110 protein-coding genes, 1 other RNA gene, 3 pseudogenes and 1 other annotated feature are annotated in these 115,343 nt (G+C 51.0%); of the genes and pseudogenes, 90 read left to right on the forward strand and 24 right to left on the reverse strand.

Annotated features, from left to right (window positions below):
- Nucleotides 1-29: 29 nt before the first annotated feature.
- The 15 genes from NST96_RS09385 to NST96_RS09455 all read left to right on the forward strand — a co-directional run bounded on the left by NST96_RS09385 (nt 30) and on the right by NST96_RS09455 (nt 14,440).
- The gene (locus tag NST96_RS09385; protein ID WP_031932363.1) at nt 30-1,022 is read left to right on the forward strand and encodes a ketoacyl-ACP synthase III; all 993 of its coding nucleotides are present in this window, start codon (nt 30-32) and stop codon (nt 1,020-1,022) included.
- 82 nt (nt 1,023-1,104) lie between these two features.
- Nucleotides 1,105-2,319 carry a hypothetical protein gene (locus NST96_RS09390; RefSeq protein ID WP_311067619.1) on the forward strand — a complete coding sequence of 405 codons (1,215 nt, stop codon included), beginning with the start codon at nt 1,105-1,107 and terminating at the stop codon, nt 2,317-2,319.
- 248 nt (nt 2,320-2,567) lie between these two features.
- On the forward strand, nt 2,568-2,810 hold the full coding sequence (locus NST96_RS09395; RefSeq protein WP_171506976.1) for a DUF4321 domain-containing protein: 243 nt from the start codon (nt 2,568-2,570) through the stop codon (nt 2,808-2,810).
- Nucleotides 2,811-2,821: 11 nt separating this feature from the next.
- Entirely contained in the window at nt 2,822-3,406 is a 585-nt protein-coding gene (locus NST96_RS09400) for a Maf family protein (RefSeq protein ID WP_003387622.1), read from the forward strand.
- A 122-nt stretch (nt 3,407-3,528) separates the two neighbouring features.
- Nucleotides 3,529-4,203, forward strand: a complete 675-nt coding sequence (gene radC / locus NST96_RS09405) for a DNA repair protein RadC (RefSeq protein ID WP_170208322.1) — start codon at nt 3,529-3,531, stop codon at nt 4,201-4,203.
- Nucleotides 4,204-4,270: 67 nt separating this feature from the next.
- Nucleotides 4,271-5,314 carry a rod shape-determining protein gene (locus NST96_RS09410; RefSeq protein WP_003387620.1) on the forward strand — a complete coding sequence of 348 codons (1,044 nt, stop codon included), beginning with the start codon at nt 4,271-4,273 and terminating at the stop codon, nt 5,312-5,314.
- Nucleotides 5,315-5,328: 14 nt separating this feature from the next.
- Nucleotides 5,329-6,273 (forward strand): rod shape-determining protein MreC, encoded by a 945-nt coding sequence (gene mreC / locus NST96_RS09415; protein WP_003387619.1) that lies wholly within the window; start codon nt 5,329-5,331, stop codon nt 6,271-6,273.
- On the forward strand, nt 6,273-6,797 hold the full coding sequence (mreD, locus tag NST96_RS09420; RefSeq protein WP_003387617.1) for a rod shape-determining protein MreD: 525 nt from the start codon (nt 6,273-6,275) through the stop codon (nt 6,795-6,797). The genes mreC and mreD overlap by 1 nt, the downstream gene beginning before the upstream one ends.
- Before the next feature lie 42 nt (nt 6,798-6,839).
- Nucleotides 6,840-9,335: a penicillin-binding transpeptidase domain-containing protein gene (locus tag NST96_RS09425; protein ID WP_327927199.1), complete on the forward strand. Its 2,496-nt coding sequence runs from the start codon at nt 6,840-6,842 to the stop codon at nt 9,333-9,335.
- Between the two features lie 73 nt (nt 9,336-9,408).
- Nucleotides 9,409-10,104, forward strand: coding sequence for a septum site-determining protein MinC (gene minC, locus NST96_RS09430; protein ID WP_342406536.1), 696 nt, complete (start codon nt 9,409-9,411; stop codon nt 10,102-10,104).
- Nucleotides 10,105-10,182: 78 nt separating this feature from the next.
- A complete protein-coding gene (gene minD, locus NST96_RS09435; protein ID WP_003387614.1) occupies nt 10,183-10,977 on the forward strand; it encodes a septum site-determining protein MinD in 795 nt (264 codons plus the stop codon).
- A gap of 124 nt (nt 10,978-11,101) precedes the next feature.
- Nucleotides 11,102-12,232, forward strand: a complete 1,131-nt coding sequence (gene rodA, locus NST96_RS09440; RefSeq protein WP_003387613.1) for a rod shape-determining protein RodA — start codon at nt 11,102-11,104, stop codon at nt 12,230-12,232.
- A gap of 261 nt (nt 12,233-12,493) precedes the next feature.
- The gene (locus NST96_RS09445; protein WP_003387612.1) at nt 12,494-12,694 is read left to right on the forward strand and encodes a cold-shock protein; all 201 of its coding nucleotides are present in this window, start codon (nt 12,494-12,496) and stop codon (nt 12,692-12,694) included.
- 137 nt (nt 12,695-12,831) lie between these two features.
- Complete coding sequence (locus tag NST96_RS09450) at nt 12,832-13,611, forward strand: M23 family metallopeptidase (RefSeq protein WP_031932365.1); 780 nt, start codon at nt 12,832-12,834, stop codon at nt 13,609-13,611.
- On the forward strand, nt 13,604-14,440 hold the full coding sequence (locus tag NST96_RS09455; protein WP_024983976.1) for a M50 family metallopeptidase: 837 nt from the start codon (nt 13,604-13,606) through the stop codon (nt 14,438-14,440). Before NST96_RS09450 ends, NST96_RS09455 begins: the two co-directional genes overlap by 8 nt.
- A 25-nt stretch (nt 14,441-14,465) precedes the next feature.
- Here the strand turns inward: NST96_RS09455 and NST96_RS09460 are convergent, their stop codons facing one another.
- Nucleotides 14,466-15,005 (reverse strand): GNAT family N-acetyltransferase, encoded by a 540-nt coding sequence (locus NST96_RS09460; RefSeq protein WP_003387609.1) that lies wholly within the window; start codon nt 15,003-15,005, stop codon nt 14,466-14,468.
- 230 nt (nt 15,006-15,235) lie between these two features.
- Between NST96_RS09460 and NST96_RS09465 the strand changes: the two genes are divergently transcribed.
- The 7 genes from NST96_RS09465 (at nt 15,236) to NST96_RS09495 (ending at nt 20,504) form a co-directional block, all read left to right on the forward strand.
- On the forward strand, nt 15,236-16,738 hold the full coding sequence (locus NST96_RS09465; RefSeq protein WP_003387608.1) for an Rne/Rng family ribonuclease: 1,503 nt from the start codon (nt 15,236-15,238) through the stop codon (nt 16,736-16,738).
- A gap of 51 nt (nt 16,739-16,789) precedes the next feature.
- Nucleotides 16,790-16,867 (forward strand) — a sequence feature (ribosomal protein L21 leader region).
- Nucleotides 16,868-16,877: 10 nt separating this feature from the next.
- On the forward strand, nt 16,878-17,189 hold the full coding sequence (gene rplU, locus NST96_RS09470) for a 50S ribosomal protein L21 (RefSeq protein ID WP_003387606.1): 312 nt from the start codon (nt 16,878-16,880) through the stop codon (nt 17,187-17,189).
- A 10-nt stretch (nt 17,190-17,199) separates the two neighbouring features.
- Nucleotides 17,200-17,556 carry a ribosomal-processing cysteine protease Prp gene (locus NST96_RS09475; RefSeq protein WP_003387604.1) on the forward strand — a complete coding sequence of 119 codons (357 nt, stop codon included), beginning with the start codon at nt 17,200-17,202 and terminating at the stop codon, nt 17,554-17,556.
- A 2-nt stretch (nt 17,557-17,558) separates the two neighbouring features.
- A complete protein-coding gene (gene rpmA, locus NST96_RS09480; protein ID WP_003387603.1) occupies nt 17,559-17,852 on the forward strand; it encodes a 50S ribosomal protein L27 in 294 nt (97 codons plus the stop codon).
- Between the two features lie 108 nt (nt 17,853-17,960).
- On the forward strand, nt 17,961-18,548 hold the full coding sequence (locus NST96_RS09485) for a Spo0B domain-containing protein (RefSeq protein WP_003387602.1): 588 nt from the start codon (nt 17,961-17,963) through the stop codon (nt 18,546-18,548).
- 10 nt (nt 18,549-18,558) lie between these two features.
- Nucleotides 18,559-19,836: a GTPase ObgE gene (gene obgE / locus NST96_RS09490; RefSeq protein ID WP_024983973.1), complete on the forward strand. Its 1,278-nt coding sequence runs from the start codon at nt 18,559-18,561 to the stop codon at nt 19,834-19,836.
- Between the two features lie 8 nt (nt 19,837-19,844).
- The gene (locus tag NST96_RS09495; protein ID WP_003387600.1) at nt 19,845-20,504 is read left to right on the forward strand and encodes a PilZ domain-containing protein; all 660 of its coding nucleotides are present in this window, start codon (nt 19,845-19,847) and stop codon (nt 20,502-20,504) included.
- Nucleotides 20,505-20,670: 166 nt separating this feature from the next.
- Here the strand turns inward: NST96_RS09495 and NST96_RS09500 are convergent, their stop codons facing one another.
- Complete coding sequence (locus tag NST96_RS09500) at nt 20,671-20,823, reverse strand: hypothetical protein (RefSeq protein WP_170208321.1); 153 nt, start codon at nt 20,821-20,823, stop codon at nt 20,671-20,673.
- A gap of 185 nt (nt 20,824-21,008) precedes the next feature.
- On the opposite strand from NST96_RS09500, the gene NST96_RS09505 reads away from it, so the two are divergent.
- From NST96_RS09505 to pheA, 5 genes are read left to right on the forward strand one after another with little or no spacing between them, the layout of a single operon-like run.
- Nucleotides 21,009-21,452 carry an ACT domain-containing protein gene (locus tag NST96_RS09505; RefSeq protein WP_003387599.1) on the forward strand — a complete coding sequence of 148 codons (444 nt, stop codon included), beginning with the start codon at nt 21,009-21,011 and terminating at the stop codon, nt 21,450-21,452.
- Between the two features lie 25 nt (nt 21,453-21,477).
- Nucleotides 21,478-22,776 carry a homoserine dehydrogenase gene (locus NST96_RS09510; RefSeq protein ID WP_003387598.1) on the forward strand — a complete coding sequence of 433 codons (1,299 nt, stop codon included), beginning with the start codon at nt 21,478-21,480 and terminating at the stop codon, nt 22,774-22,776.
- Between the two features lie 2 nt (nt 22,777-22,778).
- Nucleotides 22,779-23,876, forward strand: a complete 1,098-nt coding sequence (thrC, locus tag NST96_RS09515) for a threonine synthase (RefSeq protein ID WP_172920373.1) — start codon at nt 22,779-22,781, stop codon at nt 23,874-23,876.
- Nucleotides 23,876-24,808, forward strand: coding sequence for a homoserine kinase (thrB, locus tag NST96_RS09520; RefSeq protein ID WP_035989400.1), 933 nt, complete (start codon nt 23,876-23,878; stop codon nt 24,806-24,808). Before thrC ends, thrB begins: the two co-directional genes overlap by 1 nt.
- 20 nt (nt 24,809-24,828) lie before the next feature.
- A complete protein-coding gene (gene pheA / locus NST96_RS09525) occupies nt 24,829-25,689 on the forward strand; it encodes a prephenate dehydratase (protein ID WP_003387595.1) in 861 nt (286 codons plus the stop codon).
- A 260-nt stretch (nt 25,690-25,949) separates the two neighbouring features.
- On the opposite strand, the gene NST96_RS09530 is transcribed toward pheA, so the two are convergent.
- The gene (locus NST96_RS09530) at nt 25,950-26,285 is read right to left on the reverse strand and encodes a hypothetical protein (RefSeq protein WP_342406138.1); all 336 of its coding nucleotides are present in this window, start codon (nt 26,283-26,285) and stop codon (nt 25,950-25,952) included.
- 32 nt (nt 26,286-26,317) lie between these two features.
- Here NST96_RS09530 and NST96_RS09535 point away from each other — a divergent pair, with 32 nt between their 5' ends.
- Entirely contained in the window at nt 26,318-27,550 is a 1,233-nt protein-coding gene (locus tag NST96_RS09535; RefSeq protein ID WP_238986204.1) for a hypothetical protein, read from the forward strand.
- A complete protein-coding gene (locus NST96_RS09540) occupies nt 27,531-28,589 on the forward strand; it encodes a phosphotransferase (RefSeq protein ID WP_003387593.1) in 1,059 nt (352 codons plus the stop codon). Before NST96_RS09535 ends, NST96_RS09540 begins: the two co-directional genes overlap by 20 nt.
- Before the next feature lie 70 nt (nt 28,590-28,659).
- Here the strand turns inward: NST96_RS09540 and NST96_RS09545 are convergent, their stop codons facing one another.
- A complete protein-coding gene (locus NST96_RS09545; RefSeq protein ID WP_342406141.1) occupies nt 28,660-30,648 on the reverse strand; it encodes a bifunctional 2',3'-cyclic-nucleotide 2'-phosphodiesterase/3'-nucleotidase in 1,989 nt (662 codons plus the stop codon).
- Nucleotides 30,649-30,839: 191 nt separating this feature from the next.
- Between NST96_RS09545 and NST96_RS09550 the strand changes: the two genes are divergently transcribed.
- Nucleotides 30,840-31,409, forward strand: a complete 570-nt coding sequence (locus NST96_RS09550) for a BofC C-terminal domain-containing protein (RefSeq protein WP_003387591.1) — start codon at nt 30,840-30,842, stop codon at nt 31,407-31,409.
- A 60-nt stretch (nt 31,410-31,469) separates the two neighbouring features.
- Here the strand turns inward: NST96_RS09550 and NST96_RS09555 are convergent, their stop codons facing one another.
- The gene (locus tag NST96_RS09555; protein ID WP_339167676.1) at nt 31,470-32,660 is read right to left on the reverse strand and encodes a hypothetical protein; all 1,191 of its coding nucleotides are present in this window, start codon (nt 32,658-32,660) and stop codon (nt 31,470-31,472) included.
- Nucleotides 32,661-32,720: 60 nt separating this feature from the next.
- Here NST96_RS09555 and NST96_RS09560 point away from each other — a divergent pair, with 60 nt between their 5' ends.
- The 9 genes from NST96_RS09560 to yajC all read left to right on the forward strand — a co-directional run bounded on the left by NST96_RS09560 (nt 32,721) and on the right by yajC (nt 40,273).
- Nucleotides 32,721-32,912, forward strand: a complete 192-nt coding sequence (locus NST96_RS09560) for a hypothetical protein (RefSeq protein WP_003387589.1) — start codon at nt 32,721-32,723, stop codon at nt 32,910-32,912.
- Nucleotides 32,913-33,054: 142 nt separating this feature from the next.
- Entirely contained in the window at nt 33,055-33,555 is a 501-nt protein-coding gene (ruvC, locus tag NST96_RS09565; protein WP_003387588.1) for a crossover junction endodeoxyribonuclease RuvC, read from the forward strand.
- Nucleotides 33,552-34,169: a Holliday junction branch migration protein RuvA gene (ruvA, locus tag NST96_RS09570; protein WP_243014538.1), complete on the forward strand. Its 618-nt coding sequence runs from the start codon at nt 33,552-33,554 to the stop codon at nt 34,167-34,169. The genes ruvC and ruvA overlap by 4 nt, the downstream gene beginning before the upstream one ends.
- Nucleotides 34,170-34,173: 4 nt before the next feature.
- On the forward strand, nt 34,174-35,175 hold the full coding sequence (gene ruvB, locus NST96_RS09575; RefSeq protein WP_003387585.1) for a Holliday junction branch migration DNA helicase RuvB: 1,002 nt from the start codon (nt 34,174-34,176) through the stop codon (nt 35,173-35,175).
- Nucleotides 35,172-35,390: a DUF2905 domain-containing protein gene (locus NST96_RS09580; protein WP_171506119.1), complete on the forward strand. Its 219-nt coding sequence runs from the start codon at nt 35,172-35,174 to the stop codon at nt 35,388-35,390. The genes ruvB and NST96_RS09580 overlap by 4 nt, the downstream gene beginning before the upstream one ends.
- Nucleotides 35,391-35,583: 193 nt before the next feature.
- Nucleotides 35,584-37,665 (forward strand): SpoIID/LytB domain-containing protein, encoded by a 2,082-nt coding sequence (locus NST96_RS09585; protein WP_024983966.1) that lies wholly within the window; start codon nt 35,584-35,586, stop codon nt 37,663-37,665.
- 38 nt (nt 37,666-37,703) lie between these two features.
- Entirely contained in the window at nt 37,704-38,732 is a 1,029-nt protein-coding gene (gene queA, locus NST96_RS09590; protein ID WP_003387582.1) for a tRNA preQ1(34) S-adenosylmethionine ribosyltransferase-isomerase QueA, read from the forward strand.
- A gap of 87 nt (nt 38,733-38,819) precedes the next feature.
- Nucleotides 38,820-39,950, forward strand: coding sequence for a tRNA guanosine(34) transglycosylase Tgt (gene tgt, locus NST96_RS09595; protein WP_243014549.1), 1,131 nt, complete (start codon nt 38,820-38,822; stop codon nt 39,948-39,950).
- Nucleotides 39,951-39,961: 11 nt separating this feature from the next.
- Nucleotides 39,962-40,273 (forward strand): preprotein translocase subunit YajC, encoded by a 312-nt coding sequence (gene yajC, locus NST96_RS09600; RefSeq protein WP_003387580.1) that lies wholly within the window; start codon nt 39,962-39,964, stop codon nt 40,271-40,273.
- Between the two features lie 87 nt (nt 40,274-40,360).
- Here the strand turns inward: yajC and NST96_RS09605 are convergent, their stop codons facing one another.
- The gene (locus NST96_RS09605; protein ID WP_003387579.1) at nt 40,361-40,732 is read right to left on the reverse strand and encodes a TIGR04086 family membrane protein; all 372 of its coding nucleotides are present in this window, start codon (nt 40,730-40,732) and stop codon (nt 40,361-40,363) included.
- Between the two features lie 130 nt (nt 40,733-40,862).
- On the opposite strand from NST96_RS09605, the gene corA reads away from it, so the two are divergent.
- Together corA and NST96_RS09615 are read left to right on the forward strand one after the other, a co-directional pair.
- Nucleotides 40,863-41,840, forward strand: a complete 978-nt coding sequence (gene corA / locus NST96_RS09610; protein WP_003387578.1) for a magnesium/cobalt transporter CorA — start codon at nt 40,863-40,865, stop codon at nt 41,838-41,840.
- A gap of 84 nt (nt 41,841-41,924) precedes the next feature.
- On the forward strand, nt 41,925-42,641 hold the full coding sequence (locus NST96_RS09615) for a DUF421 domain-containing protein (protein WP_031932372.1): 717 nt from the start codon (nt 41,925-41,927) through the stop codon (nt 42,639-42,641).
- A 15-nt stretch (nt 42,642-42,656) separates the two neighbouring features.
- On the opposite strand, the gene spoVB is transcribed toward NST96_RS09615, so the two are convergent.
- On the reverse strand, nt 42,657-44,243 hold the full coding sequence (gene spoVB, locus NST96_RS09620) for a stage V sporulation protein B (RefSeq protein WP_031932373.1): 1,587 nt from the start codon (nt 44,241-44,243) through the stop codon (nt 42,657-42,659).
- Between the two features lie 97 nt (nt 44,244-44,340).
- On the opposite strand from spoVB, the gene NST96_RS09625 reads away from it, so the two are divergent.
- The 9 genes from NST96_RS09625 (at nt 44,341) to dtd (ending at nt 55,955) form a co-directional block, all read left to right on the forward strand.
- Nucleotides 44,341-44,568 carry a post-transcriptional regulator gene (locus tag NST96_RS09625; protein ID WP_003387574.1) on the forward strand — a complete coding sequence of 76 codons (228 nt, stop codon included), beginning with the start codon at nt 44,341-44,343 and terminating at the stop codon, nt 44,566-44,568.
- 247 nt (nt 44,569-44,815) lie between these two features.
- The gene (gene secD / locus NST96_RS09630) at nt 44,816-46,054 is read left to right on the forward strand and encodes a protein translocase subunit SecD (protein ID WP_003387573.1); all 1,239 of its coding nucleotides are present in this window, start codon (nt 44,816-44,818) and stop codon (nt 46,052-46,054) included.
- Nucleotides 46,044-46,985, forward strand: coding sequence for a protein translocase subunit SecF (gene secF, locus NST96_RS09635; protein ID WP_003387571.1), 942 nt, complete (start codon nt 46,044-46,046; stop codon nt 46,983-46,985). The genes secD and secF overlap by 11 nt, the downstream gene beginning before the upstream one ends.
- A 76-nt stretch (nt 46,986-47,061) precedes the next feature.
- Nucleotides 47,062-47,982 carry a cation diffusion facilitator family transporter gene (locus NST96_RS09640; protein ID WP_339167682.1) on the forward strand — a complete coding sequence of 307 codons (921 nt, stop codon included), beginning with the start codon at nt 47,062-47,064 and terminating at the stop codon, nt 47,980-47,982.
- 67 nt (nt 47,983-48,049) lie between these two features.
- Nucleotides 48,050-50,407 (forward strand): single-stranded-DNA-specific exonuclease RecJ, encoded by a 2,358-nt coding sequence (recJ, locus tag NST96_RS09645; protein ID WP_122958163.1) that lies wholly within the window; start codon nt 48,050-48,052, stop codon nt 50,405-50,407.
- A gap of 13 nt (nt 50,408-50,420) precedes the next feature.
- Nucleotides 50,421-50,933 (forward strand): adenine phosphoribosyltransferase, encoded by a 513-nt coding sequence (locus NST96_RS09650; protein ID WP_003387568.1) that lies wholly within the window; start codon nt 50,421-50,423, stop codon nt 50,931-50,933.
- A 590-nt stretch (nt 50,934-51,523) separates the two neighbouring features.
- Nucleotides 51,524-52,789: a group II intron reverse transcriptase/maturase gene (gene ltrA / locus NST96_RS09655; RefSeq protein ID WP_024985202.1), complete on the forward strand. Its 1,266-nt coding sequence runs from the start codon at nt 51,524-51,526 to the stop codon at nt 52,787-52,789.
- 412 nt (nt 52,790-53,201) lie between these two features.
- Nucleotides 53,202-55,373 (forward strand): bifunctional (p)ppGpp synthetase/guanosine-3',5'-bis(diphosphate) 3'-pyrophosphohydrolase, encoded by a 2,172-nt coding sequence (locus NST96_RS09660; protein WP_003387567.1) that lies wholly within the window; start codon nt 53,202-53,204, stop codon nt 55,371-55,373.
- Between the two features lie 144 nt (nt 55,374-55,517).
- Nucleotides 55,518-55,955: a D-aminoacyl-tRNA deacylase gene (dtd, locus tag NST96_RS09665; protein WP_003387566.1), complete on the forward strand. Its 438-nt coding sequence runs from the start codon at nt 55,518-55,520 to the stop codon at nt 55,953-55,955.
- Nucleotides 55,956-56,083: 128 nt separating this feature from the next.
- Here the strand turns inward: dtd and NST96_RS09670 are convergent, their stop codons facing one another.
- The 3 genes from NST96_RS09670 to NST96_RS09680 form a co-directional block, all read right to left on the reverse strand.
- On the reverse strand, nt 56,084-57,070 hold the full coding sequence (locus NST96_RS09670) for an alpha/beta hydrolase (RefSeq protein ID WP_003387565.1): 987 nt from the start codon (nt 57,068-57,070) through the stop codon (nt 56,084-56,086).
- Nucleotides 57,071-57,181: 111 nt separating this feature from the next.
- Nucleotides 57,182-57,973 (reverse strand): TetR family transcriptional regulator, encoded by a 792-nt coding sequence (locus NST96_RS09675; protein WP_122958164.1) that lies wholly within the window; start codon nt 57,971-57,973, stop codon nt 57,182-57,184.
- 142 nt (nt 57,974-58,115) lie between these two features.
- Nucleotides 58,116-60,014 (reverse strand): SH3 domain-containing protein, encoded by a 1,899-nt coding sequence (locus tag NST96_RS09680; protein ID WP_342406158.1) that lies wholly within the window; start codon nt 60,012-60,014, stop codon nt 58,116-58,118.
- A gap of 279 nt (nt 60,015-60,293) precedes the next feature.
- Between NST96_RS09680 and NST96_RS09685 the strand changes: the two genes are divergently transcribed.
- The 7 genes from NST96_RS09685 (at nt 60,294) to NST96_RS09715 (ending at nt 68,098) form a co-directional block, all read left to right on the forward strand.
- Complete coding sequence (locus NST96_RS09685) at nt 60,294-60,467, forward strand: hypothetical protein (protein ID WP_342406160.1); 174 nt, start codon at nt 60,294-60,296, stop codon at nt 60,465-60,467.
- A gap of 85 nt (nt 60,468-60,552) precedes the next feature.
- A complete protein-coding gene (locus NST96_RS09690; protein WP_024983960.1) occupies nt 60,553-62,088 on the forward strand; it encodes a coproporphyrinogen III oxidase in 1,536 nt (511 codons plus the stop codon).
- A 459-nt stretch (nt 62,089-62,547) separates the two neighbouring features.
- Nucleotides 62,548-63,819, forward strand: a complete 1,272-nt coding sequence (gene hisS / locus NST96_RS09695; RefSeq protein WP_122958166.1) for a histidine--tRNA ligase — start codon at nt 62,548-62,550, stop codon at nt 63,817-63,819.
- A 42-nt stretch (nt 63,820-63,861) separates the two neighbouring features.
- Entirely contained in the window at nt 63,862-65,646 is a 1,785-nt protein-coding gene (gene aspS / locus NST96_RS09700; RefSeq protein ID WP_031932378.1) for an aspartate--tRNA ligase, read from the forward strand.
- A 50-nt stretch (nt 65,647-65,696) separates the two neighbouring features.
- A non-coding RNA gene (gene ssrS, locus NST96_RS09705) (6S RNA) lies at nt 65,697-65,879 on the forward strand.
- A 119-nt stretch (nt 65,880-65,998) separates the two neighbouring features.
- Entirely contained in the window at nt 65,999-66,754 is a 756-nt protein-coding gene (locus tag NST96_RS09710) for a tRNA threonylcarbamoyladenosine dehydratase (RefSeq protein ID WP_003387554.1), read from the forward strand.
- 6 nt (nt 66,755-66,760) lie between these two features.
- Entirely contained in the window at nt 66,761-68,098 is a 1,338-nt protein-coding gene (locus NST96_RS09715; RefSeq protein ID WP_024983959.1) for an AAA family ATPase, read from the forward strand.
- Between the two features lie 41 nt (nt 68,099-68,139).
- Here the strand turns inward: NST96_RS09715 and NST96_RS09720 are convergent, their stop codons facing one another.
- Nucleotides 68,140-68,313: a hypothetical protein gene (locus tag NST96_RS09720; protein ID WP_170208318.1), complete on the reverse strand. Its 174-nt coding sequence runs from the start codon at nt 68,311-68,313 to the stop codon at nt 68,140-68,142.
- Nucleotides 68,314-68,420: 107 nt separating this feature from the next.
- Here NST96_RS09720 and NST96_RS09725 point away from each other — a divergent pair, with 107 nt between their 5' ends.
- A complete protein-coding gene (locus tag NST96_RS09725) occupies nt 68,421-68,840 on the forward strand; it encodes an Rrf2 family transcriptional regulator (protein WP_003387550.1) in 420 nt (139 codons plus the stop codon).
- Nucleotides 68,841-68,852: 12 nt separating this feature from the next.
- On the forward strand, nt 68,853-69,995 hold the full coding sequence (locus NST96_RS09730; protein WP_024983958.1) for a cysteine desulfurase family protein: 1,143 nt from the start codon (nt 68,853-68,855) through the stop codon (nt 69,993-69,995).
- Between the two features lie 111 nt (nt 69,996-70,106).
- Here the strand turns inward: NST96_RS09730 and NST96_RS09735 are convergent, their stop codons facing one another.
- Nucleotides 70,107-70,274 (reverse strand): hypothetical protein, encoded by a 168-nt coding sequence (locus NST96_RS09735; protein WP_342406166.1) that lies wholly within the window; start codon nt 70,272-70,274, stop codon nt 70,107-70,109.
- A gap of 431 nt (nt 70,275-70,705) precedes the next feature.
- Between NST96_RS09735 and NST96_RS09740 the strand changes: the two genes are divergently transcribed.
- The 5 genes from NST96_RS09740 (at nt 70,706) to NST96_RS09760 (ending at nt 75,123) form a co-directional block, all read left to right on the forward strand.
- Nucleotides 70,706-72,967, forward strand: coding sequence for an ATP-dependent RecD-like DNA helicase (locus tag NST96_RS09740; RefSeq protein WP_024984957.1), 2,262 nt, complete (start codon nt 70,706-70,708; stop codon nt 72,965-72,967).
- 78 nt (nt 72,968-73,045) lie between these two features.
- Nucleotides 73,046-73,528: a PRC-barrel domain-containing protein gene (locus tag NST96_RS09745; RefSeq protein WP_003387546.1), complete on the forward strand. Its 483-nt coding sequence runs from the start codon at nt 73,046-73,048 to the stop codon at nt 73,526-73,528.
- Nucleotides 73,529-73,564: 36 nt separating this feature from the next.
- Nucleotides 73,565-73,771: a hypothetical protein gene (locus NST96_RS09750; RefSeq protein ID WP_003387545.1), complete on the forward strand. Its 207-nt coding sequence runs from the start codon at nt 73,565-73,567 to the stop codon at nt 73,769-73,771.
- Nucleotides 73,772-73,798: 27 nt separating this feature from the next.
- Nucleotides 73,799-73,984, forward strand: coding sequence for a hypothetical protein (locus NST96_RS09755; protein ID WP_003387544.1), 186 nt, complete (start codon nt 73,799-73,801; stop codon nt 73,982-73,984).
- A gap of 281 nt (nt 73,985-74,265) precedes the next feature.
- Nucleotides 74,266-75,123, forward strand: coding sequence for a MurR/RpiR family transcriptional regulator (locus NST96_RS09760; RefSeq protein ID WP_243015000.1), 858 nt, complete (start codon nt 74,266-74,268; stop codon nt 75,121-75,123).
- 83 nt (nt 75,124-75,206) lie between these two features.
- Here the strand turns inward: NST96_RS09760 and NST96_RS09765 are convergent, their stop codons facing one another.
- Nucleotides 75,207-75,893: a TerC family protein gene (locus tag NST96_RS09765; RefSeq protein WP_003387542.1), complete on the reverse strand. Its 687-nt coding sequence runs from the start codon at nt 75,891-75,893 to the stop codon at nt 75,207-75,209.
- A 393-nt stretch (nt 75,894-76,286) separates the two neighbouring features.
- Here NST96_RS09765 and NST96_RS09770 point away from each other — a divergent pair, with 393 nt between their 5' ends.
- The 6 genes from NST96_RS09770 to NST96_RS09795 all read left to right on the forward strand — a co-directional run bounded on the left by NST96_RS09770 (nt 76,287) and on the right by NST96_RS09795 (nt 83,106).
- Complete coding sequence (locus NST96_RS09770; RefSeq protein WP_003387540.1) at nt 76,287-77,351, forward strand: AI-2E family transporter; 1,065 nt, start codon at nt 76,287-76,289, stop codon at nt 77,349-77,351.
- A 334-nt stretch (nt 77,352-77,685) separates the two neighbouring features.
- Nucleotides 77,686-80,334 (forward strand): alanine--tRNA ligase, encoded by a 2,649-nt coding sequence (gene alaS, locus NST96_RS09775; protein WP_003387536.1) that lies wholly within the window; start codon nt 77,686-77,688, stop codon nt 80,332-80,334.
- A gap of 140 nt (nt 80,335-80,474) precedes the next feature.
- The gene (locus NST96_RS09780; protein WP_003387534.1) at nt 80,475-80,738 is read left to right on the forward strand and encodes an IreB family regulatory phosphoprotein; all 264 of its coding nucleotides are present in this window, start codon (nt 80,475-80,477) and stop codon (nt 80,736-80,738) included.
- Between the two features lie 150 nt (nt 80,739-80,888).
- On the forward strand, nt 80,889-81,305 hold the full coding sequence (ruvX, locus tag NST96_RS09785; protein WP_024984956.1) for a Holliday junction resolvase RuvX: 417 nt from the start codon (nt 80,889-80,891) through the stop codon (nt 81,303-81,305).
- Between the two features lie 5 nt (nt 81,306-81,310).
- Nucleotides 81,311-81,601 (forward strand): DUF1292 domain-containing protein, encoded by a 291-nt coding sequence (locus NST96_RS09790; RefSeq protein ID WP_003387530.1) that lies wholly within the window; start codon nt 81,311-81,313, stop codon nt 81,599-81,601.
- Between the two features lie 174 nt (nt 81,602-81,775).
- Nucleotides 81,776-83,106 (forward strand): IS1182 family transposase gene (locus NST96_RS09795; RefSeq protein ID WP_122958896.1). Its coding sequence is split into 2 segments (ribosomal slippage): nt 81,776-82,316 and nt 82,316-83,106, totalling 1,332 coding nucleotides; the frame shifts between segments, so codons are not numbered across the junction.
- A gap of 138 nt (nt 83,107-83,244) precedes the next feature.
- Here the strand turns inward: NST96_RS09795 and NST96_RS09800 are convergent.
- Both NST96_RS09800 and NST96_RS09805 read right to left on the reverse strand, forming a co-directional pair.
- A complete protein-coding gene (locus NST96_RS09800; RefSeq protein WP_031932380.1) occupies nt 83,245-83,838 on the reverse strand; it encodes a hypothetical protein in 594 nt (197 codons plus the stop codon).
- Nucleotides 83,838-84,305: a hypothetical protein gene (locus tag NST96_RS09805; protein WP_024983691.1), complete on the reverse strand. Its 468-nt coding sequence runs from the start codon at nt 84,303-84,305 to the stop codon at nt 83,838-83,840. The genes NST96_RS09800 and NST96_RS09805 overlap by 1 nt, the downstream gene beginning before the upstream one ends.
- Before the next feature lie 231 nt (nt 84,306-84,536).
- Here NST96_RS09805 and mltG point away from each other — a divergent pair, with 231 nt between their 5' ends.
- From mltG to NST96_RS09825, 4 genes are all read left to right on the forward strand, one after another.
- Complete coding sequence (gene mltG / locus NST96_RS09810) at nt 84,537-85,628, forward strand: endolytic transglycosylase MltG (RefSeq protein ID WP_051567355.1); 1,092 nt, start codon at nt 84,537-84,539, stop codon at nt 85,626-85,628.
- A gap of 67 nt (nt 85,629-85,695) precedes the next feature.
- A complete protein-coding gene (locus tag NST96_RS09815) occupies nt 85,696-86,331 on the forward strand; it encodes an O-methyltransferase (RefSeq protein WP_003387526.1) in 636 nt (211 codons plus the stop codon).
- 66 nt (nt 86,332-86,397) lie between these two features.
- On the forward strand, nt 86,398-87,039 hold the full coding sequence (gene udk / locus NST96_RS09820; RefSeq protein ID WP_003387525.1) for a uridine kinase: 642 nt from the start codon (nt 86,398-86,400) through the stop codon (nt 87,037-87,039).
- A 116-nt stretch (nt 87,040-87,155) separates the two neighbouring features.
- Entirely contained in the window at nt 87,156-88,949 is a 1,794-nt protein-coding gene (locus tag NST96_RS09825; RefSeq protein ID WP_342406173.1) for a penicillin-binding protein 2, read from the forward strand.
- Here NST96_RS09825 and NST96_RS09830 read toward each other — a convergent pair.
- Nucleotides 88,897-89,394, reverse strand: coding sequence for a Mov34/MPN/PAD-1 family protein (locus NST96_RS09830; protein ID WP_024983692.1), 498 nt, complete (start codon nt 89,392-89,394; stop codon nt 88,897-88,899). The genes NST96_RS09825 and NST96_RS09830 overlap by 53 nt on opposite strands.
- 183 nt (nt 89,395-89,577) lie before the next feature.
- On the opposite strand from NST96_RS09830, the gene NST96_RS09835 reads away from it, so the two are divergent.
- The 5 genes from NST96_RS09835 (at nt 89,578) to NST96_RS09855 (ending at nt 95,444) form a co-directional block, all read left to right on the forward strand.
- Nucleotides 89,578-90,645, forward strand: coding sequence for an HD-GYP domain-containing protein (locus NST96_RS09835; RefSeq protein WP_024983693.1), 1,068 nt, complete (start codon nt 89,578-89,580; stop codon nt 90,643-90,645).
- Nucleotides 90,646-90,792: 147 nt separating this feature from the next.
- On the forward strand, nt 90,793-91,359 hold the full coding sequence (locus tag NST96_RS09840; RefSeq protein WP_003387520.1) for a GNAT family N-acetyltransferase: 567 nt from the start codon (nt 90,793-90,795) through the stop codon (nt 91,357-91,359).
- A 151-nt stretch (nt 91,360-91,510) separates the two neighbouring features.
- A complete protein-coding gene (locus NST96_RS09845; RefSeq protein WP_081607733.1) occupies nt 91,511-93,211 on the forward strand; it encodes a methyl-accepting chemotaxis protein in 1,701 nt (566 codons plus the stop codon).
- Between the two features lie 390 nt (nt 93,212-93,601).
- Complete coding sequence (locus NST96_RS09850; RefSeq protein ID WP_172920815.1) at nt 93,602-94,591, forward strand: hypothetical protein; 990 nt, start codon at nt 93,602-93,604, stop codon at nt 94,589-94,591.
- A 418-nt stretch (nt 94,592-95,009) separates the two neighbouring features.
- Nucleotides 95,010-95,444: a sigma-70 family RNA polymerase sigma factor gene (locus NST96_RS09855; RefSeq protein ID WP_339167691.1), complete on the forward strand. Its 435-nt coding sequence runs from the start codon at nt 95,010-95,012 to the stop codon at nt 95,442-95,444.
- Here NST96_RS09855 and NST96_RS09860 read toward each other — a convergent pair.
- Nucleotides 95,383-96,828: an IS1182 family transposase gene (locus tag NST96_RS09860; protein ID WP_024985259.1), complete on the reverse strand. Its 1,446-nt coding sequence runs from the start codon at nt 96,826-96,828 to the stop codon at nt 95,383-95,385. The two genes, NST96_RS09855 and NST96_RS09860, sit on opposite strands and share 62 nt — an antisense overlap.
- Nucleotides 96,829-97,570: 742 nt before the next feature.
- Between NST96_RS09860 and istA (NST96_RS09865) the strand changes: the two genes are divergently transcribed.
- The 3 genes from istA (NST96_RS09865) (at nt 97,571) to NST96_RS09875 (ending at nt 100,895) form a co-directional block, all read left to right on the forward strand.
- The gene (istA, locus tag NST96_RS09865) at nt 97,571-99,079 is read left to right on the forward strand and encodes an IS21 family transposase (RefSeq protein ID WP_251256056.1); all 1,509 of its coding nucleotides are present in this window, start codon (nt 97,571-97,573) and stop codon (nt 99,077-99,079) included.
- Entirely contained in the window at nt 99,076-99,819 is a 744-nt protein-coding gene (istB, locus tag NST96_RS09870; RefSeq protein ID WP_025846873.1) for an IS21-like element helper ATPase IstB, read from the forward strand. Before istA (NST96_RS09865) ends, istB (NST96_RS09870) begins: the two co-directional genes overlap by 4 nt.
- Before the next feature lie 428 nt (nt 99,820-100,247).
- A complete protein-coding gene (locus NST96_RS09875) occupies nt 100,248-100,895 on the forward strand; it encodes a hypothetical protein (protein WP_003390865.1) in 648 nt (215 codons plus the stop codon).
- On the opposite strand, the pseudogene NST96_RS09880 reads toward NST96_RS09875, so the two are convergent.
- The 3 genes and pseudogenes from NST96_RS09880 to NST96_RS09890 all read right to left on the reverse strand — a co-directional run.
- Nucleotides 100,878-101,248 (reverse strand): annotated as a pseudogene (locus NST96_RS09880) (transposase); the annotation flags it as partial. The gene NST96_RS09875 and the pseudogene NST96_RS09880 overlap by 18 nt on opposite strands.
- Nucleotides 101,249-101,318: 70 nt before the next feature.
- Nucleotides 101,319-102,041, reverse strand: coding sequence for an IS21-like element helper ATPase IstB (istB, locus tag NST96_RS09885; protein ID WP_342404177.1), 723 nt, complete (start codon nt 102,039-102,041; stop codon nt 101,319-101,321).
- Nucleotides 102,041-102,517, reverse strand: coding sequence for a hypothetical protein (locus NST96_RS09890; RefSeq protein WP_342406180.1), 477 nt, complete (start codon nt 102,515-102,517; stop codon nt 102,041-102,043). The genes istB (NST96_RS09885) and NST96_RS09890 overlap by 1 nt, the downstream gene beginning before the upstream one ends.
- 184 nt (nt 102,518-102,701) lie before the next feature.
- On the opposite strand from NST96_RS09890, the gene istA (NST96_RS09895) reads away from it, so the two are divergent.
- Nucleotides 102,702-103,943, forward strand: a complete 1,242-nt coding sequence (gene istA, locus NST96_RS09895; RefSeq protein ID WP_311067719.1) for an IS21 family transposase — start codon at nt 102,702-102,704, stop codon at nt 103,941-103,943.
- Nucleotides 103,940-104,719, forward strand: a complete 780-nt coding sequence (istB, locus tag NST96_RS09900) for an IS21-like element helper ATPase IstB (RefSeq protein WP_003386482.1) — start codon at nt 103,940-103,942, stop codon at nt 104,717-104,719. The genes istA (NST96_RS09895) and istB (NST96_RS09900) overlap by 4 nt, the downstream gene beginning before the upstream one ends.
- 58 nt (nt 104,720-104,777) lie before the next feature.
- Here istB (NST96_RS09900) and istA (NST96_RS09905) read toward each other — a convergent pair.
- Nucleotides 104,778-105,716: pseudogene (istA, locus tag NST96_RS09905) on the reverse strand (IS21 family transposase); the annotation flags it as partial.
- Between the two features lie 127 nt (nt 105,717-105,843).
- Nucleotides 105,844-106,992 (reverse strand): annotated as a pseudogene (locus NST96_RS09910) (IS1182 family transposase); the annotation flags it as partial.
- A gap of 652 nt (nt 106,993-107,644) precedes the next feature.
- On the opposite strand from NST96_RS09910, the gene ltrA (NST96_RS09915) reads away from it, so the two are divergent.
- Nucleotides 107,645-108,943, forward strand: coding sequence for a group II intron reverse transcriptase/maturase (ltrA, locus tag NST96_RS09915; RefSeq protein WP_024985477.1), 1,299 nt, complete (start codon nt 107,645-107,647; stop codon nt 108,941-108,943).
- A 134-nt stretch (nt 108,944-109,077) separates the two neighbouring features.
- Here the strand turns inward: ltrA (NST96_RS09915) and istB (NST96_RS09920) are convergent, their stop codons facing one another.
- Together istB (NST96_RS09920) and istA (NST96_RS09925) are read right to left on the reverse strand one after the other, a co-directional pair.
- Nucleotides 109,078-109,857 (reverse strand): IS21-like element helper ATPase IstB, encoded by a 780-nt coding sequence (gene istB / locus NST96_RS09920; protein WP_024985201.1) that lies wholly within the window; start codon nt 109,855-109,857, stop codon nt 109,078-109,080.
- A complete protein-coding gene (istA, locus tag NST96_RS09925) occupies nt 109,854-111,095 on the reverse strand; it encodes an IS21 family transposase (protein WP_024985200.1) in 1,242 nt (413 codons plus the stop codon). Before istA (NST96_RS09925) ends, istB (NST96_RS09920) begins: the two co-directional genes overlap by 4 nt.
- Before the next feature lie 473 nt (nt 111,096-111,568).
- On the opposite strand from istA (NST96_RS09925), the gene NST96_RS09930 reads away from it, so the two are divergent.
- The 5 genes from NST96_RS09930 to NST96_RS09950 all read left to right on the forward strand — a co-directional run bounded on the left by NST96_RS09930 (nt 111,569) and on the right by NST96_RS09950 (nt 115,137).
- Complete coding sequence (locus NST96_RS09930; RefSeq protein ID WP_035990217.1) at nt 111,569-111,880, forward strand: hypothetical protein; 312 nt, start codon at nt 111,569-111,571, stop codon at nt 111,878-111,880.
- A 221-nt stretch (nt 111,881-112,101) separates the two neighbouring features.
- Complete coding sequence (locus NST96_RS09935; RefSeq protein ID WP_003390861.1) at nt 112,102-112,413, forward strand: ParB N-terminal domain-containing protein; 312 nt, start codon at nt 112,102-112,104, stop codon at nt 112,411-112,413.
- Nucleotides 112,414-112,596: 183 nt separating this feature from the next.
- Entirely contained in the window at nt 112,597-114,096 is a 1,500-nt protein-coding gene (locus tag NST96_RS09940) for a recombinase family protein (protein WP_003390858.1), read from the forward strand.
- A gap of 33 nt (nt 114,097-114,129) precedes the next feature.
- The gene (locus NST96_RS09945) at nt 114,130-114,495 is read left to right on the forward strand and encodes a sigma-70 family RNA polymerase sigma factor (RefSeq protein ID WP_003390856.1); all 366 of its coding nucleotides are present in this window, start codon (nt 114,130-114,132) and stop codon (nt 114,493-114,495) included.
- A 186-nt stretch (nt 114,496-114,681) separates the two neighbouring features.
- Nucleotides 114,682-115,137, forward strand: a complete 456-nt coding sequence (locus tag NST96_RS09950) for a YhcN/YlaJ family sporulation lipoprotein (protein WP_003390853.1) — start codon at nt 114,682-114,684, stop codon at nt 115,135-115,137.
- Nucleotides 115,138-115,343 lie beyond the last annotated feature (206 nt).

The following is a 115,343-nucleotide window of genomic DNA, read 5'->3' on the forward strand; positions in this document are numbered from 1 at the left end:
ATACTAAGTGATAAAGGGGTGGCTGCAATATGTCTTTGGAAAGAAAATCCTCAGCGAGAATAACGGCAATCGGGACGTATGTGCCTCAGCGGATTATGACCAATTCCGATCTGGAGGAAATGGTGGATACATCCAATGAATGGATTGTGCAGCGCACAGGAATCCATGAGCGAAGAATTGCAGCGGAAGATCAATACACGAGCGATTTGGCGATTGCTGCGGTAGAAAACCTGATGCAGACCTGGGGCAAGGACGTCTCCGATGTCGATCTGGTCCTGGTGTCGACGACGACGCCGGATTATCCGTTTCCCAGTGTAGCGAGCAAACTGCAGGCTCATTTCGGGATGACTCATGCGGGAGCGCTCGACCTGAATGCGACATGTGCCGGGTTTACTTATGCCCTGCATCTGGCTGATGGCATGATCAGCGCGGGTTTGCACCGCCGCATCCTTGTCGTGGCAGCAGAAACGATGTCGAAAGTTACAGACTACACGGATCGCACCACCTGCATTCTGTTTGGGGATGGTGCGGGCGCTATGCTGGTGGAAGCGGCCCCGGGCCACGGTTCGTTCCTCTCCGCAAACGTGGGGGCAAAAGGAGAAGGGGGCATTCACGTCTATCGATCAGGGCTGTCTAGCCGGATGGGTGACCACGAGCTTGCCGGGAACGGCTTGATCGTGCAAAACGGCAGAGAGGTGTACAAATGGGCCGTAACCACCGTTCCCAAAGGAATGCAGGCTGTCGTGGAGAAGGCAGGCAAAAGCCTGGATGATGTGGATTGGTTTATCCCGCACAGTGCCAATTTGCGGATGATCGAGTCGATTTGTGAGAAGAGCGGGTTTCCGATGGAAAAGACGCTCTACAGCCTGAAATATTATGGCAATACTTCTGCAGCGACGATCCCGCTAGCCTTGCATCTGGGCATCCGGGACGGGCGGGTGAAACCGGGAGATACGCTTTTGCTGTACGGCTTCGGCGGAGGGCTGGTGCACGCCGGGCTGCTGCTTTCCTGGAACCCGTAAACACGTCCGCCCCGAGAGTCATAACCTGTCCCTCCCAGACGTATGCTGATACAAAGTAGCCTGGGTGGAGGAGGCGTTTATCGTGAACGGGGAAAGAGACAAAAGCAAGGTTACGGTGAGGCTGAACGGGGAGCAGTGGAACGGGAAGAGAACGGAAAAGGAGAAAAAAGCGGAGCAGCCGATGCGGTGGAATTCGGTTCAAAGCCAGGCGCCTGTGGCAAAGCCGGTCCGAAACGAGGATGCTTGGTCACGGCTGGCCCAGCTTCGCGCCACGTCGCAGACGGAGCCGAAAGAGCCGCGACAAGACGTGATTCTGCCAGTGGATGAAGGTGGAAATGAGCACCACACTCCAGGTGGCAGAAGGCCCATCATTGTGCCAGATTGGGTGCGTGATCAAGGGTGGGCGAAAACCTTGCTGAGCACAGGAGGAGCAGTAGCCATCGGCTTGCTGTTTGGCTTGCTGGTTTTGACTGTATTCAACCAGGAGCAGGTAACGCAATCGTACCAAGCCGTTTTGAGCGATACCGTTCATACATTGACTGCACAGGAGCCGGAGCCGAAATCAGCGACAGACCCGGGAGCAGCTTTGACGAAGCCCGTCTCATCCCAGACACAGGCCCCGGGACAAGAGGTAAAATTGAAGCTGCCCGATGAAAAGCTGTTTGTCGCTCAGGCCGGTGCATTTCAGCCTGACGTGCCAAGAGAGGACGTAGTCATGCCGCTCAAGGATGCGGGACTTCCGCATCTTCTGTACAAGGGGAGCGATAAGCAGTACTTGTTTGCAGCAGGTTCTCCCAACAGGGATGCTGTACTGGGCTTTGCCAGCATATTGAAGCAAAAGGGCATCGATGTGTATGTAAAGGAAATGACCTTCCCGGGAATTGACAAGGCAGTCTCCCTGCAAGCGGCGACAACTGGCGAGAAGCTGCCGGATGTAAACGGGTTTTTGCAGAACGGATGGAAAATAGCCAAGACCCTGTCTCTTCAATCCGGTGCGGTTGTCAGCACGGCCCAGCCGCCTTTGTCAAAGGAAGAGGAGGCTCAGCTAAAAGAGCAGCACCGTCAGTTTTTGGAGGAGAGTCGATTGCTGCAGACCTCTGAGCAATGGCAGCCCATGATCAACGGCATGGTGAACGGGATTAATCAGGCGATGACCGCACAGGGGAAAATGGCAGAAGCAGCGGCGGCAAAGAAACAGGCCAGCGCAGAATCATATGCCTGGCAAGTACAGACTGGCGTGCTCTCCTTCTGGGAATCCTATTCCGACTGGGTAGCCCAGCTTCAAAAAAACAGCTAGCCTAACGAAGCCTGCTTATCGCTCATACGCCTCATGACGCTCCCTTTGCGGCAGATTATTGCTCCGACATAAAACATCAAAAGATACACAAATGGACACGGGACTTGCGGCATATATTCTTGCTGGAAGTCTTTTCTTTTTATACAGTAAGTACCAGGAGCAATCAGGGATTGTTTCGAGTGGTCCCATTTGCTACACTTATGGTTGGCAAAAATAGATTCCCTTGCTAAAAAGGGAGTGGAGAATTGATGAAGGGGAAAGAAACGCTTACACTTGTTTTTCTTTTAATTTCCGGGTTGTTATGTGGAAGCATCCTGGGAGAAGTTTTGGGGCCATGGGTCCCTTTTCTGACGAAGAGCAAAGAGATAACATGGTCACCAGCAGCCGATTTAGAAATTTTGAAGTACGACTTGAACCTTCAGGTAAAACTAAATCCGGCTAGTATTGGAGGGCTTGCCCTCGCGTTCTGGATATATCGAAGAATGAAGTAGGTAGAGACGACATGAAAACCAGTACATCTCTCATTTTGGCATCCTCATCTCCTCGCCGTCGCGAACTCTTGAAGACAGTGGGCTTCGACTTCACGGTCATGACCAGTGACGTAGATGAATCCACGCAGGAGGGGCTGCTCCCCCACGAAGTAGTCGAACAATTGGCATACCGAAAAGCCAGGGCTGTGGCAGACAGAGTAGAGAAGGGTATTGTCTTGGGCTCCGATACGGTTGTGGTTTTGGATGACATCATTTTGGGCAAGCCTGCTGACGAAGAGGAGGCGTTTCAGATGCTTTCTTCTCTTCAAGGACGGGAGCACGTCGTATACAGCGGGGTTGCTCTGATCGATGCCGAAACCGGTCGCTCCGAAGTAAAGCACAGCAAGACACAAGTGCGGTTTCGAGCGCTGACCGATCGCGAGATTCACGCATACATTCGTACCAAAGAACCGATGGACAAGGCTGGTTCCTACGCCATTCAAGGTATAGGTGCAACCATGGTAGAAAGCATTACAGGCGACTATTTTACTGTAGTTGGCCTGCCTCTTTGTCTGACGGCCAACATGCTTTCCCGTTTCGGGATTTCCTTGTTGTAACGTAAGAAAACGCGGCAACGGCCACACAGCACTTGAAACGCCTTCATCGCCAGCCGTTACTCGCACAACCTTCCTATGGAAGCTGGAGGCGGTAAAAATTGGCGCAAAAAGAGTGTAACAAAATGCACATGAAAAACGTCCCTTACTATGACCGTCCAAGGGAAAGACTGCTTCGGGAGGGAGCGGCTTACCTTTCGGACACCGAGCTGATTGCCATTATGCTCCGTACGGGAAGAGAACAAGAGACGGTTTTTCAACTGGCGCAGCGCTTGTTGGCCACCTTCGGCGACATCGGCGAATTGGCCCAAGCCTCTCATGCTGAGCTGACAAGGATCAAGGGAGTAGGCACCGTCAAGGCGGTGGAATTGCAGGCTGCGTTCGAGCTGGGCAGAAGGGTTGCCCTTTCTTCCCCCGAAAAGCGCACAACGATTCGCTTGCCGCGTGACGTCGCCAAGCTGATGCTTCCGGAAATGAGGCACTTGACCCAAGAGCATTTTGTTTGCTTGTTTCTAAACACAAAAAATCACGTGATCGGAAAACAGACTATTTTTGTCGGGAGTCTCGACGCTTCGATCGTGCACCCCAGAGAAGTCTTCAAAGAAGCGATCAGGCGCAGCAGTGCTTCGGTCATCTGCTTGCATAATCATCCGAGCGGCGATCCTACACCCAGCAGGGAGGATATTGCCGTTACGCGGACACTGCAGGAGGCCGGTGAACTGATCGGCATTTCATTGCTCGATCATATCATCATCGGTGACGGCAGCTTTGTCAGCCTAAAGGAGCAGGGATATTTGTAATCCCCCTGTTTCGCTAATGACTTACAATACTTACTAGCATTTGGAACTTAGCGGAAGGAGTTTTTCTATGTTTGGTGGATTTTCTCGTGACATGGGGATTGACCTTGGCACTGCCAATACACTCGTTTATGCAAAAGGGAAAGGAATCGTCGTTCGTGAGCCGTCTGTCGTGGCGATCCGTACCGATACGAATACCATTGAGGCCGTCGGTAACGCGGCGAAAAACATGATCGGCCGTACACCGGGCAATATCGTCGCCGTTCGTCCGATGAAGGACGGTGTCATCGCCGATTTTGAAACAACCGCCACTATGATGCGATACTTTATTAATCAGGCGCAAAAGAACAAAGGGCTGTTCAGCCGCCGTCCAAATGTGATGGTGTGTGTTCCATCCGGGATCACAGCGGTTGAAAAGCGCGCTGTGGAAGATGCGACTACCCAAGCAGGTGCAAAAGCAGCATTCACGATCGAAGAACCTTTTGCCGCTGCCATCGGGGCTGATCTGCCTGTATGGGAGCCGACTGGCAGCATGGTTGTGGACATCGGCGGCGGTACGACTGAGGTTGCCATCATTTCGCTAGGCGGAATTGTCACTGCCCGCTCGATTCGTGTAGCAGGGGACGAGATGGACGAGGCGATCGTTCAATACATCAAACGGAAGTACAATCTGATGATTGGGGAGCGCAGCTCGGAGACACTGAAGCTGGAGATCGGTTCTGCCATTCCGCCGGAAGTAGTAGAGTCGGTAGAAATCCGCGGACGCGACCTCGTAACGGGATTGCCGAAGACGCTGAGCGTCAGCAGTACGGAGATCGCCGAAGCCCTGGCCGAGACGGTAGCGGCGATTGTGGAAGCTGTAAAAGTTACGTTGGAAAAAAGTCCGCCGGAGCTTGCTGCGGACATTATGGACAGAGGGATTGTACTGACCGGTGGCGGGGCCTTGCTCCGCAATTTGGATCGTCTTCTGAGCAAAGAAACCGGCATGCCGGTTCACGTTGCGGAAAACGCACTGGATTGTGTAGCGATCGGAACCGGCCGTGCGTTGGAGAACCTGCACTTGTTCAAGTCAAAGCACGGTATAACCTCTTCCCGACAAAAACGCGGTAGATAAACGGAGGTTGCGGCATGTCGTTTTTCGGGAATAAGCGACTGATCATTGTCCTTGTGGGCCTGGTTTTGCTCATTACGATCGTGGGTTTCACTTCCCGGGAACGGTCTAAACTCAGCTGGCCGGAAATGTTTTTGAAGGATACATTCAGCGTGGTGCAGGGCTTTTTTTATCGCCCTGCCCAGGCTGTTTCCGGCTTTTTTCAGGGAATTGGCGATGCGTATGATGTTTACGAGGAGAATCGTGCACTGAAAGCTGGTATGGACCAATACGCGAGAATGACAGCCGAATTGCACGACCTGCAAGCGGAAAATGAACGTTTGCGGTCCGCCCTGCAGGCGAAGGATAATCTGGTAAAATCATACGATCTCCGCTTCGCAGAGGTAGTGGCGCGAAATCCAGACACTTGGAACAATACGATTACGATTGACAAAGGATTAAAGCACGGAATCAAAAAAGATATGGCAGTGATGACAGCCAAAGGCTTGATCGGACGAGTACAGAGCGTAGCCAATTTCTCTTCGACAGTCGAGCTGTTGACCAGCTACGAGCGGCGAAACCACATATCTGCCTATATCCAGGTGAAGCTGCAGGCGGCCAACGGCACGACGTCCTATCAAACCGTAAGCGGCGTCATTGAAGAATACGATCCTCAGGAGCGTCTGTTGATCATGCGAAAAATTCCTTGGGGACAGAAAATTGAAGCAAAACAGCAGGTGGTGTCTTCCGGCCTGGGCGGGGTGATACCGCGAAATCTGCCGATCGGGTATATTGTCCGGGTAGAGCCGGATGATTACGGTTTGACGCAGACGGCCTACATCCAGCCCAGCGCAGACTTCTCCCAATTAAATGAAGTGATGGTGGTAGAACGGAGCTTTACCTTCACGCCTACAGGCGAATTGGTTCCCAACCAGCAGACACAGACACCACCCGCTCCGCCGGCTGCCGGGGGTGGACAATAATGTCTCGGTTATTGCTGACGTTGACGCTGCTGCTGTTGTTTGTTCTTGAGGGAACGGTTATACAGTTTGTGTCGCCTTCCGCATGGGGTCTGTCCTGGATGACAGTACCCCGATTTGCGCTTGTAGGTACCTTGCTCGTGTCCATGTTTCTGGGAAGGCGTGAGGGATTGTACTACGGCCTGGCCATCGGATTGCTCCACGATGTTCTTTATGGACAGGTTGTAGGACTGTACATGATGACGATGATGGTAGCCAGCTATTTCGCAGGGCTGATCGTCGTCTTGTTTCAGCGCGGCTTTGCGATGGTCTTCATCACATGCAGCCTGATCCTGTTTGGCCACGAATGGCTTTTGTACAGCACTCATCGGTTATTTGCGACTGCACCGCTGGATGTTCGCTGGATGTTAAATTGGCAAATCATACCGACAACGGTTCTCAATATCCTGTTTGGACTATTGATTTATCTCCCGATGAAGACCATCTGCAAGGCTGTCATCTCCAAACGGGAAGTGCCGCTGGAATAAATCATTGGTATGACGATTCACCCTGAGAGGAGGAGAAGGATCGTGGGTGAAACCCAGGAACAGAAATCGCATATTCCGGTACGGCTAAACATCTTGTTTATCATCGTGTTTCTGCTCTTTGCAGCTGTCATCCTCCGACTGGCCTACGTTCAGCTGGTTGAAGGGGAACAGTACCGGCACGAATTGGAGAAGTTCAGCATTCGAGAGCTGCCTATTCCTGCGCCCCGCGGTCGAATTCTGGATACGAACGGAGCCGTGCTCGTTTCCAATAAACCGGTATACACCGTTACGTATGTGGAAGAGGAAGGAAAGGACATTGATGAGGAACAGGTAGCCGACCGTTTGGCCCGAATCCTGACTGTAGACGCGGAAAAGATGGGCACGGATGAGGAATTGCTGAAAAAAACGATCGAGCTGAATTCCACATTGCCGGTTGCCTTCGGGCCGAAAGAAACGGAAGAGCTGATCAACAAGCTCATTCCCAAGCTTCAAAAGCTGCCAAAGGTAAGCGAAGTGGAAGGAAAGTCCGATGTGGATCTGGTAAAAACAGCGCTTTACGTGGGCTTGCGCGTACGATCTCCGTTCACCGATCAGGAGCGGAAGACGGTTCAGAACGCGCTGAAAGCAAAGATGAGTGCTCCAGGACAGTCGTCCGCGTTTGACGGGATGTCGGATACGGAGCTATTGAAGAGCGCCATTGCTGCCAATGTACCGTTGAAGCTGACGCTGGACAAGGACGACCGCAGCGATCTGGTCAAAGAGACAAAATACCAGCTGGAGAAGCTGCCGTCTCCGGCAGAGCTGGGCACGAAATCCGACATGGATTTACTGCGGTATGCTTCGCTGTTTGGCCTGGAAATCAATTTGAAGCTGAATGACCAGCAACGCCAGTTTCAATGGCACAAGCTGTCTCTGTTGAAAGAGATGCGCTCGTCCCACCTGCCAAGCTACATTCCCCGCCGTGTAAAGGTAAATATCACGGACAACGAGCGGTTCAAGATTGAAGAAAGGCTGTCTGAACTGCCGGGAATCTCCGTCGTTCTCGAGCCGGTCCGGGAAATTTTCCGGGATCCCGACGGTACTGGCTTTGCTACGCATATTCTCGGCTACACCAACGCGATCAAGCCGGAACAGCTAAAGGAATACCAGGCACAGGGCTACAATCCATTCGACCGGGTAGGCGTGACGGGTCTGGAGAGCTACTACGAACGCTACTTGCGGGGAAAAGACGGCGTTGAAGAGGTGCACGTCAATAAAAATTCGGAAACCGTGGAGAGAAATCCCCGGCGTCCCGCAGAGCCCGGTGACGATCTCGTTCTGTCGCTGGACTGGCGTTTCCAAAGCAAGGTAGAGGCGATTTTGAAGGAAGAAGTAGAGGCATTCAAGAAAAAACCGAGCACGCCGAAGGAATTCAAGGATGCCCATGTGCTGGTGATGAATCCGAATACAGGCGAAGTGCTGGCGATGGCCAGCTATCCTGATTACGATTTGAACCTTTACTATGACCGGAAAGAGTTCAACAAGAGATACGCGACAGAAATTCTCCCGAATGAATCAAATCGCTTCATTTATGCAGCTTATCCCCCGGCTTCTACGTATAAGCCGCTGTCGGTGATGATTGCGCTGCAGGAAGGGCTGACCACGCCAACTGAATCGATTAACGACCGAGGCGGATTAAAGGTCGGAACGTCGTACAAGCGGAACTGGAAGCCGGGAGGCCATGGGATTGTCAACGCCCGGCGTGCCCTGCAAGTATCGAATAACACGTACATGTACGAAATGGCCATTCGTTTGGCCAATCGGGCGAAGACACACTGGTCCGAGCAATTCTCCATTCTCGATTACTACAATGCCCAATTTGGCTTGGGCGTGAAAACAGGAATCGATCTGCCGGGAGAGCGAAAGGGAGTGGAAAACTCCAACTTGTTCTACGGAAACCTTGCAGACGCCATGATCGGCCAGTACGACCTGTTCACGCCGATGCAAATCGGACAATACGTCTCAACTATTGCCAACGGCGGCTATCGGATGCGTCCTCATCTGGTAAAAGAAATCCGCAGCGGTACGACTGATCCGAAACAACCCGGCCAAACGCTGACTGTAATTGAGCCACAGGTTCTGAACCGGGTGGAAATCGATCCCAAGTACATTAAAGTGGCGCAAGAAGGGATGCGAATGGTAACCCAGCCGGGAGGTACGGCTTATCGCACGTTTGCAGGCCTGCCGTTTACGGTCGCGGCCAAGACCGGTACCGCACAAACAGGCCAAAGAGCAGAAAACGCCGTTCTCGTCGGCTATGCACCTTATGAAAATCCCCAAGTCGTATTTGTCGTCGTTGCGCCAAACAGCTTGCGTGACGGGACTTCGAGTTCCGATGCTACCGGACCTGTTGCCCGTCGTTTGCTTGAAGCCTATAACGAGTTGAATCCAGGAGTTTTGACTCCGGCACCACCATCTGGAACTGCGACTACTACAACCGAGCGTTCACAAACAACGGCAACGGCAGCTACTGGATCCCAACAGTCTACCACCAGGTAGACGGGCTGCCGGGCTGCCGACCCGATTCGGCATTTTTTTCACGCAGAGCAGGAATCTTTTGTCATCATGGCGAATGGTATCGGTCGAGGTGAAACAGGTGACGACTGCAAAAAGCAAGGTCACGATCAAGGGGACAAAAGAGGGACTCGTTTTTTTCATGGACGATACCTGTTCCTTTGAAGAACTGCTGACCGACTTGCGTGAAAAAATAGAGCACAGCCATCAACAAATCCTGTCAGGCCCGCTTATTCGCGTTTCTCTCAAGCTGGGGAAGCGGTACTGCTCTCCTGAACAGCAGGAGCAGTTGACGGATATCATTCGGCAAAAAGGGAACCTTGTCATCCATACGATCGATGCGGATGTCATTAGCAAAGAAGAAGCGTTTGCCGAGCGCCTCAAATCAACGTTCTCCATTCAGGTGCATACGGTTCGCTCCGGACAGGTGCTGGAGTTTGAAGGAGACCTGCTGCTGTTGGGTGATGTCAATCCCGGTGGTACTGTTCGTGCTACCGGTAACATTTACATTCTGGGCAATCTTCGCGGCTATGTACACGCGGGATTCAAAGGAGATACACAGGCCATCATCGCCGCTTCGGTCATGGCTCCTACCCAACTGAGGATTGCGGATGTCATCAGCAAGCCGGGAGAAGAGTGGGCCAGTAGTTCGGGCGGCACCGAGTTCGCGTACCTGGAAGATGGGACGATGCTAGTAGCCAAGATGAACTATTTGCCCCGCATTCGTCCAGAGCTGGGAGAACGGAAACATTGAGACGACTAGGAGAGAATTTGCCGATTCGGGATACAGATGTGAAATGTGGTACTCGACGTAGTTGAAGGAGGAACGGATGTGGGTATTGGAATTGTCGTAACATCAGGAAAAGGCGGCGTGGGAAAGACGACCACCTCCGCCAATCTGGGAACGGCTCTTGCACTTTTGGGCCAAAAGGTATGCATGGTGGATACCGATATCGGGCTGCGCAACCTGGATGTGGTGATGGGTCTGGAGAACCGGATCATTTACGACTTGGTTGATGTCGCGGAAGGGTCCTGCCGTTTGCAGCAAGCCTTGATCAAAGACAAACGGTTCGAAAATCTGTCCTTGCTGCCGGCTGCACAGACAAAAGACAAATCGGCAGTTTCCCCCGAGCAGATGGAGGAAATTGTAACCCAGCTAAAGCGTGAATTCGATTATGTGGTCATTGATTGTCCGGCAGGCATTGAACAGGGCTTCCGCAATGCGGTCGCCGGGGCTGACCAGGCGATTGTGGTTACCACTCCGGAAAAAGCCGCTGTACGCGATGCGGACCGTATTATTGGGCTTTTGGAGCGGGAAAAAATGGGGATGCCCAAGCTGGTCATCAATCGCGTGCGCCCTCATTTGGTGAAAAATGGCGATATGCTGGATGTGGAAGATATTCTGGATTTGCTAGCCATTGACTTGGTGGGCGTTGTGCCAGATGATGATCATGTCATCAAATCTGCCAACCAAGGTGAGCCGGCGGTTATGAATCATGAGTCGCGTGCTGCCATTGCCTACCGCAACATTGCTCGCCGCCTGCTGGGTGAAGCGGTTCCATTGCAGCCTTTGGAACAAAAAGCAGGGGTGTTTCAAAAAGTCCGGAAATTCTTTGGTTTTAAATAAACCGATGATGGCACATAGATAAAGAACAGGAGCACTCCTGTTCTTTCCTTTCGTCTACACATCATGAACAGAGGCAAAAGCCCCGTCTGTTGACAGGGGAGAAAGGTTTTCTAGGAGGATAACCATGGACCTGGAAAAACGACATTTAAAACAGATAGACTGGGCTATTCTCGTCATTTTGCTTGGCTTGTGCGCATTCAGCTACATCGGGATAAGCGGGTCCGCCAAGGGCGTGGATGCTGCCATGAAACAAGTGCTTTGGTACTCGATCGGCTTTGTTGTCCTCGCCGTTACACTGCTGTTCGATTATCGGCTGTATCATTCTTTGGCATACGTTTTTTATGCGATCGGAATTATTCTGCTGATTGGTGTCTTTGAGACGAAGCCGATCAACAATGCGACCAGCTGGTACAATTTGGGGGTCATCCTATTTCAGCCTTCCGAACCGATGAAATTATTTACGATTCTCGCGGTGGCCAGGCTTTTGGCCAAACATGCGGAAGACAACAATCGGTTCTATTACTTTTATCAGCTCATTCCCGTAGGCTTGATCGTGGCCGTACCTTTGCTGCTCATTCTCGTGCAGCCCGACCTCGGAAGTGCGCTTGTCTACTGCGGAATTCTGGTCACCATGCTGATCGTAGGCGGAATCCGGCTCAAGCACGTCCTGTACTTGGGTACGCTGGTCGTCAGCTTTTTCGGAGCGATGGCGCTTATTTATATGTACAAGCAGCCGCTTTTCTTCAAGATCATCAAGCCGTACCAGTGGGACAGGATCGTCTTTTGGCTGGATCCCGATCTGGAAGCGATGGGAAAAGGCTTTCAACTGAAACAGTCATTGATTGCCATCGGTTCCGGTCAATTGCTGGGCAAGGGAGTAAACACGCCGACGCAGGCAAGCTTCGGCTGGGTGCCAGTAGGGGAAAGCGACTTTATTTTCACCGTCATCGCCGAGAAGCTGGGCTTTGTCGGAGCGGGTCTGCTGATGATCCTGTTCTTTTTCCTGATTTACCGGATGATCCGGATCGCCATGGAGGCCAAAGATCCGTTTGGTTCGTACGTCGTCGCGGGCGTTGTAGGCATGCTTACCTTTCAGGTCTTTGAAAACATCGGAATGACGATTCAGCTTATGCCGATTACCGGTCTTCCGTTGCCATTTATCAGCTACGGAGGGAGCTCACTGCTCACGAATTTTCTGATTATGGGAGTCGTGCTCAATATCGGGATGCGCAAAGACAAGCTCAGATTTGATTAAAAAGAGTTGTTCACACACATTTCAAAATGCGTGACAATTTCATCCGAATGTGATACACTCAACCTAAGTTAACCATTTTTACTAGCTGTAGTGATTTGATGGATTGGTTGTGGGTCGTACCTTCGAAGAGAAGACACCACCATGTGGTCAAATCTCGCCAGGGTATGACTTTTTTCCATACTGAAGAAAACTTCTCTGTAAAAACAGGTTAACGGTACACTTTCTCGCCTCATGGGCGCAATGTTTAGGGAGGTTTGTTTCATGCAACAAGGTATCGTAAAATGGTTCAACGCGGAGAAAGGATACGGCTTCATCCAAGTAGAAGGCGGAGATGACGTATTCGTACACTACAGCGCAATCCAGACAGAAGGCTTCAAAACCCTGGAAGAAGGCCAAAAAGTAGAATTCGAAATCGTTCAAGGTAGCCGTGGTCCTCAAGCTGCCAACGTTGCAAAACTGTAAATATTGGCAGATACGAAAAGCAGTCTCTCGTTTGAGGGACTGCTTTTTTGCATGTATATGGACCCTCTGAAGCCTGCGAATATTGCCAGGAGACAAGTCATAAGATGTACCAAAGCTTGGCCTTCGGAGGGATGTACATGTTCGATAAAGTAGATGGTGTGAAAGAGAGAAGACGAGAGCGGGTAGAACGGATTCGCACCCAATCAAGAGACAGCTTCGCCCCGTTTGTGGATGACTGGAAGGACCCGATCGAGACGGATTCCGATTTGTTTCCGACGTCATCCCGCGGAGAAAAAGGAAGCTTTCCCTCGCTGCCGCCACAAGAAAAATGGAGCATGCAGATTGTTGCGTCCCTGCTGTTGATTGGTCTGGCCTATGTTTTGTTTCAATCATCGCTGCTGCCATCTTCCTGGAAAAACCAAGCGCGCGAAGTCATGACGCGCGATTTTAATTTTTCCGGTGTGGCGGGTTGGTACGAGGCCCGGTTTGGCTCCCTGCCGACCCTTTTGCCGTCGTTATCCGGTACAAAAGCCGTTCCCGCAAGCACGCCGCAGACCTTGAACGTCTGGAAATGGTCAGCGGACTGGAGAGTGGCTAAGCCCTTCGACCCGAAAAGCACAAAGGTCATCCTGAGCACCGAAGGGGACGGGAATGTTGTGATGGGAGAGACAGGCTGGGTGACTTTCATCGGCGACAAGCCTGGGTACGGAAAGACAGTGGTTGTTCGGTTGGCGAAGGGGAGGGAGCTTTGGTTTGGCAATATGGAGACGGTCCAGGTAGCGGTCGACGATTTTCTCGGGGCAGGGCAGGTGGTGGGTGTCCCGAGAGCGGTCAATGAAACAGTACGGCATCTGTACGTAGGACTGCAGGTGCAGGAGCAACCGAGCAACCCGCTGGAAGTGATCACCTTTGAATGATTGGCGCCTCTTTGGCATCCGTATTCGAATCCATCTGCTCTTTTGGTTCGTGATCGGCCTTTCAGTGGTCATGGGCTTGTTCACAGAAGTACTCTCTTTATTTATCATTGTCTGCATTCATGAGATGGGACATGTGGCTGTTGCCAGAGAGCTGGGATGGAGGGTTACGGAGGTGCAGCTGCTGCCGTTTGGCGGCGTGGCAACGATGGAAGAGGCGTATGCGACCGATCCCTTGGATGAAATCGTTGTGGCTCTTGCCGGCCCTTTTCTCAATGTCGTTATGATGGCGTTTTCTTGGGGCTGTTGGACACTGGGCCTATGGACAGAGGAGTGGGCCCGCTTTTTTCTGACGAGCAATCTGATCATCGCCGGCTTTAACCTTTTGCCGATCTGGCCTTTGGACGGAGGACGGATACTCCAGGCATTGCTATGCTGGTATCTTCCGTACCGGAAAGCGGCAGTTTCCTCAATAGCGGCAAGCACATTGCTTGCTGCCTTCATGCTGGGAATGGCCAGCCTCTCGCTGCAACTGAATGTTGCCATTGTCGCGGTCTATCTTCTGGCCATCAACATTCAGACATTTTTGCGCTTCCCCTATCAGTTCATCCGTTTCTTGATGGAAAAATACGTCCGCTCTGCAGAAGAGCAGGCTGTGCGTGCTTTGACAGTACCCCCGACCGCGACGGTAATCGAGGTATCCTACTTGTTATGCCGCGGCTATACCCATCTGGTCTACGTCAAAGGGACGGGGCTGTTGCCGGAGCAGCAGCTACTGCATGCGATGCTGTTTGAAAAGAAGCACGACACAGCTGTTGGCAAGCTGCTTTGAGCAAGCGGGCGTTTCTGCCGTCTGATCAGTCTTCTGCACGCCATTCCATCAGCCAGCAATTGCGTTTTTTCCCCTCGTGCCATTCATGCCGGGGAAGCAGCTTCACCTTGCGAAATCCGCACTTCTCGTAGCAGCGGATGGCTCGCCTGTTCCATGCTTGCGGGTCCATGATCACCCGGGTAGCATGCTTTTCCGTGCTGAGCGCTTGCACTACGCTTGAGACGAGACGGCTTCCAAGTCCCTTGTTCCAATACACCGGCTCGCCAATAAACTGGTCCATGCCGTAGATGGCTTCATCGGGGGAGTACCCGTATGCCAGCTTGTCCTGGCTATCGACGGGGTAGTATTGTACGTAGCCGATTGGCTCCTCTCCGAAAAGTACAAGAAAACGGCTGACACCTTCATCGTCTTCCGGAAAAAAATTCGCACGGATCATCGCGTCGTCATGTGGCCGATCCCGCCCTTCATAATAAGTCAGCACACGCTCGTCATTCAGCCACACGCGCAAGTGAACGGCATCTTCCGGGGCAAGCTTGCGAATGCCCAGCTGCCTCTCTTCTCTCATCAGGGGCCCTCCTATTTTGCTGAATGTGATACCATCCTGGACGATCCTCCTTCCCTTTTCATTCCCGCGCAGCTATGCTAGATTACTTCTGAAGGAGCTGTCTTGGACGGATCATGAAAGATTACTCGATCGCTGCATGATTATCCTGCCGGCAAGCCGGAAAGTGTTTTGCTCAAAATGAGCAGGCCGGACGGGGGAATAATCAAGGGCATCGGCAAGGAGGCAGTCTGTTGAAAAGCGCGGGGATCAGTAATGCTGGTGGACAGCTGCGCATAGCGCTCATGAACAAGGGCAAGCTGGTGGAATGGCGAACCCAGGCGGAAGCGAGCGAGGCGCTGTCAGGGGATATTTATTACGGAAAAGTGGCCAAGGTAGTGCCGGGCATTCAATCGGCATTTATCGATATCGGGTATGATCAACAAGCGTTTTTGTATGTGGACGAAGCAGCTCCGATCTCTGGCAAAAAAGCAGGGCGTTCCATTAGTGCCTATGTGCGTGAAGGCGAGTCTCTGCTCGTTCAGGTGATCAAGGAAGGGACGGAAACGAAAGCTCCCCGAGTGACAGCGCGGGTCAGCCTGCAGGGGCGGCTGCTCGTCTATTTGCCGGCGGAAGGACTGGGCGCGGGTGAGGAGCCGGTGTCCGTTTCCCGCAAAATCAGGAACGAATGCGCACGGGAGCGGTTGACCACGCTCATGTCCTCGCTTTTGGAAAAGGGGGAGGGCGTGATTGTCCGTACCGAAGCGGCCGAAGCGGATGAAGAGCAGCTCAGGCGGGAATGGGCGTATTTGCGCGGCCGTTGGCGGGACGCTTGGCAAGCGGTGCAAGGCAAGAAGGCCCCGTGCCGTTTATTGCTGGACGACAGTCTCATCGAAGCGGCGCTGCGGGACTTTTTGGCCGATGGCGCAGAGGAAGTGATTGTTGAGGACGCGGCTCTTTTTCGCAAGGTTGGCAAGCTGATGGAAGCCATGTTCCCTGAAGAGCTGCCAAAGCTTCGCTGGCATCGGCAAAAGGAGCCGCTGTTTGCGCAGTGGGGTGTCAGAGAGCAGCTCGCTCTAGCGCTTCAAAGGCAAGTGCCTCTCGCAGGCGGCGGCAATATCGTGATCGACCGGACCGAAGCGCTGACCGTGATTGATGTCAATACCGGAGCTTTTTCGGGCAGAGGCGGACAGCAGCGCGAACAGGCAGTCACCGCGGCGAATCTGGAAGCGGCCGATGAGATTGCCCGCCAGCTTCGCTTGCGGGACATCGGAGGAATGATCATCGTTGATTTTATCAACATGCGCGAGGAAAAAAACCGGGAGCGCGTTTTCAAGGCTTTGGAGAGTGCTCTAAAAGCCGATCCGGTACCGGTGTCCGTGCTGGGCATGACGTCCCTCGGTCTGGTGGAGATGACGAGAAAGCGGACGAGAGCAAGTCTGGCTGAACGTTTGACAGAGCCGTGTCCGTGCTGTGAAGGCGGCGGACGCATGCTGAAAATAGAGGAGTGCTTCCGATACCTCAGGGAAGATCTTGAAGCTCTGGCCAAAGTCCAGGATGCGGAGGCTGCTCTCGTGGAGCTGTCCGATCGGCTGTTTGAATACTGGCAGAATGGACAGGCAGACGGATCGGCATGGCCGGTCACTCTGTACGTCCGCAAGGCAGAAGAGCTGTCGGGCGGGCGCTATCGGATTTTATATGCCGGAAGTCGGCAAGAAGCGGAGCGGCTCTGGCTTTCTCATGCGAAAAATTCTTGACTGGGCGAATCACCGTATGGTATCCTAGTGGTTGTCATACAGTTATGCCTCGGCATACTGTAACCGCTCGGATCAGGTTCTCAAGTCGCCTTTCGCGGCGCACCTGCACAGGCGAGTCTGAGTATAGGAGGTGCACACAATGTACGCTATTATCGAAACCGGTGGAAAACAGTACAAAGTAGAAGAAGGAGCAGTTCTCTTCATCGAGAAACTGGCTGCTACTGAAGGTGACGTAGTTACTTTCGACAAAGTACTGTTTGTAAGCAAAGACGGCAAGGTTACAGCAGGAGCTCCTACTGTAGCTGGCGCAACGGTAACTGGTAAAGTAGAAAAACACGGTAAAGGCCAAAAAATTATCGTGTACAAATACAAATCCAAGAAAAACTACCGTCGCAAGCAAGGTCACCGTCAACCGTTCACCAAAGTTGTGATCGAAAAGATCAACGCGTAAGTGATCGGCCATGATTGAAGTGATCGTGAATCGAGCGCCGTACGGGATTAAAGAGGTGTGCATTTCCGGACATGCCAATGCGGCTGCCTATGGCTCGGACATTGTATGTTCTGCTGTATCAGCGATCAGTTTTGGCATTTTGAATGCAATTCACCCTCTGCTCGGCATCGTTCCTCAAGTTTCGCAGGCTCCAAAAGACGGCGGGTTTCTCCGCTGGAGCATTTCATCCTTGGAGGATGCAGAGCTCCACGAGAAACAGCAGCTACTGGCGGAGAGCATGGTCATATCCTTGCTGGCGGTTGCGGAGCAGTACGGATCATACGTTTCGGTACAAGATGACAAATGGCAAGGAGGTGCCTCACAATGAAAATGCTGTTTACTGTAGACCTTCAGTTCTTCGCCTCCAAAAAAGGGGTAGGTTCTACCAAGAACGGTCGCGATTCCATCTCCAAGCGCCTTGGCGTGAAACGCGGCGATGGTCAATTCGTAAAAGCCGGTAACATCCTCGTTCGCCAACGTGGTACGAAAATTTACCCAGGTGAAAACGTGATGAAAGGCGGCGACGATACTCTGTTTGCAACAGCAGACGGTGTTGTTCGCTTCAAGCGTCTGGGCCGCGATCGCAAACAAGTGGTGATCGAGCCGGTCGCTTCCCAAGCGTAAATACGGAAACGAAAAACCCAGCCTTGTTGCTGGGTTTTCTTTATGTCTACGTTTTCATGTGTTACAATAGGTACAAGAAAGAAATTCTTATCGGTTTGGGTGGGAAAAATGATAGACGAGCGGAAGCTGTTTACAGAGCAAACAGACGAACTGCTGACCGTATTAAATCGGCAGCGTCATGACTGGCTGAATCATGTTCAGGTACTGCTTGGCTATCTGCGTTTGGGCCGCCCTGAGGAAGGGGAAGCATACCTGAAGCGCGTCTCTGAACTCGCGATGCAGGAAAGTATGCTGGCCCGGCTAAACAGCTCGATGTTGTCCGTCTTCTTCTTGACCTTTAACGCGCTGAACAAAGACATGCTCATGGAAGTGGACGTGTGCAGCCATGTAGATTTGGCGTTGACGGTCCTGGATGAAAAGGCTTTGTTTGACACGGTGTCAGGTATTGTATGTACAGTGAATAAGCATTTGGAAAAAAATATGTTCGAACCAGCCAGCATGCAAATATCCTTGTTTAAAGGCGAGCGGGGGATTCACTTCCGGTTCGATCTGGCAGGGAAAATTCGTGCATCCGGAATGGTCGAACTGGAAAAACTGGTACGTGAAGGAATGCAGGGCCCGGTGATCGTCACCGAATGGATACATACAGATGAGGATTGGATACTGGAGCTGGTAGTTCCGGTTGCGGAAGGATAGAGGTGACATCATGTTTGTGGATCAAGCGAAAGTGTTTGTAAAAGGGGGGGACGGTGGAAACGGAGCCGTCTCTTTCCGCCGGGAAAAATACGTGCCGCTCGGCGGACCGGCTGGCGGTGATGGAGGGCGTGGCGGTGACGTCGTCTTTGTCGTTGACGAAGGACTGCGTACACTGGTCGATTTCAAATACCAGCGGCATTTCAAGGCGCCGCGCGGCGAGCATGGCCGCAACAAGGCGCAGCATGGAGCTGGTGCCGAGGATTTGATCGTCCGTGTACCCCCGGGAACAACGGTGGTGGACGATGATACGGGAGAGGTCATTGCGGATCTGGTGGAGCACGGCCAAAGGGCTGTAATCGCCAAAGGAGGACGTGGAGGCCGCGGAAACATGCGTTTTTCTACGCCAGCCAATCCGGCACCGCATATCTCCGAAAACGGCGAACCGGGACAGGAACGCTACATTACGCTGGAACTAAAGGTAATGGCCGATGTCGGGCTGGTTGGGTACCCTTCTGTAGGGAAATCCACCCTGCTTTCTTCTGTGACGGCAGCGAAACCGAAAATTGCCGAATATCACTTCACGACCATTACGCCCAATTTGGGTGTCGTGGACTTGGGTGAACGCAGCTTTGTCATGGCCGATTTGCCCGGTCTGATTGAAGGAGCCCACCAGGGTGTGGGACTAGGCCATCAATTCCTGCGGCATGTCGAGCGTACCCGATTGATCGTTCATGTCATTGACATGGCCGGAGTGGACGGCAGGGACCCTTATGAGGATTACATTCAGATCAACAAGGAATTAAAGCTGTACAACCTGCGGCTGGAAGAGCGTCATCAGATCGTCGCAGCGAACAAGATGGATTTGCCAGAGGCAAAGGAAAACCTGAAGCGCTTCAAGGAAAAACTTCCTGATGTGACAGTTTTCGAAATCTCGGCAGCCACTCGTCAAGGCGTTCGGGAATTGATGTACGCCGTGGCGGACTTGCTGGATACGCTGCCGGACAAGCTGACAGTCGAAGAGGTGGCAGAGGTCGAGGAGCGCGTCGTATTTCGTGCCGAGAAAGAACCTGATCCATTCTTCATTACCAAGGAAGAAGACGTATTTGTGGTCAGTGGAGAGAAAATCGAAAAGCTGGTGCGCATGACGAACCTGAACAGCTATGATTCGGTCCAGCGTTTTGCCCGCATGATGCGGAATATGGGTGTTGATGACGCTTTGCGCAAGCATGGGGCGCGGGATAAAGATACCGTTCGGATCGGAGATTTTGAGTTTGAATTCGTGGAGTGATGAATGGTATGGCTGACGTAGTTTCCCTGGCGTCTTTTCTCGCTGACAATCGATTGCATCGCGGTGCCGTCCTGCAGATGATCCTTGCCAAGCAGCCGCAAGGGTCTCTGACAGTGATGGTCGAGCACGTTCAAGCAGGATACCTTATTGTGTCTTATTCGCAGGAAAAAGAGCAGCGCCCGCCGCTTGTCGGCTCCCGGGTTCGACTGCGCTGGGAAACAGATGCGACCGTTACTTCGCTGGATCTGGAAGTCATTCAGGAAGAGACAATCTGGCCGGTGAAAATGGCTCGACTGCTTCCGGTCGGGATTGAAATTTCCACAAAAGGTGAATTGAAATTACTCCAGCCCAACGTTACGGTAAAGATTCCGTATAAAGTAATGGGGGCCCGCCCTATCGAAGAGAAGGCAGAAGGGGTTCTGCTATACTTCTCACCTACCAGGCTCGTCATGAGTACGGAAGGATATGTCGCGGTCGGGGAGTTTCTGCACCTATCCTTTGAGATCCCCTCGGTCAAGCAGGAGCTGGTGGCGATGGCCAAAGTCGTGGAAAAAACGTTTCAAGATGGAAAAGCCGTCGTGAAGCTGATCTTTACCGATATCGATGAAAAATACCACAAGGTCATTCGCGATTACTATCACCAACTGGCACAAACCGCTTCCTCCTGAGGAGCGGTTTTTTTTGAGCCGAAACCAAAGGGAATTACGCGTATAGCGGTCCTTTGTACATTTAGCCGCAGAGTCTTGCAAACCGTCATAGTGAAGAGAAAAGTATGCCCGGGACAAGGGCATACTTTTTTTGCGTTTAGATGATTTCGCTCAAGCGCTGTCTGTACTATCCATTGCCGCTCGGATCTTCTGTAATATGCGGCGATTGCGCCATCTTTTTCCCACGGAGGTTATCCCCGAATTGATCCAAGGAGCTTGGCTTGCCAGCGGGGTGGTTATTGCGACGTTCCGACTTGTCCGTTTTGCCTCGTCCTGCCATCCTGCTTCACCTCGCTTCGTACGTGATCCGTTTTAGTCTGCGCCAAAGGGCTAGTCTGCATGTACCTGTGAACCCGAGAACCGCTGGAATGAGAAAAATGTCGGATAAGGATTGTCAGATCAAAAGATATGGGCTATAATGTCCTCTATGTAAAAACAACTGTTTTTCTCAGGAGGACATAGCAAGTGAAGCGGGAAGAAAAGTTCTATCTGATACGGTCGGACATCCTGCCCGAGTCAATCGCCAAGACGATTGAAGCGAAAAAATTGCTGGATTCTGGCGAAGTCGATACGGTCAATGAGGCAGTAGAACGGGTCGGACTGAGCCGGAGCGCCTTTTACAAGTACAAGGACAGTATTTTTCCGTTCAACGCGATGATGAGTGAAAAAATTATGACGATCACCTTCGCGTTGGAGCACCGATCCGGCTTATTGTCAAAAGTCCTGCAATTCGTCGCAGACTTGGGCGGCAATGTACTGACGATTAACCAAACGATTCCGCTGCAGGGAATTGCCAATATCACCTTGTCCGTCGATATGGCGAACCTGAAGGTGCCGAGCACAGAGTTTCTGGAAGGGTTGCAAGAGATAAACGGCGTGCGAAGAGCGATGATTGTAGGTCGCGGATAAGTCGCCGAATTTGGGAGGAGTTCACATGGAGAAGCAAACGGTACGCGTAGGATTGATGGGGTTTGGAACGGTTGGAACAGGGGTAGTCCGGATTATTCAAGCCCACCAGGAGGATCTGCAAAAGCAGACTGGGCTTGGCATTGAAATCAGCAAAATTCTCGTGCAGAATGCGGAAAAATCCCGCAGCATCCCTTCGATGGAAAAAATCGTTACCACCGATGTTCACGATATATTGGATGACGAAGGCATTGATGTCGTAGTGGAAGTCATTGGCGGCATCTCGCAGGCTAAAGATTACATATTGGCTGCATTGGATCGTGGCAAGCACGTGGTCACGGCCAATAAGGATTTGATGGCGCTGCACGGAGGGGAAATCCTGCAAAAGGCTGAGGAAAAAGGCTGTGATGTCTTTTACGAAGCAAGCGTCGCGGGCGGCATTCCAATCTTGCGCGCATTGGTGGAAGGCTTCTCATCCGACCGAATTACCAAAATGATGGGAATTGTAAATGGAACGACGAATTACATCCTGAGCAAAATGAGCCAGGAAGGGGCCGATTACGCGGAAGTGCTCAAGGAGGCCCAAGCTTTGGGCTATGCGGAAGCAGACCCCACCTCCGATGTGGAAGGCTTTGACGCCGCCCGTAAAATGGCGATTTTGGCAACGCTTGGCTTCCGCGTTCCGATGAAGCTCGAAGACGTAGATGTAAAAGGGATCAGCCGCGTATCCAAAGAGGACATCGCCTACGGAAAAAAACTCGGCTACGAGGTGAAATTGCTCGGTTTGGCCCGTCGCGACGGAGAAGCCATCGAAGTAAGCGTACAGCCTACCATGGTGGCCAAAAGTCATCCGCTGGCATCGGTAAACGGTGTGTTCAACGCGGTTTACGTGCACGGGGAAGCGGTTGGCGAGACGATGTTTTACGGACCGGGTGCAGGCGAGCTGCCGACGGCAACAGCGGTAGTTTCCGACCTCGTGACAGTGGTGAAAAACATGAAGCTCGGCGTAAACGGCCGCGGCATGGTAGCTCCATACAAGGAGAAAATCCTGAAGGAAGACAGTCAAAAGCTGTCCAAGTACTTCCTCCGCATGGTAGTGGCAGACAAGCGGGGTGTACTTGCTCAGATCACACAGCTTTTAGCGGAGAAAAATATATCTCTCGAGCAAGTCGTTCAGCAGCCGTACAACAACGGTCAGCAGGCTGAAATCATCCTGGTGACTCACTCGGCGGCCAAAGGCGACATGGACGCGGTACTCACCTACATGGAAGAAATGGACATCGTTCATGAAATCAAAAGCTGCTACCGGGTAGAGGGAGGAGAATAAACATGGACCAGGCACCATCACCGAACATGATCAAACGGCACACCGGCATCCTGGAGAGGTACCGCAGCTTTTTGCCAGTGACGGAAAACACCCCGCTGATCAGTCTTCACGAGGGAAGCACGCCGCTCATTCATGCACCGAACCTGAGCGAGAGACTGGCCGTTGAGCTTCACTTTAAGTATGAAGGTCTCAATCCTACAGGCTCATTCAAGGATCGGGGCATGGTCATGGCAGTAGCCAAGGCTGTAGAAGAAGGCAGCCGCACCATCATGTGTGCTTCCACGGGAAATACGTCTGCCGCTGCCGCTGCTTATGCAGCCCGCGCTGGACTTCGCTGCATCGTATTGATACCAAATGGCAATATCGCCCTCGGAAAGCTGGCTCAGGCCATCGCGTATGGGGCGGAGGTTATCGCGATCGACGGCAACTTTGACGAAGCTCTGCAAATCGTCCGCGAAATTACCGCGTCAGAGCCGATTACGCTGGTGAACTCCGTCAATCCGTACCGGATCGAAGGACAAAAAACCGCGGCGTTTGAAATATGCGACGCGTTGGGAAAAGCGCCGGACATTCTCGCTATCCCTGTCGGGAATGCAGGAAATATAACCGCCTACTGGAAAGGCTTCAAAGAATATCGTGATTTCGGCTTGATCGACAGCCTGCCAAACATGTACGGTTTTCAAGCGGCCGGAGCGGCTCCGCTCGTACTGGGGGAAACCGTATCCAATCCGGAAACCATCGCTACGGCCATCCGTATCGGCAACCCGGCGAGCAAGGAAGGAGCGCTGCAGGCCGTTTCCGAGTCAAACGGTCTGGTGGACAGCGTGACGGACGACGAGATTCTGGAAGCGTACCAAATGCTGGCCAAGCATGAAGGCATCTTTTGCGAACCGGCTTCGGCTGCGTCGCTCGCGGGTATCATCAAGCTGCGCAGGCAAGGGAAGCTGTCGGATGGCGCACAGATTGCCTGTGTCTTGACCGGAAACGGTTTGAAGGATCCCAACATTGCTTTGAAGCTGGTCGGCGAAGAGCCGCGGTCGATCCCGGCCACCCGTGAAGCGGTGATGTCGTTCATTGCCGAGAAAGCAGGGATGGCATGATGGAAAGTCGTTCGCAAGTTCGGGTGAATGTACCCGCGAGTACGGCCAATATGGGCCCAGGCTTTGATACGATCGGCATGGCCTTTCAATTGTACTCCTCGGTGGAAATAGCGGTAGCTGAGACGACCGCAATCGAACTGATCGGACCTGAAATGCAAGGGCTGCCTGCCGACAAGAGCAATCTGCTGTATGAAGTAGCTGCCGGGCTGTTTCGCGAAGCAGGACAGTCCGCCCCGGAGCTGTATATCCGGGCCGCGAGCGATGCTCCGTTGACCAGGGGCTTAGGGAGCAGTGCGGCAGCCATCGCTGGTGCACTGGTGGCTGCCAACCACCTTTTAGGCGAGCCGTATACGCGTGACGAGCTGTTCCGGATGGGGACTTTGCTGGAGGGACACCCGGACAATATAGGGGCGTCTTTGTTTGGCGGAGTGGTAGTTGCTACCATGCCTGAAGAGAAGCATCAAGCCATTCCGTATGTTCGGCTCGATCCGCCCGACGAGCTCAAAACGTTGGCGATCATCCCGGATTTTCCGCTCTCCACGGAAAAAGCGCGAAATGTCCTGCCCCAGATGTACAGCAAGCAGGATGTCATATATAATGTTGGTCATAGCAGTTTGCTTGTGGCCGCATTGGCGCAAGGCAGACTTGACCTGTTGAGCCAGGCGATGAAGGATCGGATGCATCAGCCGTATCGCGCCGAACTGGTACCCGGCTTGTCTGAAATACTGGAAGGAGCGGCTGAAAGCGGTGCTCTGGGTGCTACTCTTAGCGGTGCCGGCCCCACTATCCTCTGCTTTTATCAAACAGAGGAGGATTTGCACAACCTCAGCGGATTTATAGAATCTGTCATGAGCAAACATGGCGTTTCTTATCGAGCGATGCAGCTGAAACCGGATAAGCATGGCGCACAGGTGGTATTCGAAGAGAGATAAATACGGATAGGAGTACTGCCATGGAGAAGAAACTTGCTTTTCTTGGGCCGCACGGAACCTTCAGCGAGGAAGCCGCGTTGGCATTGACCGCCGGGCTGCAGATTCAACGTCTGCCGTATCCAAGCATTATTGACGTGATCGTCGCTGTTGACAAAGGCGAAGTCGACTACGGTGTCGTTCCGATTGAAAACACGATTGAGGGCACCGTGAATACAGCATTGGACTGGTTGATTCACGAAGTGGACCTGCCGATCATGGGGGAGCTGGCGCTGCCTATTTCCCAGCATCTATTGGTAGCCAAGCGGGAAGAGCAGCTGGAATTGTCCGCAATTGAACGAATATTGTCACACCCGCATGCGATCGCCCAATGCCATAATTTTATTCGGGAGCATCTGCCCCAGGCTGTGATCGAGTATACGAACAGCACGGCAAAAGCTGCGCAGACTGTCAGTGAGCATCCGGAAGAGCCATGGGCTGCGATTGGAACCCGTTTAAATCCGGAAATTTACCCACTTTCTTTCGCGTGGCAGGAGATTCAAGACTATTCCAACAACTATACCCGATTCCTGCTCATCGGCAAAGAGCCGTTGGATCTGCCCTCCTCCTCCAAAGAGAAGACTACCATCCTGGTGACACTGCCAGAGGATTTTCCCGGAGCGCTTTATCAGGTTTTGGCTGCCTTTGCGTGGCGCAAGATCAACTTGTCAAAGATTGAATCGCGTCCGACGAAAAAAGGGTTGGGCAGCTACTATTTTGTAATCGATATCGAACAAAAAATGGATGATGTGCTGCTGCCTGGAGCCTTTGCAGAAATTGAGGCGCTGGGCTGTCAAGTCAGACAGCTTGGCACGTATCCGTTTTACATGTACAAAGCCACCTGAGCAGGTGGCTTTTTTATTGTCCAAAAACCGGGTGACAAAGATGGGCGTCAACCCTTTTTTAACCGGGTGAGCAAAACGCCCATGGGTGCATACCATGGTAGGGAGTTTCCGAGAGGGAGGAGAAACAGTGAGAATCCATGTAGTTCAAAAAGGCGATACCATGTGGAAAATCGCAAAAAAATATGGAGTGGACTTTAAAGAACTGCTTCGCCTGAACAGTCAAATTAAAAATCCCGATCTCATCTACCCCGGCTTGAGGGTTAAAATCCCGTCAATGGGGATTCCAGTCCGTCCGCAGCAAAGCAGACCATTTTCATCAAGTGAATCTCCTCAGGCAAGTGAAAGTCAAATCTTTGGGGAAACGGAATCTCCCCGGGTAAAAGAGCGCCCGATCCAGCAGCCAGCCGAATCTCCCCTGGTAAAGGAACGGCCAATCCAAGAGCAAAAGGAGGCTCCGCTGCCGCAGCCGGAACCACAGCCAGCACCGCAGCCAGCACCACAGCCAGCACCGCAGCCAGCGCCGCAGCCAGCGCCGCAACCAGCGCCGCAACCAGCACCGCAGCCGGTGCCGGAAGTGCCGGAGCGGATTGAGACACGCCCGATGGAGCCCTCGGAGGAAGAGCCGGAGATGGAAGAGGATATACCTGAGGACATTGATATTGAATCGGAAGAAGACTTTGACAGGGAAGAAAGCATGGAGATCGAATCCGAGATCGAAACACCTCAGGCACTCCCCTTTATCCCAGATAATAATATGCCACCTGCCCTCCCGCCACTGCCGCCTGCACAGCCTCGTCCGCCGCAGCGAGTCTCACCATTGGCCGAAGCTCCTGTCCTTCCACGTCCGATCATGCCGCCTACGCCGAAAAAGACCAGTCCACTGCCAACACCTAGGCCGAAGACGCAGGTAAGCCCGCTGCAGCAGCCCGAGCCGAAGACACAAGTGAGTCCGCTGCAGCAGCCGGAGCCGAAGACACAAGTGAGTCCGCTGCAACCGCCGCTGCCGAGGACACAAGCAAGTCCATTGCAGCCGCCGCTGCCGAAGACACAGGTAAGACCAGTGCAGCCGCCAATGCCGAGGACACAAGTCAGCCCGCTGCAGCCGACCGTGCCGCCGACACTAAAAGGCCAACAGCAGCCGTTCCGTCCCACTCCAAGAAGACCAATGCAACCGCCAACCCAGGTGAGCCCAGCGATACCGCAGCAGCCTTACTACCCATATCAGCCGCCGCAGCCTTACCATGATTTTGTGAGACCATGCCCGCCGTGCGGCCAGCCACCGATTATCCCAATGCCGCAAGTGCAGGCAGAGGTACTCCCGGAAATGATGCCGTTTTGTCCACCCATGCCGTATCCGAATATGATGCCGCCAATGATCCCGCATGTAATGCCAGACTTTATGCCGAATATGATGCCAGATGCGATGCCAGACTTTATGCCGAATATGATGCCAAATGCGATGCCAGACTTTATGCCGAATATGATGCCACATACGATGCCGGACTTCATGCCGAATATGATGCCACACGCAATGCCGGACTTTATGCCGGACCACTTGCCGAACATGATGCCGCCTGCTTACCCTTATTATCACTCGCCAGAGGAACCGTATGGAAGTTATCCCCGTTCTCGTAAACAGAGAAGAAGAAGAACGTATGTTGAATCCTCTTCCAGCTCATCTGGTCACAGAAGACGCAGGGGGGAGAGTCATCACATAACGCCCGATTCCGATGATTGCGGCCGCGGATACCAGCATATAGCTTACCAAGAGTCATATCCAGATTCCAAAGAGAAGCCGGCTCTCCCAGCACCGGAAGTGTGGCCTGATTGGGAAACGGGATATGACGAATCTTCTTCCTGATTCCCCGGACATGAACAAATCCATTGTTCCGTCTCTTGAAAAAGCATTCCGCTGCCGTATTTACGGGGTAAAACCTCGTCGGAACGTGAATTACCTGAAAACGGATCGGGGCCATTGGATTTTGAAAGGGTATAAACAGCGAGAGAAAGCAGAGTGGGTGACAAAGCTTTCAGAGATACTCCGGGATAAAGGATTTACCCATACCGTTAAGTACGTGTCTGACTATGAGGGAGAAAAGATTTTTCCCTTTCAGGGGAAGTACTATACGATTATGAATATGATCGATGGACGTGAATCGGATAACGCTTCTCTTTCCGATGTCAAGAGAGCGGCGATGACCCTCGCCAGATTTCACCAGGCCGCTCGTGATTTTCCGCTGGCGGAGCCATTTCCGTTTGATGGAAAGCCAGCGCTGATCGATAAATGGGAAAGCAGACTGGAGCATTTCGAAAAGATCACCTGGCATATCGAGCAGAAAGAACCGCAAAATCGGCTCGAACAGCTGATTTCAGAAATGGCGGAAGATGCAATTCGCGAAGGGCGAGGCACTCTCCAGGCTGCTTACAAATTGCCGCTGACAGCGGAGCTCTACGCGTCTATGGAACAAGGCACGCTAGCACACCGGGATGTGGCCAGCCACAATTTTTTGCTGACTCCCCGCGGCAGCTGCTACTTAATCGACCTCGATACAGTCGGGCAGGATATGCAGCTTGTTGACCTCGTCCAATTCATGGGGAGAATGCTGCTTCTTCAAGAATACCGAATGTCTTCCTTTATTGAAGCGATTGAGGCCTACTGCCGCATTCAGTATTTGAGCGACACGCAAATCTGGATGATCCACCAGCTGCTCGGTTACCCGGACAACTTGCTGCGTGAAGTAACGGGTGTTTACGGCAATCGCCCAGGTTATCATGTACGAGGAGTACTGCAGTTGGTACAGATGGAAGCCAGACTCCGCGAGGCGCGTCAAAGCTTCCTGCAATCGGGGGAACATCTCTTCCGTCATTCTCCATGGGGGGAGTATCATTTTGTCGGGTAAAGAAAAAAGCTGATGGTCTATGCCATCAGCTTTTTTCATGTCGAAGGTGCCGTATAAAAGCCGCTCCTGCTTATTTGGAGCCTGCTTTGGAAAGATCGATGCTGAACTTCGCAAATCCGCTTTCCAAGGTGTTCAGGTATTTCAGATGAGGCATTTTTTCCGCAAATGGTTTTGCATCCGGAGAGGTGGTAAAGGTTACGTTTACCTTTTCTTTCACCGGAGCGAAGGACCAGTTGTTGTCCGCAGCCGGGTTGATTTCTTTTTGGCTAAGGATATAGTCGATCACGATTTGACGATTTTCGTCAGGAGAGTCGATGACAATGGTAGTACCATCAGCGCCCGGGAATTTCCCGCCGTTATTCGCGCGGTAGTTGTTGGTGACGATGATGAATTTATCCTCCGGTTTGACTGGCTTTCCTTCGTATTGCAGGTTTTTAATGCGGTTTGCATTCGGATTGACCACTTTTCCTTCAAGGTCGAACTTGGACGGCTGGGTTACATCGATTTGATAGGTTACGCCGTCGATCACATCAAAGTTGTAAGTCGGGAATGCTTCATTGATGAGCGGTTGCTCTTCTGTTTTCTTCACGTCAATCTGGTTGAACTGACCGGCGGAGCGCTCCAGCCAATCCTTCAATTGGGCACCGTTGACCAGTACGCCTTTCAGCGTGTTCGGATAAATGTACAGGTCGGACACGTTTTTGATCGCGATCGTACCAACAGGGATGTTCGTGTAGTAAGCGGCTCCGTTGCGGCCGCCTGCTTTAAACGGTGCACCCGCAGACAGGACAGGGATGTTTTCGTATTCCGTTCCTTTGATATTTTTCTCTACGAACCATTTCTGTGCATTGGTCACGATCTGGATGGACGGATCATCCTGTACCAAAGCGAAATAGCTGAAGATGGGGGAGGTTGTGGTACCTACCGAAGAGCGCACCCATGCGACCGTGTGATCGTGATCTTCCTTCACCGCTTCGACGATCTTCTGGTCTGCATCAGCAAGCGATTTTTTCTCTGTTTTGTCATAGATAGGCACCGCTTTGGTAGTAGCTTCAGCTACAGTCCATTTGCCATTTTCCTTTTTCAACGTGAGATCGATCACACCGAGATGGCTGCCCCAGAATCCGGGCATGACTGCCGGTTTTCCGTTGATCAGCCCTTTTTCGTTGTCTACGCCAGGGATGTTTTCAAAGCCGGCTCCCGGGAATACAGAGTGGGAGTGGCCGAACAGAACGGCGTCAATGCCGTCTACTTTGGTCAATTGGTAGCTGGCGTTCTCCAGGCCAGGGCCCGCTTCTACCGGTCCGATGCCCGAGTGAGGGATCGCGACGATCAGATCGGCACCCTTTTTCTTCATTTCCGGAACAAATTTTTTCGCAGTTTCCACGATGTCCTTGGCAATCACTTTGCCTTGCAGGTTCTCTTTATCCCAGTTCATGATTTGCGGAGGCACGAAACCGATCACGCCGACCTTGAGCTTCACGTCTTTGCCGGCCTCATCCTTGAAGGTGCGGTCCAGGATCAGGTAAGGCGTAAAGTAGTTTTTGTCGTTGTCAGGATTTTTGTCCTTGTCATCTACGTAAACGTTTGCATTTACATACGGGAATTTGGAGCCCTTCAGGCTGCGCTGGAGGTGTTCAAGCCCGAAGTTGAACTCATGGTTTCCGATATTCCCCGCATCGTAGTTCAACAGATTCATGGCTTTGTATACAGGGTGGGTTTGTCCATCTTTCAGCGGCTCAATCTTGGCTACATAATCACCAAGAGGATTGCCCTGGATCAGGTCGCCGTTGTCGAAAAGCATGGAGTTCTTTGCTTCGTCACGAGCTGCTTTGATCAGTGTTGCGGTTTTTGCCAGTCCGAATTCATCCGTCAGCTTGTCCTGGTAGTAGTCGTAGTTGACGATGTTGGTATGAAGGTCAGTCGTTTCCAGGAGACGCAGTTTAAGCGTAGCTTCCGCATTTGCGCTTACCGTATTGTACGGGAAGGACAGTACGCCGACAGCTAGAGATGCAGTCAGTAAACAACCGACAAGCTTGCCTGTGCTCACCTTTTTCATAAATTAGCATTCCTCCATTAATAAAGAAAAATATGACAATCACAGCCAGTTTATCATCGAATGAAAGGAAATGGTAGAAATTCCTTTGTGAATTTGTCGTAAAGATGGGAATGTTGGGGAATGAGGGTATGCTTTTCTTCCATTTCGGCCAAAATGGTAGGAAAACGAGGCAGAAGGGGTTCTATGGAAAAATGAGACGGCAGTGGATGATCTACACGTCGTGGGCTGCTGCTCTGGCAGCTGGTTTGGCAGGAGGCGTTTTGCTTGACAATATGTTTGGAAAACAGCAGGACGGACTGCTTTTTCTCAAATCGTCCGAAAGCGTAGGGGCGATGAGCAACAGCTATCAGGTCGTTCTGGCGAAAACGTATCTGTGCGGTGTCAAAAAAGAAGAAGTCTCCCAGATTCCGCGAAACGAGCTGGCGCAAACCTTGGCTGCGCATAATGGCTCGGAGATCGTGGCGGCCGAGGCGGACAAGCTGATTTTGTACAAGCGCGAGAACGATATTGCGCCCGAGTGCAAGGAGAACGGCCACTTCGGAATATCCAAGGACGGGATGCTAACGCTGTTCAACGGCTTGCCAGAGGAGGCGGAAGTCGTCCAGACGTTTTACCGGATTAATACGGAAAAAATGGAGGCAAGGCTGTCGAAAGAACAGGTGGCTTCACTCAAAAAAGGCATCCGCGTCCGCGACCTGGCTGAGTACAACAGCGTCCTGTCCACTTTTGGCGAGTTCCAGATCGGTGCAGGAAATGAGTAGAAGGCTTTCCCTTGCAACAAGGGGAGCCTTCTTTTTCTTCTGGGAGGAAATGCGGGAAGCTTATTCTGCTGTTATGCTGCAGATTCGCCACGGGTCAAGCGGAGACAAGCGGACCAGCGAAAAGGTCCACAGTTCTTTTTGTTCAGGTCCTTGCCGGTAAAAAAAGGAGACGCGAACAGGGATTTCGGCAGTAAGCGAGGCATCGTCATGCCACTGATCAAGCTCATTTTGCCGCTTGATGGAGTCGATGTTCTCCAAAAAAGGAGGCAGCGGGTATGGACCAGCCGCTACTTTGAGGGAAAAGAAGTCGTGCTCGTGCAAGGAGGTCAGAAAATAATCGACCAATTGCCGCGGGTCGGCTGTTTGAATGGCTTCGTACAGCTTTCCGGACGCTTTCAGTATCATCAAGCTGTGACCCGGATCCGGTTCGGTTTTTCGATGGGTGGAGCTTCCTTGAAAATGGATGCAGAAATGGCCAGGAAACTGGTTTCCCGGGATCCCTCCTGCTCCGTGAGGCATGCCGTGCATGGAAGCCGCGTAGTGCTTTCCGTTGACCCGGACCAGAATGGCCCGTCTCTTCCAGCTCCACTTCCCTTGATAAATCTGTTTCATGATCAGTGTGTCTTCACGGGTAAGGGGCTGCACATCGGCATGCCTGCTTCCTGCCCGCCGCTGTACGCGAAAGCTCTTGCCGGTCTCCAGATCAATCACAGTCGCATAGCTCATGCGCTTGAATTCTTGGCGAGCCTCGCTCCAGGGCGTCGGTCTTCCATAGTGCCTGGCTTCCAGCAGGGATACATATGAATCGAGTTGCCCGAACGTTTTCGGGGAGAGACGCACAGCCCTTTTTCGCTTCCGATCGTAGAACAGGCTGTCGAAGCCAAGCAGGTACGAATCCGCGCCAATTTGCACAGTAGCCCGTACAGGATAAGGCTCCTGGGCAGGATTGCCTGTCGGACTATGCGTGATTGCCCGAGCCAACCCGCTCTTCTGTTCAACGGCGAGCCGGGAAACAAAAGCGGCGTTTGGCGAGACGCTGACGCTGATGGTCATTTCGTTGCGTTTTTTGGCAGCAGCTGCGGCAGGCTGAGTAAAGGATAAAGCTAGGGATAAAAGCAAAAACAGCAGAGAACGAAGCAGGTTGGCCACCTCCAGGCGAGAAGCTTTTCCTTTTCTTGTCTTAGTTTGCGCCAGAGAGGATAAGAGTGTGCATCCATTGCAAGCGAGGCAGGGACAAATTTTTGCCATCATAACAAGAGGCATCTTTCCCCATACTGATGTCAAGCGGCGGTCAAGGAGGAGTCTTTCAGCATGTCTTCGATGCCGAGAGGAAGCTACAAAGACCAGTTCCATCAGCGTTTGTACGTTCAATTAAACCAGGGGCACAACAAGCTGAACTATCGTCAGATCAACCAGATCCAGGAACAGATGCGAAATGATGTGGATGAATATGCACACATGCAGCATGACGAGGCTGATGCGCTTGGAATGAACAAACACTAGCTGCCGCCGCAAAGTCCGCCCCAGACCGGGGCGGATTTTTTCGTGTGACGAATGCAGACCAAGATGGAAATGCACGTTCGCTTTTTCCGTCCTTTATGGTACAGTAAAAGACAGAAATCAAAACTACATGGAGTTGTGAGCCATGCACATCATCGGGATTGACCCCGGAATTGCGATTGTCGGCTTTGGGGTGATAGATAAACAAGGCAATCAGTTGAAGCCTGTTCAATACGGCAGCATCCAGACAGAGGCGGGCTTGTCGGTTCCGCTCAGACTCAGGCAAATCTTTGAGGCCATGCAAACCTTGCTCGATACATACAAACCGGATGAGATGGCAGTAGAAAAACTGTTCTTCAACAAAAATGTCACGACAGCCTTTACAGTAGGCCAGGCGCGGGGAGTCATCCTGCTTGCGGCCGAGTTGGCGGGTATCCCGGTATACGAATATACGCCGATGCAGGTAAAGCAGGCTGTTACCGGATACGGAGGAGCAGAGAAGAAGCAGATACAGGAGATGACCAAAATGCTGCTTCGATTGAAGGAAACGCCAAAACCGGACGACGTGGCCGATGCTTTGGGAATTGCCATTACCCATGCGCAATTTCGAACATTTATTTCCCTTGCGGAAGGAGTACGGAAATGATTGATTTTGTGGAGGGCACGCTTGCCTATCTGGATACTGACTTTGTCGTGGTGGAAGCGGGGGGGATCGGTTACCGCCTGTTTTGTCCAAACCCCTATCATTTTGTTCGGTTCGAGGGGGCGAGGACCAAGCTTTACACCCATCATCATGTTCGTGAGGATGCCATCCTGCTGTACGGCTTTCTTACGAGGGAGGAACGGGACCTGTTCCGCAAGCTGCTGGATGTCTCCGGGATCGGTCCCAAGGGCGGCCTTGCGATTCTGGCCGCAGCGACTCCTGAACAAATCGTCATGGCAGTCCAACAGGAAAATGTCGCTTATTTGACGAAATTCCCGGGGATTGGGAAGAAAACCGCCCAGCGGCTCATCCTCGATCTGAAGGATAAGCTCACCGCCTTTACACCTTCCGCCTTCCAGACAGTAGCTGCGACAGAGCTCAAGGCCGGGGAAACAGCCGCTTCTGCTCTGCAGGAGGCAGTGGATGCGCTTGAGGCGTTGGGCTATTCAGACCTGGAAATCCAAAAAGTGCGCGGAACGCTATCGGAAGCGGCCAAAAATGGCGCAGGGGTCGAGCAATTAATCAAACAGGGGCTTGCCTTGTTTATGAGGGGGTAGCGAAGTGGACCAGCGCATCATTACGACACAAATGAACTGGGAGGAGGATGCGGCAGAGCTCAGTCTTCGCCCTCGTTATTTGCATGAATATATTGGTCAACAACAAGCGAAAGATAATCTGAAGGTGTTTATCGAAGCGGCCAAGATGCGCAAAGAAGCGCTTGACCACGTATTGCTCTACGGGCCGCCGGGCTTGGGGAAAACGACGTTGTCACAGATTATCGCCAACGAGCTGGGTGTCAGCATCCGGACAACGTCAGGACCGGCGATTGAACGGCCAGGAGACTTGGCGGCAATCCTGACCAATCTTCAGGAAGGCGACGTGCTGTTTATCGATGAGATCCACCGCCTCAACAGAAGCGTGGAGGAGGTATTGTACCCGGCGATGGAGGACTTTGCGCTCGATATTATTATCGGGAAGGGGCCGAGTGCCCGCAGTGTCCGCCTGGATCTGCCTCCGTTTACGCTCGTGGGTGCGACCACACGTGCCGGGATGCTTTCCTCACCGCTGCGCGACCGTTTCGGGGTGGTAAACCGCCTGGAATTTTACACAGTGCCGGAATTGACGTTTATCGTCAGCCGGGCCGCCGATATCCTGCAGATCGGGATTCGCGAGGAGGGGGCCGCCGAGATTGCCAAGCGCTCACGTGGAACCCCGCGTGTGGCCAATCGCCTGTTAAAACGTGTCCGGGACTTTGCACAAGTACAAGGCGACGGCGTCGTGACGGCCCAGATCGCCAGGGAAGCGCTGGAGCGGCTGCAGGTGGACGCCTGCGGGCTGGATCATATCGATCACAAGCTGCTGCTCGCCATCATCGACAGATTTGATGGAGGACCGGTCGGCCTTGACACGATCGCCGCTACGATCGGGGAAGAAAGCCAAACGATTGAAGACGTCTGCGAGCCCTACCTGCTCCAGATCGGCTTCATGCAGCGAACGCCGAGAGGGCGCGTCGCCACACCAGCCGCCTATGAACATTTCGGTCGGGAGATGAAAAAAACATGAATCCGGTAGCCAAACTGCTCATCATCGGAGGGGCTGTACTGATTGTTGTTGGCCTTTTGTGGCAAATCGGGGGACGATTTTTGCCTTTGGGCCGTCTGCCTGGAGACATCGTGGTCGAAAAAGAGAATTTCAAGTTCTACTTTCCGGTCGTCAGCTGCATTGTGATCAGTATCGTGCTAACATTGGCTTCCTATTTGTTTCGCTTGTTTAAATGAGGAATAGATGCGAAAAGCCCGCGTTCTCGTTGACGCGGGTTCATTGCTATGTGCAGATGCACGCATGACTTGCATCCGAGGACCTAAATTGTACAGTCTGGGCAGGAAATGGCCTGTTTTTGTCGAAAAACATGGGAGTTCATGCCAAAATTCGACTTTTCAACAATTCAGGTGAGAGGAAGGACAAGACGTCATGTGGAAGCGGAAGATTGGAAAAGTCCTTTCAGCGGGCCTGTTATCGGTTTCGCTACTGGCGGTGCAGATACCGGCCGATGCAGCCGGGGATACGATACGGGTTGCGCTGTTTATTGATAATGGACAGGGGTACCGGGGAGTGGTTCCTTCGGTGACATTGACAGCGGCTGGCGGGTTGGAAGTATCCATGAGAACAAAAGACGGGGCTGCAAAACTGCCGGCCTTGACAGGAGATACAGCCAGGGTACGGGTAGATGAATATCATGTGCAGGCAATCGAAACAAGCGATCTCAACCGGGCTCAGCAGGTTGCTCAGCAACTGAGTCAGCGAAAGATAGACGCCGCCATCCAGCAAAGCGAGCAAGGCGGCAAACGGATGTACCAAGTAGTCAGCGGCACCTACGACACCTTGCAAGCGGCCTCGGCGCAAGCCAAGTCAATCGCGCAAGCTACCGGTCAGCAGCCGGTGGTAAAAGGGCCGATGCGAGTGGAAGCAGGGAGATTCGGCAGTTTGAAAGAAGCGCAGGACTGGCAAACCGCCCTGTCCTCTACCGGGATATCCGCCTATCCGGTCATTTTGCTCGATGGCGGCAAGCTGTCCTACGCCGTTTGGTTGGGGGACGAGGTAAGCAAAGATGCGGTGCAAAAGCTGGCGAATAAAGCCGCATCCGCATTTCCCGGGTTTTCCTATCAAGAGGCGGCCAGCAAGTCCTATGTCGTTCTGAAAAAAGACATGCTTGGCTCGGAAGCAGTCTGGAAATACGCTTTTTCTCCGCAGGCGTCACTGACTGTAAAGCCGGAGAAAGGGGGCTCCCAATCGCTAATCGAGGTGGAGGAGCGGGATGGCCGAAAGTATCGCGGGAAAATTGAACTCTCGGAATACAAAGGCAATATGGCGGTTGTCAACGAACTGCCTCTGGAGCAATATCTATACGGCGTAGTTGGCTCGGAGATGGCGCCGGGCTGGCCGTTGGAGGCTTTGAAAACACAGGCCGTCCTGGCTCGGACGAGAGCGGTCGGCCAGGGGAACAAGTACGGAATTGCGAACCTTTCTGATACAGTCTTTGAGCAGGCGTATTACGGATTTGACAAAGAGTCCAAAGACATCCGCAAAGCTGTGGACGAAACCGAAGGAGAGGTCATTACCTATAAAGGCAAGGTGGCCGAATCGCTCTTTTATTCCAATGCCGGAGGTTTGACCGCTGACGGCACGGAAGTATGGGGAAATGAGGTTCCTTACATTCGTTCGGTCATGAGCGATGATACGGAACCGTTGGAAAAGGCGGCATTATGGTACCAGGTTTCGCTCGGTGACGGGACCTTCGGGTTTATCCGCAGCGATCTCGTCCGGGAAACCGGCTTAACCAACGCACTGGGGCTGAAAGAGGCTGTCGTGACTGGTGACGGCATCAACCTGCGCTCCGGCCCGAGTACCGCTTATCACCGGGTGTTGACCTCCCTGTCCGCAGGGACAAGCGTTACAATCGTAACAGAAGAACCGGAGGAAAATGCCTACAGCTGGATACGGGGGCCTTACACGGCTGAAGAGGTGACCGCAATGATCAATGCCAGCCAGGACAAAAACAAAGGGCCGCGCATAAGCGGTGTCGTACAGACCTTGCGTGTTACAGAGCGCGGACCATCCGGCAGGGTGCTGGAAATGGAAGCCAACGGCCGCCCGCTGAAGGTCTCTTCCCCGGATGCCCACCGTTCCATTTTCCAGCAAGGCGGAGCGGCATTGAGAAGCACAAAGTTCGACGTGGAAGAGACGGGGACATTTACAGTGTTGGGCGCTGGCGGCAAAACTACTGCCTATCCCAAATACGGGAGCGTCATGGCGATTGGAGCCGATGGTTACGCTTCGTCTGCCAATGGATACAATGACCAGTTCCTCATTTTAAACGGTTCAAATGAGTGGCGGGTCGCGACAAAGCAGCAGATGTTCCTGTTCCGCGGGACCGGTTATGGACACGGTCTGGGCGTGTCCCAATACGGTGCCAAAGCGATGGCCGAGAGCGGGTATGACTATCGGCAAATCTTGCAACACTACTACCAAGACATTTCGATTGAACAGTACTAGAATAGATACGACAACTGACAAACGAGGAGTAAGAGCTTGTGGACGTACAACAATTTGACTTTGAGTTGCCTGAACGATTAATTGCCCAGCATCCGCTGGAGGATCGAACTGCTTCGCGCCTGCTCGTCATGAACAAGCGAACAGGAGAGCTGGCTCACCGTCAATTCACCCAATTGATCGACTACCTGAATCCGGGAGACGTGCTCGTTTTGAACGACAGTCGTGTCCTCCCTGCGCGCCTGATCGGGGAGAAGGCTGACACAGGTGCAAAAATAGAGGTCCTGCTGCTCAAATCGCTTGGAGAAGACCGCTGGGAAACGCTGGTCAAGCCGGGCAAGCGGGTGAAACCGGGCACGGAGGTTGTGTTCGGCAACGGGCAATTGCGCTGTGTGTGCGAGGACGTGACAGAGACGGGAGGCAGAATCGTCCGGTTTCATTACGAGGGAATCTTTTACGAGATCCTGGATCAGCTCGGTTCGATGCCGCTCCCGCCATACATCCACGCCCAACTGGACGACCAGGAGCGGTACCAGACAGTCTATGCCAAGGAGCGGGGCTCGGCAGCGGCTCCGACAGCAGGGCTGCATTTTACGGAAGCGTATCTAAAACGGCTGGAAGAAAAGGGAGTGCAAATCGCATACATTACGCTTCATGTCGGTTTAGGCACTTTTCGTCCGGTGACAGCCGATCTCGTGGAAGAACACGTCATGCATAGCGAGTACTACGAGATTCCGCAAAAAACTGCTGAAATCGTCAATGCCGCCAAGGCGGAAGGAAGGCGGGTGATCGCGGTCGGAACGACATCCTGCCGGACGCTCGAGACGGTCGGACAGGCTCATGACGGCAAGCTTGCTGCCGAATCGGGATGGACGGACATTTTTATTTACCCGGGCTACCGCTTCCGAATCATCGACGGTCTTTTGACCAACTTCCATTTGCCCAAATCAAGCCTTGTCATGCTGGTCAGCGCTTTGGCAGGACGGGATCATATCATGAACGCCTACCGGGCCGCTGTCAAAGAGGAGTATCGCTTCTTCAGCTTCGGCGATGCCATGCTGCTGATTTAAAACCGGGGAAAGCCCGGTTTTTCTTGTGCTCAGGAGCCAGTTTCTATATAATAGGAAGGAATTACATTCTTGAGGAGTGTACATAATTTGGCTGTCCGCTACGAACTAATCAAAACCTGCAAGCAAACGGGGGCCCGCCTCGGGAAGCTGCATACGCCGCATGGGACCATCGACACTCCTGTATTTATGCCGGTGGGTACACAAGCGACCGTAAAAACCATGAGTCCCGAGGAACTGAAAGAGCTCGGGGCCGGTATTATTCTCAGCAATACATACCATCTTTTCTTGCGTCCCGGACATGAAATTGTCAGGGAAGCAGGAGGATTGCACGGCTTTATGAACTGGGATCGCGCCATATTGACCGATTCGGGCGGTTTTCAGGTCTTTAGTCTGAGCAATTTGCGCAAGATTACGGAGGAAGGCGTCTCCTTCCGTTCCCATCTGAACGGAGAAAAGCTGTTTATCGGTCCGGAGGAGGCCACGCAGATTCAAAATGCCCTGGGTGCCGACATCTTCATGGCATTTGACGAATGTGCCCCGTATCCGGCCGAGTACGATTACGTGAAAAAATCAATGGAACGAACGAGCCGCTGGGCTGAGCGTTGTCTGAAAGCGCATACCCGCCCAAATGAGCAAGCCCTGTTCGGGATTGTGCAAGGCGGCATGTTCAAGGATCTGAGGGAGATAAGCGCTCGCGATCTCGTATCGATGGACTTTCCCGGGTACGCGATCGGGGGACTGAGTGTCGGTGAGCCGTTCCCGTTGATGTATGAGATTCTCGAGCATACGGTTCCGCTGCTGCCGACTGGCAAGGCTCGCTATCTGATGGGGGTAGGCTCACCTGATGCCCTGATCGAGGGAGCGATGCGAGGCATTGACATGTTCGACTGCGTTCTGCCTACGCGGATTGCGCGAAATGGGACATGCATGACGAGCCAGGGACGGCTTGTGATCCGCAATGCCATGTATGCCCGGGACTTCGGGCCACTCGATCCGAATTGCAGCTGCTACACCTGCAAGAACTACACCCGCGCCTATATCCGTCATTTGGTGAAGGCAGAAGAGACGTTTGGCATCAGGCTGACTACGTATCACAATCTGCACTTCTTGGTGAACCTGATGAAAGAGGTTCGCCAGGCGATTGCCGAAGACCGCCTCGGCGATTTTCGAGACCAGTTTTTCGCTCAATATGGATTGAGTGAAGATAGATCTTTTTAAGGAGGACTCCCATGGAAGGTTTACAACAATTTTTACCCCTTATCATCATGTTTGTGATTTTTTATTTCCTGCTGATTCGTCCGCAGCAGAAGCGGCAAAAACAGCGTAATGCGATGCTTGCTTCCATCAAAAAAGGGGACAAGGTTGTGACAATCGGCGGTGTGCACGGAACGATTCAGGATATCTCTGACGACACCGTTACACTGCGTATCGCGCACAACGTACATGTCACTTTTGACCGCGGCGCCGTAAACAACGTGGTATCCAGCAGCAATGAGCCGGCTTCCGAGTCCAAGGAAGCGAAGGAAGAGTCGAAAGCATAGATGGCAAAGGAAAAAGAGGGTACTCCAAGTCCGTACAAGACGTGGAGCTGCCCTCTTTTTTGCGCCTTCGTTTGCATGCAAGCCATTTTACCGCTTCGAGGTGGAGTTGACCCCCATGATCCCGCCAAAGGATGCCAGCAGAAAAGCGCCAATCAGGTAGAAAAAGGTCCCCCATTGCATCGGGGCATCAAAACCGAGAAATCCGATCAGGATCACCAGCAGGAAATAAAAGAGTCCTGTCAGACCGCCATAATACCAGCCTTTGCCGCCGCAACGGCGTCCGGTGACGTATCCGCCGACCAAAAGCCCGATCGCATTGATCACATAAGTGAAATAGGGCAGGGAGCTTTCGCGTATGGATGTGAAAGAGAGAAGTAAGGCAGCCATCAAGGCGCCCAGCAAGACCAGACCAAGCGTGTACAAAAGACCAGCAAAGACTGAAGTGGAAGCACTCCGCAAGGATAACCCTCCTTACTCGTCACGTTTGTACCATCTATATGAAAGGCTTGACCCGGGTATTCATCTTCGCGTTGAACATCATGAAGAATTTTCGTAGAATGGATGAGGAACCAGACGGGGGTGAGAAAACATGATCAAAACTTATTTCTACAACCACTCGGAACAGAAGATGTTTCATGATGTGGACCTCAGCCAGAAAGACCAATTCCTGAAATCGCCGGAGGATCTGCTCTGGATCGATCTGTACGATGTGGGAAACAACGAGCTGCAGTATATCGCCAAAATTTTTGAGTTTCACCCGCTGGCTATTGAGGATTGCCTGCACGTAAGCCCACGTGCAAAGGTGGATAAATACGATGATTATTACTTCTTCGTGTTTCACGCTCTGCGATACAATGAAGAAAGCGACGACGAAATTACAACGGTAGAACTGAACGTGTTTCTCGGGCCCAACTATATCGTCACGATCCACAAGTCGCCGATGAATACGATTGGAAGGATCGCTTCGATCTGTCACCGCAATATTTCCTATTTGAATCGCGGTCCGGATTATTTGCTGTATGCCATTGTCGACGGGATTACCGATGAATATTTCCCGATTATGGATCGTATCAGCGTGCGTATTGACGAGTTGGAAGACGAAATTTTTGACCACCAGATGGAGGAGATCACGGAGGAGTTCCTGGCGCTGAAGCGGACAATTATTTTGATCCGCCGTGTGATTCTGCCGCAGAAACGAATTTTTGCCAATGTCAATGGGCGCTATTCGTTTGACATCTCCGAGGAAAACGTTCCGTTCTACACTGACCTGACTGACCACCTGGAGCGGATCGCAGACTCTACCGAGACATTTCGCGATTTGGTAAATGGTGCACTCGATACCTATTACACCATCATTAGCGCAAAAACAACCGAGACGATGCGGGTTTTGACCATTATCTCGACCATCATCCTGCCGCTGACCTTTATTACCGGCCTTTTCGGAATGAATACGTTCAGTTGGCTTGGTGAAGCGGCCGAGCCGTACATGCTGATTGTAGCTTTGACTGTCATGATTGCGATGACCTTTGTCATGCTGCACATTTTCCGCAAGCGAAAGTGGCTGTAGGGCATTAGCCAAATTTGGAGCTTATAGTTGATGAACCTCCCGCGGAGACTATAGACAAATCTCTGCGTGAGGGGGTCGACTTCCATGGAAGAATTGCCAACGGCGCTCATGCGCACCATGTTCTCGTATTTTTTCATTTTGGTTCTGCTTCGCCTGATGGGAAAACGGGAACTGGGGAAGCTCTCCGTATTCGATGTGGTCATCTCCATCATGCTGGCGGAGATGGCTGTCTTGTCTATTGAACAGATTGACAAACAGGCCAGTTTGTTCTATATACCGATGCTGTTGATTTGCTTGCTGGAGATCGTAATCTCCTGGCTTTCACTGAAGAGCAAAAAAGTCCGGGATGTCATAGACGGCTCTGCCGATCTGATTATCGAGAACGGAGAAATTCGCGAGGATGCCATGAGGAGAAATCGGCTCAACTTTGACGATCTGATGGTGCATCTGCGGCAAAAAAATATCAAGAATCTGGCGGATGTCGAGTTTGCTGTGATGGAGCCGACCGGCCAAATGAGCGTTTTTCCCAAGCAGTCCAAGCACCCGTTGACCCGCGAGGACCTGAACTTGCCCGATCCGCCGCCAAAAGGCCCCGTAACCTTCACCGGACTGCCGATACCGCTTATTTTGGACGGCAAAGTACGTGTGGAAGCTCTGCGTAAAATCGGACAAAACGAGCTCTGGCTGAAGCGGGAGATTCGCAAATACGGGATCAAGGATATCCGGGATGTCTCATTTTGCAGTATCGACGAGCGGGGCATCATGTACCTGGATAAAAAAGACAAGCAGAAAAAACAGTAGCCGCCAACGCGTGTGTCAGCGGCGTGGAAAAAAGACGGCCAGTTGTTCCCCGATCCACGGAATGCGGCGTACGTCCTGCTTCCCCAAAATCCGGAAAGCGACAAGCAGCAAAAGGTATAAAAGCATACTGGCCACTGAACAGATCAACAGCAGGCGGCCAACGGAAACGTCGGCAAACCAGTGCGAAGCCATGTAGGAGCCGGCGTAGCCCATCGCAAACATAGCCGTGACGATTTTGCCCATCTCTACAATGTCTACCGTAAACCCGATTTTCTTTACCAGGCTGGCAATGTGCAGAAATGTCACTAGTGTAATGCCGATATTAGTCGCAATGACAGCGCCATGAATTCCAAACTCGGGTCTGGCTGTAAAGACAAACATCGCCACGGTCTTGACGACAGCTCCGATCAGTGTATTGCGAAACACGACGTGGGCAAAATCAAGTCCTTGCAGGGCGGCGGCCAGAGGCGCCTGAAAGAAGAGAAACACGGAAAACGGGGCCAATTCCTTCAGCAAGATGCCAACCTCCGATTGATGTTCACCGTAGAGCAGTCCGGAAAGAGGTTCGGCAAAAATAAACAGCAAGACAGTACAAGGTGCTCCGATCACCAGTGAAATCCGCATCGCTTGGTAGATGCGGCGATGCACGAGCGGAGCATTTTTTTGATAGGCGGCCTCTGCGACAGCAGGAACGAGCGACACGGACAAGGAATAGGTAAGAAAAGTGGGAAACAGCAGCAGCGGCACAGCCATTCCTGCAAACTGTCCGTACAAGCCGGTGGCGGCTGAGGTAGAGAGCCCGGCCAAGACGAGGGCAAACGGGACGATCATCGGCTCCATCACATAGGCGATCGAGCCGATCAGCTTGCTCATCGTAACAGGAAACGAAACGTGCAACAGTTGGCGCAAACTGTTTCGGCTGTTAACCATGGCTGCCAGGAGAGGGCGTTCCCATACCTGTGCGGCCGTTTTCTGTGTAGCCCGCCGATACTGCCAGAGGATGTACAAAAAGCCTGCTGCCTCGCCAAAGACGATGCTTCCTACCGCGCCAGCGGCAGCATACTGAATCCCCAGCGGCATAAAAGAGATGGTCATGACGACGACCAGCGCCATGCGGCAAATTTGTTCGACCAATTGGGAAACAGCTGTAGGCGTCATGTTGTGCTTCCCTTGAAAATAGCCGCGCAATACCATGGAGATGCTTGAGATGGGAATGACCGGTATGGCAGCCAGCAAGACTACATGTGCTCGCGGATCCGTAAAAAAGAGGCGGGCGATCGGGCCGGAAAAGGCGAACAGAATGATGCACAACACCAGGCTGATCGCTCCGGTTACACCGAGTGCAAGCATGAGAAAGCGCCTGGATTGGCGGGAGTCGCTCGCCGCCTCCGTCTCGGCCACATGCTTTGCGATAGCAACCGGCATGCCGAAGGTCGTCAAGGTGATCAAGAAGTAGAGCAGCGGGACGACCATCTGGTACAGCCCCATCCCTTCCGCCCCGATTATGCGGGAGAGCACGATTCTGTTGGCGAAACCGAGCAATTTGGTGACGCCGCCGGCAATGATCAGGATAATGGTTCCGTATAAGAAAGACTGTCTCATGGCAGGCTCCTTTACCGCCGAAATTTCAAGAACAGTGTGCACTATAAGAATATGGACGTGCCGCCAGCGGCATGACTACTTTAAAGGGGGATTGCAGATGGAGATGCATCACTGGTATGCGCAGGTAGCCAGCCTATGCGAGAGCAAGGCAGAGGAATTCGGACTTCTGGGGTATGAAAATGTAGGGCCAAAGGACATCTGGGAGTGTGTAGTCAGCACGTACAAGCAGGAGCCGCCGCTGCATCAGCTGGTAAATGACATTTTGTCTTTAAAGCCGAATAAATACATGAATTACCTGATGGTGCAGATGTACAAAAATTCCTAATGAAACTTTTTTGCTGTCTATTCGTAGAGGGAGAAAGCAATGTGTAACAGGTCCCGACACGGCAGTCCGTTCGGCGAACCCTTCATTGCGGATGTGCAAATAGGAACCTATTTGCTAAACGAGGGGTTGGTTACCATGGTTCCGCTTTCCTACAAAAATTGACACGTTTTTTCTTACTTCGCTATAATGGGCATATTGGTTTCGCGTCAACCGACGGAACCCTGGAAGGAAAGAGGGGTATTACTACATGATTAAATGGGGAAGATTCCTCCTGTTCCTGGTTATCGTGGGGGTATTGGCAACATTGATGACCACGACAACTACACAGGTGGCAGGCAAGATCACACTTGGTTTGGACTTGCAGGGCGGCTTTGAGATCCTCTACGTGGTAGAGCCGATGGAGGCTAACCAAAAGGTGGATATCGAGCTGTTGAAAGCGACCGCGCGTATGGTCGAGAAGCGGATCAACATCGGGGGAGTGGCGGAACCCGTCATTGAAACCGAGCTTCCCAACCGCCTTCGCGTAAAGATCGCGTCACAGGCTGCCGATCAGGACAAGCTTCGTGAATTGATCGGAAAACCGGCAGTACTGACGTTCCGCGATGAGCAGGGCAAGATTATTTTGAAGGGTAGCGACCTGGCTCCCGGCGGTGCAGGGGTTGGCTATGATGAACTGAAACGTCCAGTCGTCACCCTGAAGATCTCCGATCCGAAAAAGCTGGAACAAATCTCACGGGAAAATCTGCATAAACATATGGCGATTTACCTGGATGAGACGATGATGACCAATCCGGTTATTCAAACCGTCATTACAGGCGGCAGTGCACAAATCTCCGGCGACTACACAGTGGAATCGGCACAGGAAATGGCAGATTTGCTGAACTCCGGCGCAATGCCTGCGAAACTGGTTGAAAAGCAGGTTACTTCTGTAGGTGCGTCTCTCGGTAAGCTCGCTTTGCAAAAAACAATTAACGCCGGCTATGTAGGCGCGGCTTTGATCTTTGTCTTTATGCTTGTGGTGTATCGCCTTCCTGGCTTGGTTGCCAATATCATGCTGGCGACGTTTACCTATTTGAGTATCGTCGTGCTCGACTGGATGGATGCCACGCTCACCTTGCCTGGTATTGCCGGCTTTATTTTGTCCGTAGGGATGGCGGTCGACGCCAACATCATTACCTACGAGCGTATTCAAGAGGAGATTCGCACTGGCAAGACGATTTTGTCTGCATTCCGTGCGGGTGAACGCCGTTCATTGATTACCATTCTCGATGGACACGTTACGACGCTGATCGCTACCGGTGTTCTTTTCTACTTTGGTACAAGCTCCATCCAAGGCTTCGCGGTCGTGCTTGCGATGACGATTATCGTCAGCCTGCTGACCAACGTATTTGGCTCCCGTTTGCTTCTGGGGCTGCTCGTCCGAGCCAACTTGATTAAAAAGCCTGTTTGGTTCGGTGTAAAGGAGAGTGAAATCGGTGAGCTCTAAACGACAACACGAGGATGTCATCAAGTTTGACATCGTAAAGAATAGACGCAAATTTTACATGCTTTCCGCAACGATTTTGATCGTCGGTTTGATTTGCATGCTGGTTATGGGATTGAACCTCGGCGTAGACTTCAAATCCGGTACACGTCTGGATATTTACGTTGGCAAGGAATTCCAGACTGCCGACATCGAAACGCTTATTAAAGAAAACGTGCCCAACACCGTATTTACTCCAGTAACCAAATACGGAGACAAGCAGGATCAGGCGCAAACGCGTTTTGACCACACGATTCCGGCCGATCAATTGCAGAAGCTGGAGAGCGCATTGAAAGCGAAATACGGCGACCAGGTATCCAAGCAAGAGGCTACCGTTGACCCGAGCATCGCCAGAGAGCTGGTGCAAAAAGCGGCGATTGCCGTCGCCGTCGCCGGGATCGGCATTATCATTTACATCGCGATCCGGTTCCAGTTTCTCTTTGGGATCGCCTGCATCATCGGTCTGATCCACGACGTTTTCATCCCGATCGCGCTGTTTTCGGTATTCCGTCTGGAAGTGGACTTGACGTTTATCGCGGCGATTTTGACGATCGTCGGTTACTCGATTAACGATACGATCGTAATTTTTGACCGGATTCGGGAAAACCTAAGAACAATGAAGTCCAAAACGGTTGAGGATCTGGAGCATCTGGTCAACGTCTCCCTGTGGCAGACGATGCGCCGCTCCGTCTTTACGGTAGGGACAGTTTTCTTGACTGCAGTCGCCATTGCCGTATTGGGTAGCGAGAGCATTCGCAACTTCTCCCTGGCCTTGATCTTCGGTCTGGTGAGCGGTACGTACTCCTCCATCTTCGTGGCTGCACAAGTATGGGTTACCTTGAAAAAACGGGAATTGGCAAAAAAACGTCTTTCTCCGGCTCCAACAGAGAGCTGATTGAATGATACCGCGGGGAATCCCCCCGCGGTTTTTTACTCTCAAGACAAATCCCCATAACGGGAGGCAGTAGGGAATGGACAATCGTTTGGCGAAAGCCCAGTTTGGCGCGTGGGTCGGAATCATCGGCAACATTGCATTAGCTGCTGCCAAATTGGTCATCGGCATGGCTGCCAAGTCGCAAGCTCTCGTCGCTGACGCTGTACACTCTGCATCTGACGTCGTCGGTTCGGTGGCTGTTCTGATCGGCCTGAAGGCGGCAGAACGCCCGCCTGACGAGGATCACCCGTACGGACACGGAAAAGCGGAATCGATCGCCGCGATTATCGTTTCGGTGCTGCTTGCAGTGGTCGGCTTTGAAATCGGGTCTGCATCGGTCAAGTCGCTTTTTTCGCCATTGGAGCCCCCTGGCTTCATCGCAGTCTGGGCGGCGGTCGGCTCGATGCTGGTTAAGGAATGGATGTTCCGCTACAAATACAAGCTGGGAAAAGAATTGAACAGCCCCTCCTTGATTGCCAATGCCTTTGAGCACCGATCCGATGTGTTTTCATCTTTTGCTGCATTGGTCGGCATCGGAGGAGCGATACTGGGTGGACGCTTCGATCTTCCCTGGCTGCTGTATCTCGATCCGATTGCCGGTATTTTTGTTTCCATCCTCGTTTTGAAAATGGCCTACGAGATCATGCGCGAGTCTATTCACAACGCGCTGGATCACGTTCTCCACGAAGACCAGACCGTCGAGCTGCGCCACGCCATCGAAGCGGTCGAGGGAGTGATGCGGATTGACTCGCTCCGCGCCAGAGAGCACGGCCATTATCAGATTGTCGATGTAAAGATCGGTGTCGACCCTCACATCACGGTGGAAGAAGGACACAGGATTGGGAAAGAAGTGAAGCAATCACTGCTCTCCCGCTTTCCCGATGTCCGTGATGTATTCATTCATGTAAATCCATACGATCCCGAGCCCGCAGACCGTACGGTAGGCATGAGAGAATAAAGCGCTTTCTGTTGTTGTCAGCCTCCCACACTTTCCTCTATAATGAATGAGGATTGGAGGAAGGCCTATGCTGAGAGCGAAAACACGCTGGCAACTGGCTGCGTACGATAATGAGCTGGCAGAGTTGATCGCCCGTGAGTGTGGTTTGGCTCCGCTGGTAGCCAAGCTTCTCGCGATTCGTGGAATCGATTCTCCCCAGCGTGCGAAAGAATTTCTGCAAGCGGGCCCCGAGCTCTTCCACGATCCGTTTGCCCTGTACGGGATGGAGAGCAGCGTGTATCGAATCCGTCAGGCCATCGAGCGCAAGGAACCGATCTGTATTTACGGAGATTACGATGCAGACGGGGTCAGCTCGACATCGCTCATGGTTCATTTGATGAGACGGATGGGCGCCGTGTTTGATTACTATATTCCCAACCGCTTCACGGAAGGATACGGCTTACATAAGGAGGCCATGTCTCAGATTCACGAGAGGGGCTTCAAGCTGATCATTACCGTCGATACCGGTATTAGTGCCGTGGAGCAAGTCGACTTTGCCAAACAACTCGGTCTGGACGTCATTGTGACGGACCACCATGAACCTCCGGAGGTTATCCCGGAGGCATTTGCCGTGATCAATCCGAAGCAGCCTGCATGCACTTATCCGTTTGACATGCTCGCAGGCGTGGGCGTCGCTTTCAAGCTGGCCCATGCATTGCTGGAGGAGCCGCCGCTCGATCTGGTTGATCTGGCTGCGCTCGGGACGATTGCCGACCTGGTGCCGCTGGTGGATGAGAACCGGATTTTGGCAAGACTCGGTCTGCAGCGCTTGAATCATACCCGCAATCCGGGTTTGCAGGCATTGATTAAAGTAAGCGGCTTGGCGGATGCCGAAAAGCTCACAGCCGGCCATGTCGGCTTTGCCTTGGGACCGAGACTGAATGCGGGAGGACGTCTGGAGACGGCAGAAGCGGCCGTGAAGCTCTTGACTACAGAGGATGGTCAGGAAGCGGAAGAGGCAGCCCAGCAGCTGGATGAGTTGAACCGGGAGCGGCAGGAGCTTGTCCAGAAAATGACCGATGAAGCCATCAGTATGGTCTTGGAAAAGTACCCTTTGGATGAAAACAGGGTGCTGGTCGTCGCCAAGGAAGGCTGGAATGTAGGGGTAGTCGGGATTGTGGCTTCACGACTGGTAGAAAAATTTTACCGACCGACAATCGTCCTCGGGATCGATCCGGAAAAAGGGACGGCAAAGGGCTCGGCGAGAAGCATTGCCGGCTTTGACATGTATGAGGCTTTGACAGCCTGCAAAGAGTGGCTTCCCCATTACGGCGGGCACACCATGGCAGCAGGGATGACACTGCCTGTGGATAACCTGGAGGCTTTTCGCAAACAGCTAAATAAACTGGCATTCGAATGGCTGACGGACGAAGATTTGATTCCGTTGACGAAAGTGGATGTCGCCCTGGAAATGCCGGAAATCACACTGGAGACTGCCGAACAATTGGAGCTGCTGGCCCCGTTCGGGATGGGCAATCCGACGCCGCTGGTGCTGGTAAACGATGTGGAGGCCTCGGGCATGCGCACGATCGGGCGGGACGATACCCACTTGAAGTGCTCGCTGGTGAAGGATGCCTGCCAGATCGATGCGATCGGCTTCAACTGGGCCCATATTGTTTCCCAGGTGACGCCGAAAGCACGTTACCAGGTGCTAGGCGAGATGTCGGTAAATGAATGGAACGGAAACCGGAAGCCGCAAATCACCATCCGGGATATCGCTGTGCCTCACCGTCAAATTTTTGATTGGCGCGGCTGCAGAGATAAGCTCGACAAGTGGCGGAAGCTGCAGGAGAGCAGCGAGACATTGACGATCATGTTTCGGCAGGAAAGCTACGAGGAGCTGTTCCCCGTCGCTGCGCTCGGAGGCAGCACAGACAGCTTGTTGTACCTCTCGCCGAACCACGCTGCCAATCCCGCCGCCAGATCGAATGTGATTCTCTACGATCTGCCCAAGACCCGCAGCGATCTCGCTGGTGCGGTGGCGTATCTGGAGCGGGCGGAGCGGATTTACTGTTTGTTCGGGGACCCTGACCTCGGACTTGAGCGGATCTCCTGTCCGGGCCGCGAACAATTTAAACTCGTCTATCAATTTTTCATGCAGGTTCCCCTGGTGCAGCGAATTCATCTGGATGCGATGGCACGCAGGTTGAAGCTGAAGCGGGATGTACTGGAAGGGATGCTCGCCGTATTCGCAGAGCTGGACTTCATTACAATGGAGGAAGGGGCCATCAGGCTCAACGCCCAAGCAGCGAAGCGTCCGCTCGACAGCTCCCGCCTGTATATGGAGTGGAAAGAAGAAAGCGAATTGGTAACGGAACTGCTGCTCTCTTCGTACGATTCACTGGTAACTCATTTTCAACAGCAGGTGGCAGCGACCACCGCGTAGGAGGAATTTTTTCATGGATTTTAAATCGTACATTCGCGTGATTCCTGATTATCCACAACCGGGTATTCGCTTCAAGGATATCACTACGTTGTTAAAGGACGGCCCAGCCTATAAAGCGGCGATTGAGGAATTGACCACTTTTGCCAAGGAAGTGAATGCCGAAGTGATCGCGGGTCCGGAAGCACGTGGTTTTGTCGTCGGTGCTCCGCTGTCGTATGCGCTTGGTGTCGGCTTTGTGCCGGTCCGCAAATCGGGCAAATTGCCGTACGAATCGATCAAGGCAGAGTATAACCTGGAGTATGGAAAGGATGCGCTCGCCGTTCACGTGGATGCGATCCAGCCCGGGCAGCGCGTGCTGATTGCCGACGATTTGCTGGCGACAGGAGGAACGATCACCTCGACGATTCAACTGATTGAGCAGCTGGGAGGAATCGTGGTAGGTGCAGCCTTCTTCATCGAGCTTTCCTATCTGGATGGCCGCCAAAAACTGGGTGACATTCCAGTCAAAACCCTTGTACAGTATTAAGCAAAGACGGGCGCAATGCCCGTTTTTTTGTTTTTGTGCGCCCAGCATGGGCGATAGCTATAGGGTGAAAGTCCCGAACGGGGGTTGGCTGTACCAACCGTTAGCTCAAGGCAAGGGTGTCGACCGCGAGGTCGAATCTGAAGGAAGCCGGCGGCAAAATCCCGACCTGAGGTACACGAACCCAATTTGAGGCTGTTGTATCCGGGCGAGTCTGCCAAACAAGACAAAGCCCCATACAGCCAAGGGATACAGTAGTAAACTTGGGCAGGTACATGGGATGAAAGTTATCGTTCTTACCTGGGGAGGTCTGCATGAAACGCCTTCAACTGTTGGTAACCGTCTCCGTAAGGAGACGCTGAACATGCAGAAGTCAGCAGAGGCCATAGTACCCGAGTAGAGGACGCTTGAATGGGGAAGGGCCGAACATCAAGCCAGCATGCGATCCATGTCTTTTGATACGGTACGTCGAAGCAGAATTCTGTCAAGGAACTACTTTTGAAGAGCAGGGGTGAAGCCCCGAGGGTACAAAAGAGGGCTGAGTATCGTACAGCAAGCACGGAGTCCGCATGTGCGAAGGAAGGAACATCATTATGGATTTGCTGGAAAAAGTCTTATCACGGGAAAACTTACGGATGGCACTCCAACGAGTGGAGGAAAACAAAGGTGTCGGTGGAGTCGATGGTGTTTCAACCGAACAACTACGCGATTATCTACGTGAACACTGGCAAGCCATCCGCGAGAAGATGGAAAGGGGAACCTATAGACCTTCACCTGTTCGCAGAGTCGAAATCCCGAAACCTGACGGTGGTGTAAGGTTATTAGGCATTCCCACCGTGGTAGACCGCTTTATTCAGCAGGCCATCCTCCAAGTGTTAACGCCGATCTTCGACCCCACCTTCTCGGAATCTAGCTATGGGTTCCGTCCAAAACGTAGCGCTCACATGGCAGTAAGGAAAGCGCAAGCGTATATCTCCGAAGGATATCGTTTCGTGGTGGACATCGATCTAGAGAAATTCTTTGATCGCGTAAATCATGATATTCTAATGAGCCGTGTGGCTCGAAAAGTTCAGGACAAGAGAATTTTAAGACTGATTCGTTCCTACTTGAATGCGGGGATCATGATAAATGGCGTCTGTACAACATCAAGTGAAGGAACACCGCAAGGTGGGCCGTTAAGCCCACTTTTGGCAAATATCCTACTTGATGATTTGGACAAGGAACTCGAAAAGAGAGGCCACCGTTTCTGCCGCTACGCAGACGATTGTAATATCTACGTGAAAACAAAACGGGCAGGGGAACGAGTAAAGAAGAGTATTCAAAACCACTTGGAGAAGGTACTAAGGCTAAAAGTAAATGAGGAGAAAAGCGCGATAGACCGACCATGGAAACGAAAATTCTTGGGCTTTAGTTTTACCTTTGCAAAACAGACAAGGATTCGCATCCACCCCAAATCCCTCCTCAAGCTAAAAGAGAAAATCCGCACGATCACGAATCCGGTGTGGAGCATCTCGATGGAGAAGCGGATTGAAAGAATAAATCAGTACCTCATGGGCTGGATTGGATATTTCGCCCTTGCAGACGCGAAGGGCATTCTACAATCCATTGAGGAATGGACAAGGCGCAGGCTCCGTCTTTGTTTGTGGATGCAGTGGAAACGCGTGAGAACCAGATATCGAGAACTTCGTTCTCTTGGCATATCTCACGTAAAAGCCATTGAAATTGCAAATACCCGCAAGGGTGCATGGCGTACCACAAAATCTCCGCATATACACAAAGCCCTCGGCATTGCCTACTGGCAACAACAAGGGCTGAAAAGCTTAGTGCAACGATATTCTCAAATTCGTCAAGCTTGGTGAACCGCCGTATACCGAACGGTACGTACGGTGGTGTGAGAGGACGGGGGTTAGTCGCCCCCTCCTACTCGATTGGCCATCCTGCAAACTTTCCCTTGAGAATCACCTTTACATTACAATGGACATACAAGATAATAGGATAAATAGACAGTTTTCATCTTTTCCCCTTTGTGCAACAGTGAGGGGAGCACAAGCGGCACGTAATAACGTCAGCTTCTCCGTGAGCTTCCGATGAAGCTTTTTTTATACGATCGGACGTATCAAGATTGTTACCGGTTATCGGCATGAGCAGCGAAAAAGAGCGCACTCCTGCCCTATGCCGTACACCCGCACGTCCCGTACTTCGCAGGCTAAGGCTTCGCAAAAAAAGCTTGGCTCAGCCAGGTTTTCTAATGAGAGGATAAGGGAAGGAACTATGAGCACCGGCATTAATGAAGTACTCACAAAAGCAGGCAGTTACTTGTCCAAAGCGGACCTGGATCTGATTACGCGCGCGTACCAGCTGGCAGAGAAAGCCCATGAAGGCCAGGTGCGCAAATCGGGCGTTCCTTACATCATGCATCCCATTGCGGTTGCTGGCATTTTGGCAGAGCTGCACATGGATGCGGTAACGATTGCTGCCGGCTTTTTGCATGATGTAGTGGAAGACACCGAGGTTTCGCTCGAACATCTTCAGGGCGAATTTGGCCAAGAAGTAGCTTTGTTGGTTGACGGCGTGACCAAGCTCGATAAAATCAAATACAAGTCAAAGGAGGAGCAGCTGGCCGAGAATCACCGCAAGATGCTGGTCGCGATGGCCCAGGACATCCGTGTGATCATGATCAAGCTGGCTGACCGCCTCCACAACATGCGGACCCTCCGCCATATGTCAGAGGAGAAGCAGCGGGAAATTTCAGATGAAACACTGGAGATTTTTGCTCCACTGGCTCACCGCCTGGGGATCGCTTCCGTGAAATGGGAATTGGAAGACACATCGCTCCGCTATCTCAATCCACAGCAATACTACCGCATTGTCAATTTGATGCAGAAAAAGCGGACCGAACGGGAAGCCTACATCAACGAAGCTGCAGACACAATCAAGGATAAGCTGAAGGAACTGAACATCGAAGCCGAAATATCCGGCCGTCCCAAGCACATTTACAGCATCTACAAGAAGATGACGAAGCAAAACAAGCAGTTCAACGAGATTTACGATCTTCTCGCGCTTCGCATCATCGTCAATGACATTCGCGACTGCTACGCGGTTCTGGGGATCGTCCACACGCTCTGGAAGCCGATGCCCGGCCGTTTCAAGGATTATATCGCAATGCCGAAAGCAAACATGTACCAGTCGCTGCACACGACTGTCATCGGTCCGAAAGGCGAGCCGCTGGAAGTGCAGATTCGCACATGGGATATGCACCAGACGGCGGAGATCGGGATCGCAGCGCACTGGGCCTACAAGGAAGGCAGAAGTGTCGTCCAGGGCTCCTTTGCCGAGAAGCTCGGGAACCTGCGGGAGATTATTGAAGGGGGCTCCGAGGAGGCTCCAAACGCCCAGGAGTTTATGGAGTCCTTGAAACAGGATCTCTTCTCCGACACGGTGTTTGTCTTTACTCCAAAAGGGGACGTGGTCGAGCTTCCGAAAGGCTCTGTGCCGCTCGATTTCGCTTACCGCATCCACTCCGCCGTCGGCAACCGGACGATCGGGGCGAAGGTAAACGGCAAAATTGTGCCGCTCGACTATTCGCTGAAGACGGGCGACATCGTGGAAATTTTGACGTCCAAGCACTCGTACGGCCCGAGCCAGGACTGGCTGAAGATCGCCAAATCGGCTCACGCCCGAAACAAAATCAAGCAGTGGTTTAAAAAGGAAAAGCGGGAAGAGAATGTAGCCAAAGGACAGCAGATGGTCGAGGCCGAAATCAAGGCCAGAGGCTACGATCTCAAGGATGCGATGACCGATGCGAATTTGAAGGAAGCTGCAACCCGCTTCAACTTTCAGGGCCATGAGGACATGTTCGCCGCTGTGGGCTATGGCGGAATCACAGCCTCCCAGATCGTCACCAGGCTGATCGACAAGCTGCGCAAAGAGCGGGAGGAACAAAATCCGCCTGTGCCGGAATACAAGCCAGCTCCTGCGCAGTCAACAGGCCGCAGCGAGTCGGGCGTCAAGGTAAAGGGCGTCGACAATCTGCTGGTGCGGATTTCCCGCTGCTGTACGCCGGTCCCTGGGGATCAGATCATCGGGTTTATCACCAGGGGCAGAGGCGTTTCCGTTCACCGCAAGGACTGTCCCAACGTCCTGACGGAAGAGTGCATGGAACGGTTGATCGATGTGGAGTGGGATACCGACTTCAAGCATAACTACCATGTGGATATCGAGATTACCGGTCAGGATCGAAGCGGCCTGCTGAACGATGTTTTGCAGGTCGTGGCAGAGACGAAAACGAATATCTCTGCGGTCAGCGGCAAAGCAGACAAAAATCGGGTAGCCACCATTCACATGACGATTTCTATCAGCAATATCGATCACCTGCACAAAGTGGTCGAGCGCATCAAGCGCATCAAGGACATTTATTCCGTCCGACGGATTCTCAGCACCTGATCCCACAAGATCGGGTGTTCTTGTTTCGTTCTGGTGTAAGCAAAGGACAGTACCCAGCGCTACGGGCGAGCAATTTAGAAAGATACCATCGAGACAAGCCTTTGGTACTGCAAGATGAATGATCTGGAAGGAGTTTTTGCTGCTGTGCGAGTAGTAGTCCAACGTTCCCGCGAAGCAAGTGTCACCGTGGCAGGCGAAGTGGTCGGCCGTATTGACCACGGCCTTGTGCTTTTGGTCGGGATTACGCATGAGGATACAGAGAAAGACGTAGAGTTCATTGCCGACAAGATTGCCAACCTGCGCATTTTTGAAGACAGCGAAGAAAAAATGAACCATTCGGTGCTGGATACAGGCGGTCAAATCCTGTCCGTCTCCCAGTTCACCCTGTATGGCGATTGCCGCAAAGGCAGGCGCCCCAATTTCATGGCTGCCGCCCGTCCCGAAAAGGCCGAGCCGCTGTACGATCTGCTCAATGCCAAGCTGCGGGAAAAAGGCTTGATAGTAGAAACAGGCCGATTCGGAGCGATGATGGACGTGCGTCTCGTCAACGACGGTCCCGTTACGCTGATCGTGGAAACATAAACATCAGGTCGCTTTCGTGGATGGCCCTATCCACTTGACAGAGAAAAAGGAGTCGAGACATCTCGGCTCCTTTTCGTATTTTATTAGCCGCCTCTAGTAGCAGAAAGGAACCATGGCGGACACCGTTTTTATTTTACATGGAGTGAATCCTCCATTTCGCGGATCAGAAGCTCAACAGCGTCGACAACTGCTGCTGGCCTCAAGGCCGGGATCATATGTCCGGTATCCGGCAAAACGATCAAGCGCGAATGGCTAATCTCGCGATGGAGCCGGTACGCATGCAGGTCGGGCCTAAATGGATCCTTTTCGCCGCAAACAATGACTGTCGGGGTCTGTATCCGGGAATAATGCTGTTCCATGGCGGGAATAGTTTGCGCAAATGCGAGAATATCCTCGCGATTGGCACGCAATTGACTTGGACGAGACCATAGAGCATTCGCTATTTTCTGATAGCCGTCTGGAACTTTGTCCGGCGAGAACGTAGATTGCAGCATGGTTGAGGTCAGCTTTCTCGCCAGGGGAGGCAGTACTGTATGAGCGGCCAGGCTGCCCAAAAAGGGTACGCGCAGCAGTCGGCCGAGGAACAGGTCTATCGCTCCAGCGGGATATGCTTTTCCACCATATGCGCCGGGAGCGACCAGAACCGCTCCAGCAAGCTCGCCGGGGTAGTCCAGCATGTAGGCGAGAACGAGCGAGGCGCTCCAGGAATGCCCGACCAAAATAGGCTGTTTTGCGTCCAGTTTGCGCAAGGCTTCCTTGAGCAGTCGCGCCTGTACGCGGGGGGTCGCCCATTCGGTCTTTGGCCGTTCGCTGTACCCGTATCCTGGACGATCAAAGGCAATCGCCCGGAACCCGCGGGAAGCCGCTTCGCTGACAACGTTAGAAAAATCGCGGGAAGACAAGATGCCTCCATGGAGAAAAACGATCGGGCGACCGGTTCCTTTTGAGGTGAAATGGAGCCGGATATGTTCTGCCTCTACGTATTCTCCGGCCGGCGGGAAAGCTTTCCTTGTGGTGCGGTCGAGTCTTCGGTTGTGCACATACAAACAGAGGAGCAAGAGTAAAACAAAAGTAAAAGCGGTCAGAATAAACATCAGGTTCATATGGAAGCTCATAGATGAAAACCAACCTCCTTATATGAATTCTATCTGGTGTGTTAATCACGTACTGATTGGTATGTTGATGGCATTAATGATCCCGTCTTTTTGCAAGGACGGGTTTTTCTTCTATTTGCCTTTATGCTGAATCCCTTGCCAGAGAAGTTGAGCAAGCTGTGATGTGATCGAAGGCAATTGGACACGCTTTGGATCGATAAGCAACCCGAGAAGCAGACCGTTGATCAATGATTGAAACAGAATGGCGATTGCTTGCGGGTCAACGTCATCAGCAAGCAGTTGTTCCTTCTGCCACTCTATTATCATCGCGGCAGTCCCCTCAATAATCTGGCCGTAGGCGGAACGAAGCGCATCGGCCACGAGTGGATCACGGGAAGCAGTGACGAAATCAAAAAAGAGCATGGGTGCGTGGGAATCCGGCTCGAAGCATTCGAATTGGGCTGCTAACATAGCTGCCAGACCCTTCACTGCGGCTATGCTGTTTCCGTTGCCAAACGCCATCCGACCTGTTTGCGGCAGGACTTTCAACTGTTGGCTTAACTGGTGTTCGCAAAGAGCCGCAAACAAGTCGCTTTTACTTGAGAAGTGCCAGTATACAGCGCCCTTGGTCATGCCAGCGTCTGCTGCTACCAGGTCCAGAGACGTCCCGGAAAACCCGTGCTTGGAGAATACGCGGGCTGCGGCATCCAAAATTTTCGTCCGCGTATCCGCAAGTGAAGATCCGCTGGCAGCTTGCTGCGCCTCCAGCCACTTCCTCATTTCCTGCTTGGAGCCGAAATGGCGTCGTACTGCCGTCCAATGTACGCCTGCAGCTTTCGCCACATCGGCAAAGCTGATCTTGTCGAAAGGACGTTTCTCACTCAGATGTAAAGCCGCTGCCCGTATTTGCTGACTCGATTTCATTGCTTGCACCTCAGTATAACGAAATATAATGCGGATTACATACCAAATAGTATGCGAATAGTATATGATTCCAAAAATGCAACGTCAAGCCTATAAAATAAACGAACCCTTGTCTTCACATTGGAAGACAAGGGTTCGACGGTTATCCTTCTTGTACGCTCTGGGATGAGAAGTACTGCAAAATCCCGTTAAAGAGGCCTTCTGCAGCCAAATCCTGCTGTTTCTCAGAACGAAGCCGGAGCTCTTCGTTGTAGTTGGAGAGGAAACCGATCTCCGCCAAAATCGAGGTCACAGGATTTTCTCTCAGAACGTAGTAGTTGCCAAAGCGGGACTGCAAGTCTTTGTAGGACGTCGCTTTCACGACTTCTGTTTGCACCAGGGAGGCGAGCTTGCTTGAATTCCCTTTGTTGTAATGGAAAATGATCGTTCCGTTCGTCGTCGAATTCGGATGCGTGTTGTGGTGGATGCTGACAAAAATGTCCGCGTTGTTCTGAATCGCCACATCTACACGCTGCTGCAGCGTCAGCTTCCGGTCGTCGCTGCGGGTCATGATCACTTTGGCTCCGGCGGCCTCCAATTTATTGCGCAATAGCAGGCCCACCTGGAGGTTCACTGTTTTTTCCAAAGTGGAGAAGCTGGAGCCGGTAGCGCCGTTGTCATTGCCGCCATGTCCCGGGTCGACAACGATAACCTTGCCGACAAGCGCGTTTGTTTTCACAACTGCCGGCGCTCCCGTTGCGGATACCAGCCAGCCGGCTACGAAGCCTGTAGAGCCATCGCTGAATTTGAGCTGGAACCAGTCGCCCTCGCGTTTGATGATCGAGTATTTTTCACCCGGCTGTATCTGCTTGAGGATGGAGTGATTCGTCCCAGGGCCAGAACGGACATTCGTATCCGGGTTGAGGACAGTGACATGCGGTCCAGGGGGGGCGGGCATGACAGGCTGCTGGACAGTTACGAGCCAGCCTGCGACCCATCCTGTTTTGCCGTCCGGCGTTTGCACCCGGTACCAGTCTTCTTTTTTCTCCAACACTGTCAGGGTACTGCCAGCCTTCAGTGTCCCCAGGACAGCGCTTGCTGTATTCGATTCCGCCCGGAGATTTAACCCGTCGGTCTGTACGGTTGCTGTCTGCTTGGCAGGCTGCTGTGTATCGGTGTTTCCGCTGTTTGCCGGAGGCTGTACATCAGGAGGCTGCTGATTCTGGTTGGCTGCTCCGCTGCCTGCGTTAGCCTGTCCGGTGCCAGGCTGGGTGGTTCCTTCCTCGGGAATCCACGCCTGTATGCCATCGTATGGAAACTGAATCCATCCATTCTGCTTTTTCGTGACGGTAATGGTGTAACCGGAATGAAGCTGTCCGATGGCGGGCAATGAAAAATCCGGTGACGGGTAAATGTACGGATTGTATTCAAGCGTCAACGAATTGCCTTGTGATCCTGCTTGTTCAGCGCCTGCAGAGCCGCCAGACTGGTTTGGCGCTGTTGGCGGATTTCCTCCAGCTGGAGGTGTGGCCGGCTGACCGGCTGGCTTTCCGGCATTGTGCTCAGTAACGAGCCAGCCTGCGACCCAGCCCTTGGCGCTTGCGGACAGCTGAATTTGGATCCATTCGCCGCTGCGCTGCGTAACCGTGTATTTTTTGCCCGGATTAATCTTTTCGACGACAGAATAGTTTTGCCCTGGGCCCGAGCGAACGTTTAAATTGTCAGTAGTGCTTTCTACCTGCGGGGCGGTTGATTGAGCACCAGTCTGTGAGGCTGGTTTAGCGCTTGTACTCGACTTTGTGACCAGCCAATTGGCCACCCACCCGGTTTTCCCGTCTGGCAGCCGGACGTTTACCCAATCACCCTTTTCAGAGATGACAGGCAGTACCGTTTTGATCGGCAGGGTAGTGACTACCTGATCCTGTGTGCTAGGACCAGAACGAACGTTAAGATTATCGACCGTAACCTGGATGGTTCCAGCTGCAAATGCGGCTGTGGCAGGCAAGGTAACGGCACAGGCGACAGCAAGGAGTGTCCGCAGGAGATGTTGACGAAAACGCACGAATTTGACACCCTTTCCAGTTTTATAGATGTGAAGTACCGATTTTAGAGGAATTTACCAAAAGTACTCTTTCGTCCTCTCATTCTTCTTTTCCTGCTTTTTCCGACAAACTTCTTTAAAAAATACCAAATTTTTATGGTTGAAGCTTGCTTTCTTCTGACTGGAAACAGCATCGTCAGTGATGGCCAATTCCGTGATGACCGGGCTTCCCTTATGCTTTTTTGCACTGCGGGCCATACTAGGATACAACCAGCACGGATGAGAGAAGGAGGCACGCAGATGAGACAGTCCAACAAGGAAGCATTTGCGCAAGAGACAAACAGACGGTTGTTCTCCGTCGATTTTCACGACTTTCTGGAAAAGGAATCGACATTGAACGACGTGGAGATGTCCAGGGAATTTCACATCAGCATCAGAGATGTGCAGGAGCTCAGAAGAAAGCTGCGCCGGTGAACGAAATTCCGGGTGCTTTCGCCAGGTTGACCACGCTTTTTTTGTCGGATAAGATGAAGGGGCAGACTGAAAAGCAGGTGAACCCATGATTCAGGTGAAGTGTGAAGGACATCAATTCGAGCGGGAAATCGGTTTGATTCTCGCCTTGTTTTATGAAGACCCGGAAATTGTATATGTATCGGAATGGAAAGGCTCAGACAGCCTTCGCATCCGGCTTTCCCTGGAGGAGCGTGGAGATGGCGTCTGTGCCACAGGAGAATTGCATGCAGGAGACCGGCATGAAAAGCGGATGGTGGAGCGTCCGTACACGGTCCTGGAGGAAAAGGAACAGCGGAAAATCGCCAAGCGTGCTGTCAGCTATGTTTTGCTCCAACTTCTGGAAGAACTGACGGGCATCGAGCAAGGCTGGGGCGTGCTCACCGGCATCCGGCCTACCAAGCTGATGCATAGCCTGCTTTCGTCAGGAGCGGAGCGGGAAGCCGTTCACCGCCGCTTGCAAAAGGACTACATGGTTCGGCCCCACAAGCTTTCCTTGCTTCAGGAGATCGTCGACAGGCAGTTGAAAGTCGTTCCTGATTTTTACCAGATCGACCGGGAGCTTTCTGTATACATCGGGATTCCGTTTTGCCCGACCAAGTGTGCGTACTGCACCTTTCCGGCATACGCCATCCGCAGCCATACAGCGTCAGTGAATCCTTTTCTGGAAGGGCTGCACTACGAGATCGAACGAATGGGCCAATGGCTCACGGAACGGGATATGCGGATCACCTCGATTTATTTTGGCGGAGGGACGCCGACGAGCATTACGGCAGATGACATGGATCAGTTGTTTCAGACGATGCATCGGACCTTTCCGCATATGGATGGCGTACGCGAGCTGACAGTGGAGGCAGGCAGGCCCGACACGATTACCCGTGAAAAGCTGGACGTGATGAAGCGGTGGGAGGTTGACCGCATCAGCATCAATCCGCAATCGTTCACCCAGGAAACGCTGCGGGCGATCGGACGTCATCATACGGTGGAGGAAACGATTGAGAAATACCATTTGGCGATGGAAATGGGTTTGACCAACATCAATATGGATTTGATCATCGGTTTGCCGGGTGAAGGGCTGAAGGAATGGGAGCACAGCCTGCGGGAAGTAGAAAAGCTGATGCCTACTTCCTTGACGGTTCACACCCTCTCATTCAAGCGGGCCTCCGAAATGACGCAGAACAAGGAGCGCTACCAGGTGGCCAGCCGGGAGGAAGTGAGCCGGATGATGGAGCTTGCTTCCCGTTGGACGAGGGAAAAAGGCTATCATCCCTACTACCTTTACCGCCAGAAAAACATCCTGGGCAATCTGGAAAATGTCGGCTACGCCCTTGAGGGACAGGAGAGCATCTACAACATCATGATCATGGAAGAGGCGCAGACCATCCTCGGACTCGGCTGCGGAGCCGTCTCCAAGCTGATGGCCCCCGGCAGCGGCAAGCTTGTCAGGTGGCCGAATCCAAAGGACCCGAAGACGTATAACGAGACGTACCGGACTTTGACCGAAGAGAAGCTCCGCGATCTCGACCAGGTGTACGGGGGAATGTCCACGCAAGCATCAGTGGAAAAGGCCGGAGCAGGCAAGTAAGGTGCGGCTGGTCAATTTGGCGCAGTCAAAAAAGTTTTATCCGGTGCCTGTTGACGCCTGATTCGCCGTTTGCTATGATTTGCATTAAGATTTTCAAAGGACCTTTTTTACAACGATCTAATGACGGGAACAAGTACCCAGGAAACGGATAGCCAGAGAGGAATTGCCGCGGCTGAGAGCATTTCCCTATGACGACTTGGTGAATGACATCCCCGAAGACCGCAGTGAACGAAGCGGCTTTTTGCCCTTTTTAGTAACTGGCAGGCGTAAGTCGGCGTTAACGACTGGAAAAGTGGGGCTCCGGTATGAGAAATGGAGTCCAAGCAGGGTGGCACCACGGGAGCAAAACCGATCTCTCGTCCCTGACATGTTTGCATCAAGCGGCATGTCAGAGGCGGGAGATTTTTTGTTTTGGTTTGAACTAGTTTCCGGCAGGAAGCAAAGATGGAGGGTTAACAGATGGCAAAGATTCAAATTCCTCGCGGCACGCAGGATATTATGCCAGGTACGGTTGAACTGTGGCATTACATCGAGGCCAAAGCGCGCGACTTGTGCAGACGGTTCAACTATCACGAGATCCGCACACCGCTGTTTGAAAGCACAGAGCTGTTCCAGCGCGGTGTCGGAGAAACGACGGACATCGTCGAGAAGGAAATGTACAACGTCTCCAATCCGCGCAGCGAGGACGCCTTGACGCTTCGCCCGGAGGGAACGGCTGGCGTAGTCCGCTCCTACGTGGAGAACAAGCTGTACGGCTCGCCCAATCAGCCGGTCAAGATGTACTACCTCGGGCCGATGTTCCGCCACGAGCGCCCGCAAGCTGGACGCTACCGGCAGTTCGTCCAGTTCGGAGCGGAAGCGATCGGCTCCAGCGATCCGGCGATTGACGCGGAAGTGATCGCTTTGGCGATGCGGCTCTATCAAGAGCTTGGGCTGACAGGACTGAGTGTCGAGCTCAACAGCGTGGGCACGCTGGAGGACCGGGCGAACCACCGCAAGCACCTGCTCGAACATCTGAACGGCGTGCGCGATCAGCTTTGCCCAGACTGTCAATCCCGGATTGACCGCAATCCGCTGCGTGTGCTCGACTGCAAAAACGAAACCTGCAAAACGCTGACAAAAGATGCTCCTTCTATTTTGGAGTATTTGAGCGATGAGTCTGCCGCGCATTTTGAAGCGGTCAAAGCGTACCTGACCGAGCTGGGAATCGCCTACACGGTAAACCCGCGCATGGTTCGCGGTCTCGACTACTACACCCAGACTGCCTTCGAGATCAAAATGGCAGAAATCGGTGCCGTAGAAACGCTCTGCGGCGGCGGACGCTACAACGGGCTGGTGGCAGAGCTCGGCGGCGACGACATGCCGGGAATCGGCTTTGCCCTCAGTATCGAGCGGCTTCTGCTCGCTCTCGAGAAGCAGGGGGTCCAACTGCCGGTGTCCGTCGGCATCGACTGCTTCGTGGCGATTCAGACGCCGGATGCGAAGTCGGCAGCCTTCCGCCTCGTCGACCGTCTGCGCAGCGCAGGTGTGGCGGCTGAGCTGGACTATCTCGACCGCAAGATGAAAGCGCAGTTGAAACAAGCGGACCGGCTGGCTGCGAGATTTACCGTCATTATTGGCGAGTCCGAGCTGGCCAGCGGAACAGCGGTTCTGAAAGAAATGGCCACTGGGGAGCAGCAGGAGATCAAGCTGGCTGAGCTGCCGGCTGTCATCGCAAGCCGCTTGGGATAAATACAAGATCGACATCAGAAAAATGAGTGGAGGAAATCAAAAATGAGTTGGCAATATCGTACCGTGCAATGTGGAGAGGTTGGACTTGAACAGGTAGGACAGGAAGTCATCCTGAACGGATGGGTGCAAAAGCGTCGCGACCTCGGCGGCGTTATCTTTATCGACTTCCGCGACAGAACAGGTATCCTCCAGATCGTTTTTAATCCGGAGCACAACAAGAACGCATGGGAAGTGGCAGACAAAGTACGCAGCGAGTACGTGCTGGCTGTAAAGGGGACCGTCGTCAAGCGCGCACCGGAGGCTGTCAATCCGAAGCTGAAAACGGGCGAAGTCGAAGTGATCGTGAGCGAAATCATCATCCTGAACGACGCCAAAACGCCTCCATTCCAAATCGAGGATGACATCGACGTAGATGAGCAGGTCCGCCTGAAATACCGTTACCTGGACCTTCGCCGACCGGAAATGCAGCGCTCCCTGATTCTCCGCAGCAAGGCAGCCAAAGCATTCCGCGATTTCCTCGACGAGAAGGGCTTTGTCGAAGTAGAAACACCGATGCTGACCAAGAGCACGCCGGAAGGAGCGCGTGAGTATCTGGTGCCGTCCCGCGTGCATCCAGGCGAATTCTTCGTGCTTCCGCAATCTCCGCAGTTGTTCAAGCAATTGCTGATGGTATCCGGCATGGAGCGCTACTACCAGATCGCCCGCTGCTTCCGTGACGAAGACTTGCGTGCGGACCGCCAGCCTGAATTCACCCAGGTGGACATCGAGACCTCGTTCCTGTCTATGGAAGAGCTGCTGCCGATGATGGAAGAAATGATTGCCCATGTATTCAAAACGACGATCGGCGTAGACGTGCCGAGACCATTCCCGCGTCTGACGTATGCGGAGGCGATGGCCCGTTACGGTTCCGACAAACCGGACGTACGCTTCGGCATGGAGCTGACCGATGTGTCCGACCTCGTCGCAACCAGCGATTTCAAAGTGTTTGCCAGCGTCGTCTCTGGCGGTGGCCAGGTAAAGGCGATCAACGCGAAAGGCTGCGGACATTACTCCCGCAAAGAAGCGGATGATCTCGGCAAGTTCGCGTCCCGCTACGGTGCAAAAGGCCTGGCGTGGATGGGCTTCAAGGACGGCGAAGTCAAAGGGCCGATCGCCAAGTTCTTTGGCGAAGCAGAAATCAACAGCCTGAAAGAACGACTGGCCGTAGAAGAGGGAGACCTGCTCCTGTTTGTGGCCGACAAGCCGAAAGTCGTGGCCGATGCCTTGGGCGCGCTTCGCTCCAAGCTGGGTGCCGAGCTTGGCCTGATCGACCACAGCCAGTTCGCCTTCCTCTGGGTCGTCGACTTCCCGCTGGTCGAGTGGGATGAGGAATCGCAGCGCTATCTGGCTCTGCACCATCCGTTCACCCGTCCAAAAGACGAAGATTTGCACCTGTTGGAAAGCGATCCTGGCCAAGTCCGGGCGCAGGCCTACGACATGGTGCTCAACGGCTACGAGCTGGGCGGCGGTTCGATGCGGATTTACAAGCGCGACGTACAGGAAAAAATGTTCCGTACACTCGGCCTGACCGAAGAAGAAGCAAAACAAAAGTTCGGCTTCCTGCTTGACGCATTCGACTTCGGTACGCCTCCTCACGGCGGGATCGCACTCGGTCTGGACCGCTTGATCATGCTGCTGGCCGGCCGCAGCAACCTGCGTGAAGTGATCGCGTTCCCGAAAACAGCGAGCGCAAGCGATCTGATGGTAGATGCGCCAGGTCCGGTGGACGACAAGCAGCTGGCTGAGCTGAACATCATGACGACGGTAAAAGACGAAGAAGCCGAATAAGCGGGCTTGCACAGTCGCATGAGCGTTTGATACATTGGTAATACTGATAAATAGCCCTGCGATGTACGTGACTTCCGATAGTTTTGAGCCACAAAGTCTTTTTAGGGAGTTTTTCGTCCGCAATCGCGAGGACATGCCTCCATCGAGTGGACGTCCGGGACGGTTGGGCAAGACACCCACCTGCGATGAGCAGGTTCAAAACTGTAGGAGCAGCACGGCATTTTGGGGCTCCTTTTTTGTCTGACATTCCTACTTTTCCGATTGCATATCGTTTATGCTCCTTCCAGTCGATAAACGGATTGGATTTGTTCCTCAAGAATTGTCATGCTTTGATCAGAAAGGTTGACGGTGGATGCTTCATCAATTTTCTCGTTGCGAATTGGCCTTCGGTCCCGAAGGTTTGGAAAAAATGAAAAACAGCACAGTAGCGGTACTCGGTGTAGGGGGTGTCGGTTCCTTCACGGTCGAAGCTTTGGCCCGCACCGGCGTAGGCAAGCTGGTACTGGTGGACAAGGACGTCGTCGACATTACCAATATCAATCGCCAAATTCATGCTACGCTCAATACGATCGGTCAAAAGAAAGCCGAACTGATGAAAGAGCGGATTGCCGCCATCAACCCGGCTTGCGAGGTTGTCACGCTGAACATGTTTTACAATGCGGAAACGGCCGATCAGCTGTTTGCCCATGAGCTTGATTACATCGTCGATGCGATGGATACGATGTCGGCCAAGCTGCACCTGATACTGGAAGCGAAACGACGCAACATTCCGATCATCTCCAGCATGGGAGCGGCCAACAAAATGGACCCGACAAAGTTTGAAGTGGCCGATATTTCCCAGACCAGCTACGATCCGATTGCCAAGGTAATCCGCCGCGAACTGAGAAAAAGCGGCATTTACAAGGGTGTAAAAGTGGTGTACTCCAAGGAGATCCCGGTGACCATACGCACCGATGTCCGCGAACAGATCGTAACCGATCCGAATTCGCCGATCAGCAAAGTGCGTCAGCCCCCGGCCAGCAATGCATTTGTCCCTTCCGTAGCAGGACTTATTCTAGCGAGTGTTGTCGTCCGCGATCTGTTGGACTGGCAGCCGGCAAAAGGGTAGAGCGACATGGATCTGTTTTCATTTGCCCATGAAGCAAACGACAAGGGACAAAGCAAGCCGCTTGCTGCCCGGATGCGACCGCAGACGATCCGCGATGTGATCGGCCAGGAACATATTCTTGGAGAAGGGAAGCTGTTGCGCCGGGCGATTGAGGCTGACCAGGTTTCTTCGCTGATTTTTTACGGGCCGCCGGGAACAGGCAAAACGACCTTGGCCAAGGTGATTGCCCGCACGACACGGACGCATTTTGCCGAGCTGAATGCCGTAACGGCAGGGGTGGCTGACATTCGCAAAGTCGTCGACGAGGCGAAGGAACGGCTGGTTATGGGCGGCCAGCGGACAACGCTGTTCGTGGATGAGATCCATCGCTTCAATAAATCGCAGCAGGATGCCTTGCTTCCGTATGTGGAGGAGGGCACCATTACGCTAATTGGAGCGACGACGGAGAATCCGTTTTTCGAGGTAAATCCGGCACTGCTTTCGCGGTCGCAAATTTTCCAACTCCAGCCATTGACGCATGAACACCTTGAACAGGTGATACAGCGGGCTTTGACAGATGAAGAGAACGGCTTGGCGGAGCTGTATGTGGAGGTTGAGCCGGAGGCGAGGGATCACTTGATCCAATACGCCGAGGGCGATGCGCGCAGACTGCTCAACGCGCTGGAGCTGGCTGCAACGACAACGCCTCCCGGACCGGACGGACGCATCGTCATCACGCTCGATGTGGCCGTGGAGTCGATCCAGCGGCGTGCTGTTCGTTACGACAAAAGCGGTGACAACCATTACGACACGGCTTCTGCTTTCATCAAATCCATCCGCGGCTCTGATCCGGACGCGGCCCTGTATTGGCTTGCCCGGATGATCGACGCTGGGGAAGACCCGCGGTTTATCGCCCGCCGCCTGATTATATCGGCTTCCGAAGACATCGGAAATGCCGATCCGCAAGCAATTACCGTGGCCGTATCCTGTTTCCAGGCGCTGGAGCTGGTCGGCATGCCGGAGGGACGGATTCCTTTGGCCCAAGCGACGACCTATCTGGCGACAGCTCCAAAGAGCAATGCGGCGTACAACGGGATTAATCAGGCGCTAGAGACGATTCGGACAGACGGCCACAAGCCGGTTCCGATCCATCTGCGCGACTCCGCATACAAAGGGGCTTCCCGCCTCGGTCATGGAAAAGGATATTTGTATCCGCACAACTACCCTGGCGGCTATGTTGAGCAGCAATATTTGCCGGACGGGGTGGACTATGCATTTTACCGGCCGAAGCCGATCGGCTACGAACAGGAAATCGGCCGCCTGCAAAATGAGCGAAACAAGGTAACAGACGATTCGCAAAGCTGATATCGTATAAAAAACTCCCCCAAGGTACGGGGGAGCATCGCTTAGGTTCGCACATTTCCGCCCGGTTTGTTGGGCAGATCGCCGTTTTCATTTGGCTGCTTGCTCTGTTCGCTGGCGCCAAAACGAGCTTTGTGGGCAATGGTACCGGCCGGCTGGTCGTAAAGCGTGTCGGAGGGATGGTTGCGCCCTCTCTCCGAGCGTTTGTTCGTTGCCATCGTGCATTCACCCCCTGGAAGCTAGTGTGTCCCCGACGAGCCGAGAAATGTAAGAGACGGGGAAACTGGTTTGCGGGGAATACTGCAGATAGAGGAGAGTTGTTACTGTGAAAATATCTACGAAAGGACGTTACGGCCTCACGATCATGATGGAGCTGGCCAACCGCTTTGGAGAGGGGCCGGTTTCGCTGAGAAGTATCGCCCAGCGCCACGATTTGTCTGAGCATTATCTGGAGCAGCTCGTCGCGCCGCTGCGCAACGCAGGATTGGTAAAAAGCATTCGCGGAGCGTACGGCGGCTACGTCTTGGCGAAACAGCCCGAGGAAATCTCTGCGGGAGACATCATCCGCGTTTTGGAGGGACCGATCAGCCCGGTCGAGTTTGCCGAGGAGGAAGACCCGGCCAAGCGCTACCTCTGGCTGCGTATCCGCGACAGCATTTCCGCAGTACTCGATTCCACATCCTTGCAGGATTTGATCAGTTATAAGGATGAAGGCCATTCTGACGGCTACATGTTCTATATATAGAAGGTGACATTAGTGCGAGAGCGAATCTATCTGGACCACGCTGCCACGACACCGGTACATCCCCGTGTGGTGGAAGCGATGCATCCATTTTTGACAGAAGTGTACGGAAATCCCTCGAGTGTCCACGGCTTTGGACGTGAAGCGAGACAAGCTCTGGAAGGAGCCCGCGATACGATCGCACGCTTCCTCGATGCCGATCCGCAGACCCTGGTCTTTACGAGCGGCGGCACGGAAGCGGACAATATGGCGATCATTGGCGGAGCGATGGCCCAGCGCGAGCGTGGCCGCCACGTGATCACGTCCAGCATCGAACACCATGCCGTTCTGCATGCTTGCGAGCATCTGGAACAGCTCGGCTTTGAAGTAACGTATCTCCCTGCGGACAAAACGGGCTTGATCAGCACAGACGAGCTGAAAAAAGCAGTACGGCCGGATACAATCCTCGTATCGATCATGTACGGCAACAATGAGGTCGGAACGATTCAGCCGATCGAAGAAATGGGAAGCTATCTACGCGAGCGCGAAATCGTTTTTCACACGGATGCCGTGCAGGCCGTGGGCGTTTTGCCGATCAGCGTCAGCAAGCTGCCTGTCGACATGCTGTCTGTTTCCGCCCATAAAATCAATGGCCCCAAAGGAGTCGGGGCGCTGTTCTTGGGACGCAAGGTGCCGTTTACCCCTTACCTGCACGGCGGCTCGCAGGAGCGCAAACGCAGGGCGGGTACGGAAAATCTGGCGAGTATCATCGGATTTGCCGAAGCGGCCAGGATCGCGCAGGAGGAAATGGAGGAGCGCGTAGCCAAGTACCGGCAGATGCGCACCACAATGCTCCAGTGCTGGCAGCAGGAAGGCATCTCTTTTGAGGTAAACGGGCATCCGGAAAAACACCTCCCGCATATTCTGAACGTAAGCTTTCCCGGTGTCCATACCGAAACGATGCTGATGAACCTCGATCTGGAGGGAGTGGCAGCCGCGAGCGGCTCCGCCTGTACGTCCGGCTCGCTGGAGCTGTCGCATGTGCTCGAAGCGATGTGCCTGGATGACCCTGTAGCCCAATCGGCGATTCGGTTCAGCTTCGGAATCACCAATACTGTTGAGGAAGCAGAGCGGGCTGCCCGGAAGGTGGCCCAGATCGTACATCGGCTGAAACGGTAACCGTTTACGAACGAGTGTGGCTCAACTGAAACGAAGAGTTGAACAGACGATAAAAACCAACGGTGCGTGTATCCGTTGGTTTTTTGCATGCTCTCTTGAGTTTCTTTTCATTTACAGGACAGACCAAAGAACAACAAGACCGATGCCGGCAGTGTACATCAGCGCTTCCCGCAGCTTTCCACGCTGCCGCCGCAGGAGGAGAAGCAGCGTAGCTTCTCCCAGAAAACTGAGAAGCCAACCCAGAAGATAGACAAAAAGAGTCGGAATGCTGCTGACCATCACGGAAAACAGCCCAAGGCCGATCAGCCATTTGCATTGTCAATATCCGGCAAATGATTTCATTGTTTCTCTTCTTCACCAAATTGTGGATGGATTGGCAGCGGACAAACATGTAGAATAGGGCACTAGAACTGCTTTTCATGCCATGTTTCCGCCTGACACCCAAAAGGTTGCCGCCGCTTCCGAGCAGCAGACGGCCACGACAGAGGAAATGACAGCAGCTGCGGAGAAATTGGCTCAAATGGCGGAGCGGTTGTCAGAACAAGTAAATCGTTTTACAATCTAAACATCAGTATCGGCAGACCGTTTTGTCGACCCGTTGACGAACGGTTCCTGAATTGCGTAGACCCCGCCCGCGATGCTCCTGCTGCGGGTGGGTTTCTTTTCTGTATCAGCAGGTGTAAAACCAGTATGTCTTTCGAGGGGGCGCTATGATGTCGCAGGAAACACTCCCTTTGTTTGCTGAACCATTCGTTCGCGGCTATGTGGAACAAGAAATTTTTTACAATGAAGAAACGTGGTATGGAGTTATTCGTCTTAAAGTAGAGGAGACCTCGGAAGCGATCAAGGAGAATGACGTCGTTGTCGTGGGAAACTTCCCCCGTCCTCATCCGGAAGAGCTGTACACATTTTACGGAGAATGGAAAACACACCCCCGGTTTGGGCAGCAATTCGCGGCTTCCCGTTATGAGCGCGAAACGCCGAAAACGGTGGCTGGCGTAGAAAAGTATCTGGCCAGTGGCCTGTTCCAGGGAATTGGCAAAAAGATGGCCAAACGAATCGTAGAGCATCTGGGAGTCGACGCGTTGTCGATTATCGCTGACCGTCCCGAGTCGTTGGCGGAGGTGCCTGGGATATCGGAAGCACGTGCCAAGCAGATTTATGAATCGGTGATGGAACATCGTTCTTTGGAACAGGCTATGGTGTTTTTGTACGAGTTCGGGATCGGAGTGCAGCTCGCATTGCGCATCTACCAGACATACAAGCTGGAGACCTTGAAGGTGCTTTCGGAGGAGCCGTACCGGCTGATCGAGGATGTGCAGGGGATCGGTTTCAAACGTGCGGACGAGATCGCTCGTTCAACCGGGATCGCGGCATCCTCGGAGGAGCGGGTCCAGGCAGCAGCTATTTTTACGCTGCAGGAAGCTTCTTATGCCGAAGGCCACGTTTTTCTCCCGATCGAAGAGCTGTGTGAAAAAACGCTGCGCTTGCTTCATGAGTGCGGCGGACATGCCTTTACGCCGGAAGAGGTCAGACTGGCGATTGAAGCGCTGTTTGTCGCCTCCAAAGTGATGTGGGACGAGGAGCGGGTTTACTTGCCAAGCCTCTTTTTTGCCGAGGTCGGCTTGGCCAAGCGGCTTCGTTTTTTTGCCGACCGCGATGACTTTGCTTCCTTTCCGGTGTCTGAGCTGTACCAGGCCATGGGTGCAGTCGAAGAAGAGCTGGATATTACGTATGCACAGACGCAGCGGGATGCGATCGAACAGGCGATCACTTCTGGCTTGATGCTGCTGACAGGTGGGCCGGGTACAGGGAAGACTACTGTCATCCGGGGGATATGTCGTGTATTTGCACATCTGCATGGAATTTCCTTCGATCTGAAAAAATATGACGAAAGCAATCCTTTTCCCATCCTGCTGGCCGCGCCTACGGGCAGAGCGGCAAAGAGAATGGCGGAGACGACCGGGCTGCCCGCCATGACGCTTCACCGGCTGCTTGGCTGGAAAGGCGACAGCTTTGAACATGATGCCGAACACCAGATCCGTGGAAAGCTGTTGATCGTAGATGAGATGTCGATGGTGGACATTTGGCTTGCGAATCAATTGTTCAGAGCGCTGCCAAGCGACATGCAAATCATCATGGTTGGCGATCCGGACCAGCTTCCGTCTGTCGGCCCGGGGAACGTTTTGCAGGACATGATTCGTTCCGGGCTATTGCCGCGCGTACAGCTTACGGAGATTTATCGGCAAGCGGAAGAATCGTCGATTATTCGCCTCGCCCATGATGTGCGGAAAGGAATTGTCCCGTCTGATCTGCTGGATTCCTCCCCTGATCGCAGATTTTTCACAAGTTCGCCACAAGATGTAAACGAAGCTGTGAAACAAATTTGCTCGGGAGCCGTAAAGAAAGGATATACAGCAAAAGATGTACAAGTCCTCGCGCCCATGTACAAAGGAAATGCGGGTGTAAACCGGTTGAATGAAGAGCTCCAGGAGCTGTTTAATCCAAAGACCGGCCAAAAACGGGAAGTGACGTTTGGCGACACCGTATTTCGGACGGGGGACAAAGTGCTTCAACTTGTAAACAACGCCGAAGAACACGTGTTCAACGGTGATATGGGTGAGATTGTCGCCATTTTTTACCCAAATGAAAACGCAGAGAATGAAGAAATGATCGTCGTCTCCTTTGATGGCCGTGAAGTGATGTACAAGCGGTCTGCATACCATCAGCTGACGCTGGCCTACTGCTGCTCCGTTCATAAGTCGCAAGGCAGCGAGTTTCCAATCGTCGTCATGCCATTTGTAAAAAATTACCACAGGATGCTGCGACGGAAGCTGGTGTATACAGGAATAACGCGCAGTAAATCATTTCTCATCATGTGTGGAGAGCCGGAAGCGTTTCGTATCGCCGTCCAGACAGACGAAGAGGGCGTACGATACAGCTACCTGGAGGAACGCCTGAAACAAGGATGATGTTGGAACCTGTTTTGTCGCTGTATGGAACGATTCCATCCGCCCGATACTAAAGAGGCGGAAGGGGGAAATCCCATTATGCGCAAGGCATTGGATGTAGTGGGCATGCCGGTCGTCTGCCTGGATACAGGCGAAGAGATCGGTGTTATCCGTGACATTCTCTTTGACTCCGACAATTGGCAGGTCGCAGGAGTCTTGCTGAGCGAACAGGGCTGGCTGCAATCCGGCACCTATATTCCCCTGGGCCGCATTCATGCGGTAGGAGAGTCCTGTCTCACTGTTTCGGGCAAAGACGCAATTACCTCCTTGGATCAACTGGCCGCTTCGGAACCCACAGGTGTCCTGACAGGGAAGCTGAAACTGAAGGGGAAATCCGTGATTTCCGCTTCGGGGAACTTGCTCGGGCGATTGGAAGATGTTTACTTCTCTGCGGACTGGGAGAAAATTGTAGGGTACGAATTATCGAACGGTTGGCTGGCGGACGTTACTGAAGGACGTAAACGCCTGTCCGTTCCTCCGTCCGTCATTATTGGGGAAGAAAACCTGATCGTGCCGGATTAAGGTTCGCAGCCAGGCGTGAAAGGGAGGAAAAGATAGATGCGTGTGATTTGCCCGAACTGCAGTTCCAAAGACATAGGCAAAATTGGTACCAATCAATACTATTGCTGGAACTGCTTTATTGAAATGAGCGTAGCCAATGAGCAGATCGCTTCCGTTTACCAGGTGGAAGAAGACGGCTCACTGCATTCGCTCAATGATCTGTTTATCGAAGAACAGATCGTACCGACTCAGTTAAGCATGTAGACATCCAAAACCGGAGGTGTGTCGCGAATGATTGCTCGAAACCTGCTTGGCATTATAGCTGCAGGCGGCATCGTGGCTGCTGTCGGATATATGATGGCTCCGCGCCGCCGCAAACGTTTTGCGTTGAACATCAATCGTTGGCCGGTCTCCATGCGGGATGTAAGAAAAATGATGAAAACAAGCCAGAAGCTGATGCGAGTTTTTGCTCGTTAGCATGCTAGGCAAGCTATCAGCCGGACGCGATCAAGGTGCGTCCGGTTTTTTTGCATACACATAATGGAATGAAGATTATTTTAAAAGTATTGGTAAAATAACGATTAGTCCCATATAATGGCTACGCCAGTGCTTATGCTTCGTAAATTTTATAATTGAGCAGTTTTCTCTTCAAAAATCTATACCCATTTATCGATAGATGGATGAGACGGGGAGCGGGACGAATTTTGCCGCCAGCCGGAACAGAAGATGATCTGTCAGAATGCGTTGAGGAGGAAAAGATGGACACTGTAAACGAACAGATCCGCAAGCACTACCACACTTTGACCAACCAGCAAAAATTGGTTGCCAAGCTTATCCTGGACGAGCCAAAGCAAGTCGCGCTCCATCCGGCAAGGGTAATCGGCTCGCTTACGGGAACGAGCGAAACCACTGTCATCCGCCTTTGTTATACATTAGGCTACTCCGGATATACCGCTTTGCAAAATGAGATTCGCGAGTTGATGCTGCTTTCGGGCAAACAAGACAAGCTGTTGGAGCAGTACTCAACAGACGTGGCAGGAGAGACTGATCTGGTCGCCTACCATATGGAGCAGGACATCGCCTATATTCGAAAGACTATGAACGCCTTGGATCCGGGGCAGTTTCAGCGAGCGGTGGAGCTGATTGTGAAAGCGAAAAAGCTGATTGTCGTCGGGTTCCGCAGCTCACACGGACCCGCTACCTGGCTTGCTTCCACGCTAAACGTGGTAAAGGGAAACACATACCTGTATCGAGGGCAGATTGATGATGCCAATTACTTGATCACGGAAGTGGATGCCAAAAGTCTGGTGATTGCTTTTTCATTCCCCCGCTATACGTCAGAGACGATCATTTTTTCCACGGCAGCCAAGGACAAGGGAGCAAAAATACTGGCGATTACCGACGATGAGCTGTCTCCGATCGGACCGATTGCTGATGTGCTGATCAAAGCAAGCACTCCTTCGCCTACACCGTTAAAAGGAATGGCTACGATTTTTTCTTTGTTGAACGTATTGGTCAGCGGCGTTGTCCAGGCAGACCGGAACAACGTACAGCGGCGAATCAAGCAGTACGACGAGAGCATCCAGCAGTTTTATCCGTTTTTTGAGACTTCATAGATGATGAAAGACTGGGGGCAAGTAAACGACGGGATATGATCAAACAAAGAAGGCTTCGCCAACTGGCGAAGCCTGTTTCTTGTTTACGATTGTTCGGCCATCCGTTTTTGCGCCTGATTTTTCATCCGGCCAATCAGCAGGACGCCAACAACGATTACGGCAATCAATGCCCATTTCAGGATCGGGTATTCGACAAAGAAGCCCTTCAGGAATGGCTCGCCTGTAATCATGCTTCCCGCAGTGTAGGCAAGTACGGCTGATCCGATGTAAATCACGGCAGGGTAGCGGTCCATGACCTTCAGTACGAGTGTGCTGCCCCAGACCATGACGGGAACACTGATGATCAAGCCCAGTACCACCAACAGAAAGCTTCCGTGTGCTGCTCCGGCAACTGCAATCACATTGTCCAGTCCCATGACAGCGTCAGCGACGACAATCGTCCAAATGGCCGCACCCAGGCTGGAGCCTGCTTTGACTGTTTCATGTCCTCCGTCTTGTACAAGCAGCTTCATGGCGATCCAGATCAGCATCAAACCGCCGACGAGCAAAAGACCCGGAATTTGTAACAGCCAGACCACAGCCAGAGTCGCCGCTGCCCGAATGACAACCGCCCCGACGGTTCCCCAGATGATCGCTTTCTTTTGCTGATGGGCAGGCAAATTGCGAGCAGCCATCCCGATAACGATAGCGTTATCTCCCGCCAGCACAAGATCGATGACAATGATGGCAAGCAGCGCAGACCAGAATGCAGGTGTAAACAACATCTCCATGTTTCTCCAACCTCCTTTTTTGTGGATGTCTCTAAAGGCCGCTGCTCCAAATCTGCTTGACACTTTTTATGTAGTCTGTGTCACGATGAGGAAAACAAAACAACCTTTACCCTAACAGGCAAAGGTCGAAAAAAACAGAAAAGACCCTTACCTAATCAGGCAAAGGTCTTGCTTACAACGAACGTGACGTTGCCAACAAAGCCGGGGAAAAAATTCCCGTAATGACGACTTTGCTGCGAAAAAGCTACTCCCCTTTGGAGAATATCCATTTGTGTTTATATCGTACACCTGCTACTCAAGATGTGTCAATAAGCAACTGTCACCCATGTACATGTTTTTTTCAAATTGACACATGCTAATCCATACGAAATTTGCGTAGAGGAGGTCACAGCCGTGGAAGGACTTCGCAACAGCCGCCTGTTTGCCGCTGCGATTTGGCTGATCGTACTGCTGATCATCGGCAACTTGCTCTGGCTGCTGCGCCCTGTGATTAGCGCCTGGTACCATCTGCTGACAGAAATTCTCCTGCCTTTTATCGTAGGGCTGTTGATCGCTTATTTGCTGCATCCTATCGTCCAGTTGCTGGAGAGGCGCAGGGTACCGAGGCTGATGGCAGTGCTGTTGATCTATGCTTCGTTCGTACTGATCATCGCTATCGCAGTCGTCAACGCCATCCCCATTTTTACGACGCAGTTGATCGAGCTCTCCGACGATATTCCCAGACTGACCGAATGGTATCACAAATGGATGAGTGAATGGGAGTCGCACAAATACTTTTTGCCGGACAGCATTTCACATGGCGTGGACCGGGTCATCATCCAGTCACAGGAGAAAATGTCCCACTCGATTACGCAGTTTGTGAACAACGCCCGCAATACGCTCGGAAAGCTGCTTGCCTATGCGGTCGTGCCGTTTATCGCTTTTTATTTGTTGAAGGACATGAAAGATCTTCACCGGACGGGAATCGCGATCATACCGGCCCGCTACCGCAAACAGGTGCTTGCCGTATTGCGAGATGTCAACGAGTCATTGGGGAATTACATACACGGTCAGATGATCGTCGCGCTCATCGTGGGACTGTGCGCGTATATCGGGTACTGGATTATCGGAATGCCGTATCCGTTCGTGCTGGCCTCTTTCGTCTGCCTGACCAACGTCATTCCCTATATCGGCCCGATCATCGGCGCAGCCCCTGCCGTCGTCGTTTCGCTGACCATATCGTTCAAGATGACCTTGCTGGTCTTGGCCGTAAATGGGGTCATCCAGATTCTGGAGGGAAATATTCTTTCGCCCAATGTCGTCGGCCGCTCCCTGCAATTGCATCCGCTGCTTATCATCCTCGCACTACTAACCGGGGAGGCAATCGGCGGGATTATCGGCTTGATCGTGGCTGTCCCGGTCTTGGCAGTCTGCAAGGTGGTCATAAGCCGGATCGCTCTGATCATGCATGAAAGTTGACAGCAATCGGTAAAAAAATTTATAATACGGACAATGAAGAGTAACGGGGATAACCCCGCAGATCGATGAAGGAACGAGTACGTTGCAGCCCTTCTACAGAGAGGACACTCCGCAGGTTGAGAGAGTGGCCAGAAGAAGAGCGACGGAAGGCTACTCCCAAGACCGGGAAAAAACCGGCGGCCAGGCACCGTTACGGCCTTAATCGAGCGACAGGCATGGATGCGCAGAATCACGATGCCTGTAAGCAGGGTGGTACCGCGAGACAAGTTCTCGTCCCTGAGGGGATGGGGACTTTTTTATTTTCATACTTCATCATAATAGGAGGGCAGTTTTTATGAAGAAGCTGACAGGTAATCAAATTCGCAAAATGTTTCTTGATTTTTTCGTGCAAAAGGGCCATCGCATCGAACCGAGTGCGCCCCTGGTGCCGGTGGACGATCCATCCCTGCTTTGGATCAACAGCGGCGTAGCCACACTCAAAAAATATTTTGACGGCCGCATCATTCCTGAGAATCCACGCATCACCAACGCGCAAAAATCGATTCGCACCAACGACATCGAAAACGTAGGACGCACTGCGCGCCACCATACCTTCTTTGAAATGATGGGGAACTTCTCCATCGGCGATTACTTCAAGGAAGAATCGATTCACTGGGCATGGGAGTTCCTCACAAGCAAGGAATGGATCGGCTTTGATCCGGAGAAGCTCTCCGTCACCATTCACCCGGAGGACGAGGAAGCGTACGAAATCTGGCACAAGCAGATCGGCATTCCTGCAGAGCGGATTATCCGGCTGGAAGGAAACTTCTGGGATATCGGGGAAGGCCCGAGTGGTCCCAACACAGAGATTTTCTACGATCGGGGCGAGCGCTTCGGCAATGACCCGAATGATCCGGAGCTGTACCCGGGCGGCGAAAACGAGCGCTACCTGGAGGTGTGGAACCTCGTATTCTCCCAGTTCAACCACAATCCGGACGGCACCTACACGCCGCTGCCGAAGAAAAACATCGATACCGGCATGGGCCTGGAGCGGATGGCTTCGATCATTCAGGAAGTGGACAACAACTACGAGACAGACCTGCTGTTCCCGCTGATTGAAGCAGCCAGCCGCATTTCCGGCGTAGCCTATAAACAAGACCCTGAACTGGATGTGGCCCTGAAAGTCATCGCCGACCATTCGCGTACGGTCACATTCGCTATCGGCGACGGCGCCCTGCCGTCCAACGAGGGCCGCGGCTATGTCATCCGCCGCTTGCTTCGCCGTGCAGTACGGATGGGCAAAAAGCTGGGCATCGAGCAGCCGTTCCTGTACCGCCTGACGGAAACAGTCGGCAGCATGATGGGCGAGTTTTATCCGGAAGTGGTGGAGAAGCGCGCTTTCATCGAAAAAGTTATTCGCGCCGAGGAAGAGCGTTTCCACGAAACCTTGAACGATGGACTTGCTATCTTGTCCGAGATGGTAAAAGCCGCGAAAGCAGAAGGCAAAAGCCAGCTTTCCGGGCCTGAAGTGTTCAAGATGTACGATACGTATGGCTTCCCGGTCGACCTCACCGAAGATTTCGCGGGTGAGCAAGGTCTGTCCGTGGACCGCGACGGCTTTGAACAAGCGATGGAGGAACAGCGCCAGCGCGCCCGCGATGCCCGTCAGGACGTGGACAGCATGCAGATCCAGGGAGGTCCGCTTTCCGATTTGACGGTTACGAGCGAATTTGTTGGGTATACTGAATTGGTAGCGACTGGTAAAGTCGAAGCGATTGTGTCAGCAAATCAATTGGTTGATCAAGCGGAGGAAGGACAAACAGTTCAGGTCATCCTGAGTCGCACTCCTTTCTATGCGGAAAGCGGCGGTCAGGTCAACGATGAAGGCGAACTCATCTCCGACAGCGTCAAAGCACGAGTCAGCGACGTGCAAAAAGGGCCGATGGGTCAAAACATCCATACGGTGACGGTGGAAGCGGGCACACTTCGCGTTGGTGACGAGGTCCGGGCCGAGGTAAACCGTGAAGCCCGTCTCGACATCACGAAGAACCATACTGCTACTCACCTGCTCCATCAGGCGCTGAAAGACGTATTGGGAACGCATGTCAATCAGGCAGGCTCGCTGGTGGCTCCGGAACGGCTTCGTTTCGACTTTACACACATCAGCGCGATCACCCCTGAGGAGCTCGAGCAGATCGAAAAGATCGTCAACGAAAAAGTTTGGGCCAATCTGGCTGTCGAGATTTCGAATCGCTCGTTGACCGAAGCGAAGGCAATGGGTGCAATGGCCTTGTTCGGCGAAAAATACGGCGATATCGTTCGTGTCGTCAAAGTGGGCGAGTACAGCCTTGAGCTGTGCGGCGGATGCCATGTTGCCAACACGGCAGAGATCGGTCTGTTCAAGATTTTGAGCGAAAGCGGCATCGGAGCGGGTACGCGCCGGATCGAAGCGGTGACCGGACGCGGCGCTTACCAATTCCTGAACGAACAGCTCGGCATTTTGAAGGAAGTGGCGCAAACACTGAAGGCCCCGCTGCTGGCAGAAGCACCTGCCCGTGTAGAGAGTCTCCAGCAGCAACTCAAGGACGTACAACGCGAAAATGAATCCCTCCGCGCCAAGCTTGGAAACATCGAAGCGGCTTCCTTGACCGACAAGCTCCAGCAGGTAAACGGCGTGCAGGTGCTGGCGGCACGTGTATCTGCATCCGATATGGATAACCTGCGCGGTATGGTCGATGAGCTGAAAAACAAGCTCGGGTCAGCCGTAATCGTGCTCGGTTCCGTCGATGGAGAAAAGGTCAACCTCGTTACAGGGGTGACCAAGGACCTGATGGATCAAGGCTTGCATGCCGGCAAAATTATTAAAGAAGTAGCGACTCGTTGCGGTGGCGGCGGCGGCGGACGTCCAGATATGGCCCAGGCTGGCGGCAAAGACCCGTCCAAGCTGCAGGAAGCGCTTGAGTTGGTATATGAGCTGGTAAAAGGACAGTTGGCGGCGAAGTAATACCGCCTCTGTCCGTCAACTTTCGCCAACTTTTGTGGAAAAGTGCAGAAACAACAAGGAAATGAGTGTGTTCGAAGCGAAGTACACAAGGAATGGCAAAGCAACCAGCGGAAGAGTCTCAATGAATCGAGGTGTTGATCGTGAGTTCGATGGATAAAACCATGAAGTTCACGGTGCCCAAAGAGAATAAGTCAGAGGAAGTGCGGGAAACCTTGACGGAGGTGTATCAGGCCCTGCAGGAAAAGGGGTACAACCCGATTACACAGATTGTCGGCTACCTGCTGTCCGGAGACCCGGCTTTCATCCCCCGCCACAACAATGCTAGAAGTTTGATCGGAAAAATTGAGCGTGACCGGATTATCGAAGAGCTGGTAACCGTTTATTTGGTCGATCGGGATAAGTAATCATCCCTGTTGCCAAAAGGTGGTCGGCAAAAACGCAACACCCCGTTGTACCGCGGTATTCGCATATCCCGTGTGTCGTACAATTGGCTTCGCCCACATGCGGGCGAAGCCGGAGTTATCTAATCAGAACAGCGTAAGTAGGCGAGTCGGATGAAACGGATTATGGGTTTGGATGTCGGGGACAAAACGATCGGGGTCGCCGTCAGTGATGAGCTGGGCTGGACGGCCCAAGGCGTGGAAACGATCAGACGGCAGTCCAGAGAGAAGGACTTTGCCCGCCTCGATGAGTGGATCGCCCAGTATGACGTGGGTGAAATCGTCGTAGGTTTGCCAAAGAACATGAATGGCACCATTGGCCCGCGAGGCGAGATTTGCCAAGCTTTTGCCAGCAAGCTCGAAGCACATACGTCTTTGCCCGTCCACCTGTGGGATGAGCGTCTGACGACCATGGCCGCTGAGCGCATGCTGATTTCCGCCGATGTCAGCCGGCAAAAAAGAAAAAAAGTAATCGACAAAATGGCGGCCGTATTAATCCTGCAGGGTTATTTGGACGCGAAATCGAGGTGACGAGCATGAGTGAAGAGTTGTTTGAGGAGTTTGAAGTAGGCGATGTGATTGCGCTGACCGAGGAAGGAAGCGACGATCCTCGCGATTTCCGCATTATGTATATCTTTGACATCGAGGATCGTTCGTATCTGGTCCTGGTCCCTGTCGATCAAGAGGAAGAAGAAGAGTACGAGGTTCACTTCCTCCGCTACGAAGGCACGGATATGCTCCAGCCGATCGAAGACGACGAAGAGTGGGAGCAGGTAGAAGCGACATTCGAGACCCTGATCACCGATCTGGAGAAGGAAGATCTGTAGGAAATCTGAAAAGCTCCAGGAGAGAAGACGAGAGCAGGCTGTCGAGAAAGTCGACAGCCATTTTTATTTCCCTGTATTTTATGACGACACCGCGTTAATGTGTTATAATATTCTTGTAATTACATTTACTGGCGGGTGATTATTGTGCTTTCCTCTAATGAAAAAAAGCAACAAATGCAATATGAATTTGTATGCCTTGATGAGTTGGTCCCGGAGGACCATTTGCTACGAGTTATTCAAAAGCATGTAGACTTCTCTTTCATCCGAGAAAAAGTACGCCAATACTATTGTGAAGATAACGGTAGACCAGCCATTGATCCGGTGGTTTTATTTAAAATGATTTTCATTGGATACCTTTACGGTATCCGGTCAGAAAGACAACTCGAAAAGGAAATTCAGACGAATATTGCTTACCGCTGGTTTCTTGGCCTTTCACTAACAGATCGAGTTCCAGACCACACTACCATCAGTTGGAATCGTCGAACTCGTTTTAAAAACACAAATGTTTTCCAAGAGATTTTTGATGAAATCGTTCGCCTTGCTATCCAACATCGCATGGTTGGCGGACGTGTTTTGATAAGTGATTCCACTCATCTGAAAGCAAATGCGAACAAACGTAAATTTAAGAAGCATGTTATTGAAAAATCTAGTCGAGCCTACCTTAGTGATTTAGAAGCAGCCATTAATGAAGACCGTGAAGCACACGGAAAAAAGGATTGAAGCCTAGAGAGGATGTGAAGGAAGAAAAGGAAATCAAGGTGAGTACTACTGATCCGGACAGTGGTTACATGGTTCGTGACGGAAAGCCTGAAGGCTTTTTCTATCTCGATCATCGGACAGTCGATCATAAGTACAATATCATAACTGATGTACACGTGACTGCGGGTAACGTTCATGATTCTGTTCCTTATGTAGATCGGCTACAACACCAAATTGAGAAGTTTGGGTTTACAGATACCATTGAAGCCGTTGCATTGGATGCTGGCTATTTAACTACTCCAATCTGCAAGGCTCTGCACGATCTAAATATCTTTGCCGTCATTGGCCATCGAGCTTTTTCACCTGTTAAAGGCCTTATCGCCAAATGGCGGTTTAAATATGATCCCGAAAAGAATGTCTATATTTGCCCCCAAAAACATGAGCTTGCTTATTCGACAACTGACCGTAACGGATACAGAATGTATAAGTCAAATAAAGAAATATGTAAGGCATGTCCGATGCTCACTATGTGTACACGGTCAAAAAATCACCAAAAGGTGATAACCAGGCATGTATGGGAAGAGAGTAAAGAATGGGTTCGACAGAACCGCTTAAGTAAGTCAGGAAAATACCTATACAGGTTGAGATACCAAACGATAGAGCGAAGTTTTGCAGATGCCAAAGAACTGCATGGACTTCGCTATTGTAGGTTGCGCGGACGTGAAAATGTCCAAGAGCAAGCGTTGCTGACAGCAACCGTTCAAAATATAAAAAAGATAGCACTCCACCTTGCAAAGGCATGTTAGGTGTGGTGCTATCTAAGACTTCCAGCACTTCGTGCTCAATTTTATTGTTATGAAAGAAGAAACTCCAACATATTGTGGGGTTTCTCGACAGCCTGACGAGAGGGATAATTTCCCTCTCGTTTTTTTATGAAACCATATCTATTGTTTGCGAATTGCCGGCTGGTTCTCATCCAAACGGTAGATCAGCCTGCCCTCTGCATCATAGGCCAGAAGAACGGCGGCTGCTTTCTCGTCCTTTCCAAATACACGGGCAAAGTGATACAAGCCTTTGATCGGCTGCATCGATTGCTTGACCCCGTCACTCCATTCGACGGTTAGCGTGCGGATTCGCGGGTCATTGACTTGGTCGACAGCGTAGCTGTACCAGTTGTCATCCTCCCGCTGTCCGCCCCAGCTCATTTTTAGGATTTCGTTCGGGTCAAAGGTATACCCACCGCCTCCGCCGCTGTTTCGCCAGAGAACGCCGAACGGCCGGTCCATGAAAAAATGGTGGTAAAGCTCATGCTCTTCATCGTAAAAAAGGACAGAGTGCATGCTTCCTGTTTGAATCATGGATACCACCTCGATGGTATCGGAAGGTAAGGCCATTCCTTCAAGGGTCTGCCGAACAGCGGTTTTTGGCGACCACGGGCTTGGGTAGTAAAGCGGAAACAGGATCATCACGGATACGGCAATAATCAACCAGCGGATCAAGCGGTTTCTGCGTTCCCGCATTAGCAAGCGCTCTTGCATTATTCCATCCCTCCTTTGGCCAGGGGAACGGTAAAGGAGAAGGATTGGCCGTAGCTTTCGGCATATATGCGGATGGATTGCAGATCGGATGGAGCTTCTTTTATCAGGTAGTACCCTTTGGAAACAAACCAACTGATCGATTGTCCCCCTGATCTAACGTCTAGATCTTGACCCGTATCGGAAGCAATATTTACAAAGCTGGGAAGACTGGCCGATCCAGAACCGCGGCTCGTCATATAAACCTTCAGCGTGCTCCCGTCGTACCTGACTCCGTCCACCGTCAATTCCCGGTTATAATACGTTTGGGAGATGCCGGGACCTGGATAGAACGTGCCCTCCTTTTTGGCAGAACGTATTTCATCTGCGTTGGCAAACAGCACCGTGAACGAGGCGATCAAGAGAAGAAGGACTTGCCCCCCGAGACAAATAACCAAGAACCATTCCAGAAAGGTGAAAAAGCGTTTCATCCTGCAAAATTCCTTCCTAATTATTTGTTTATTTCTTCCATTTTTATTAGGGGAAATCCTGCTTTTTTCCCGGAAAATGCTTCTGCTCAGGAGTTGATGACAAGGTAGACATGCCTTCGGTATAATGAAACAGATAATGGGCGGTTACCTTTTACCCGATCGCCCGAGTGTGGCTTGCCGCAGAAATGGAGAAAGGCGCCACCAAGAAGGAGGACTCTTTTAGTGAATCCTATGTCAATCAAACACGACGACCAATCGAATTGGCCGCCGGTGCAAAAGCGGAGAAGGGGAGGCCGTTTTTTCCGTACAGTCGTCATCTTATTCCTGCTGGTGCTGCTCGGTACAGCAGGGTTGATCTACTACGTGTATCAGGGCTTGCAGCCAGTGGCCGGAGAAGCCGTTATAAAAGAAGTGCAAATTCCGTCCGGTTCATCCGTAAAACAGATTGGCCGCATTTTGCATGAGAATGGATTGATACGGAATCCCGATCTTTTCGCATACTATGTCAAGTACAAAGGGACAGGCTCCCGCTTGCAGGCCGGAGACTATCAGTTCCAGACAGGGCAAACGATCGATCAGATGCTGCAAGCGATGGAAGAGGGAAAAACCGTCGTCAATGCGATGCGCTTTACGATCCCGGAAGGCTGGAATGTAGAACAGATCGCTGATCACCTGGCCGAGAAAGGCTTGGTAGACAAAGCAAAGTTTCTGCAGGAGGTAAACCAGGGCAGCTTCCCCGAGTTTCCGTTCGTCGCTGCGATACCGCAAAAGGAAGGGCGCAAGCATCGCCTGGAGGGGTACCTGTTTCCGGAAACCTATGAGATCAAGAAGGAAGCCGATGAGCACGAGATTATTTCCAGGATGCTGGCCCAGTTCCAGAAAGAGTGGAAGCCGGAATGGACACAGCAGCTCACGAAGCGGAAAATGACCATCGATGAGGCGGTTACCCTCGCTTCCATTATCGAAAGAGAGGTCGTCGTCGACAAGGAGCGTCCGATCGTAGCCGGCGTATACTACAACCGGATGCGGGAAGGCTGGCTTCTGCAGGCGGACGCCACAGTCCAATTCGTGCTCGGAAAGCAGCGGGACAGAATTACGTATGACGACTTGAAGGTAGAAAGTCCGTACAATACGTATCTGCACCCAGGCCTGCCTCCCGGTCCGATCGCCAATCCGGGCAGAGCGTCGCTCGCTGCTGCCGTATCGCCGGAGAGCCATGATTACTTTTTCTATGTCACGAAAAAGGACGGCACCTCGGAGCATTACTTCTCCAAAACGCTGGCAGAGCACAACGCACTGGATAAAAAGAGCCGGGGAAAATAGCAGCGTATTCTGCTATTGCAATGGCTTTGTGATATAATAATTCGGTTGTAAAAAAGGGGGTGACGTGATGATAACCAATCCTGCGATCGACGAATATGTATCGGGACTGGTTCCCCCGCGTTCTCCATTGCTGCAGCGCATGGAAGCAGAGGCGCAGGCAGAAGGCATACCGATTGTGCAGTTGCCTACTGCCCAGGTGATGCGGTCTTATCTGCAGCTTCACCGCCCGGAGCAAATCCTCGAAGTCGGAACGGCGATCGGGTATTCGACGATCTGGATGGCCGAAGCGGCACCGCAAGCGCGGATTGTGACGATGGACATCGACGAGGAAAGACTGCATAGAGCGAGAGCAAACTTGAGCGAGGCAGGCGTTGCAGACCGGGTAGAGGTTCTTCTCAAAGACGCTACGACCGGCCTTCCGGATTCGTATCATTTCGATTGTCTGTTTATCGATGCGGCAAAGGGACAGTACCGTGCGTTTCTGGACCTGTATCTGCCGCTGCTGCGGCCGGGCGGCATGGTGCTGACAGACAATGTCTTGTTCCGCGGTCTTGTTGCCACTCCGGAGGAAGCCGGGAAAAGACTGCGTCCCATGGTGGACAAGCTGATTGGCTTTAATCACTATCTGGCCCAGCATCCCGACCTGGAAACTGCGTTTATCCCTGTCGGAGACGGTCTGGCTGTCAGTTTTAAAAAAAGATAACAAGCGACAAAGATAACCTCGAACAAAACTGTTGAAGAGGGCTGCATGAGGAAGGGGATATGAATCATGGGTCACCCCGTTGTGATTGGGGTAGCTGGGGGCAGCGGTTCCGGCAAAACTACAGTAGCAAGAGAATTGTACCGACAATTTCAAAATGACAGCGTCACGATGATTGAGCAGGATTCGTACTACAAGGATCAGAGCCACTTGAGCCTGGAGGAGCGGGTGCTCACCAATTATGACCATCCGTTTGCGTTTGACAATGACCTCCTGCTGGCCCAGTTGCAAGAGTTGATCGAAGGCAGAGCAATCGAAAAGCCCATCTACGACTTCAAGGTGCACAACCGCAAGCAGGAAACGGTACGGGTCGAACCGAAGGATGTCATCATTTTGGAAGGCATGCTGATTTTGGAGGACCCCCGGATTCGCGAGCTGATGGACATCAAGGTATTTGTCGATACGGATGCCGATGTGCGGATTGTCCGCAGAATCGTACGGGATATCGAAGAGAGGGGCCGCTCTCTCGAGTCTGTCGTGAGCCAGTATCTGGAGGTTGTCCGCCCGATGCATCTGCAATTTATCGAGCCTACAAAGCGGTACGCTGATGTGATCGTCCCTGAAGGCGGATACAACCGGGTAGCCCTTGATTTATTGTCGACGAAAATACGCGATATCCTGCTGGAAAAGCAGCAGGTGGCAAATCGCTGAAAACGAATGTCGGAAACGAAAACGACGTGCAGAACACGCCCATCATGAGGCGTGTTTTTTGTTTCCGCCGCCTTCATTCGGGACATACTGGATGGAAAAGGCTGGAGGGATGAGGGATGCAGCTGGAGCGGAGGATGAAAAGAAGACAATTCATTTTGTTGCTGGGAATGACTGTTCTATGGCTCGGCCTCGTCGCGAGGCTGTGGTGGATTCAGGTGGGGGCGGCTCACCGCTTTACAAAGAGAGGCATCGATCTGGTGAAAAACGCGGTGAAACAGAGGCAACAGAGCATCGTCCTTCACAGCGGCAGGGGAGATATCCTGGATCGAAACGGCTACCGGTTCACAGGAGAAGAGCAGCTGGCGCTGATCCTGTTTCCACTGGCCCGCGGCAGCTTGAAAGGGACCGACGGATTAAAACAGGTCGCTTCGATTGCAGGTGTGAGCGAAGAGCAGCTGAATGACCTGATGAAAAATGCAAAGGCTCCTGTGATGCTGAGAGATACGTCCAAACGCCTGGTGGCGCTTTCGGAAAAGCAGGCGGAGAGGATCAACAAGCTGGCGATCCCCGGGATTGTCTCATTGGCAGTAACGGAACGGTATCGGAGCGAAGAGGTTGCCAAACATGTGATCGGATATATCCACCGGAACCCGGAGCTGGTCCAATCGCTCTACCCGGATGAATGGAAGCAAGGGAAGAAAAATGCCGAGACTACGGTAGGGGCATCGGGTCTTGAAAGGAGCTTTGACAGGTTTTTGCAAGGAATCGAGCCATCTGTCCTGTCTTATTACGTGGATGGAGAAGGGAACCCGCTGCGAGGTCTGGATATCCGCTATACGAGTCAGCAAAACGAGTACTACCCGCTTTCGCTGCTTTCGACACTGGATGCCCAGATGCAGCGGAGCGTGGAGCGGATTATCGACCAGCGAGGCCTGAACGTAGGTTCAGTAGTCGTTCTGGACGTCTCCACTGGCGATGTTCTGGCGATGGCGAGCCGCCCCGCCTACGATCAGTCCAGGGTGGAGGCAGAGAAAGGGGATTGGCAAAATCGTGCGGTCAAGCAGCTTCCGCCGGGCTCGGTTTTTAAAACCGTAGTGGCTGCCGCCGCTCTTTCGGAGGGGATCATCTCGCCGACGGAACGGTTTCACTGCAGCGGCAGCTACGGCAAATACGGATTTTCCTGCTGGAAAAAGGAAGGTCACGGATCGCTGACAATGGACGAGGCATTTGCCCACTCTTGCAATATCGCGTTTGCAGAGATCGCCAAGCGGGTAGGCGGGGAAAAGCTGGAGGAGTATGCCCGGCGATTGGGATTGCTGACACAGGTAGGGGATCGTACAGCTCATCTGTTCAAACTGGAAGGCTTTCGCCAAATAGACGGCGAGGAAAAAGGGCGGGTCTATTTGGATGACGTGTCGCGAAAAGACGAAGGCGTATTGATTCAGACAGCAATCGGACAGCGAGATGTCCGAATGACCCCGCTGCAGATTGCCAATATGATGGCGACGATCGCCCGTGGGGGACAGCCGGGCCAGGCAAGGCTTGTACAGGAAATCACGTATAAAAACGGCCAATCGTTTTTTCGGTTTCCCGTTCAGTCCCTGGACGAAGCGGGAATTGATTATGTGACTGCCAAAAAGCTGAGAACACTATTGAGACTTGTGGTCACGAGCGGTACGGGGAAGCTTTTGAACAACAGCTCATGGCCGATTGCCGGCAAAAGCGGAACGGCTCAGACGGGAGCCGGGCATAACGAGAGAAACCATTTGTGGTTTGCTGGCTACGCTCCGGCTGACAACCCGCGCTATGCCATTTGTGTTGTTGCCGAAAATCAGCCGGTGTCGACCGGAAACAGGGCTATGGAGATTTTTCAAGACGTTGTTGAAGAAATTGCCGGTCGATCACTCTGAGATCCTTTACCTCGGAAAGGGTATCGCCAAGACTGTAGGCTCTGCCCTGCAACTGATTGCGCTTGTTTAGACCGACGATCAGCATGAAAGGGGAAGTGGACATGTACACAGACTGTGATGCCTTTTCCCAAATGGTCCGTCGATCCCCTTTGCTCGGGGACAATCGGCGAACCGTATGGCTGTGCCAATCTCCAATGTATTGCCACGGTCTGCGTCTTCGCTGTTTTCTCACCAGGTTGCGCAAATGCTGGTCGTCAAACATGATCGAGTGGGGCTGATGAATGGCTTTGGGACCAGGTCCGCTGGCATAGGTCACAAGCCATTCTTCTCTATCCTCGCTTATCGGATACCCCATCAGGACGCCGCCCGTCTCCAGATAGGGGTTTTTTCGTACGGCTTGCTCAATCTGCCGCCATACCTTTGGTGTGAGATACAATGAAGCCATTGCAGGAAAACCTCCTTCGCTGCAAATCCGATGCTTTTTATAAAGGCCGCCTCCTATCATATGACGAGATCAAGTCAGGTGACCCGGGTCAATTACCCATGTAAGGCAAAAAAAGGGTTGTAAGTCAAAAGGCGCTTTTCCTATAATTTAGGAAAAGAGTGTTGCAGGAAAGGTTTTGATCCTATGCCATTGGCTTCTGTTAATCTCTTGTTGGTTGGACGCGTCCTCGAAAAGGATTTGTATTCGCATAGCGGGATCCTCCTGCTGCAAAAAGGAACGGTTCTCACGGAAACGCATGTACAGCTTTTTCGCAAACAGCGGATCAATCATGTGCATATTACGGATCGCACCTGGTCCGAGGGGAACGGTGAAGAAATTTCTAATCAGCTGATGGATTTAGGGACGGATCAGGAAAGCGTGGCATTTTATTTGGAAGCGATGGAAGATACGCGCCGCTTGTTCGAAAGCGTTGAGCTGGAGCGAATGCCTCGGCTGGAGGAATTTACAGAAGCATTTCACAAAGTCGCCAATTGCACCAAAAAGCGAATGGGACTGTTTCGCTCCCTGTATGTACTTGAGGGAGCTGACAGCTATACATACCGCCATTCCATAAACGTCGGCATTCTCTCAACCTTGATAGCCCAGCTCCTCAAGTGGGACGACGAGCGCGTCAAGATCATGGGAGCTGCTGGCTTTTTGCACGATATCGGAAAAATGAAGGTTCCCAAAGAGATTTTGCTCAAGCCGGGGAAATTGACGGACGAAGAATTTGCCCAGATGAAGCAGCACACCGTCTATGGCTATGAGCTGATCAACGAGATGGAAGGATGCTGTGAAACTCTCTTGCTTTGTGCTCTGCTTCACCATGAGCGGCTGGACGGCTCCGGCTATCCGGAAGGAAGGACCAAGGAGAATATTCCGATTGAATGCCAGGTGCTTGCCGTTGCCGACATGTTTGACGCGATCTGTTCAGACCGTGTGTACAAGACCCGCACATCGCCCTTTGAAGCGGCCCAACTTCTGTGGAAATCGGCCTGTGAGGGGCTGCTCAACATTGAAATTGTTACCGTGTTTGTCCGCTACATTGCGCAGCTGTACGTCGGGGCCAGGGCAAGGCTGAATGACGGGGAAGAGGTCGAAATCATTCTCATTCATCAAGATGAACCGATGAGGCCGTTGGTCCGCAGGAAAAAGGAATTTGTTGATCTGCGAAACCACCGTTCGCTCACCATTGAAAAAATGATTGTATAGGCATTCGCCAGCAAGGAGGCGCTCTTTTTGAAAGAGCGTCTTTTTTCTATGGGATCGACCTTTTTTCATTGTTATGGCAAAATGGTATAGTATGTCTATACGTAGACAGAACACAGAGTTCTGACAGGGGAATGCAAGGAGGCAAACATGATACGATACGCGGCACCAGAGGACGCAAGTTGGGCGGCCCCTCTGATCTATGAAGCAATCGGGGATATTGCCCACACATTGACCGGAGCGGATAAACAGGATGAGGCCATTAAAGTCATGGAGCAGTTTTTCCGGGAAAAACAGAACCGGATCAGCCATGAAAATTGCATGATCGCCGTAGCCGAAGGGAAACCGGCAGGCCTTTTGATCAGCTATCACGGGAGCAGAACCGAGGAGCTGGACAGGCCATTTGCCAAGCGCTTGGAACAACTAACCGGAACAGCTCCCATCATCGTCAAAGAAGCACGCTCAGACGAATATTATCTCGATACGCTTGTCGTCGACCCGAATTATCGGGGAAAAGGCATTGGCACGCGGCTTTTGGCCAGTTTTGAAGAGGAAGCGATACGGCAGGGGTATGAACGGACAGCCCTGCTGGTGGAAAAAGACAATGTTCGCGCACGCCAGTTATACGAGCATATCGGGTATCAGATGGATGGCTCGTTGATGGTCAGCGGGCATTTGTACGATCATATGGTCAAAATGCTGGCAGTCCCGATCTAGGACGTTCGTGCAAAGGGCGTGGCCCCCGATTTTCCTGCAGGATCACGGGGGCTTTGTTTTATCTATCAATATATTGGTACTATCTTCCTTGTGAAAATTATGATAATTGGGTACTATGGAGTAGGGGTTTGTCTTGCATGATATACGGAGGATGATGAATTTGTCGCTGTCTATTCGCAACAAGTTATTGCTGGGATTCTTGGGTATCGTGCTCATGTTTGGGATTACAAATGGCGTTGCTTATTTATTTATCAAGCAGCTCAATGATTCCTATGCGGAACTGCTTGGCAAACGGGTCCAGGTTTTGGAAAATGCAAAAGAAATCCAAAACAGTGCTTCACGGGAAATTTCCACACTACGGGCCGTTCTGTTGGCCGAAGCGAATTCGGCCGGTACTATGGACGAAGCGATTGAAACTCTGGATGCCACGATCAAATCGACTGTTGAATTGGTTTCTACGGAGGAAGAAAAAACACTTTTGGAAAGCCTGCAGCGTTTGAATGACCAGTATAAGGAAAAGGCTGTCCAAGTCGAAAAGCTGATCGGCACCAATGATTGGGAGAACGCAAAGCGGGTCGCTCTCAACGATGCCATGCCAGTCTCCCGCGAAATCAGAAATTTGGCAAATTTGCTCGTGGACAATGAAAAGAAGCTGATGGAAGCGGAGACCTTGCAAAACAGCGAGCTGGTTGAGCAGATACGCAATACAATCAAGATCATCAGCTTGGTCGCCATTGCCTCAGCGATCGTCGTCGGCTTTTGGCTCTCCCGCCATATTTCCAAGCCGATCGTTCAGTTGACCGCTGCGGCAGAGCGGGTCGCAGCCGGCGATTTGACAGTTGCGATCGGGCGCGTCAAAAATCGTGACGAATTGGGCAAACTGGCGCAGGCCTTTGGGCAGATGGTGAAAAATCTCCGCACGCTGGTGACGGAAGTAGTCGGCAATGCGCAGCAGGTCGCCGCTTCATCCGAGCAGCTTACTGCCAGTGCAGAGCAGACCACTCAGGCGACCAACCAGATCGCGTCTGCTATTCAGGGAGTCGCTCATGGAGCCGAGGTACAGGGCCGCAGCGTAGAAGACAGTGTCCGTCTCATTACCGAGATGAATTTGGGCGTCCAGCGGGTAGCACAAACAGCAGCGAACGTAGCCGGGGTTTCCGTCGAGACGTCGAAAGAAACCGAGCGCGGCAATGAAATGATTCACAGGGTTATCGACCAGATGCAGACGATCAGCGATGCCGTCGGGCAAACTGACCAAGTGGTCAAGCGGCTGGAGCAAAGATCCAAGCAAATCGATGAGATCATCCAGGTCATTACCGGCATCTCCGATCAGACCAACCTGCTTGCTCTGAACGCCGCGATTGAAGCGGCACGGGCGGGAGAGCACGGTAGAGGCTTTGCAGTCGTGGCAGATGAAGTGCGCAAACTGGCCGAGCAGTCCAAGAACTCTGCCGAGCAAATCGCCAATCTGATCCGTGAGATTCAATCTGATACGTCCCATGCCGTTGCTGCCATGGAACAAGGACAGAAGGAAGTAGCCGCAGGTAGGGAGATTGTCGAAGAGACAGGAGCAGGCTTCCAGCGCATTTTCCACGCAGTCGAGCAAACCTCTGCGCAAATTCAGGAAGTGACCGCAGTCGCCGAGGAGATGACCGCCAGCTCCGAACAAATCAAGGCGTCTATCGAGGAGATGGCCCGAATTGCGGAGGAGTCGGCAGCCAATTCGCAAAATGTCGCATCCGTTTCCGAAGAACAGCTCGCCTCCATGCAGGAAATTGCGGCGTCTGCCGGGGCGTTGGAGAAAATGGCAGAGGAGCTGCGAACGCTGGTCTCGAGGTTTCGGGTGTCGTAGCATTCAAAGGCAGAAGGCCGCATCAGGCTAAGCGAAAAGCCTGAAGGCGTATATAGAGTACCACCAGGAGAGGACACTCGCGATACGCGCGAAGGGTCCTCTCTTTTTGTTCAGCCGCATCCATCGTTCATAACCGAATTTCACAGCCGGCCCAAAATGTCCATCCAGAACAGGTAACCGAACTGAGGGACATTGGTGAAAAGAAGAACTAGTCGGTAGGCCCCACAATGAGAAGAAACTCCCTCACAAGACCTGGTAGTATGGAACGAACCTGGGGATCTATGAGGAGGCACAGAGGCAGGATATGGTAGAATGATAGAAGCGCGCTGCGGCATATGTCATAGATGTGCCGACGCGAATAAAAAAGGAAGTAAAGGGGTCGCCGTACAAGTGAAAAAGAAACATGTGGTCATCATCGCTGCTTTACTGATACTGATAGCGGCCGGCTTTGCCGTATGGTCTTTTACCGCGGTTCGGCTCGCGGAGGGGTACGTGTACGAAGAGGAGAACCGGGTCCTGCACGCCAAGGTCATTCCGGGAAAAGAGAACGTAACCGTAGAACTACAGGAAGCGAAGGTTGAGACGATCGACGATCTCCCGGCAGTGACAGACACCACCTATATTTTTACAGGCTCTTTGGAAGAGGGGAAATTGTCACTGACTACACAACAGGGGCAAGCCGTTGCCGCAGCAGTGACGCCAGACGAGCTCGTCTTCCATGGGCAATGGCTGGAGCAGTATGAACCGGAAACGAAGCTTGTGGCGACACAAACAACGGCCTACAATGAAAAACTTGTGGCTTTGAATCAGCGGGTCAGCGAGAGAGCGGAGGATATCAAAAAGCAGCGGGCCGAGCAAAAAGCGAAGGAAGCGGCGGAATTGGCAAAAAAAGTGGAGCAGCTGACAAAGCTGGAGGCGGATATCGCTGAAAATGTGAAGTATTTGTCCGATTTGAACGTTTCCGAGGATCAGGCCATTTACGAACAGCACCTCGCAGATTTGCAGGCGCTCTCGGAGGAAATAGCGGCTTTGGGTCAAGACACAGGCATGTCAGAGGTAAAGTCATCCATGGTGGCCAGCATGAGCGCAGTTATGGATGGTATCCATGTGCTCGATGCAAGCATAGGGCAAAAGGCCAAGTCGATCAGCAATATTATCGAAATTATGCAAGGCGACTTGAATCAGGCTGAGGTATTGTGGAGTCAGGTAAAAGAGCAGATCGCCGACAAAGAAAACCGCACGAAAAAGTACAACGAAGTGGCTCAAGCCGGAAAGGAAGCGCTCGGGAAAGCAAAACAGGAGCTGGCGGCAGCGAATAAAATCTTAAACGGCTACAAGAGCAAGGCCGAGGGATACTACCGCAAGGCGACGGCGAATTGACGCATTCGATCCAGAAAGAGACGTCAGCTCTATGGATTAACCGGTTATCGGTGGAATTAAGAAATGACAAGCAGTGGCAAAAAGGAAGAGACACAGAAAGCAGACAGTACTGACAAGCAGGCTTATTTTGTCTTTCCTTACGATTCCGACAAGAAGACAAGACAAACCGATAATCCCAAGTAGCAAGGGAACCAAAATAAACCATATATTCTCGATGATGATGATATTCTCACCATGTCTGAACATGAGTATCCTCCTTTGCACAGTGACTCATCAGTGCTTGGCGAAGAAAGTGTCGTAGGTGCAAGCAAAGTGGAAACGATCATTTTTCCCTGCGGTTTCCCTGTACATGCACGAGTAGGCAATCGCCCACATAAGGATAGAAATAAGCGCATATCCTTCGTGGGAGGTGGCAAGCGTGTCCAGCATCTTTGCGGCGCTTTCTCTGTTTATCAAGGAAATCATGCTGTTCGTGGCCTACGTCAAAAACAATGCTTTTCCCCAACCGCTGCCTGACACGGAAGAGGAAAAGTACCTCCGGCTGATGGCCAAAGGCGACCCGATCGCCCGGAATAAGCTCATTGAGCACAACCTGCGGCTGGTTGCCCACATTGTGAAAAAATTTGAAAACACCGGCGAGGACAGCGAAGACCTCATTTCCATCGGAACGATTGGGCTGATCAAGGCCATCGAGAGCTACCAGGTGGATAAGGGGACAAAGCTGGCGACGTATGCAGCGCGGTGCATTGAAAACGAGATATTAATGTCAAAGGAGAGCCTAAGCTCTCCTTTCAGGTTGCAGACAAACTCCCTCGCTGAACGAACAGCAGAGGGAGTTTGTTTAATAATTTGATGAAAATACCGAAGGTGTTTTGATCGTTCACCTTTTGGCGACCTGATTTCCATAGCCAGGTCGCCATTTTTTTCAAGTTCATGGCAGCGAAAACAAGCATCGCCTGCATCGTGACCTTCTCCAGTCCTCGTAAGGTCGTCCAACGCATGCCATGCTTTTCCTTCATATCAGCGAATACACGTTCAATCGTTTCTTTCCGTTTGCTATAGATTTGTTTGTTTTCCTCGGTATGCCGGAGGTGGTCTACCTCTTCGAGGTAATCAGCCCAGATGTGGCGACTCACTCTCTTTGTGTAGTCTTTACTTTCCGTGCATTGTTTCAAGAACGGACAACTTCGGCAAACTTGAGAATTTGATCGATAGATACGGTACCCATCCTTGTTTGTTGTCTCATATGTTAAGATTTGCTCGTTCGGGCAGATGTAGCAGTCGAAATATTCATCATACACATATTCGTGCTTTTTAAAAAAACCTTCTTTGGTGCGTGGTCTTGTGTAGGGCATAACGGGGCGAATCTGGTCATCAAGGAGTGTTTTACTGATGTAAGGCGTCTTGTATCCCGAGTCCACTGCCACAGCTTGAGGCTGTGCAAACGTCTTTCGCACTTGATTCAAAACATCCTCAAAAACCTGACTGTCATGCACATTGCCTGGCGTTACCTTGGCACCAAGCACAAATCCATTTCGATCACATGCTGTATGAAAACTATAAGCAAATACACGTTCCTTTTCCCCTTTTACAAACAATCCGCAATCCGGGTCAGTTGTGCTGACTTTCACCTCCTTCTTCGAAGTTTCTGTCTTTTTTTCAAGGGGCTTCTTTCCATGTGCAATACGATCCTGATTGATTTCTTCGTCCAGCAGCTCTTGATATTTCTTCGCTTGTTCTTCAACGATTTCTTTCACGTATTTATGCTTATTCGCACTGGCTTTTACATGCGTAGCATCAATGAAAAGCACATCAGGCTTCACGAATCCATGATGAACCGCCTCCTCCAATATTCGAAGGAAGATCGACTCGAAGAGTTGAGTATCCCGAAAACGGCGAACATAGTTCTTGCCTAGGGTCGTGAAATGGGGAATGGGCTGACTGAAATCATAGCCAATAAACCACCGATAGGCAACATTGGTTTCGATCTCTTTAATCGTTTGTCGCATGGAACGAATTCCAAAAATATATTGGATGAAAGCAATTTTAACTAAGACTACAGGGTCAACACTGGGTCTGCCATTGTCATGACAGTAAAGGCTTTCCACCAAGTCATAGATGAACGAAAAGTCGATTGCATTTTCAATTTTTCTTACGAGATGATCTTCTGGCACCAACTCATCTAGCGAGAATGCAGATATCTGATAACGCCCTTCGGCCTCTTGCTTATTAAGCATAATGCCACCTCTAAAAAATAACTTTTGAAAACGTAACATGTTCTATATTCAACAAAAAAGCCTGCAGACCCTGTTCCTTACGGAACTTTGTCTACAGGCTGAAAGGAGAGCCTAAGCTCTCCTTTGTTTGTTATGTGCTTTGAATCTTTGGGAACTATTCATTACGCACTGCCTCTGTGAGTTCCTCCATAATTGAAGCAATCTCTTTTTCTCTGTCGTAGATGATGCTTTCACGACCAACTCCAACATAACAACTTTCTGTAGATATTCTTTTTCGTCAAAATGATATGTGGTGAGAATTTCTTCGCCTTTCTCACAAAAAACGAGTTCAGCTTTTGTTCCTTTTTTCCACTTGGAGAAATTTATCTGGCTGTAATCTGGATCGACAGCGTTCTCAATTAATTCCGATGGCCAAGGGGAGCTGGAAAGAAAAGCGTGGCATTTTGATTGCATTCTTGGGACCGGATGATGACGCCACCGATTTCCTACCGGCGGAACTTCCGAAAAGCCGGTTGAAGGGACAACGAACCAGCCTTAACCGGCGCTCGCTGGTCGAGGTTCCGCGAAGCGGGAGAAGTACCTTGAGCGACTACTACGCTCCGCGCTTGGCGGACATGAATGTGAATGCTAATCTAATAATTGACCACCTAGTGGTACATCGCTCATAAAAAAGTTGACCACCTGAGCACCTCTTTCCTGTATCTTGTAGTTGTCTAGACAACAAGATATAGGAGGAAAGGAAATGCTTCAGATGGCTAATTATGAGTTTATCAGGAAACAACACTTTCTGCTAGGGAAGTCGATTCGTCAAATTTCTCGCGAAACTGGCTACTCGCGTCAAGTGATACGAAAAGCCTTGACATCAACGGAAATCCCTGTATACCAGCTTTCAAAACCGAAGCCGAAGCCAGTCATTGATTTTGTCAAGCCCATCATCTTGGAATGGCTGCGTCAAGATGAACAGGCTCCCCCGAAGCAGCGTCATACTGCCAAACGTATTTACCAGAGACTCGTTGACGAACATGGATTCACCGGCGGTGAATCTACTGTACGACGCTACGTCAGAGAGTTGCGGGTTTCTCCTCCTAAAGCATTTGTCCCTCTTGATTTCCCGCCAGGGCGATTTGCCCAATTTGACTGGGGTGAGGTTACGGTTCATTTACAAGGGAAACAAGTGAAGGTTCAAGTCTTTTGTATGCGTTGCACATACAGCAGAAAGATTTTCATCAAGACATTTGCTCATCAGAAGCAAGAGGCTCTTCTCCAAGGTCATGTAGATGCTTTTGAATTTTTCGGTGCTGTTCCCCAAGTCATCACATACGACAACCTGACAACAGCCGTTAAGAAGGTATTGGAAGGCAAAAATCGCGAGGAACAAGAGCGATTTATTCAGCTACGTGCCCACTACCTGTTTGAAAGCTATTTCTGTGATCCGGGAAAAGGGCATCAAAAAGGCCAAGTGGAAAACCTCGTACAGTTTGCCCAGAGGCAATTTTTTGCACCTGTTCCTAGTGTTTCTTCTCTGGAGGAGCTAAATCAAATCCTCCTCGAAAAATGTATCTCTTACGAGAATACAACCGTTCCCCGGTCTTCCCTAACGGTTGGAGAAGCATTTGTTCAAGAGTTGCCCATCATGCTTCCATTGCCTCCACGGCCATTGGATTGTTTCCGTGTTGTACCCGTGAAAAGCAATACGCTATCCATGATCCACATTGAAAAAAATGCCTATTCCGTCCCGGTTTCCTATGCATCGACCCAACTTATTTGCCGAGTATTTGCTGAAAAAATTGAGGTGTATCACGGAAAAAGCCTGATTGCGACGCATGAGCGGTGCTTGGAAAAAGGAAAGGAGATTTTGCAATACGATCATTATCTGGATTTACTTCTTATTCGCCCAGGAGCAGTTCTTTATGCTAGACCATTGCATCAGGCAGGATTACCCGCCATTTACCAAAAGTTCTTGGACAAGTGCCGTAACCGACCAGGAGGGATGAAGGAGTTCGTTCGACTCTTGCTTTTGCACCGTGAATTCGATACTTCTCTCGTCGAAGAAGCACTGGGGGAGGCCTGCCAAAAAGGGATGTTCCAGTATGATGCCGTAAGGCAATTATTGTTTCAGCGAACATTGCCGGAACACCGTTTGCCCCAACTCTCGTTGGCGGAGGATAGCTCTGTTCCACGTATTCAGGTAAAGGCCCCAGATCTTAGCCAGTACAATCGTTTGTTACAGAAAAGGAGTGTGGTTCATTGAGTACGAGTTTCCTGCTTGAAACCTACGCGAAACGCCTTCGCTTACCTGCGATTAAACGTGTCTATAAGGAAATCGCCCATGATGCTGCTGAACGGCAAATTCCCTACGAGGAGTTCCTCTTAGCCCTACTAGAGCAAGAAGTTCAGCAAAGGGATGCTAACCAAATCGCGAGTCGCATCAAGCACGCCAAATTCCCTTCTATGAAAACGCTCGATCAATTTGAATTCTCGGCGATTCCGTCCCTCAATAAGCCCAAATTGCTTCAACTGGCTCGTTGTGAGTACATCGAAAAGGCAGAGAACATCATGTTTATCGGAAACTCTGGCACTGGCAAAACTCATCTCTCCATTGCACTCGGGAAGGAAGCTTGCCATCATGGCTATTCCGTTCAGTTTTGGACTGCCGCTAAAATATGTAACGAGCTTATGGAAGCTCAGTCCCAAAAGCGAATCCTCCAGCTAGAGAGGCAATGGTTGAAAACAGATTTGATTATTTTGGATGAAGTCGGGTTTGTCCCTCTGAGTCGGACCGGGGCGGAGTTATTATTCCAATTTTGTGCGGCCCGCTATGAGAAAGGAAGCATGATCATTACCAGTAATCTGGAATTTACGGAATGGACACAGATTTTCAAAGATGAGCAAATGACGTCAGCCCTGGTTGATCGGCTTACCCATCGTGCCCATATCTTTGCAATGAATGGAGACAGCTATCGCTTTAAGCAGAGCATTCAAAGATCGTGATCATGAAAAAGTTACCCACCCGACGGGTGGATTGATTTTTGCCATGGTGGTCAATTTTTTGATGAGCACTGTGGTCAACATTTTGGTTGACATTCACAAATATTAGTGAAGTCATGGATGGACTCGATCATTATGGGCTTCAAAGTTATCGAGAGAATAACTCATTAACTTTTAAGGAGACGGTAAGGGAAATAAACAATGATATACCTGTATTAGCACGCATAAAATGGAAAACGGGAAATACAGCTATTGGTCATATGGTTGTTATTGATGGCTACACAAACAGCTCAACTAAATATCTAAGGTATATGGATCCTGATAAAGGTGAATATTCTATTATGACTTATGACAGATTTGTAGATAGCTCGGGTCAAGAGTGGACCCATACCATATATGGATTCGAGGAAAATTAATTGAGGAGGTAAAACATGAAGAAGATTACATTTGCGGTTTTGGGAATAGCAACTCTTGCTGTAATGTTTTCGTTTTCTGCTGTCGGGGCAATTAATGAAGGGAAAAAGGATGCCTTTAATGCATATAAAAAATTCGAGTCAGCAGGCAATAATAAAACTAAAACACCACAAAAAAATAATGTGAACGAATCTCATTTGTCTGATTATTCAATCGACAGTGCTCATTTACCTGATTCAGAAGCAATAAAATCTTTTAAAGGCTCTAGTATTACTGATTTACTAGTACCTTCAGATGAAAAACTGTGGTTTATTATGGAGGGAGATAAAGCTAAAGGCATAGTTATAGCAACGGATACTGAGCCAATTCAAGCAGGTCTCGAAAAAACAGGGCCGGAATTGTATGAAATGTACAAGGATATCATTCAGGAGTATGGTAAAGATGTTCAAGTGAAATATTTGGACTACGCAGGTGGTTTTATTTTTGTAGCGGTTGATCCAAATGGAAATGAAGGTATATGGCTCGAAGAACGAGCTGCGAAGCTACTTGATCTTAGTCCCGGAACCAAGTACAGTTCTGAACAAGTTCTTGAAAGTATCAACGATGGGCTAAACTCTAGCGACGAGGATGTCTCTGACGATGACTCGCTAGGGGGAGGAAAATAAGAAAGAAAAGGGACAGCGATATGCTGTCCTCAGGTTGCAGACAAACTCCCTCGCTGAACGAACAGCAGAGGGAGTTTGTTTAATAATTTGATGAAAATACCGAAGGTGTTTTGATCGTTCACCTTTTGGCGACCTGATTTCCATAGCCAGGTCGCCATTTTTTTCAAGTTCATGGCAGCGAAAACAAGCATCGCCTGCATCGTGACCTTCTCCAGTCCTCGTAAGGTCGTCCAACGCATGCCATGCTTTTCCTTCATATCAGCGAATACACGTTCAATCGTTTCTTTCCGTTTGCTATAGATTTGTTTGTTTTCCTCGGTATGCCGGAGGTGGTCTACCTCTTCGAGGTAATCAGCCCTGTTTTTGGCAAGTAAGAAATGTAGCAAATGGCAATTAAAAATGTACCACTTGCCAACCCCTAAATTATTTACCGTGTAATAGCGATTCTTTGTATCGATGGCTTTCGCCATTGAAGACGATCAAATGAGAGTGATGAATCAAGCGATCAATAACTGCCTCTGTTAAAATTGGATCACCAAATATATGATTCCATTGGCCAAACTGTAGATTGGTCGTGATAATAATACTTTTTCTTTCGTAGCACATGGAGATAATCTGAAATAGCAGTTCTGCACCTTGTTTATGCAGAGGAATATACCCCAGTTCGTCGAGTATTAACAGATCTAGCTTCTCAATATGGTTAAAGAATCGGCTCAACGAGCCAGTCTCGTGAGCTTCTAGCAGCCGATTGACTAATCCAGCGACAGTAAAGAACTTTATCTTTTTCCCTTGCTGCTGAATGGCATTTAAGCCAATCAGAGTGGATAAGTACGTTTTCCCCGTTCCCACACCGCCATAAAAGATCAGATTTTCTTTCTCCTCTATAAATCCACCATGAAGGATATGATCCTGCGTGAGACCTTGTCCCATCTGAATATGACCCCATTCAAATGGCTTTCCTGTTATTCTTGGCAAGGAAGATTGTTTAAAGAGCAGATTGATTTTCCGTACTTCTCGTTGTTGTATCTCGTTTTCTAGTATTTTGAGTAAGTACTCTTCATTTGTAGTAGCTTCAACCTCATGGAAATGTTGCCGAACCCAACTCAACTTGAGACGCTTTGAATATTCTTTTATCAATGCATCCACTAGTGATGACCTCCCGTTCCCTTAAAAAATTCATTGTAATGGGCTAATCCTCTAGTGGCTGTTGGAACGGCAGGAACAAAACCTTTCGGTTGGATGGTATCCCTTTGTCCACGGCCATTCATGAGTTGATAATAGATCTGCTTAATAGAATCAACGGCTGGGTGACCATTCTCAGAGGCAAGCTGCAAAGCTTGCGTGGGTATTTTCATATCATCGTTTTTTAAAATGACGGATAGTAGCTGGAGAGCTTCTTGCTTCTCTGGGACCGTGCAATTCGAGAGATAGACTTGCCATTCGATTGGCAATTGTTCATAAAAACTTGTGTATTTAATAGCAGTTGGCCGTTTTGCCATCAATATCAAATATGGCTGCCAAATCACTGATTTTGGCTCTTTGCCATACAGCCTGGGATGCTGTACGATCAGCTCATATTCTTCAGTTAAAATATCGACTCGGTCAAATGAGATCTTTGCCAAAACCATACATTTGGCAAAACGGGGAGACGTTGAGTAGAGTTTATTTTCGACTCGGATATATCCGTATTTATCCGCTTTTACTCGTTCATATCGGATACTGTCAAAATCGGTTGTAAAATCCCCAATATCAGCGGTTTAAAATTCCCCAGAAAAAGCCGACATACTCTCCGGGAGGAGAGTAAATATGGTGAAAAATGGGGAGTTTTTTGTGATCAAAGAAATGCGTCTGAAAGGTATGAGTATTACCCAAATTGCTGAAGAGATGGGACGGGATCGAAAAACGATTCGAAAATGGCTCCTGAAAGATACGCCAGAGAGCTTTCCTACTCGCAAACCACGTCCCAGCAAGTTGGATCCTTTTAAGGATTTCATCCGTACTCGTATGGCGGAGGGCTGTCAAAATGCCCGCATCATCTTCGAAGAAATAAAAGCCCGTGGCTATACCGGAAAGGACACCATCTTACGAGACTTCATGAAGCCGCTGCGTCCCCACTTTCGTTCAAAAGTAACCGTACGATACGAAACGAAACCTGGACAACAAGCGCAAGTAGACTGGGGACATTTTCGAGCAAATGTCAACGGAAAACAAAAGCGTCTTTACGCTTTCGTCATGGTGCTGGGTTATTCACGCATGATGTATGTAGAATTTACCGAGGACGAAAAGCTGGAAACTCTCATCGGATGTCATCTTCGGGCTTGGCAGTACTTTGGGGGTGTCCCTCAAAGTTGTTTGTACGACAACATGAAAACAGTTGTTTCTGGTCGAGATGACAATGGTAGGGTGATCTGGAACGAGCGTTTCGCCCGCTTTGCCAGCCACTATGGGTGCAAGCTGCTGAGCTGCAAGCCCTATCGGGCTCGAACGAAGGGAAAAGTGGAGAATGGGGTGGGTTATCTCAGAAAGAACTTTTGGCCTCGCATCGGCACTTTTACCGGGCTACAAGATCTCAATCAACAAGTACGCTATTGGCTGGACACCGTTGCAAATTGTCGCCTTCACGGAACCACCCATCAAATGCCGAATGAACGATGGAAAGTAGAAGACCTCCAACCTTTGAACCACGTGCCTTTTGCTGTTGTGGACCGGCATTACCGGAAGGTGATGAGTGATGCTTATGTTTCTTTTGAAGCCAATCGTTACTCTGTTCCATGGGAGCACATCGGTCGAGTAGTAGAAATTCAAGATGAGAAAAATGGAGTCTTGCGATTTTATTGCAATGGCCATCTAATCGCTGAACACTCCAAACAGTGGGGGCGTCATCAGACCGTAAGCATAAAAAAACACTTCGAAGGAATTCGCACATCTACGAGCAAACCGGTTCCCCAACCTACACCTCGTTATATGGCGAATTCAACACCCGAAGTGTTGGAACGCTCTCTTACGGCGTATGAAGAACTGGCGGAAGAAGAGGTGACGCTGCAATGATCTTGCAAGAACGCCTGTTGGAAGCGTCCCGTCATTTTGGATGGATACGCATCCCCGAGATCCTCCACGATCACGCCGAAGAAGCATCCAAACACAACATATCGTATTTGGAGTTTTTGGACAAGCTTCTGCAGGAGGAATTAGCGGCTAAATACGAACGATTTTTGCATACAAGAACTCGATTAGCACGGCTTCCGTTCAAAAAAACACTAGACGAATTTGATTTCTCTTTCCAACCTTCCATTGATGAAAGACGTATCCGTGATTTGGCGACTCTAGGTTTTATTGAGCATCAGGAAAACCTCATCTTCTTGGGGCCACCCGGTGTCGGTAAAACTCATTTGGCCGTAGCGCTTGGTTTGGAAGCAATCAAGCAACGCTATACGGTTTATTTTATCACTGCCCACGATCTGGTACAGTCGCTTCAGACGGCCCATGGCAATCGCACGATTGCCCAAAAAATGCGGGCGCTCACCAAACCAGACTTGTTGATCATCGATGAAATTGGTTACCGCAAAATGGACGAAACTGCTGCTCACTTCTTTTTTCAGATTGTATCTGAACGATATGAAAAAGGTTCATTGATCTTGACTTCAAACAAATCGTACGGAGCCTGGGGAGAGATTTTCGGAGATACCATTTTGGCCACTGCGATTTTGGACCGACTGCTTCACCATTCCAGTACGATCAATATCAAAGGGGAAAGTTATCGCATTAAGGAAAAGAAAAAAGCAGGTTTCTTTCGACCGGAGCCTGCTGAAGTAAACAACCAGTAGCGACAAAAATGGGGAATTTTCAACCGATAGTTTTGGGGAAAATTAAATCGATATTGACAATACAATCAAACTCTTTGGCAGGTAATTGAAGAAGGTGTTCCTTGTCTGCCAAATATAGTTCGGAAAGCATGGTTTCTTTCACATAATGAGGTCTCTCCCGATCTTTCTCGGCTTTTTTCCAAAGGGTTTCGTTTAGCTGATCAAGATTGTGTATCTGCAACTCAGGAAGCAGGAAGTTGTTGCGAACGTACTTGACCATCGCCTCTACGTGCCCTTTTTCATTGCCACTACCGGGATTGCAAAACTCGTATTCAAAGTCATAATGAAAAACGAAGTTTTGAAATTCCTCCGTCAGTTCACGCTGACCATTTGGCATGATCTTTTTCACCGCTGGTGATAAATTATCAAATCGAATGACCTTTGGAACTCCACCTATATAGTGAAAGATACGCTTTAATCCCTCCAGAAAGCATTCTCGATTCTGAGACTGGAAAACTTGAAAGTAGAACGTGTTGCTATAAGGAAACGAGAGAACGAGGAATGGCAAGGTAACACTTTCTCCCTGATATTTGAATGGTGCTTCTCCAAAATCAACTTGAGCTGATCCAGGTCTCGTTTCCAATGGCAATGCCGCAGCATCACTTGTCTCCGCTAACTGGTGCTTACGTTGGGAAACATATTGTCTGACAGAGCGAGATGATCCTGTAAATTGGTATTCCTCCACTAATTGCGTGAACAAGCGTTGTGCTGTTCTTCGGAACTTCTTTTTCTTGTTCAAGTCCTCTTTGATCCATTGATCAAGAATAGGTTTAACGGGCTCCATGACTCTAGCTTTTCGAATTTGCTTGGGCTTTTCTTGTAGATTGAAATCATCCATTTCTGCATACTTCTGAACCGTCCTTGAATCACGATTCATTTGTTTGGCAATCTTGCTATAAGCTCGCCCTTTTTTGTTTGCCTCATGCCTGATATAATTAATTTCTGCCACTGCTAACATCTCCTAACTTTATACCTCCCGTCGTCTGTAATGCCCAACAGGAGTGTATTTTGATAAGGGGATGTTGGCAAGTGGTTTTTTAATTTATGCAGCCCCTACGGGTCTGCATAAATTAACTGCCATAACCTACATTTTTAGTCTGCCATAAACAATCAGCCCAGATGTGGCGACTCACTCTCTTTGTGTAGTCTTTACTTTCCGTGCATTGTTTCAAGAACGGACAACTTCGGCAAACTTGAGAATTTGATCGATAGATACGGTACCCATCCTTGTTTGTTGTCTCATATGTTAAGATTTGCTCGTTCGGGCAGATGTAGCAGTCGAAATATTCATCATACACATATTCGTGCTTTTTAAAAAAACCTTCTTTGGTGCGTGGTCTTGTGTAGGGCATAACGGGGCGAATCTGGTCATCAAGGAGTGTTTTACTGATGTAAGGCGTCTTGTATCCCGAGTCCACTGCCACAGCTTGAGGCTGTGCAAACGTCTTTCGCACTTGATTCAAAACATCCTCAAAAACCTGACTGTCATGCACATTGCCTGGCGTTACCTTGGCACCAAGCACAAATCCATTTCGATCACATGCTGTATGAAAACTATAAGCAAATACACGTTCCTTTTCCCCTTTTACAAACAATCCGCAATCCGGGTCAGTTGTGCTGACTTTCACCTCCTTCTTCGAAGTTTCTGTCTTTTTTTCAAGGGGCTTCTTTCCATGTGCAATACGATCCTGATTGATTTCTTCGTCCAGCAGCTCTTGATATTTCTTCGCTTGTTCTTCAACGATTTCTTTCACGTATTTATGCTTATTCGCACTGGCTTTTACATGCGTAGCATCAATGAAAAGCACATCAGGCTTCACGAATCCATGATGAACCGCCTCCTCCAATATTCGAAGGAAGATCGACTCGAAGAGTTGAGTATCCCGAAAACGGCGAACATAGTTCTTGCCTAGGGTCGTGAAATGGGGAATGGGCTGACTGAAATCATAGCCAATAAACCACCGATAGGCAACATTGGTTTCGATCTCTTTAATCGTTTGTCGCATGGAACGAATTCCAAAAATATATTGGATGAAAGCAATTTTAACTAAGACTACAGGGTCAACACTGGGTCTGCCATTGTCATGACAGTAAAGGCTTTCCACCAAGTCATAGATGAACGAAAAGTCGATTGCATTTTCAATTTTTCTTACGAGATGATCTTCTGGCACCAACTCATCTAGCGAGAATGCAGATATCTGATAACGCCCTTCGGCCTCTTGCTTATTAAGCATAATGCCACCTCTAAAAAATAACTTTTGAAAACGTAACATGTTCTATATTCAACAAAAAAGCCTGCAGACCCTGTTCCTTACGGAACTTTGTCTACAGGCTGGGGACAGCGATATGCTGTCCTTTTTTATCATTGAAGCGTGCCCAGCAAGCCGTTAATTGCTAGTTGGTGAAAGTCCAACCGAGGCAGGAGCCAAGTCACCTCGTAGCTGACAGGCAACTGGTGGAGAAATCCTAAGGTTGAAGCCCTGTGACAAAGTAACTCGAAAGAGTGCGAGCAAATCAGCAGGCCGTAACATAAAGTGAATCCTGCAGCCTCGTTAAGAAAGACCACCGAGAGGTGGACAAAGGGAAGCCGAGCTTGTTTCATATGGGCGAAGGCCAAGGACGGTGTGGAGAACTTGGAATACAGCACCTATGAATCCCTCGGGGTATGGGGAGCGGTATGTTGAGAAAGTAGTTAACGGAACTGGGGAGACCCTACTCTGCACGCCCCGTCAGGAGCGTAAAACGGAAACCTATAACCGTAAGGGAAGTGGTGGATGGCAGAGAGGGAGTCGGAGGGGTTCATAGTACCGATGAACATAAGGACAACACAACCTTATGGAGGGAAGGAGCCCTGCTTTGTTCACGGGTCGAAGGAGGTAAGAGTGAGTGAATGCAAGTAAACTTGCTAACTACACCGATGTAAAAGCTCGACAACTTTGGACAACCCTATATCTTTGTGCCAAGGCAAACTCAAAACGGCGATTTCATGCCTTGTATGACAAAATCTACCGCCCGGATATTCTAGCGACAGCTTGGAGGAGAGTAAAAGCAAATAAAGGGAGCGGAGGAATCGACGGACAATCCATCGCACAGATTGTGGAGGAGTATGGGGAGAGCCGTTTTCTTAACGAGATCTATCTAGATTTAAAAGAAAAGCGGTATCGTCCACATCCGGTTCGTCGAACTTACATCCCTAAACCGGATGGCAAGAAACGTCCACTCGGCATCCCGACGATCAAGGATCGGGTGGTCCAAATGGCTACTAAGCTAGTCATTGAACCGATCTTTGAAGCTGATTTTCGGGACTGTTCTTATGGCTTTCGGCCAGGAAGAAATGCTCACCAGGCAATTGCACAGATACGCAAAGCAAGCAAGAGGTGTTATTGGGTCGTAGATGTTGACATTAAAGGGTATTTCGACAACATCAACCATGAGAAGTTGATGAAACTGGTCGAAATGAGAATCAGCGACAGACGTGTTCTGAAACTTATCCGACAATGGCTGCAGGCTGGGGTCATGGAAAATGATCAATTCCATGAAACAGAACTGGGAACTCCGCAAGGAGGGGTAATCTCGCCTCTTCTTTCAAACATCTATCTAAACTACATGGACACCATTTGGGAAAATCAATTCTCCCATCTTGGCACACTTATCCGCTATGCGGATGACTTCGTTATCATGTGCAGAACCAAACAAGAAGCATTGGAAAGCATTCAAGTGCTGATGGCTATTCTAAACAAGCTGGAGCTTAGTCTCAGTAAAGAGAAATCTAGACTCGTTAATATTTGGGACAATTCCACTGGGTTTGACTTTCTTGGGCTGCACCATCGCAAATTCCCCGTGTTCAACAAAGGGGGGAGCAAGGTATTTGCTATGTCTCATGTACCAGCTAAGAAAGCAATGAAGGAAATGAGACGTAAAATTAAGGAATACACTGCACCAAGGAACAAACTGTTTCTGTCTCTAGAAGAGCTAGTGAAAGGGCTAAATCGCAAGCTAAGGGGGTTCAAGAACTACTACTTCATCTCGCCCATCGCCAAACGATGGGCAAGACGGATAGACTGGTATGTGATTGAACGCCTTACAATCTTCTGCAACAAGAAAAGAAGCAAGCGGAATAAACATGCCGGAAAGCTGAAGGTCATACAAAACACGCAGGGTAGTTTATTGAAATTAGCCGGATAAAGTAAGCCGAATGCCAATGTCAACTGCAAATGAAAATTCCCCATTATCTGCACTCGAATTTTCCCCATTATAGGCAATAGGTTTATCTGAATGATGCCCCCTCTGAGGGGGGCGGGTGGCGACCAAAATTCCGTTTATTCTGTTTTATCTTCGGTTGACTCGGGTCGAAAGAAACCTGCTTTTTTCTTCTCCTTTATGCGATAACTTTCCCCTTTAATGTTGATCGTGTGGGAGTGATGCAATAATCGATCAAGGATGGCTGTAGCAAGTACTGTATCCCCAAATATCTCTCCCCACGAACCATAGGATTTGTTCGAAGTAAGGATAATTGAGCCGGATTCATAACGTTCTGATACAATTTGAAAGAAAAAGTGAGCTGCGGTTTCATCCATTTTGCGATATCCAATTTCATCAATGATGAGTACATTCGGTTTTATAAATGCTCGCATTTTTTGTTTGATGCTATTGTTTTGATGAGCAATCTGGAGCGTCTGAACCAAATCATGAGCAGTTGTAAAGTAAACCGTCAACCCTTGTTTGATAGCTTCGAGAGCCAAAGCAACAGACAAGTGAGTCTTGCCGACCCCTGGCGGACCAAGTAAAATGAGATTCTCTTGTTGTTGTACAAACCGGAGGGTTGCCAAATCACGAATCCGTCTTTCATCAATGGAGGGCTGGAAACTGAAATCGAATTGCTCCAACGTTTTATGGTAGGGTAAATGAGCCAATCGCGTTTTCATGCGGATAAACCGATCCCTCTTGGCCATGATTTCTTCTTGCAAAAGCTTGTCCAAGAACTCCAAATACGATATATTCTGAGCAGCAGCTTCTTCTGCGTGGTGGTGAATAATTTCCGGGATTCGTACCCATCCCATCTGTACAAAGGCTTCTTCTAAACGGGCCTGGAGTATCATTGTACGATTACCTCCTCGTCAGCAAACTGCTCATAGACAGACAAATCACGTTCCACCACTTCGGGGCTTGGATTGGGAACCAAACGCGGCATAGGTTGGGGAGCCTTCGCGCCAATTTGGTTTTGAATCCCCTCGAAGTGTTTTTTATTGGTTATGACTTGCTTGGTACGAGTAGCTTTAGGATGTTCAGCGATGATCATGTTGCCCTGATAGATCCGGATATGGCCATTCTGGAGATCTTGTACTTCTACCGTATGACCTACATAAACATAGGGGACTGAATACCGGCTTCCTCCGTAAGAAACGAGTGAATCATTCGATACTCTTCGAGTATGGCGTTCTACCTCTTCGAATGGGATCGGGTTAAGTGGCTTCAACTGTTCGTGTTTCCATCGATCTACTGGTTTTTCATGCGTGGTGCCGTGTACCCGTACATTAGCCACCGTATCCAACCAATGACGTACTTGCTGATTCAAGTCACGAAGGCTGGTAAACGTCTGCACCCGAGGCCAAAAGTTCTTGCGAACATATCCTACTCCATTTTCCACTTTCCCTTTTGTTCGTGCACGGTAGGGAGCGCAGCGTCGCAGCGTAAGACCGTGATGGCTTGCAAACTGGGAAAATCGTTCATTCCACAATACATGCCCTTGATCGTCGTAACCGACAATGACGGTTTTCATATTGTCATACAAGCATGTTTCCGGTCTGCCGCCAAAGTATTGCATGGCACGCAAGTGGCAGCCGATGAGGGTATCAAGCCGTTCATTCTCTGTAAATTCCACATACAACATTCTCGAGTATCCCAAAACCATGACAAAGGCGTACAGCCGTTTATATCCACCATTCCACTCTACCTTAAAATGTCCCCAGTCTACTTGCGCTTGCTTTCCGGGTGCCGTTTCATAACGGAGCGTTGCCTTGGTCTTAACAACCGGGCGCAATGGTTCCATGAATGAGCGAAGGAGCCGAATTTGCCCTGGATAACCTTGGGCTTTGATCTCATCAAACAAAACGACAGCATTGAAGCAGCCTTCTTCCATTCTCGCTTTGATATAGGGTTTAAATGGATCGAGAATGCTTGTTTTTTTAACAGATCGTTGGTATTTCGAAGGCTCATCCTTTTTCAGCCACTTACGAATTGTTTTTCGATCCCTCCCTAATGAATCAGCAATTTGTGTGATATTCATTCCTCTTTGTCTCATGTCTTTGATCAAGTAAAACTCCCCATTCTTAAGCATATTTTCTCTCCTCCAGGGAGAGATTTTCTGCCGAAAGTGGGGAATTTTCAAGTGCCGTTATTGAGGATTTTAACAGTGCCGTTCACACCAAAGAAAGAAGAACATCGGAAAGCCGTATGAGGGAAAACCTCACGTACGGTTTGATGAGGGGGAGCTGAAATGAGCAAGGCGACCATACGGTCGCCCGAAAGTTTCAGTTCTCTACTCTACATTTAAATAAAGAAAGTAACAATTTCAAATTAGATTATACATTTCCGCACATCAATTGAAGCAATGGTGATGATCATGTAATGCGCCAGTTTGTTGACTCAGATACGTGAGAAATATTTTACACCGAGGAAGTGCTGCGGCTTTCGGATGAGATAGTAAAAGTATTTCGTCCAGTCGGCCGCAGCTCAAAATTCGTAAAGATCAAAGCCAGCCAGAAGGCAAAGCGACGGCTCAGGAAGCTGTCACTCGCCGAGGCTGGCTTTTTGTTGAAGATCACGCCGTATGCTAGTGAGGGAACCAATCTCCTTGAGGGCGATAACGAGCGCGGCCAGAGAGGTGTACCGCTTACGGTAAAGGACCTTGCCTGCATCGCAGACTGTTCCTATCCGACCGCCCGCAAGATCGTCCGGGCGTTCATCGCTGAGCGAATTCTTCGGCGCGTGGAGATCGACGGCAGGACAGCGCTTGCGATCAATCCACTTTATTCGTTCAACGGCAAGTCAGCTGAAACATCGCTCCTGCAACTCTTCAAATGGGAGATCACGGAAGCTGGGGAGGACCCGAATTCCGAATAGGGGGTCGCCAGAAGCAGACAGGCCTTAAAGCCTTGACGCTCTAAGCACAACCGTTGTTTTTTGCGGTGATACAAAACGTATACTTTTTCAGGTAAATAGTAGTCGTTTCGCATCACTCAAAAAGTTGCCACCAGCCCACCTGTATCAAGGCTTACAGCGATTTTGGCGCTGGCAATATTCTTTATTCTTATATCTATCGCCACTAAGAAGAGAAATCCAGCTTGGACTTACGAAAAATACCTGTTTCGATGATCAACCTGAACCCGTACAATCCAAGGATTGAACTGCAGCCGGGCGACCTGGAATATGAAAAACTGAAATACTCCATCGAAGAATTTGGGTATGTAGAACCGATCGTGTGGAATGAACGAACCGGGAATCTCGTTGGAGGTCATCAACAGTTCAAAATCCTTGTCCACGAGCAGGGAGCCACCGAGGTAGAGGTATCAATCAAACGCACCCCCGAATCCTTTGATTTCAATTGGCTCCGTCGCCGTTCCCTTCTCGATGTAAACCCGGACGCTCTTCGATAAAGCCTCTTTTATTTACTGGGGGCTTTTTTCTATATGACGACTTTTGACAAGCAGTATATGCATACCCTCTGATCAGGGAGGGATGAACGATGCATGTAAGAATCATACCCGGAAGTACGACTGACAAGGCTCGTTCTGACTGCTACCGATATCTGCTGAGAAAGTACAGAAAGGAGAAGCTGGATGGTCGGGATTTACGCGCGAGTAAGCACCGAGGAACAAGCAAAAAGCGGCTTCAGCCTTGATGACCAGATCAGGGAATGTCGGAAGAAGGCGGGAACGCTTGACGTTGTTGAGTATGTAGACGATATGTCAGGTGAATTTCTGGACCGTCCCGCCCTCACGAAATTACGACAAGATGTAAAAGATGGCGTTATAACAAAAATCATCTGCCTCGATCCAGACAGATTATCACGAAAACTCATGAACCAGCTGCTTATTACTGACGAATTCGATAAGCGTGGGATTGAGCTCGTTTTTGTAAACGGGGAATATGCCAAGACACCTGAGGGACAACTATTTTATAGCATGCGTGGAGCGATCGCGGAGTTTGAAAAAGCAAAAATAAATGAACGGATGAGCCGTGGCAGAAGAGAGAAGGCAAGGCAAGGTCGTGTCCTGCGTGATTTTCAGATATATGGATACAGCTATGACCCGGAAAAAGAACAAATGATTGTAAATGAAGGGGAAGCGGCAGTTGTCAGATTGATTTTTGACCTGTTTACGCAGCCAAACGAATTGGTACAAGGTATGAATGGGATTGCCAAGTATCTAACGGAAAAAGGCATTCCAACCAAACGCGGGGCCAGAGTATGGCATCGCCAGGTTGTCCGTCAATTGCTGATGAACGAAGCGTATATCGGGAGGTTTTATCAGAATCGTTGGAATACGGAAGGCATGCTCGGAAACAAATTCCGGAATTCCGAAGAAAAAGTTCGGATGCGTCAACGTCCGCAAGAAGAGTGGATACAACTGAGCTGCCCTGCCATTATCGATGAAGTAAAGTTTGAGCATGCACAAAAGCTTTTGAAAGAGTCAAGAAGGCGTTGGGCGGGCAGGAGTCTAAATCAGTATTTGCTGAGTGGATTGCTTCGTTGCGGAGACTGCGGCAACACGATGACCGGCCGGAAATCTAAAAATTGGGGGAAGCATGTCTTCGAATACACCGATGTAAAAAACACCGCTGGTGCCCAAAATCATGGATGTGGCCGAAAAATTAAGTGTGAGGAACTGGATGAAGAAGTCTGGGAAACGGTTCGATCTTGGCTGGACAATCCAGATGAGATTGCTGCTGCCGTCGAAGAAAGAAGCGAGGCACCTTACGAATTGGCAGAGGTAGAACGGCTGCAAAAGGAGCTGGAGAAAACGAGGAATGGCCGAAAGCGGTTATTAAAACTGTTTTCTTCAGGCGAAGAGGACTTGGGCGAAGAGGAGATCCGTCAAGAGCTGCGTGATCTAAAAGCGAGGGAAGAAAGGCTGCTTCAACAGCTCACAGAACTCGAAGAGCAAGCCCAGCGTATGAAGGAAAGTGGCTACAACCGAGATTTACTCCAAGAAGCGGCAAAGTATTATCTGTCCAAAAAACCGGATGAACTTACATTTGAGGATAAGCGAGAACTCATTCGTCATGTAGTAAGAGAGATACGGGTATACGAAAATAACATCGAGCTCTACACCTTCTGATGCGCCACTATTGACATTAGAATCGAAATCCTCATGCATCTTCGCAGCCTGAAAAAAACCAAGAAAGATGTCTCTTTGCACGATCCGATCGGTACGGACAAAGAGGGCAACGAGATCACGCTGATCGACGTCCTGGGCACGGAAACAGACGAGGTCGTGGATGCTGTCCAGCTAAAGCTGGAGTCGAATAAGATTTACCAGCACATTCACATTCTCGATGAACGCGAAAAAGAAGTGATAATCGGCAGGTTTGGCCTGGATCAGGACAAAGAAAAAACGCAAAGGGAAATCGCACGCGAGCTTGGCATTTCCCGTTCTTACGTCTCCCGGATCGAAAAGCGGGCGCTGATGAAGCTGTTTAATGAGTTTTACCGGACAAAACAGGCACAGAATAGATAGCACTTACCGTGTGTCAGGTATGTGCTGTCATCCGCGAGAAGGACATTTTATGAAAGTGTCCTTCTCGCGTTTTTTGATTTCTATACAAATTCAGAACATCCGTACTGGCGACAGAACAAATTACATATCATAGAAAACCCATGTTAGGAAACGCTAAAGGTACGCTATTTAGTGGGAGGTTTTCTTTTGCGTACCATAGTACTAGTCGTGTCTCTGGTTCTTTTCGCCACAGGCTGCAATCCGCAAGCCAATCAAAATCAACAGGCAAAAACAAAATCCGCGGCAGAAGATCCTCTGTGCAAGCCGACGCCGGTTCGTTTCTTTGACAAGGAACAGAAAGCCAAGTCCATTACGGAACAAGTACATGGAATCGATAAAGCTGTCGCTGTTCACATCGACAAGGAGCTGGACGTCGCCATTGAAGTAAGCAACTTTAATCGCTTCCGATTGGAGTCGATCGAAAAAGAAGTCGGGGAGAAATTAAAAAAGGAGTTTCCCGATTCTGCGATCCATGTTACCTCAGACAAGAAGCTTATCGATGAATTGCAGAAACTGAGTGACACCCCATGGTCCAGTGAACAGGAGAAAGCCTGCAAGCAAAAGAAAAAGCTCAAGCAAATTGAGAAAGAGATGAAAGGGTAGAGAAAGCAATCATTTATCAGACAGCGCTCTCTTTTCACAGCGAAAAGGGCCGCTTTTTTTATGTTCTTTTCAATGATGATTTACCATAAAGTGGATTTTGAGCATTCCTTTTAATAACGAGTGAGAGCGTTTTCAAGCTAAGCAGACAAGCATCTGATTTGACTTAATTGTTTCAAAATGATACCCTTTTTATGTATACATAATAT

The sequence above is a fragment of the Brevibacillus sp. FSL K6-2834 genome, assembly GCF_038592925.1.
In the GTDB taxonomy this organism is placed as follows: domain Bacteria; phylum Bacillota; class Bacilli; order Brevibacillales; family Brevibacillaceae; genus Brevibacillus; species Brevibacillus borstelensis.

Bases quoted from the DNA above. Each gene is read 5' to 3' on its own strand.
- NST96_RS09385 (WP_031932363.1), top strand. From the start codon at position 30: ATGTCTTTGGAAAGAAAATCCTCAGCGAGAATAACGGCAATCGGGACG.
- NST96_RS09395 (WP_171506976.1), top strand. From the start codon at position 2,568: ATGAAGGGGAAAGAAACGCTTACACTTGTTTTTCTTTTAATTTCCGGG.
- NST96_RS09400 (WP_003387622.1), top strand. From the start codon at position 2,822: ATGAAAACCAGTACATCTCTCATTTTGGCATCCTCATCTCCTCGCCGT.
- radC (WP_170208322.1), top strand. From the start codon at position 3,529: ATGCACATGAAAAACGTCCCTTACTATGACCGTCCAAGGGAAAGACTG.
- NST96_RS09410 (WP_003387620.1), top strand. From the start codon at position 4,271: ATGTTTGGTGGATTTTCTCGTGACATGGGGATTGACCTTGGCACTGCC.
- mreC (WP_003387619.1), top strand. From the start codon at position 5,329: ATGTCGTTTTTCGGGAATAAGCGACTGATCATTGTCCTTGTGGGCCTG.
- mreD (WP_003387617.1), top strand. From the start codon at position 6,273: ATGTCTCGGTTATTGCTGACGTTGACGCTGCTGCTGTTGTTTGTTCTT.
- minC (WP_342406536.1), top strand. From the start codon at position 9,409: ATGGTATCGGTCGAGGTGAAACAGGTGACGACTGCAAAAAGCAAGGTC.
- rodA (WP_003387613.1), top strand. From the start codon at position 11,102: ATGGACCTGGAAAAACGACATTTAAAACAGATAGACTGGGCTATTCTC.
- NST96_RS09445 (WP_003387612.1), top strand. From the start codon at position 12,494: ATGCAACAAGGTATCGTAAAATGGTTCAACGCGGAGAAAGGATACGGC.
- NST96_RS09450 (WP_031932365.1), top strand. From the start codon at position 12,832: ATGTTCGATAAAGTAGATGGTGTGAAAGAGAGAAGACGAGAGCGGGTA.
- NST96_RS09460 (WP_003387609.1), bottom strand. From the start codon at position 15,005: ATGAGAGAAGAGAGGCAGCTGGGCATTCGCAAGCTTGCCCCGGAAGAT.
- rplU (WP_003387606.1), top strand. From the start codon at position 16,878: ATGTACGCTATTATCGAAACCGGTGGAAAACAGTACAAAGTAGAAGAA.
- NST96_RS09475 (WP_003387604.1), top strand. From the start codon at position 17,200: ATGATTGAAGTGATCGTGAATCGAGCGCCGTACGGGATTAAAGAGGTG.
- rpmA (WP_003387603.1), top strand. From the start codon at position 17,559: ATGCTGTTTACTGTAGACCTTCAGTTCTTCGCCTCCAAAAAAGGGGTA.
- NST96_RS09485 (WP_003387602.1), top strand. From the start codon at position 17,961: ATGATAGACGAGCGGAAGCTGTTTACAGAGCAAACAGACGAACTGCTG.
- obgE (WP_024983973.1), top strand. From the start codon at position 18,559: ATGTTTGTGGATCAAGCGAAAGTGTTTGTAAAAGGGGGGGACGGTGGA.
- NST96_RS09495 (WP_003387600.1), top strand. From the start codon at position 19,845: ATGGCTGACGTAGTTTCCCTGGCGTCTTTTCTCGCTGACAATCGATTG.
- NST96_RS09500 (WP_170208321.1), bottom strand. From the start codon at position 20,823: ATGGCAGGACGAGGCAAAACGGACAAGTCGGAACGTCGCAATAACCAC.
- NST96_RS09510 (WP_003387598.1), top strand. From the start codon at position 21,478: ATGGAGAAGCAAACGGTACGCGTAGGATTGATGGGGTTTGGAACGGTT.
- thrC (WP_172920373.1), top strand. From the start codon at position 22,779: ATGGACCAGGCACCATCACCGAACATGATCAAACGGCACACCGGCATC.
- thrB (WP_035989400.1), top strand. From the start codon at position 23,876: ATGGAAAGTCGTTCGCAAGTTCGGGTGAATGTACCCGCGAGTACGGCC.
- pheA (WP_003387595.1), top strand. From the start codon at position 24,829: ATGGAGAAGAAACTTGCTTTTCTTGGGCCGCACGGAACCTTCAGCGAG.
- NST96_RS09535 (WP_238986204.1), top strand. From the start codon at position 26,318: ATGGAAGAGGATATACCTGAGGACATTGATATTGAATCGGAAGAAGAC.
- NST96_RS09540 (WP_003387593.1), top strand. From the start codon at position 27,531: ATGACGAATCTTCTTCCTGATTCCCCGGACATGAACAAATCCATTGTT.
- NST96_RS09545 (WP_342406141.1), bottom strand. From the start codon at position 30,648: ATGAAAAAGGTGAGCACAGGCAAGCTTGTCGGTTGTTTACTGACTGCA.
- NST96_RS09550 (WP_003387591.1), top strand. From the start codon at position 30,840: ATGAGACGGCAGTGGATGATCTACACGTCGTGGGCTGCTGCTCTGGCA.
- NST96_RS09555 (WP_339167676.1), bottom strand. From the start codon at position 32,660: ATGATGGCAAAAATTTGTCCCTGCCTCGCTTGCAATGGATGCACACTC.
- NST96_RS09560 (WP_003387589.1), top strand. From the start codon at position 32,721: ATGTCTTCGATGCCGAGAGGAAGCTACAAAGACCAGTTCCATCAGCGT.
- ruvC (WP_003387588.1), top strand. From the start codon at position 33,055: ATGCACATCATCGGGATTGACCCCGGAATTGCGATTGTCGGCTTTGGG.
- ruvA (WP_243014538.1), top strand. From the start codon at position 33,552: ATGATTGATTTTGTGGAGGGCACGCTTGCCTATCTGGATACTGACTTT.
- NST96_RS09580 (WP_171506119.1), top strand. From the start codon at position 35,172: ATGAATCCGGTAGCCAAACTGCTCATCATCGGAGGGGCTGTACTGATT.
- NST96_RS09585 (WP_024983966.1), top strand. From the start codon at position 35,584: ATGTGGAAGCGGAAGATTGGAAAAGTCCTTTCAGCGGGCCTGTTATCG.
- yajC (WP_003387580.1), top strand. From the start codon at position 39,962: ATGGAAGGTTTACAACAATTTTTACCCCTTATCATCATGTTTGTGATT.
- corA (WP_003387578.1), top strand. From the start codon at position 40,863: ATGATCAAAACTTATTTCTACAACCACTCGGAACAGAAGATGTTTCAT.
- NST96_RS09615 (WP_031932372.1), top strand. From the start codon at position 41,925: ATGGAAGAATTGCCAACGGCGCTCATGCGCACCATGTTCTCGTATTTT.
- spoVB (WP_031932373.1), bottom strand. From the start codon at position 44,243: ATGAGACAGTCTTTCTTATACGGAACCATTATCCTGATCATTGCCGGC.
- NST96_RS09625 (WP_003387574.1), top strand. From the start codon at position 44,341: ATGGAGATGCATCACTGGTATGCGCAGGTAGCCAGCCTATGCGAGAGC.
- secD (WP_003387573.1), top strand. From the start codon at position 44,816: ATGATTAAATGGGGAAGATTCCTCCTGTTCCTGGTTATCGTGGGGGTA.
- NST96_RS09640 (WP_339167682.1), top strand. From the start codon at position 47,062: ATGGACAATCGTTTGGCGAAAGCCCAGTTTGGCGCGTGGGTCGGAATC.
- recJ (WP_122958163.1), top strand. From the start codon at position 48,050: ATGCTGAGAGCGAAAACACGCTGGCAACTGGCTGCGTACGATAATGAG.
- NST96_RS09650 (WP_003387568.1), top strand. From the start codon at position 50,421: ATGGATTTTAAATCGTACATTCGCGTGATTCCTGATTATCCACAACCG.
- ltrA (WP_024985202.1), top strand. From the start codon at position 51,524: ATGGATTTGCTGGAAAAAGTCTTATCACGGGAAAACTTACGGATGGCA.
- NST96_RS09660 (WP_003387567.1), top strand. From the start codon at position 53,202: ATGAGCACCGGCATTAATGAAGTACTCACAAAAGCAGGCAGTTACTTG.
- NST96_RS09670 (WP_003387565.1), bottom strand. From the start codon at position 57,070: ATGAGCTTCCATATGAACCTGATGTTTATTCTGACCGCTTTTACTTTT.
- NST96_RS09675 (WP_122958164.1), bottom strand. From the start codon at position 57,973: ATGAAATCGAGTCAGCAAATACGGGCAGCGGCTTTACATCTGAGTGAG.
- NST96_RS09685 (WP_342406160.1), top strand. From the start codon at position 60,294: ATGAGACAGTCCAACAAGGAAGCATTTGCGCAAGAGACAAACAGACGG.
- NST96_RS09690 (WP_024983960.1), top strand. From the start codon at position 60,553: ATGATTCAGGTGAAGTGTGAAGGACATCAATTCGAGCGGGAAATCGGT.
- hisS (WP_122958166.1), top strand. From the start codon at position 62,548: ATGGCAAAGATTCAAATTCCTCGCGGCACGCAGGATATTATGCCAGGT.
- aspS (WP_031932378.1), top strand. From the start codon at position 63,862: ATGAGTTGGCAATATCGTACCGTGCAATGTGGAGAGGTTGGACTTGAA.
- NST96_RS09710 (WP_003387554.1), top strand. From the start codon at position 65,999: ATGCTTCATCAATTTTCTCGTTGCGAATTGGCCTTCGGTCCCGAAGGT.
- NST96_RS09715 (WP_024983959.1), top strand. From the start codon at position 66,761: ATGGATCTGTTTTCATTTGCCCATGAAGCAAACGACAAGGGACAAAGC.
- NST96_RS09720 (WP_170208318.1), bottom strand. From the start codon at position 68,313: ATGGCAACGAACAAACGCTCGGAGAGAGGGCGCAACCATCCCTCCGAC.
- NST96_RS09735 (WP_342406166.1), bottom strand. From the start codon at position 70,274: ATGGTCAGCAGCATTCCGACTCTTTTTGTCTATCTTCTGGGTTGGCTT.
- NST96_RS09740 (WP_024984957.1), top strand. From the start codon at position 70,706: ATGATGTCGCAGGAAACACTCCCTTTGTTTGCTGAACCATTCGTTCGC.
- NST96_RS09745 (WP_003387546.1), top strand. From the start codon at position 73,046: ATGCGCAAGGCATTGGATGTAGTGGGCATGCCGGTCGTCTGCCTGGAT.
- NST96_RS09750 (WP_003387545.1), top strand. From the start codon at position 73,565: ATGCGTGTGATTTGCCCGAACTGCAGTTCCAAAGACATAGGCAAAATT.
- NST96_RS09755 (WP_003387544.1), top strand. From the start codon at position 73,799: ATGATTGCTCGAAACCTGCTTGGCATTATAGCTGCAGGCGGCATCGTG.
- NST96_RS09760 (WP_243015000.1), top strand. From the start codon at position 74,266: ATGGACACTGTAAACGAACAGATCCGCAAGCACTACCACACTTTGACC.
- NST96_RS09765 (WP_003387542.1), bottom strand. From the start codon at position 75,893: ATGGAGATGTTGTTTACACCTGCATTCTGGTCTGCGCTGCTTGCCATC.
- alaS (WP_003387536.1), top strand. From the start codon at position 77,686: ATGAAGAAGCTGACAGGTAATCAAATTCGCAAAATGTTTCTTGATTTT.
- ruvX (WP_024984956.1), top strand. From the start codon at position 80,889: ATGAAACGGATTATGGGTTTGGATGTCGGGGACAAAACGATCGGGGTC.
- NST96_RS09790 (WP_003387530.1), top strand. From the start codon at position 81,311: ATGAGTGAAGAGTTGTTTGAGGAGTTTGAAGTAGGCGATGTGATTGCG.
- NST96_RS09800 (WP_031932380.1), bottom strand. From the start codon at position 83,838: ATGCAAGAGCGCTTGCTAATGCGGGAACGCAGAAACCGCTTGATCCGC.
- NST96_RS09805 (WP_024983691.1), bottom strand. From the start codon at position 84,305: ATGAAACGCTTTTTCACCTTTCTGGAATGGTTCTTGGTTATTTGTCTC.
- mltG (WP_051567355.1), top strand. From the start codon at position 84,537: ATGTCAATCAAACACGACGACCAATCGAATTGGCCGCCGGTGCAAAAG.
- NST96_RS09815 (WP_003387526.1), top strand. From the start codon at position 85,696: ATGATAACCAATCCTGCGATCGACGAATATGTATCGGGACTGGTTCCC.
- udk (WP_003387525.1), top strand. From the start codon at position 86,398: ATGGGTCACCCCGTTGTGATTGGGGTAGCTGGGGGCAGCGGTTCCGGC.
- NST96_RS09825 (WP_342406173.1), top strand. From the start codon at position 87,156: ATGCAGCTGGAGCGGAGGATGAAAAGAAGACAATTCATTTTGTTGCTG.
- NST96_RS09830 (WP_024983692.1), bottom strand. From the start codon at position 89,394: ATGGCTTCATTGTATCTCACACCAAAGGTATGGCGGCAGATTGAGCAA.
- NST96_RS09835 (WP_024983693.1), top strand. From the start codon at position 89,578: ATGCCATTGGCTTCTGTTAATCTCTTGTTGGTTGGACGCGTCCTCGAA.
- NST96_RS09840 (WP_003387520.1), top strand. From the start codon at position 90,793: ATGATACGATACGCGGCACCAGAGGACGCAAGTTGGGCGGCCCCTCTG.
- NST96_RS09845 (WP_081607733.1), top strand. From the start codon at position 91,511: ATGATGAATTTGTCGCTGTCTATTCGCAACAAGTTATTGCTGGGATTC.
- NST96_RS09860 (WP_024985259.1), bottom strand. From the start codon at position 96,828: ATGCTTAATAAGCAAGAGGCCGAAGGGCGTTATCAGATATCTGCATTC.
- istA (WP_251256056.1), top strand. From the start codon at position 97,571: ATGCTTCAGATGGCTAATTATGAGTTTATCAGGAAACAACACTTTCTG.
- NST96_RS09875 (WP_003390865.1), top strand. From the start codon at position 100,248: ATGAAGAAGATTACATTTGCGGTTTTGGGAATAGCAACTCTTGCTGTA.
- istA (WP_311067719.1), top strand. From the start codon at position 102,702: ATGGTGAAAAATGGGGAGTTTTTTGTGATCAAAGAAATGCGTCTGAAA.
- istB (WP_003386482.1), top strand. From the start codon at position 103,940: ATGATCTTGCAAGAACGCCTGTTGGAAGCGTCCCGTCATTTTGGATGG.
- istB (WP_024985201.1), bottom strand. From the start codon at position 109,857: ATGATACTCCAGGCCCGTTTAGAAGAAGCCTTTGTACAGATGGGATGG.
- istA (WP_024985200.1), bottom strand. From the start codon at position 111,095: ATGCTTAAGAATGGGGAGTTTTACTTGATCAAAGACATGAGACAAAGA.
- NST96_RS09940 (WP_003390858.1), top strand. From the start codon at position 112,597: ATGGTCGGGATTTACGCGCGAGTAAGCACCGAGGAACAAGCAAAAAGC.
- NST96_RS09945 (WP_003390856.1), top strand. From the start codon at position 114,130: ATGCATCTTCGCAGCCTGAAAAAAACCAAGAAAGATGTCTCTTTGCAC.